The 91,760-nt window shown below is 60.3% G+C and carries 75 protein-coding genes (1 of these 75 cut by a window edge); 61 read left to right on the top strand and 14 right to left on the bottom strand.

Translation table 11 applies throughout. The features are described 5' to 3' along the window. The 21 genes from C1719_RS11140 to atpC all read left to right on the top strand — a co-directional run. Nucleotides 1-407: DUF4430 domain-containing protein (locus tag C1719_RS11140; RefSeq protein ID WP_146007929.1), on the top strand; the 407-nt coding region annotated here is incomplete at its 5' end. A gap of 3 nt (nucleotides 408-410) precedes the next feature. Then, nucleotides 411-1,346: an energy-coupling factor transporter transmembrane component T family protein gene (locus C1719_RS11135; RefSeq protein WP_102375174.1), complete on the top strand. Its 936-nt coding sequence runs from the start codon at nucleotides 411-413 to the stop codon at nucleotides 1,344-1,346. Continuing rightward, complete coding sequence (locus tag C1719_RS11130; RefSeq protein ID WP_102375173.1) at nucleotides 1,333-2,781, top strand: ABC transporter ATP-binding protein; 1,449 nt, start codon at nucleotides 1,333-1,335, stop codon at nucleotides 2,779-2,781. The genes C1719_RS11135 and C1719_RS11130 overlap by 14 nt, the downstream gene beginning before the upstream one ends. Nucleotide 2,782: 1 nt before the next feature. Further along, nucleotides 2,783-3,466: a DUF6580 family putative transport protein gene (locus C1719_RS11125; RefSeq protein ID WP_102375172.1), complete on the top strand. Its 684-nt coding sequence runs from the start codon at nucleotides 2,783-2,785 to the stop codon at nucleotides 3,464-3,466. Nucleotides 3,467-3,647: 181 nt separating this feature from the next. Then, the gene (locus tag C1719_RS11120) at nucleotides 3,648-4,259 is read left to right on the top strand and encodes an L-threonylcarbamoyladenylate synthase (RefSeq protein ID WP_102375171.1); all 612 of its coding nucleotides are present in this window, start codon (nucleotides 3,648-3,650) and stop codon (nucleotides 4,257-4,259) included. 155 nt (nucleotides 4,260-4,414) lie between these two features. Next, nucleotides 4,415-5,401 (top strand): alpha/beta fold hydrolase, encoded by a 987-nt coding sequence (locus tag C1719_RS11115; protein WP_102375170.1) that lies wholly within the window; start codon nucleotides 4,415-4,417, stop codon nucleotides 5,399-5,401. A 276-nt stretch (nucleotides 5,402-5,677) separates the two neighbouring features. Then, entirely contained in the window at nucleotides 5,678-7,174 is a 1,497-nt protein-coding gene (gene glpK, locus C1719_RS11110) for a glycerol kinase GlpK (RefSeq protein WP_102376042.1), read from the top strand. A gap of 53 nt (nucleotides 7,175-7,227) precedes the next feature. Then, nucleotides 7,228-7,662: a ribose 5-phosphate isomerase B gene (gene rpiB / locus C1719_RS11105; protein WP_102375169.1), complete on the top strand. Its 435-nt coding sequence runs from the start codon at nucleotides 7,228-7,230 to the stop codon at nucleotides 7,660-7,662. Between the two features lie 240 nt (nucleotides 7,663-7,902). After that, entirely contained in the window at nucleotides 7,903-8,493 is a 591-nt protein-coding gene (locus C1719_RS11100) for a hypothetical protein (RefSeq protein WP_102375168.1), read from the top strand. A 159-nt stretch (nucleotides 8,494-8,652) separates the two neighbouring features. Then, nucleotides 8,653-9,912 (top strand): serine hydroxymethyltransferase, encoded by a 1,260-nt coding sequence (gene glyA, locus C1719_RS11095; protein ID WP_102375167.1) that lies wholly within the window; start codon nucleotides 8,653-8,655, stop codon nucleotides 9,910-9,912. Nucleotides 9,913-10,003: 91 nt separating this feature from the next. Further along, on the top strand, nucleotides 10,004-10,648 hold the full coding sequence (gene upp / locus C1719_RS11090) for a uracil phosphoribosyltransferase (RefSeq protein WP_102375166.1): 645 nt from the start codon (nucleotides 10,004-10,006) through the stop codon (nucleotides 10,646-10,648). Nucleotides 10,649-10,657: 9 nt separating this feature from the next. Further along, complete coding sequence (locus tag C1719_RS11085; RefSeq protein ID WP_102375165.1) at nucleotides 10,658-11,113, top strand: deoxycytidylate deaminase; 456 nt, start codon at nucleotides 10,658-10,660, stop codon at nucleotides 11,111-11,113. Nucleotides 11,114-11,434: 321 nt separating this feature from the next. Then, nucleotides 11,435-11,716: a hypothetical protein gene (locus tag C1719_RS11075; protein ID WP_102375163.1), complete on the top strand. Its 282-nt coding sequence runs from the start codon at nucleotides 11,435-11,437 to the stop codon at nucleotides 11,714-11,716. Nucleotides 11,717-11,736: 20 nt separating this feature from the next. After that, on the top strand, nucleotides 11,737-12,522 hold the full coding sequence (atpB, locus tag C1719_RS11070) for a F0F1 ATP synthase subunit A (protein ID WP_102375162.1): 786 nt from the start codon (nucleotides 11,737-11,739) through the stop codon (nucleotides 12,520-12,522). Nucleotides 12,523-12,614: 92 nt separating this feature from the next. Further along, entirely contained in the window at nucleotides 12,615-12,833 is a 219-nt protein-coding gene (gene atpE / locus C1719_RS11065; protein WP_102375161.1) for an ATP synthase F0 subunit C, read from the top strand. Nucleotides 12,834-12,888: 55 nt separating this feature from the next. Further along, nucleotides 12,889-13,506 (top strand): F0F1 ATP synthase subunit B, encoded by a 618-nt coding sequence (gene atpF / locus C1719_RS11060; RefSeq protein WP_102375160.1) that lies wholly within the window; start codon nucleotides 12,889-12,891, stop codon nucleotides 13,504-13,506. Further along, complete coding sequence (gene atpH / locus C1719_RS11055) at nucleotides 13,496-14,074, top strand: ATP synthase F1 subunit delta (protein WP_102375159.1); 579 nt, start codon at nucleotides 13,496-13,498, stop codon at nucleotides 14,072-14,074. The genes atpF and atpH overlap by 11 nt, the downstream gene beginning before the upstream one ends. Next, a complete protein-coding gene (atpA, locus tag C1719_RS11050; RefSeq protein ID WP_180963570.1) occupies nucleotides 14,068-15,645 on the top strand; it encodes a F0F1 ATP synthase subunit alpha in 1,578 nt (525 codons plus the stop codon). The genes atpH and atpA overlap by 7 nt, the downstream gene beginning before the upstream one ends. A 12-nt stretch (nucleotides 15,646-15,657) precedes the next feature. Then, complete coding sequence (gene atpG / locus C1719_RS11045; RefSeq protein WP_102375157.1) at nucleotides 15,658-16,578, top strand: ATP synthase F1 subunit gamma; 921 nt, start codon at nucleotides 15,658-15,660, stop codon at nucleotides 16,576-16,578. Continuing rightward, nucleotides 16,579-18,021, top strand: coding sequence for a F0F1 ATP synthase subunit beta (gene atpD, locus C1719_RS11040; RefSeq protein ID WP_102375156.1), 1,443 nt, complete (start codon nucleotides 16,579-16,581; stop codon nucleotides 18,019-18,021). After that, nucleotides 18,021-18,428 carry an ATP synthase F1 subunit epsilon gene (gene atpC, locus C1719_RS11035; RefSeq protein ID WP_102375155.1) on the top strand — a complete coding sequence of 136 codons (408 nt, stop codon included), beginning with the start codon at nucleotides 18,021-18,023 and terminating at the stop codon, nucleotides 18,426-18,428. The genes atpD and atpC overlap by 1 nt, the downstream gene beginning before the upstream one ends. Nucleotides 18,429-18,544: 116 nt before the next feature. Here atpC and C1719_RS11030 read toward each other — a convergent pair whose 3' ends face one another. Beyond that, complete coding sequence (locus C1719_RS11030; RefSeq protein ID WP_102375154.1) at nucleotides 18,545-19,303, bottom strand: MerR family transcriptional regulator; 759 nt, start codon at nucleotides 19,301-19,303, stop codon at nucleotides 18,545-18,547. Nucleotides 19,304-19,426: 123 nt separating this feature from the next. On the opposite strand from C1719_RS11030, the gene C1719_RS11025 reads away from it, so the two are divergent. Further along, entirely contained in the window at nucleotides 19,427-20,767 is a 1,341-nt protein-coding gene (locus tag C1719_RS11025) for an MATE family efflux transporter (protein ID WP_102375153.1), read from the top strand. A 3-nt stretch (nucleotides 20,768-20,770) separates the two neighbouring features. On the opposite strand, the gene C1719_RS11020 is transcribed toward C1719_RS11025, so the two are convergent. Beyond that, nucleotides 20,771-22,306 (bottom strand): response regulator transcription factor, encoded by a 1,536-nt coding sequence (locus C1719_RS11020; protein WP_180963569.1) that lies wholly within the window; start codon nucleotides 22,304-22,306, stop codon nucleotides 20,771-20,773. A 221-nt stretch (nucleotides 22,307-22,527) separates the two neighbouring features. On the opposite strand from C1719_RS11020, the gene C1719_RS11015 reads away from it, so the two are divergent. Both C1719_RS11015 and C1719_RS11010 read left to right on the top strand, forming a co-directional pair. After that, nucleotides 22,528-24,762 (top strand): molybdopterin-dependent oxidoreductase, encoded by a 2,235-nt coding sequence (locus C1719_RS11015; RefSeq protein ID WP_102375151.1) that lies wholly within the window; start codon nucleotides 22,528-22,530, stop codon nucleotides 24,760-24,762. A gap of 2 nt (nucleotides 24,763-24,764) precedes the next feature. After that, a complete protein-coding gene (locus C1719_RS11010; RefSeq protein WP_102375150.1) occupies nucleotides 24,765-25,106 on the top strand; it encodes a 4Fe-4S dicluster domain-containing protein in 342 nt (113 codons plus the stop codon). Between the two features lie 1,026 nt (nucleotides 25,107-26,132). Here C1719_RS11010 and C1719_RS11000 read toward each other — a convergent pair. Then, nucleotides 26,133-26,954, bottom strand: a complete 822-nt coding sequence (locus C1719_RS11000; protein WP_102375148.1) for an SdpI family protein — start codon at nucleotides 26,952-26,954, stop codon at nucleotides 26,133-26,135. Nucleotides 26,955-27,654: 700 nt separating this feature from the next. Here C1719_RS11000 and rsgA point away from each other — a divergent pair. Together rsgA and pyrE are read left to right on the top strand one after the other, a co-directional pair. After that, complete coding sequence (rsgA, locus tag C1719_RS15900) at nucleotides 27,655-29,097, top strand: ribosome small subunit-dependent GTPase A (RefSeq protein WP_219717857.1); 1,443 nt, start codon at nucleotides 27,655-27,657, stop codon at nucleotides 29,095-29,097. A 111-nt stretch (nucleotides 29,098-29,208) separates the two neighbouring features. Next, nucleotides 29,209-29,886 (top strand): orotate phosphoribosyltransferase, encoded by a 678-nt coding sequence (pyrE, locus tag C1719_RS10990; RefSeq protein ID WP_102375147.1) that lies wholly within the window; start codon nucleotides 29,209-29,211, stop codon nucleotides 29,884-29,886. A gap of 77 nt (nucleotides 29,887-29,963) precedes the next feature. Here pyrE and C1719_RS10985 read toward each other — a convergent pair whose 3' ends face one another. Next, nucleotides 29,964-32,885 (bottom strand): InlB B-repeat-containing protein, encoded by a 2,922-nt coding sequence (locus C1719_RS10985; protein ID WP_180963568.1) that lies wholly within the window; start codon nucleotides 32,883-32,885, stop codon nucleotides 29,964-29,966. Nucleotides 32,886-33,301: 416 nt separating this feature from the next. Here C1719_RS10985 and dnaE point away from each other — a divergent pair, with 416 nt between their 5' ends. The 5 genes from dnaE to C1719_RS10955 all read left to right on the top strand — a co-directional run bounded on the left by dnaE (nucleotide 33,302) and on the right by C1719_RS10955 (nucleotide 42,845). Next, on the top strand, nucleotides 33,302-36,763 hold the full coding sequence (gene dnaE, locus C1719_RS10980; protein WP_102375145.1) for a DNA polymerase III subunit alpha: 3,462 nt from the start codon (nucleotides 33,302-33,304) through the stop codon (nucleotides 36,761-36,763). Between the two features lie 182 nt (nucleotides 36,764-36,945). Beyond that, entirely contained in the window at nucleotides 36,946-37,755 is an 810-nt protein-coding gene (gene truA / locus C1719_RS10975; RefSeq protein ID WP_342745912.1) for a tRNA pseudouridine(38-40) synthase TruA, read from the top strand. Then, a complete protein-coding gene (locus C1719_RS10970; RefSeq protein ID WP_146007888.1) occupies nucleotides 37,748-39,037 on the top strand; it encodes a hypothetical protein in 1,290 nt (429 codons plus the stop codon). The genes truA and C1719_RS10970 overlap by 8 nt, the downstream gene beginning before the upstream one ends. Before the next feature lie 88 nt (nucleotides 39,038-39,125). Next, complete coding sequence (gene arsS, locus C1719_RS15895; RefSeq protein ID WP_219717856.1) at nucleotides 39,126-41,138, top strand: arsenosugar biosynthesis radical SAM (seleno)protein ArsS; 2,013 nt, start codon at nucleotides 39,126-39,128, stop codon at nucleotides 41,136-41,138. Nucleotides 41,139-41,330: 192 nt separating this feature from the next. Next, on the top strand, nucleotides 41,331-42,845 hold the full coding sequence (locus tag C1719_RS10955; protein ID WP_219717853.1) for an SLC5/6 family protein: 1,515 nt from the start codon (nucleotides 41,331-41,333) through the stop codon (nucleotides 42,843-42,845). An 821-nt stretch (nucleotides 42,846-43,666) separates the two neighbouring features. Here C1719_RS10955 and asnB read toward each other — a convergent pair. Then, nucleotides 43,667-45,616 carry an asparagine synthase (glutamine-hydrolyzing) gene (asnB, locus tag C1719_RS10945; RefSeq protein WP_102375141.1) on the bottom strand — a complete coding sequence of 650 codons (1,950 nt, stop codon included), beginning with the start codon at nucleotides 45,614-45,616 and terminating at the stop codon, nucleotides 43,667-43,669. Between the two features lie 166 nt (nucleotides 45,617-45,782). Between asnB and C1719_RS10940 the strand changes: the two genes are divergently transcribed. Then, nucleotides 45,783-47,198 carry an MFS transporter gene (locus C1719_RS10940; protein WP_180963567.1) on the top strand — a complete coding sequence of 472 codons (1,416 nt, stop codon included), beginning with the start codon at nucleotides 45,783-45,785 and terminating at the stop codon, nucleotides 47,196-47,198. 386 nt (nucleotides 47,199-47,584) lie between these two features. Beyond that, on the top strand, nucleotides 47,585-48,967 hold the full coding sequence (locus C1719_RS10935; RefSeq protein WP_102375139.1) for a sodium-dependent transporter: 1,383 nt from the start codon (nucleotides 47,585-47,587) through the stop codon (nucleotides 48,965-48,967). A gap of 225 nt (nucleotides 48,968-49,192) precedes the next feature. On the opposite strand, the gene C1719_RS10930 is transcribed toward C1719_RS10935, so the two are convergent. Then, on the bottom strand, nucleotides 49,193-50,008 hold the full coding sequence (locus C1719_RS10930) for an Abi family protein (RefSeq protein ID WP_102375138.1): 816 nt from the start codon (nucleotides 50,006-50,008) through the stop codon (nucleotides 49,193-49,195). Between the two features lie 645 nt (nucleotides 50,009-50,653). On the opposite strand from C1719_RS10930, the gene C1719_RS10925 reads away from it, so the two are divergent. The 8 genes from C1719_RS10925 (at nucleotide 50,654) to C1719_RS10890 (ending at nucleotide 60,375) form a co-directional block, all read left to right on the top strand. Then, the gene (locus tag C1719_RS10925; protein ID WP_102375137.1) at nucleotides 50,654-53,281 is read left to right on the top strand and encodes a DMSO/selenate family reductase complex A subunit; all 2,628 of its coding nucleotides are present in this window, start codon (nucleotides 50,654-50,656) and stop codon (nucleotides 53,279-53,281) included. A gap of 13 nt (nucleotides 53,282-53,294) precedes the next feature. Further along, complete coding sequence (locus tag C1719_RS10920; RefSeq protein WP_102375136.1) at nucleotides 53,295-53,903, top strand: 4Fe-4S dicluster domain-containing protein; 609 nt, start codon at nucleotides 53,295-53,297, stop codon at nucleotides 53,901-53,903. 141 nt (nucleotides 53,904-54,044) lie between these two features. Continuing rightward, the gene (locus C1719_RS10915) at nucleotides 54,045-54,812 is read left to right on the top strand and encodes a TorD/DmsD family molecular chaperone (protein WP_180963566.1); all 768 of its coding nucleotides are present in this window, start codon (nucleotides 54,045-54,047) and stop codon (nucleotides 54,810-54,812) included. Nucleotides 54,813-54,902: 90 nt separating this feature from the next. Beyond that, entirely contained in the window at nucleotides 54,903-56,576 is a 1,674-nt protein-coding gene (locus C1719_RS10910; protein WP_245874501.1) for an ATP-binding protein, read from the top strand. Further along, entirely contained in the window at nucleotides 56,569-57,303 is a 735-nt protein-coding gene (locus tag C1719_RS10905) for a response regulator transcription factor (protein ID WP_102375133.1), read from the top strand. Before C1719_RS10910 ends, C1719_RS10905 begins: the two co-directional genes overlap by 8 nt. 263 nt (nucleotides 57,304-57,566) lie before the next feature. After that, nucleotides 57,567-58,631, top strand: coding sequence for a redox-regulated ATPase YchF (gene ychF, locus C1719_RS10900; RefSeq protein WP_102375132.1), 1,065 nt, complete (start codon nucleotides 57,567-57,569; stop codon nucleotides 58,629-58,631). Between the two features lie 111 nt (nucleotides 58,632-58,742). Beyond that, nucleotides 58,743-59,867 carry an aldo/keto reductase gene (locus C1719_RS10895; protein ID WP_102375131.1) on the top strand — a complete coding sequence of 375 codons (1,125 nt, stop codon included), beginning with the start codon at nucleotides 58,743-58,745 and terminating at the stop codon, nucleotides 59,865-59,867. A 154-nt stretch (nucleotides 59,868-60,021) separates the two neighbouring features. Further along, nucleotides 60,022-60,375: an AbrB/MazE/SpoVT family DNA-binding domain-containing protein gene (locus tag C1719_RS10890; RefSeq protein ID WP_102375130.1), complete on the top strand. Its 354-nt coding sequence runs from the start codon at nucleotides 60,022-60,024 to the stop codon at nucleotides 60,373-60,375. A 211-nt stretch (nucleotides 60,376-60,586) separates the two neighbouring features. Here the strand turns inward: C1719_RS10890 and C1719_RS10885 are convergent, their stop codons facing one another. The 4 genes from C1719_RS10885 to C1719_RS10870 all read right to left on the bottom strand — a co-directional run bounded on the left by C1719_RS10885 (nucleotide 60,587) and on the right by C1719_RS10870 (nucleotide 63,339). Beyond that, nucleotides 60,587-61,612 (bottom strand): DUF4097 family beta strand repeat-containing protein, encoded by a 1,026-nt coding sequence (locus tag C1719_RS10885; protein WP_102375129.1) that lies wholly within the window; start codon nucleotides 61,610-61,612, stop codon nucleotides 60,587-60,589. Beyond that, on the bottom strand, nucleotides 61,605-62,270 hold the full coding sequence (locus C1719_RS10880; protein ID WP_102375128.1) for a DUF1700 domain-containing protein: 666 nt from the start codon (nucleotides 62,268-62,270) through the stop codon (nucleotides 61,605-61,607). Before C1719_RS10880 ends, C1719_RS10885 begins: the two co-directional genes overlap by 8 nt. After that, on the bottom strand, nucleotides 62,267-62,581 hold the full coding sequence (locus C1719_RS10875; protein WP_102375127.1) for a PadR family transcriptional regulator: 315 nt from the start codon (nucleotides 62,579-62,581) through the stop codon (nucleotides 62,267-62,269). Before C1719_RS10875 ends, C1719_RS10880 begins: the two co-directional genes overlap by 4 nt. A gap of 119 nt (nucleotides 62,582-62,700) precedes the next feature. Then, a complete protein-coding gene (locus C1719_RS10870; RefSeq protein ID WP_245874500.1) occupies nucleotides 62,701-63,339 on the bottom strand; it encodes a Fic family protein in 639 nt (212 codons plus the stop codon). Nucleotides 63,340-63,904: 565 nt separating this feature from the next. On the opposite strand from C1719_RS10870, the gene gatC reads away from it, so the two are divergent. From gatC to C1719_RS10850, 4 genes are all read left to right on the top strand, one after another. Next, nucleotides 63,905-64,216, top strand: a complete 312-nt coding sequence (gene gatC, locus C1719_RS10865; RefSeq protein ID WP_102375125.1) for an Asp-tRNA(Asn)/Glu-tRNA(Gln) amidotransferase subunit GatC — start codon at nucleotides 63,905-63,907, stop codon at nucleotides 64,214-64,216. Beyond that, nucleotides 64,216-65,706 carry an Asp-tRNA(Asn)/Glu-tRNA(Gln) amidotransferase subunit GatA gene (gatA, locus tag C1719_RS10860; protein ID WP_102375124.1) on the top strand — a complete coding sequence of 497 codons (1,491 nt, stop codon included), beginning with the start codon at nucleotides 64,216-64,218 and terminating at the stop codon, nucleotides 65,704-65,706. Before gatC ends, gatA begins: the two co-directional genes overlap by 1 nt. Next, nucleotides 65,707-67,275 carry an Asp-tRNA(Asn)/Glu-tRNA(Gln) amidotransferase subunit GatB gene (gene gatB / locus C1719_RS10855; RefSeq protein ID WP_102375123.1) on the top strand — a complete coding sequence of 523 codons (1,569 nt, stop codon included), beginning with the start codon at nucleotides 65,707-65,709 and terminating at the stop codon, nucleotides 67,273-67,275. A gap of 110 nt (nucleotides 67,276-67,385) precedes the next feature. Beyond that, nucleotides 67,386-67,658, top strand: coding sequence for a holotricin-3 (locus tag C1719_RS10850; protein WP_102375122.1), 273 nt, complete (start codon nucleotides 67,386-67,388; stop codon nucleotides 67,656-67,658). A gap of 141 nt (nucleotides 67,659-67,799) precedes the next feature. Here the strand turns inward: C1719_RS10850 and C1719_RS10845 are convergent, their stop codons facing one another. After that, nucleotides 67,800-68,438, bottom strand: coding sequence for a class I SAM-dependent methyltransferase (locus C1719_RS10845; RefSeq protein WP_180963565.1), 639 nt, complete (start codon nucleotides 68,436-68,438; stop codon nucleotides 67,800-67,802). Nucleotides 68,439-69,271: 833 nt separating this feature from the next. On the opposite strand from C1719_RS10845, the gene hisZ reads away from it, so the two are divergent. From hisZ to C1719_RS10780, 13 genes are all read left to right on the top strand, one after another. Then, nucleotides 69,272-70,915, top strand: coding sequence for an ATP phosphoribosyltransferase regulatory subunit (gene hisZ / locus C1719_RS10840; RefSeq protein ID WP_102375120.1), 1,644 nt, complete (start codon nucleotides 69,272-69,274; stop codon nucleotides 70,913-70,915). A 68-nt stretch (nucleotides 70,916-70,983) separates the two neighbouring features. Then, nucleotides 70,984-72,306, top strand: a complete 1,323-nt coding sequence (gene hisD, locus C1719_RS10835) for a histidinol dehydrogenase (protein WP_102375119.1) — start codon at nucleotides 70,984-70,986, stop codon at nucleotides 72,304-72,306. Next, complete coding sequence (gene hisC, locus C1719_RS10830) at nucleotides 72,299-73,375, top strand: histidinol-phosphate transaminase (protein ID WP_102375118.1); 1,077 nt, start codon at nucleotides 72,299-72,301, stop codon at nucleotides 73,373-73,375. Before hisD ends, hisC begins: the two co-directional genes overlap by 8 nt. Further along, nucleotides 73,372-74,073, top strand: a complete 702-nt coding sequence (hisB, locus tag C1719_RS10825; RefSeq protein ID WP_102375117.1) for an imidazoleglycerol-phosphate dehydratase HisB — start codon at nucleotides 73,372-73,374, stop codon at nucleotides 74,071-74,073. Before hisC ends, hisB begins: the two co-directional genes overlap by 4 nt. Continuing rightward, the gene (hisH, locus tag C1719_RS10820; RefSeq protein WP_102375116.1) at nucleotides 74,073-74,777 is read left to right on the top strand and encodes an imidazole glycerol phosphate synthase subunit HisH; all 705 of its coding nucleotides are present in this window, start codon (nucleotides 74,073-74,075) and stop codon (nucleotides 74,775-74,777) included. Before hisB ends, hisH begins: the two co-directional genes overlap by 1 nt. A 4-nt stretch (nucleotides 74,778-74,781) precedes the next feature. Then, the gene (hisA, locus tag C1719_RS10815; RefSeq protein WP_102375115.1) at nucleotides 74,782-75,570 is read left to right on the top strand and encodes a 1-(5-phosphoribosyl)-5-[(5-phosphoribosylamino)methylideneamino]imidazole-4-carboxamide isomerase; all 789 of its coding nucleotides are present in this window, start codon (nucleotides 74,782-74,784) and stop codon (nucleotides 75,568-75,570) included. Further along, a complete protein-coding gene (gene hisF, locus C1719_RS10810; protein ID WP_102376040.1) occupies nucleotides 75,560-76,324 on the top strand; it encodes an imidazole glycerol phosphate synthase subunit HisF in 765 nt (254 codons plus the stop codon). The genes hisA and hisF overlap by 11 nt, the downstream gene beginning before the upstream one ends. A gap of 26 nt (nucleotides 76,325-76,350) precedes the next feature. Next, complete coding sequence (gene hisI, locus C1719_RS10805; protein WP_102375114.1) at nucleotides 76,351-76,665, top strand: phosphoribosyl-AMP cyclohydrolase; 315 nt, start codon at nucleotides 76,351-76,353, stop codon at nucleotides 76,663-76,665. A 298-nt stretch (nucleotides 76,666-76,963) separates the two neighbouring features. Next, on the top strand, nucleotides 76,964-77,644 hold the full coding sequence (locus C1719_RS10800; RefSeq protein WP_102375113.1) for a transaldolase family protein: 681 nt from the start codon (nucleotides 76,964-76,966) through the stop codon (nucleotides 77,642-77,644). Continuing rightward, on the top strand, nucleotides 77,641-79,515 hold the full coding sequence (rho, locus tag C1719_RS10795) for a transcription termination factor Rho (RefSeq protein WP_102375112.1): 1,875 nt from the start codon (nucleotides 77,641-77,643) through the stop codon (nucleotides 79,513-79,515). Before C1719_RS10800 ends, rho begins: the two co-directional genes overlap by 4 nt. A 129-nt stretch (nucleotides 79,516-79,644) precedes the next feature. Continuing rightward, entirely contained in the window at nucleotides 79,645-80,694 is a 1,050-nt protein-coding gene (gene sppA, locus C1719_RS10790; protein ID WP_102375111.1) for a signal peptide peptidase SppA, read from the top strand. After that, nucleotides 80,675-82,756, top strand: coding sequence for a methionine--tRNA ligase (locus tag C1719_RS10785; RefSeq protein ID WP_102375110.1), 2,082 nt, complete (start codon nucleotides 80,675-80,677; stop codon nucleotides 82,754-82,756). The genes sppA and C1719_RS10785 overlap by 20 nt, the downstream gene beginning before the upstream one ends. 401 nt (nucleotides 82,757-83,157) lie before the next feature. After that, complete coding sequence (locus C1719_RS10780; protein WP_102375109.1) at nucleotides 83,158-84,456, top strand: O-acetylhomoserine aminocarboxypropyltransferase/cysteine synthase family protein; 1,299 nt, start codon at nucleotides 83,158-83,160, stop codon at nucleotides 84,454-84,456. A gap of 162 nt (nucleotides 84,457-84,618) precedes the next feature. On the opposite strand, the gene C1719_RS10775 is transcribed toward C1719_RS10780, so the two are convergent. Then, nucleotides 84,619-85,710, bottom strand: a complete 1,092-nt coding sequence (locus tag C1719_RS10775; protein WP_102375108.1) for a molybdopterin-dependent oxidoreductase — start codon at nucleotides 85,708-85,710, stop codon at nucleotides 84,619-84,621. A gap of 11 nt (nucleotides 85,711-85,721) precedes the next feature. Then, nucleotides 85,722-87,527 carry a molybdopterin-dependent oxidoreductase gene (locus C1719_RS10770; RefSeq protein ID WP_102375107.1) on the bottom strand — a complete coding sequence of 602 codons (1,806 nt, stop codon included), beginning with the start codon at nucleotides 87,525-87,527 and terminating at the stop codon, nucleotides 85,722-85,724. Nucleotides 87,528-87,915: 388 nt separating this feature from the next. Between C1719_RS10770 and C1719_RS10765 the strand changes: the two genes are divergently transcribed. Continuing rightward, complete coding sequence (locus tag C1719_RS10765; RefSeq protein ID WP_102375106.1) at nucleotides 87,916-89,514, top strand: helix-turn-helix transcriptional regulator; 1,599 nt, start codon at nucleotides 87,916-87,918, stop codon at nucleotides 89,512-89,514. A gap of 55 nt (nucleotides 89,515-89,569) precedes the next feature. On the opposite strand, the gene yihA is transcribed toward C1719_RS10765, so the two are convergent. Further along, the gene (gene yihA, locus C1719_RS10760) at nucleotides 89,570-90,151 is read right to left on the bottom strand and encodes a ribosome biogenesis GTP-binding protein YihA/YsxC (RefSeq protein ID WP_102375105.1); all 582 of its coding nucleotides are present in this window, start codon (nucleotides 90,149-90,151) and stop codon (nucleotides 89,570-89,572) included. 391 nt (nucleotides 90,152-90,542) lie between these two features. Here yihA and rpsB point away from each other — a divergent pair, with 391 nt between their 5' ends. Both rpsB and tsf read left to right on the top strand, forming a co-directional pair. Next, complete coding sequence (rpsB, locus tag C1719_RS10755; protein ID WP_102375104.1) at nucleotides 90,543-91,424, top strand: 30S ribosomal protein S2; 882 nt, start codon at nucleotides 90,543-90,545, stop codon at nucleotides 91,422-91,424. 79 nt (nucleotides 91,425-91,503) lie between these two features. After that, nucleotides 91,504-91,760, top strand: partial view of a translation elongation factor Ts gene (tsf, locus tag C1719_RS10750; RefSeq protein ID WP_102375103.1) — the 5' end (the start) only. The gene runs 610 nt beyond the window's last position; the window shows 257 of its 867 coding nt (coding positions 1-257); its start codon is at nucleotides 91,504-91,506; its stop codon lies beyond the right edge, outside the window.

Genomic DNA, 91,760 nt, shown 5'->3' with positions numbered 1-91,760 from the left:
CGTCGGCGCCCGCCGCCGCCCCCGCACCCGAGCCGGATCCCGCTCCGGCTCCCGCACCCGAGCCTGCGCCGGCCCCCGCGCCCGCAACCATCACGGTATCGGTGTACGTCGATAGCTCGCGTGCCGCAAGCTACGGGTATTCGTCTTGTCTGGCTTCGGCCTCGGTGACGGTACCGCAGGGCGCAACCGTGTACGACGCCCTTGCGGCGACGGGCGTTTCCGTGGGCGGATCGAGCTCGTACGTGAGCTCGATCGGCGGCCTTGCCGAGTTCTCGTGCGGTGCCAATAGCGGATGGCTCTACTACGTCAACGGGTATTCCCCCGGATACGGTCCCGGTTCGTATGCCTTAAGCGGCGGCGAGAGCATTACATGGGTGTACACCCTCGATCTGGGAGCCGATGTGTAACCGATGGATCCGAGGTTCGAAAGCGGGGGAGCAGCTACGGTATTCGAGCGGTACCATCCGGTCGTCGCGTTCGCGTACTTTGCCGCCATGCTCGTCATGACCATGGCGGCGATGCAGCCGGTCTACATTGCCGTTTCGCTTGCGGCGGCGGCAGCGTGCGGCATATGGCTGAAAGGTCCGTCATCCACGTTTCGCACTATGGCGACGCAGCTGCCTTTCGTCGTTCTCATCGCGGTGGTCAATCCGCTGTTTTCGTCAATGGGCTCAACCGAGCTTTTTCGCATCGGGCATCAGGCGGTGTATGCGGAAAGCTTCGCCTACGGGCTGTGCATGGGTTTCATGCTCATGGCGGTGCTCTTGTGGTTTGCCGACGCCTCGCGCATCTTGACCACCGACAAGATCATGCTGCTGTTCGGCAACGTTGCGCCGACCATCGCGCTTGCGCTTTCGATGGCGGCGCGTCTGGTTCCCCAGTTCGTCGGGCGCGGCAAGGAGATCGAATCCGTGCAGGCTGCATGTTTGAAAACCCGCCCGAAAACGCTGCGCGAGCGCGTTTCGTGGATGGGTCGCATCGTTACGGTGCTTATGGGCTGGGCGATGGAGGATTCGCTTGAGCGGGCCGATGCGATGAAGGCCCGCGGATGGGGCGCTTCGTCCGTGCGCACGCGGTATCGGCCGTATCGGTTCAGGGCGGCAGACGGCATCGCCTGCGCCGTGCTCGGCATCCTGGTGATCGGCAATGCGCTTCTTGCGGGGATCGCCTGCGCGCAGTACAGTTTTTACCCGGCTATGAGCGAGCTTGTCGTCTGGTGGGGTTATGCCCCGTATGCCCTCCTTGCCTTCCTTCCCCTGATCGCCGAAGGAGTCGATCGCGTGCGGTGGAGGAGTATCGAAGGTGCGATGCGATCGTCGCGGGAGGTTTTTGATGGACGCGCTTAAAGTGGACGGCTTCAGCTTCTCCTATCCGGGGGAGGACCCCGTCTTGAGGGATCTGAGCCTTCGCATCGAAGAGGGGTCCTTCGCGCTCCTGGTCGGCAGGACGGGATGCGGCAAAACGACGCTCCTCCGATGCTGCAAGCCCGAGATCGCTCCTGTCGGCGAGCGGCGCGGCTCGATAGAGGTGCTCGGGTCTCCGCTCGATTTTTCCGATAGGCGCAGCATTCTTTCATCGGTCGGCTACGTTTTCCAGAGTCCCGAAAACCAGATCGTATGCGATACCGTCGTGCATGAGCTTGCATTCGGGCTCGAAAACCTTGGCGTCGATTCCGATGCGATGCGCCGCCGCGTCGCCGAAGCCGCTGCGTTTTTCGGGATCGAGCCATGGCTGCATGCGGAGACCGCCCATCTTTCCGGCGGGCAGAAGCAGTTGGTGAATCTTGCGGGGATCCTTGCGATGCAGCCGAGGCTCCTTCTGCTTGACGAACCGACGTCCCAGCTCGATCCGATCGCCGAGAAGAGCTTCCTCCACGCGCTGTTCCGAATCAACCGAGAACTCGGGATAACCGTCGTCGTCGCAACCCATGCCCCTGAGTCGATGACCGATTACGCGACCGAAGCCTTCGCGCTCGGCGATCGGGGAATCGAGAGGGTGGCGCTCGGGGAGCTCGTCGGCAATCCGATGCCGCGCGGGCAGCGCCGAGCGGCCGGGAGCTTGGGAGAATCGTGCGTTTCCAGCACCGACGTGTTCTTCCGATACGCGCGCGATCGGGCTTGGGTGCTGCGCGGCGCCGATATCGATATCCGCAAAGGCGGCATCCATGCGCTCGTGGGCGGCAACGGATCGGGGAAGTCCACGCTGCTGCGCCTTGCCGCGGGGGTGCTCAAACCGGAGCGCGGGCGCGTGGAAAACGCGCTGCGGTCGCGCCAGGCGCTGCTGCCCCAAAATCCGAAAGCGCTGTTCGTGTGCGATACCGTGGGCGAAGAGCTGCGCGAGTGGCAAAGCGCGTGCGGATACGGCGAGCCGGAGGTTTTCTCGATGGCCGAGCGCTTCGGGCTGTCGGCGTTGGCGCATCGGCATCCGTTCGATCTGAGCGGCGGGCAGCAGCAGAGCCTTGCCTTTGCGAAGCTGCTGCTCACAGAGCCCGAACTGCTGCTCCTCGACGAACCCACCAAGGGGCTCGACGCGAACGCGAAGCTCGAATTGGGAAGTGCTCTTGGCGATCTGCGCGGGAGGGGGGCGACGATCGTGTTCGCAACCCACGATCTTGCGTTCGCCTCGGTTCTCGCCGACGAGGTTTCCATGCTGTTCGACGGCGCCGTGGCAAGCACCGAGCCAGTGGATGCGTTTTTCTCGAACAACCTGTTCTACCGCTATCGGGAGGATGGGTTTTTGCGGTTGTGGGCAAGCCGGGGCCTTGCCGAGGAGGTCGGCTGAGATGGCCGCCCGGATTCTTTCTCGGCTGGAAATCCCCGCGCTGCTCGCCGTTCTCGTCGGGCTCGGGCTCAGTGCGGTGTTTCAGATCGATCAGACGGCGCTTCTCTCGATGGGCGTGGTCGTCGGCGCGATAGTCGTGTTCTTCGCCCGCTTCGAGGCTTCGCAGCCGATGCTTCGCCAGATCATGCCCACGGTTGTGCTTGCGGCCCTCGCCGCAGCGGGGCGCATTCTGTTTGCGGCGGTGCCGGACTTCAAGCCCGTTTCGGCGATTGCCATCGTCGCGGGCGCCGTGTTCGGCCGGCAAACGGGTTTCATGGTGGGCGCGCTTGCGGCGCTCGTGTCCAACCTGTTCTTCGGGCAGGGGCCGTGGACGCCATGGCAGATGTACGCATGGGGGCTTATCGGCTATTTCGCCGGTGTGCTTGCAGACCGCGGAGCGTTCGAAAAGCCCGTGCCCATATACCTGTATGGATTCGCGGCGCCTTTGCTCTACGGGTTTTTGCTGAACAGCTGGCATATCGTGGGATACGTTCACCCCATCACGTGGCAGACGGCGCTTGTCGCCTACGGCGCGGGGCTTCCCTTCGATCTCGTTCACGGTGCGGCAACCGTGCTGTTTTTGGCAATTCTCTACCAGCCCTGGGTGAAAAAGCTCAAGCGCATCAAGGGAAAATACGGGATCTGAGGCGCATGGGTGGCACCGTTTCGGCAGGCTGCCGTTTGAGCGCAGCGCCTGCCGTTTCGTGACCGGCATCTGCGGTCGTGCTACAATGCATGGCCCGGCGATCCGCCTATGGCGGGCGGTTGCCGCTGTTGAATCGATGCACGGAGCCGTTTGCGCGCATGCGGCAGAAAGCGATGCGACTATGGAAGACAGCGAATCTTACGAACGGGGCATGGCGAGCGCGGTGGCGGCGCTCTCCGCGGGTTTGCCCGTCGTGTTCCCCACCGATACGGTATACGGCCTCGGCGTTGCCGTCGGCATGGCGAAAAGCCCCGAGGTCCTCTACGACATCAAGCGGCGCGACCATGGAAAGCCCGTGGCATGGCTTGTGGGCACCCCCGACGCCTTGTCGCTGTACGGCAAGGCCGTGCCCGAATTCGCGCATATTCTGGCTCGAACGTTTTGGCCTGGCCCCCTGACGCTGATCGTGAAGGCGGGCTTGAACGTGCCCGAGCCCTTCCAGTCGCAAAGCGGAACGATCGCGCTGCGCATGCCCGACAACGCGCTGGCGCTCAGGCTCATCGAGCGGGTTGGTTTCCCCTTGGCAACCACATCGGCGAACATAAGCGGGCAGAAGCCCCCGCGGGTATTCGGGGAGCTCGATCCCGCCTTGCTTCGCGAGGTGACGGTTGCCCTGCGCGATGACACCGAGAAGAGCGGGGTCGCGTCGACGGTGCTCGACTGTACGGGCGATCATCCGGCCATGGTCCGCGAAGGCGGCATCTCCATTGCCGACATCCAGGCGCTCGGCTAGGGCCGTGCGGGGGCGGAGCCGCCTTCGGGTTTCGGCTGCAGGCCGGCGATCGCCGTCGCCACGGGCGTCGTATTCGACTCGATATCGCAGCGAGCGTCGGTGGGGCTCGGGTTCGGGTATAATGGTGTTTCAGCAACCTTGAGGGAGGTACTGCCATGAACACGAGCGCTTCGCGCACGGGTGCACGAACGTCTGTAAAGGCCAACAAGCTCGGATATCGTTCAAGCGATGGAAAGACCCAGATCAGAGCGCTTACGTGGGAGCCCGAGAAAAGCCCCGGCATTGCTCCTGCCGGAATCGTGCAGATCGTGCACGGCATGTCCGAGCACGTCGAGCGCTACGATGAATTCGCCCGTTATCTGGTGAGCCGCGGTTATATCGTCTGCGCGAACGATCACGTGGGGCATGGGAAAAGCGTCTCCGATCCCAGCGAGTGGGGTTGCCTTCCGAGTGTCGGCGGCAAGGACGTGCTCATCAACGACGTGCACGAACTGCGCAAGACGGTCGCTTCGCGCTATGCGCGGCAGACTCCCTACATCATGTTCGGCCATTCGATGGGAAGCTTCATCGTGCGCGCCTATCTCGCGCGCAACGCCGCGGGTCTCGCCGCCGCCGTCATCTGCGGCACGGGCCAGCAACCCCTGCTTCTTTCGAAGTTCGGCAACATCATCGCCCGCCGCATCGCCTCATCGAAGGGCGAGGCGTACAAGAGCGCGTTTCTCGACGGGCTCGGTGCCGGCGCCTTCGCCAAGAAAATCGAGAACGCGCGCACCCCGTTCGACTGGATTTCCACCGACGACGCGGTCGTCGATGCCTATATCGCCGACGAATCGTGCGGCGTCATGTTCTCTGCTGGCGGCTACGCGACCCTGACCGATCTGACCGGCGAAGTGGTGACGGCCGCCGCCGCCCAGGCGGTCCCCGCCGAGCTGCCGTTGCTTTTCATCGCCGGTGCGCTCGACCCTGTGGGGGACAACGGCAAGGGCGTCGAGCGCGCGGTCGAGCAGTACCGTCGCGCGGGCGTCAAGGACATAGATCTGAAGCTTTACGAGGGCATGCGACACGAGATACTCAACGAGCCCGGCCGCGCCGAGGTTTTTGCCGATGTGGCTGATTGGATCGATGCGCACAAGGCGGGTTGATCCAATCGCAGGACGCCTGCGGATGCGGGTTTCGGCCTGCGGCTGTTCGCGCGCACGCGCTTGCCCCGGGTGCGCGTGACGGGGCGACGTCGAGCGGAAGCGGCACGAAGCGGGCCGGCTCCGCGATTGCTTCGTGCGCGCGTGTTGGGGGTGCTTGCCTTTGCCTCTCGGCCGATCGACGGTTTTGCGCGTTGCGCGGCCGTCGCCATCGCCGTATCATGGTAGCGAGAGACCCCATACCGTCCTGCAACTGCATTGAACGAAAGGCACATGTTCATGCCCAAGAAATACGTCGTCGCGCTCGATCAGGGAACCACATCGTCGCGCGCCATCCTGTTCGATCGGGCCGGCAAGCTCGTCGATATGGCGCAGCACCCCTTCGAACAGCTCTATCCCCAGCCCGGTTGGGTTGAGCACAATCCCCAAGATATCCTGTCTTCCCAGCTGGCCGCTTTGACCGAGCTGCTCGTTTCCCGCGATGTCGGGCCCGGTCAGATCGATAGCATCGGCATCACGAACCAGCGCGAGACCACCGTGGTGTGGGATCGCGAGACGGGAGTGCCCGTATCCAATGCGATCGTATGGCAGTGCCGCAGGACGGCGCCCATCATCGAAGAGCTGTGCTCGGATCCTGAGGTTGCGGCGCGCATCACGGCGAAAACGGGTCTTTTGCCCGACGCGTACTTCTCGGCAAGCAAGATCAAATGGATCCTCGACAACACGCCCGGCGCCCGCGCGGCGGCCGAAGCCGGTCGGCTCGCTTTCGGTACGGTCGATAGCTGGCTTGTCTGGTCGCTCACCTACGGCAAAGTCCACGCAACCGATGTGACCAACGCGAGCAGGACCATGCTCTACGACATCCACGAGGGCCGATGGGATCCATGGCTGCTCGACCTGTTCGACGTGCCCGCGTCGATGCTTCCCGAAGTGAGGCCCTCGTCGTCGTATTTCGGCGAGACCGCCCATCCGGGCGTTGTCGGCGGCATACCGATCGCGGGCGTTGCAGGAGACCAGCAGTCGGCGTTGTTCGGCCAGTGCTGCTATGCGGCGGGCGAAGCGAAGAACACGTACGGGACGGGGTGCTTTTTGCTCATGCACACCGGAAACGAGGCGTGTGCGTCGAAGAACAACCTTGTGACCACCATCGCGGCATCGGGGCCCGATGCCGCCAGTACCGAGTACGCCCTCGAGGGCAGCGTGTTCGTCGCAGGTGCGCTCGTCCAATGGCTGCGCGACGAATTGGGGCTGATCGATTCGGCCGAAGAAACAGAGCAGCTTGCCCGATCCGTGGCCGATACGGGCGGCGTGTACGTGGTGCCCGCGTTCACCGGGCTCGGCGCGCCTTACTGGGATGCCGAAGCACGCGGCGCGATCTACGGGCTCACGCGCGGAACGTCCAAGGCCCATGTCGTGCGCGCGGCCCTCGAGTCGCTGGCCTTTCAGGTGCATGACCTCGTCAGCGCCATGGAGGCCGATGCGGGCAAGCGGATGCGCGTGCTCAACGTGGATGGGGGAGCGTCGGCGAACGATTTTCTCATGCAGTTCCAATCGGACCTCTTGCAGACGCCGCTCGCGCGCCCTCACAATACCGAGACGACGGCGCTCGGGGCCGCCTATCTTGCGGGCTTGCGCACCGGATTTTGGAAGAGCACCGGCGAGTTGTGCGACATGCGGGCGGAAGACACGACGTTTCATCCCGATATGCCGTCGAAGACGAGAGACGCGCTGCTTGCGGGCTGGCAAAAGGCGATCGGGCGGACGCGCACGGCGTAGATGCGTCCGATTGCGGGCGGCGATGAAACGGTGAAGGCGAAGGAAGGTTAGCGATGAGGATATCGATAGCAAGCGATCATGCGGGATTCGAACAGAAGCAGCAGCTGGTTGACTATCTGGTTTCACAGGGTCACGACGTCGCCGATCGCGGACCCGATACCGACGATCGCGTCGACTATCCCGATTACGCCGCCCTCGTCGCGCACGACGTCGCCGAAGATCGAGCCGATAGGGGCGTGCTCGTTTGCGGAACCGGCATCGGCATGGCCATGGCCGCCGACAAGGTTGCAGGCGTCCGCGCGGCCAACATCGTCACCCCCGAATTCGCCGCGCTGTGCCGCGAGCACAACGATGCCAACGTGATCGCGCTTTCGGGCCGTTTCGTCGAGCTTGCGGAAAACGAGGCCATCCTCGATGCGTTCATCGCAACCGAGTTCGGTGGCGGGCGCCATGCCGGCCGCGTTGAGAAGATCATGGCGCTCGACTAGTCGGCATCCGGCAGGGGGTTTGCAGGCTTCCTCGATGAGCAGCGTGTTTTTCCTGATCAAATGTGAAATCGACGCATTTCCCCGCGATGCCTTCCGGCTGCCGGTTCGGGGCTTGCCCGCTTGCCCCGTCCGTGAATGGTACGAATAAGCAAACATATAATTTCATTATTCCCGCCTATGTTCATATAACATCTTGTATACTGAGCGACGTGTAGATGTACGGTATTTCTAGGAGGGAAATTGGAAACAACGAAGAAATCGCTTACAAAGGGGGCGCTGCTTGCGCTCGCCGTCGCGCTTGCGGCTACGATGCTCACCGGGCTTGTGGCATGCGGCGGGGAGTCCGCCGAGGATGTCATCCGCAAAGGCGTGACCGAGGAGCTTGAAAGCATCAAGAACCTCGACCAGGCCGCTCTCGACGAGATCATGGCCGGTGCCGGCGCGGCGAACGCCGGGCTCGAAGAGTACGGCATCGACATGGAGGAGTTCTGCCGCACGTGGCTCGATGGGTTCGACTATTCGGTGGACAACGTGACGGTTGACGGCGAAAACGCCACCGCAACCGTGACCATCACCTGCAAGTCGCTCGCAGAGGGCATCAACATCTTCATGGATAAGGTGACGGCGCTCACCGAGGATCCTGAGGCTATGAGCAAATCCATGGATGAGCTCAACCAGATGATGGGCACCATGCTCATGGAGGGAATCGGCGAGGCTCCGGTCGAGACGAACACCGTCGATCTTCCCTATGTGCTCAACGGCAACACCTGGGAGCCCGGCCCCGGATTCGACACCGCGCTCAGCCAGGCGTTCGCAGGCGGCGCTCTGTAAGCTCGGTTGCAGCGGGAAGCAAAGGCTTCGCCGTATTTCGATGAGGGCCGTTCCGCATCCGCGGAACGGCCCTTTTTCGCGCGGTGCGCGAAAGCGAACGCTTGTTGTGCTAGCATGGAAAAAATCATTTTACCGACCTTGTTGAAAGGGGTATGCGCCATGCCGCTGCATTACGTTTCGAAGGAAGATCCACAGGTTGCCGATGCCATATCGCAAGAACTCGCAAGGCAGCGCGGCAGCGTGGAACTGATCGCGTCGGAGAACTTCACGTCGCCTGCGGTCATGGAGGCGGTCGGCAGCGTGCTCACCAACAAGTACGCCGAAGGCTATCCTGGGAAGCGTTACTACGGCGGTTGCGAAAAGGTCGACATCGTCGAAGACATCGCCCGCGCCCGCGCGTGCGAGCTGTACGGCTGCGGATTCGCAAATGTACAGCCCCATTCGGGAGCCAATGCGAATTTCGGCGCCTACACGGCTTTGCTGGAGCTCGGCGATACCGTGCTCGGCATGAGCCTCGATCAGGGCGGTCACCTGACCCACGGCTCGCCCGTGAACTTCTCGGGCAGGTTCTACAACTTCGCCGCCTACGGCCTCGATCCCGAGACCGAGACGATCGATTACGACGACGTGCTGCGCATCGCCAAGGACGTGCGTCCGAAGCTCATCGTGGGCGGCGCTTCGGCCTATCCCCGCACGATCGATTTCGAGCGCATGGCGGCCATCGCCAAGGAAGTCGGCGCCTACTTCATGGTGGATATGGCGCATATCGCAGGCCTTGTTGCCACGGGAGCCCATCCGAGCCCGGTGCCCCATGCCGATATCGTGACCTCGACGAGCCATAAAACGCTGCGCGGCCCGCGCGGCGGCTTCATCCTCACCAACGACGAGGACATTGCCAAGAAGGTCGATAAGGCCGTGTTCCCCGGTGCGCAGGGCGGCCCGCTCATGCACGTGATCGCGGGCAAGGCGGTCGCGTTCGGCGAAGCCCTGAAGCCCGATTATGCGACCTACATCGAGCACGTGGTCGAGAATGCGCGCCGTCTCGGCGAGGGCATGATCGACGGAGGCCTGCGCCTCGTGTCGGGCGGCACCGACAACCATCTGTGCCTCGTGGACCTGACTCCCGCCGACGTGACGGGCAAGGATGCCGAGAAGCTGCTCGAAAGCGTCGGGTTGACCGTGAACAAGAATTCGATTCCCAACGAGCCCCGTTCCCCGTTCGTCACGAGCGGCATTCGCGTGGGTTCGGCTGCGGCGACCACCCGCGGCTTCACGGCCGACGATTTCTACCAGGTGGGCCAACTTATCGCCGCAACGGTGTTCAATGCCGAAAACGATGCGATGCTCGCCGATGTGCGCTCGAAAGTCGATGCGATGCTCGAGGCCCATCCGCTCTATCCGGAATACACTTGCGCGTAAGCGACCTTGCGGCGGCTGCGGGCCTATGCCGCGCAGCCGCCCGGCCGTTTGCGCTATCTGCCCGATCCGAATCGATGAAAGGTACTCAAGCATGGCTACCGAATACGAACGCGTGACCCTTGTCGACCATCCGATGGTGCAGCACAAGCTCTCCATCCTGCGCGACAAGGACACCTCCTCGAAGAAGTTCCGCGAGCTTATCAAGGAGCTTGCGCTGTTCGAGGGTTACGAGGCAACCCGCAACCTGCCGCTTGCCGACGTCGAGGTGGAGACGCCGCTGTGCAAGACCGTCTGCAAGAAGGTCAGCGGCAAGAAGCTCGCCATCGTGCCGATCCTGCGTGCCGGGCTCGGCATGGTCGAAGGAGTGCAGGAGCTCATGCCTGCCGCACGGGTCGGGCATCTCGGCATGTACCGCAACGAAGAGACCCACGAACCGGTCGAGTATTACGCGAAGCTACCCGAAGATATCGCCAACCGCGATGTCATCGTGGTCGATCCCATGCTTGCGACCGGCGGTTCTGCGACGGCCGCCATCGAATACCTGCGCAAGCGCGGCGTGGGCGGAACGATCAACCTCATGGTGATCGTTGCCGCTCCGGTCGGCATCGAGTGCGTGCTCGATGCGGATCCCGATGTGCAGATATTCACCTGTGCCATCGACGAAAGCCTGAACGACGACGCCTACATCGTCCCGGGATTGGGCGATGCCGGCGATCGCATTTTCGGAACCAAGTAGGAGGACCCGATGAGCTACGACGACCGCCCCTCCTGGGACGAGTATTTCATGAAGCTCGCGACCGAGGTCGCGACTCGAACTACCTGCCTGCGCCGTGCGGTGGGGGCGGTCATCGTCAAGGACCGCCGCATCCTCGCAACCGGTTACAACGGAGTTCCGACCGGGCTTCGCCACTGCGCTGAAACGGGATGCCTGCGAGCCGAGCTCGGCGTTCCGAGCGGGCAGCGCCACGAGATATGCCGTGGTCTGCATGCCGAGCAGAACGCCATCATCCAGGCCGCCCGCTACGGCATCAACATCACGGGCGCCTCGATCTACATCACCACGCAGCCCTGCGTGGTGTGCGCGAAGATGCTCATCAACGCCGGTATCGAGGAGATCGTGTACCAAAACCCGTATCCCGACGAGCTCGCCATGTCGATGATCGAGGAATCGGGCATCAAGGTTCGCATCTTCGAAGGGTAGCGCTCGTTGCGGCGCGCGGGGTGGCGAGCGCTTCGGCTCGTCTATGCGACGCGCGCGCCTTTCGGCGGCGGCTGCGCCGTGCTTGTCGGCGAACGGTCGCCGCGAAACGCCGCTCTCGGCCGTTTTATGCAAAACCTTGAAACCGTTTCCGCACATCGCAGCGTTGTCGGATCAGCTTTATTCAGTTTTTCCGATCAAGAGGCTCCATTTACCAAGTTTTTTCTTCATTTTCGCCGCTTTCTCGCAGAAGGTTGTTGAAGTTCCGTTACCATACTGATGGTTTTGTATGACTTGTACACGTTTCTGGACAGAAAGCAGAACATGATACTTCCGATTGTGCTCGGAGCGGCGTGCGGGGTTGTTGGCTTCATGCCCTTGATAGCGGGTCTCGGGCTGGCTCGAAAGGCCACCCCGACCAGTAATCTCGGTCATGCGGGCGCTTTGCTTCTGGGGGTATTCGGGTCGTTCGTGCTTCTCGCGGGAACGCTTATCGTCTGCATCGTGGTCGCCCGCGATGCGGTGTTGCCGTTCACGCTTGCCGAGGTTGCGGCTTTGATCGTCTCGGCGGTTGTGTACGGTGCGAGCAAACTGGTTAAGAAGTAAAACAAGGAAAGGGTTGATACGTGGACGCTCTTGCAGAACTCTCAAAAGGGGCCGAGCACCTCGTGCATTCGTTTGATTCGGCGTATATCGTCGGATCGGGTGCGTTTGGACTTACTCAGTACACCTTTTGGATGATCATCTGTCTCATTCTCACGGTTGTGGTGGTTTTGGCGGCTTCGAAGCGGCTCACGCTCGTACCCAACAACAAGTTCGTCAACATGGTCGAATACGGATACCAGTTCGTCCGCAAGGATATGGGCGAAGATCCGATCGGGCATGGCTACAAGCGTCACATCCCGTTTCTGGCGACGCTGTTCTTCTTCATTCTCATCAGCAACTTCGTAGGACTGATCCCCGGCTGCAAAACGCCGACCGGCTCGATCAGCGTCACGTGGGCGCTTGCCATCATCTCGTTTGTGTACTTCAACTACTGGGGCATCAAGAGCAAGGGGGGCTTGGGCTACCTCAAGTCGTTCGCCCCGTCGGGCCTGCCCGTCGTCATGGTGCCGGTCGTGTGGTTCCTCGAGCTTTTCTCGACGATCCTGCGCGCCCTCACCCTTGCCGTCCGACTGTACGGCAACATGTTCGCCGGCCATATGGTTCTCGGCATCTTCGGGCTCGCTACGAGCGTTTTCATCACGGCGGCGGTTCAGAACGCCGATTTCGTCATGGCGCTTCCGGCTATCGGCTGGATCGCGTTTTTGCTGTGCATGTACGCCCTCGAGGTGCTCGTGGCTTTCTTGCAGGCCTACGTGTTCACCATCCTGAGCGCCGTGTACATCGGTCTGGCTACGTCGGACCACTAAATTTGGATTTCGCCGGCGCTTCCACTGCCGGTCGAAAATATGTTGCTAAGTGTTTTTGAGAGCAGACTCAAAGACGGTTAAAGGAGGAAATTGTGGAAATTACACTTGGACTTGCGGCCTTGAAACTCGTGGGCTACGGCCTCGCAACGTTCGGCCCCGGCCTGGGCATCGGCATTGCCTGCTATGGTTGCTGCATGGCTACCGCGCGCCAGCCCGAACTGCAGGGACGTCTGTTCACGAACTTCATCATCGGCGCAGCCCTTGCTGAGGCTCTCGGCCTGATCGGCTTCGTTCTCGCGTTCATCGTCTAACTTTAGGCCTTTATTCGGAAATCTAGCCGTACAAAGGCTTTAAGGAGGAAAGCAAGTGAAAGCAGGAGCGAAAAAAGCAATAGCTCGCACGGGTGTGGCAACACTCGCTGTCAGCGGCATGTCTGTTGCTTTTCCCGCGCTCGCGTTCGCAGCTGAGGAAGAGTCAGGCGGCATCTCGGCTATTCTGCCCAACATGGCGGAATTCATCCCGATGCTCGTCTGCTTCATCATTCTGTGCGTGGTGCTGGGTAAGCTCGGCTGGCCGGCTTTCGCCGCAATGCTCGATAAGCGTGAGAAGACCATCAAGGATTCTCTTGAGAAGTCCGAAGCCGCTCGCATCGAGAGCGAGCGCGTACTCGAAGAGTACAAACAGCAGCTCGCCGAGGCGAAAACGCAGGCAGCCCAGATTGTTGCCGATGCCAAGAAGACCGGTGATTCGGTGAAAGCCGACATCACGGCAAAGGCGCAAGAAGAGGCCGGCGATATGATCGCGAAGGCAAAAGCCGCCATCGAGGCGGAGAAGAAAGCCGCCATCGCAGAGCTCCAGGGCTCGGTTGCCGATACCTCGATCGCCGTTGCGTCCCGTTTGATCGGAAGCGATCTCAACGATGACGAGCACCGCGCGATCGTCGAGCGCTATGTGAACGAGGCAGGTAGTTTCAATGCCAACTAATCGTCTTGTCATCAAGGAAGAAGTAGCCACCTACGCGAGCGTCTTGCTTGACGCCGCTGCGGAGGCGGGTGGACAGGACGCCGTGCTCGAGGTGCGCGACCAGGCTGAGCAGATCGTCGGCTTTATGCGTTCGAACATGGATCTTTCCGGTGCTCTGGAAGATACGGGCTATACGGCCGAGCAGCGCAACGAGATCGCGCGGAGCGTGTTTGCCGCGTTCGATCCGGTGCTGGTCGACGTACTGGCCGTTATGGCGGAGCGCGGGGATATCGCGTTGTTCTCTCGGGTTCTCAAGAGCTACGAGGAGCAGATCGAAAGCAAGCTCAACATCGCCGTAGTGGATGTCACGACCGTGGTGCCCCTCGACGATGGCTTGCGCGAGGTCATAAAGAAAAAAGCCGAAGCCGATCTGGGCACCGAAGTCGTACTGCGCGAGCATATCGACAAGTCCATTTTGGGCGGCATTATCATGAGTGCAAACGGCAAGCGAATCGACGCAAGCGTCCTGTCGCAGCTTGAAAGCGCTCGCAGCGTGCTAAAACTATCAACAGATGGAGGTGAATGCTAGTGACTGAAATCACCGCAAAGTCTATTGACGAGGCACTGCGCAAGCAACTCGATGCCCTCAATACCAGCGTCGAATCGCGCGAGGTCGGAACCGTTATCCAAGTTGGTGACGGTATCGCACGCGTCGACGGGTTGAAGGACGCTATGGCAGGCGAGCTCCTCGAGTTCGTGGGCCAGAACGGACAGGTCGTCTACGGCTTGGCTCAGAACCTCGAAGAGGACGAAGTCGGCGCCGTGCTCCTCGGTGACGTCACCGCAATCAAAGAAAACGATCAGGTCAAAACGACCGGTCGTATCGTGGAAGTACCCTCTGGCAAGGCCATGCTCGGCCGCGTCGTGAATCCGCTCGGCATGCCGATCGACGGCAAGGGCCCGATTCAGGCCGACGGCATGCGTCCGGTCGAGTTCAAGGCTCCCGGCGTTATCGCCCGCCAGCCTGTGCACGAACCCATGCAGACCGGTATCCTCGCTATCGACTCGATGATCCCGATCGGTCGCGGCCAGCGCGAGCTCATCATCGGCGACCGCCAGACCGGCAAGACCGCCATTGCGGTCGATGCGATCATCAACCAAAAAGGCAAGGACATGATCTGCATCTACGTCGCCATCGGTCAGAAGGCGTCCACCGTTGCAGGCATCGTCGAGACCCTTGAGCGCTACGGCGCCATGGATTACACGATCATCGTGAGCGCTTCGGCTTCCGATTCCGCCCCCCTGCAGTACATCGCGCCTATGGCCGGTGCTGCAATGGGCGAGTACTTCATGTACAACGGCGACGACGGCCAGCCCGCCAGCGCCGAGAACCCGGGACGCCATGTGCTCGTTATCTACGACGATCTGTCGAAGCAGGCCGTGGCCTATCGTCAAATGTCGCTGACCCTGCGCCGTCCTCCGGGACGCGAGGCGTATCCGGGCGACATCTTCTACCTGCATTCGCGCTTGCTCGAACGTGCGGTCAAGATGTCCGAGGAGAACGGCTCTGGCTCGATGACCGCTCTGCCGATCATCGAAACTCAGGCAGGCGACGTTTCCGCTTACATTCCGACGAACGTCATCTCGATTACCGACGGCCAGATCTTCCTGGTGACCGACCTGTTCTACCAGGGTCAGCGCCCGGCAGTCGACGTAGGCATCTCGGTTTCGCGCGTCGGCGGCTCAGCGCAGATCAAGGCCATGAAGCAGGTGGCCGGCTCTCTGCGCCTCGACCTCGCCTCCTATCGCGAGCTTCAGGCGTTCACCCAGTTCGGTAGCGATCTTGACAAGGCTACGATGGATCAGCTGAACCGCGGTGCTCGCATGACCGAGCTTCTGAAGCAGGGTCGTTACAACCCGATGCCGGTTGAGGAGCAGGCCGTCGCCATCTATGCAGGCAGCCATGGTTTCTTGGACGACATCCCGGTTGGCGATGTGGTCCGCTTCCGCGGCGAGCTGCTCGAGTACCTGCGTGCCTCGAATGCGGAGATCCTTGCGAATATCGTGAAAGAGAAGAAGTTCACCGATGCGATCGAGACTGACTTGAATGCCGCCATCGAGGCGTTCAAGAACCAGTTCTCGCCCTCTGCTTCGGCGTAAGGCAGGTAGATCATGCCCAACCTTCACGACATAGAAAGACGAATCAAATCCGTCTCTTCGACGAAGCAGATCACGCGTACCATGGAAATGGTTGCGGCTGCCAAGATCCGTCGCGCCACCGAGCGCGTCGAATCGGCGACCCCGTATTCCACGTCCATGGTCGAGATCCTCGCAAACGTCGCCGAGCGTGTAGGTGGCTCTGAAAACGAACTGCTGCAAAAGCATGACGAGATCAAAAACGTGCTTGTTGTGGTTGTCGTGTCGGACCGAGGCCTTGCGGGCGGGTTCAACAGCAACGTGCTGCGCCACGTCGAGCGCCTCATGAAGGAAAAAACAGCCGCAGGCGCGCAGGTTCACATTGCCGCCTGCGGAAAGAAGGCCATCGGTTATTTCAGTTACCGCAAGATCAAACCGGTGCTGGAGTTCAAGGACCTTTCTGCCGATCCGACGGTCGAAGAGGCCACTGCATTGGCTACCTACGCCATCGCAGGGTATAAAGAGGGAAGCCTCGATGAGGTTATCGTCGTTTATAACCATGCGAAGAATGCGGCCGAGCAAACGCTCCGCGAGGAGCTGGTGCTGCCGGTCGATACCGCTTCTCTGATCGAGGAGATTGCGGATGCCGCCGCTGAGCCGGCGGAAACAAGCTCGAAGGACGAGCCGTCGCTTGCGGGCGACGTCGTGTTCGAGCCCGATGCGGCTGCCGTGCTCGATAAGCTGCTTCCGGCTTACGTTCGCACCACGCTGTATCATGCGCTGATCGATTCGGCTGCCGGCGAGCAGGGTGCCCGCCGTACGGCCATGAAGTCGGCAACCGATAATGCTAACGAAATGGTCGATTCGTTGACCAGATTGTACAACCGTGTTCGCCAGGGCGCCATCACCACCGAGATTTCGGAGATCGTTGGCGGCGCCGCGGCATTGGAGGATTAAATGGCTGAAACAATGAATGATGCATCGGCCAAACAGGGAGCGGTAGGACGCGTCGTCCGTATCGTCGGCCCTGTCGTTGACGTTGAGTTCCCGCCGGACCAGATGCCGGCGATCTACAACGCCCTGACCGTGCATGCACAGACCCCTATCGGGGAAGTGGACACAGTACTCGAGGTGCAAACGCACCTTCCCGGCGACCTCGTTCGCGCGGTTGCCATGTCGTCGACCGACGGCTTGATCCGCGGTGTCGAAGCTGTCGACACCGGCAACCCGATCATGATGCCGGTCGGCCCCAACACCTTGGGCCGCATCTGGAACGTCATCGGCCAGCCCGTTGACGGCAAGCCCATGCCCGAAATCGCGGAATGGATGCCGATTCACCATCCGGCACCCGATTACGATACGCTGACTACCACCACGGAGATCTTCGAGACCGGCATCAAGGTCATCGACCTCATCGAACCGTTCGTCAAGGGCGGCAAGACCGGCCTGTTCGGCGGTGCGGGCGTCGGCAAGACCGTTATCATCCAGGAGCTCATCAACAACCTCGCGCAGGAGCACGGCGGCACTTCGGTGTTCACCGGCGTGGGCGAGCGTACCCGCGAGGGTACCGACCTCTACCTCGAGATGAGCGAGTCGGGCGTTATCGATAAGACCTGCCTTGTGTACGGTCAGATGAACGAGCCTCCGGGAGCCCGTCTTCGCGTCGGCCTTGCGGGTCTCACCGAAGCCGAGTATTTCCGTGATCAGGGCCAGGACGTGCTCTTGTTCATCGACAACATCTTCCGTTTCACGCAGGCGGGCTCCGAGGTGTCGGCTCTTCTCGGCCGTATGCCCTCCGCTGTAGGCTATCAGCCCACCCTCGCTACCGAGATGGGCGACCTTCAGGAGCGCATCACCTCGACCGAGACCGGTTCGATCACGTCGGTGCAGGCCGTTTACGTGCCCGCCGACGACTTGACCGACCCCGCCCCGGCGACGACCTTCGCCCACCTCGATGCGAAGACGGTTCTTTCCCGCGCCATCGCCGAGCTCGGCATCTACCCGGCCGTCGATCCGCTGGAGTCCACCTCCCGCGCGCTCGATCCGGAGATCGTCGGCGAAGAGCACTACCGCGTTGCGGTCGGCGTTCAGGAGATCCTGCAGAACTACAAGGACCTTCAGGACATCATCGCCATTCTCGGTATGGACGAGCTTTCCGAGGAGCAGAAGCTCGTCGTGAACCGCGCCCGTAAGATCCAGAAGTACCTGGGCCAGCCGTTCCATGTGGCCGAGGTCTTCACGGGCAACCCGGGCATCTACGTCAAGATGGAGGATACGATCCGCTCGTTCGCCGAGATTCTCGACGGCAAGTGCGATCACATCCCCGAGCAGTGCTTCGTGTACAAAGGCGCCATCGAGGACGTGTACGCTGCCTACGATAAGATGACGAAGGAAGACTAATGGCGAAGTTGATATGCGACATCGTGACTCCTGCGGCTAAGCTTTACTCCGACGAAGCATATATGGTGGTCGTACCCGGCGTCGAAGGCGAAATGGGTTTTCTGCACGGCCACGTGCCGCTGGTCTCGGCGCTTTCGGATGGCGTGGTTCGCATCCAGGGCGACAAGGAAGCCGACAAGCAGCGCTTTGCGCTGCAGGGCGGTTACGTCGAGGTGACCGGAGACAAGGTCATCATCCTTGCCGATCGGGCGCTCCCGGTGTCTGATATCGACGCGGCTGCCGCCCGCGCGAAACTGGGGGAACTCGAAACCCAGCTTGCGGCGCTCTCCGAAGAGGAAGCCAGAAGGACTCCGCTTGCTGCGGACATTGCATGGTGCAAAGTGCAGATCGCAGCTGTTGAAGCGTAACGCTCGACGGCGAGATCCGCTAGCATTACATCGGTTGAAGGCCTCGGGAGCGATCCCGGGGCCTTTTTTCTGCGCTGTTTTCTTTTGCCCTGGTTTGCGTGCGGCTTCGGGCAATTCTACCCGATGATCCAGGCGTGGTAGAAATCCCATCGTTTGCCACCCGGCTCCTCTAAAGCGGTCAAAAGGTAGCTGCCGACGAGCGCGATGGGGTCGAGGCCTTGCGCCTTCGCGCGAGAGAACAGCTGCCGAGCGGTGCTGCCGTCTCCTTCGACATCGACGCGCAGCAGGCATTCGAGGCATTGCGATCCAGGGGCGAGATCCTCGCGTTTCCAAAGCGCCTGCCCGCTGCCGACGGGCGTGTCGACGACGGTTTCGACGATGGCCTCGGGATGCGCCGCTTCGATCAGCACGCCGTATCTCCAGGGTTCTCGTACGAGCACCTGCCAGATGTCAGCCTGGCTGTAGTCGAGGGCTGCCATGCGCTCTATGCCGGCCATGGCGTGCCTCATGGTATCGGGAAGCAGCTCTTCGGTGCATGCGTTGAGCTGTCTTTGACGCTCGATCTGCTCTCTCATGCTTTCGAGATCGGCTATTCTGAACTCTATATCTTCGGCGGTCCGGTCGAGGATGCCGTCGATTTCCTTCACGGTAAGGTCGCGATAGGCTTTGAGATCTTTGACGGAAACGCCGAGCTTGCGGTAGAACGCAACCTCTCCGGCATCGATGAGCTCGCGCACCGAGTAGCGGCGGTAGTCGTTTGCCGCGTTGCGCTCGGGGCGCAGCAGGCCCGCGCTTTCCCAGTAGCGCAGCGTCGAAGGCGCAACGTCGAGGTAGCGTGCCGCGTCTTTGATGTCGTAGCAGATCGTCGGTTCCATGGCTTCCCTTCATCGGTTTGGAGATTCGAAGAACCGCTCAAATTCTTCCTTTACCTTCAAGTAGCTTTAAGGTTTAGAGTAACACTTGAAATGAAACCGGACAACGCAGTGATGGAATGAATCATGATAACCAGAGCAATGCTGAAAGAATATTTGAAGTACATCGTGCCCACGATGCTGACGTTCACGCTTGCAAGCGTGTACAGCATCGTAGACGGCGTTTTCGTGGGGCACGCGGTGGGGGATGCCGGGCTCGCGGGCATCAACGTGGCATTCCCGCTCGTGGCTCTCGTGATGGCCGTCGGAACGGGCATCGGCATGGGAGGTGGCGTCATATCGTCCATCGCGAAGGGTTCGGGCGATACGGCTCAATCGCGTCGGGCCGTGGGCACCACGTTTCTCATGCTGCTGTTGGCGGCAGTTCCCATCATGGTTGCGCTCATTCTGTTCGCCGAACCCATTCTCACGGTGCTTGGCGGCAGGGGTGAAACGCTCAATCAAGCTATCGCCTACATTGCGGTCATCGCTTGGGGCGTTCCGTTTCAGATATTCGTGACCGGCTGCACGCCGCTTATCAGAAACCAGGGCAAGGTTGCTTTCGCCATGGTCGTGCAGGTTCTTGCCGGCCTGATGAACGTAGCCCTCGACTACGCGTTCGTCATCCTTGCGGGCTGGGGAACCGCCGGTGCGGCTGCAGCGACCGTCGCATCGCAGATTGCGGCGTTTGTCTTGGTGGCTGCATTCTTCCTTGCGAAGCGCAACCGCATCGCACGTGCCGACCTGCGCTTGGACGGCCGCATCGCCGCTCATGTGCTCAAGCTCGGCATGGCGCCGTTCGGCCTCACGCTTCTTCCCGAGGCAACCGTGGTCGCAATAAACGTGAACGCGGTCGCATACGGCGGCGAGACGGCTGTAGCCGCCTACGCGGTCATCTCGTACACCGCCTGCGTGATCCAGATGCTCATACAGGGCGTCGGCGACGGCAGCCAGCCGCTGATCAGCAAGCATTACGGAGCGGGCGATGCCGACGGCGTGAGACGCTTCCGCAATACGAACTATCTGATCACGATCAGCCTTGGGGTGCTGGGGCTTGCGGCCATGTTCGCCTTCCGCGAGCAGATCCCGCTTTTGTTCGGCGCCTCCGGAAGCACTGCCGCGCTGATCGCCTGGGCTCTTCCCATCTTCTCGGTGGCTTACGTTTTCTACGGATTCACCCATGCGTCGACGTCGTATTTCTATGCAGTTGACGATGCGCGCGCATCGAGCGTCATCGTGTACGGCGAGGCGGTTCTCGTGGTGCTCGTCGTGTTCGGCATGGCGCGTATCGCCGGGCTCGACGGCATCTGGGTTTCGGTGACCATTGTGCAGATGGTGCTCGCCTGTGTGGCCGGCGTGCTGCTTCGCCGCCGCCATAGGACGCGCGCCGCCCAAGCGAAGATGGCTCCCGTCCTCGAGCAGTCGTAGCGCCTATTCGCCGCGTTGCGCACGTTTCTCGTCTTCGATGATGTCGAGCAGTTCTTCGCGCGATCCGACGTTCATCTTGCGGTAGATGTTGTAGGTGTGGGTTTTGACCGTGTGGCTTGAGATGAACAGCTTGTTTTGGATGTGCTCGATTCCCCGGCCTTTTGCGAGGTAGTAGAATACCTCGGTTTCGCGCGGCGAGAGGCCGTAACGTTCTGCAAGCGTTGCGCAGCACGCCTTCCAATGGCCCGGCTCGTGTTCGCCTCGTGCCGGGCCCTCGCCCGACGGATCGCCCGCGCCTGCACCGTCTTCCGAAGCAGCGCTGCCGGCTTCGCCTGCGCTTCCAGGCGAAGCCTCCCCGTTTTCCGTGCCGTGCACGAAGGGCTCGGTAGGGGAGAACGTCACGAATGCCGCCAACAGTACGACCAGGCCGAGCGCTATTGCGGAGAGCACCGAAAGGTTGATGGCTCCCGCTGCCGAGGCAGCAAGCCCGAGCCCGTATCCCGCTATAAGGCCCACGCACAGCGCCGTTTGGCTTCTGCCGATGAAGAACAGATACGAGGCCCTGCGCTTGTTCGCCGTCTGCAGCTCGTAGGCGATGCTCGTCAGCAGCACGAACACGTACGCGCCGAGCAGTAAAAGGTTGCAGAGCGTGTATACGACGTTCGACATGAACGACATGGGAACCAGTGCGATGACGAGGAAGGGGAACACCATCCGAAGCATGTTGCTCTGCGCGATCCGACCTGCGAATCTTTGCATGAACGCGTAGGCGGCAAGCGCGCCGAGCGCTGCGAGTACCGCGATTCCCACGAAGAGAACCGCATCTCCCGCAATCTGCGTGACAGATCCGGCGCCGAGGCCGAACACGATGCCGTACACCACGTATATCGCCCCGAACGCCCAGGACATATGGGCGTTTTTCTTCGATTCCGCGAGCGGGATCGCCTCGGCGCTCGAACGCTCGGTTTCGCGGGGAAGCGCCTTGAGGATGCCGAGGCTGATGAGCGGGCAAACAGCCAGCATGGCGATGTTGAATGGGGAGGGGAGCATGTTTATCACCAGATAGAACCCGCAGCCGCACACGACGGAAAGCGCTAGGCATTTCACGATCGATGCCTGCGACACTGCGGAAACCGATTCGACCCACAGGAAGAACAGACAGCAGAGTCCCGCGCCCGCCAATGCCCAGACGATGAGGTCGAAACCGAGCGGATGGGCTGTCTGCGTGATGAAATACGTTGCCGAAGACACAGCCGCGATGATCGAGAACAACGCGACGAGCGCCGTCATGACGTTGCGGCGACGGTTGCCTATGACACCTTCGGGGGTTCGCGATACGACGAAGCTGCATAAGCCGAATCCGACGAAGAGGGCGATTCTCAAAACGAGGTGGTGCCAGAGGTTCTCGATGTCCACATCGAGAAAGGAGTTGCGCATCAACATGGAAAGAAAGACCGCCCAAAAGAGGGAAAACCCGCCGACCGCCACGAGAAGGAACGCAGATGACGCCGCTTGACGTGGGGAAACGTCGTCACTCATGCTTTTTTCCATAGTCTCGTCTTGCATGTTCCCCCAAGAAACCATTCGATCGGTCGATGGTGTTCATGATACGCGGTCTCTAAAGTAAAGACAAGCTAACGGGCGGCCGGCACGAGGCGGCAAGACGCTTCGCCTTCCGTCCGCATCCAGATGAATCCCGTCTTCGGACGGACGGGTCAGACGGATGGGCGAGACGATAAGCGAGTATAAGGAGGTAGCAAATGGGAACCGACTACAAGCTGGTCGACCATGAAAAGCCGTTCCACTATCGCGAGGGGGACTACGATGTGACGCGCGGTTGCGCATGGACGGGCCCCGGGTGCCATTTGGGGTGCGGCGTCATCATGTACACCGACGAGCAAGGCAAGCTCGTTAAGTGCGAGGGCGATCCCGAGGATCCGTGGACCGATGGCCGCCTGTGCATGCGGTGTCTCGATGTGCCCGAGGTTACCAATCACAAAGAGCGCCTTCGCTATCCCATGAAGCGCGATCCCAAAGATCGCGGCAAGGATATCTGGGAGCGGATCACGTGGGATGAGGCTTACGAGCTCATCACCGAGAAGTTCATGGACATGAAGGAAAAGTACGGCGCCGAATCCGTCATCTTCGCGCAGGGAACCGGTCGCGACATCGCCGCGTACATCACGCGCCTGTGCTGGTCGTTCGGCTCTCCCAACTACACGGGTCTGCTTTCAGGCCAGGCGTGCTATCTGCCGCGTATCGCCGGCATGGCCGCGACGACGGGCCATCCGTGGATCCCCGACGCCGCCCAGCAGTTCCCCGAGCGTTACGACCATCCTGACTATGAGGTGCCCGAGGTCATGTTCATCTGGGGCAACTATCCCCTGAAATCGAACATCGAGGGATTCTACGGCCACTGGGTCATCGACCTCATGAAGCGCGGCATGAAACTCGTCACGGTTGATCCGAAGGTTACGTGGCTCGCTTCGAAGTCGGAGTTGCACCTGCGCGTGCGTCCCGGCACCGACGCCGCGCTCGCGCTCGGCATGATGAAGATCATCATCGAGGAAGATCTCTACGACCACGAGTTCGTCGACGAATGGTGCTACGGCTTCGAGGAGCTTAAAGAGCGCGCCGCCGAGTTCGATGTGAAACGCGTATCCGAGATCACCTGGGTGCCCGAGGATCTGATCGTCAAGGCCGCCCGCATGCTCGGCAACGCGAAGAACTCCACGCTGCAGTGGGGCGTGGCCGTCGACATGACCCGCGAGGCTATGCCCGCCGGTCAGGCCATTCTCGCTCTCTGGGAGATCACGGGCAACATGGAGCGCCCGGGCGGCATGATCGTGGCGCCCGAGATCCTCTCGGTTGCCGGCGGCTGGGGCCGCGAGGTGCTGGGACCCGAGCAGGAAGCCAAGCGCATCGGCATCCAGGACTACCCGCTCTACAACTTCGGCTTCGCGGTATCGCAGCCCGACGAGACGGTCAAGACCATCGAGACCGGCGTGCCCTACGAAATCCACGGTGCATGGCTGCAGACCACCAACCCCATCGCCTGCATGGGAGCCGATCCGCAGCGTCTGTACCATGCGCTCAACAAACTCGATTTCATCGTGGTCGTCGACCTGTTCAAGACCCCGACCATCGCGGCGCTTGCCGACGTGGTCCTGCCCGCCCAGACGTTCCCCGAGCGAAACGGCATCGCGTTCGTATCGGGCGCGCAGCGCGGCAGCACCATCAACAAGGTGACCGATGTGGGCGAGTGCAAATCGGACATGCAGATAAACCTCGAGCTCGGTAAAATGTGGAATCCCGAAGCTTGGCCGTGGGACAACGTCGACGACATGTTCACCGATATGCTCAAACCGACCGACATGACGTTTGAAGAGCTTCAGGAAGTCGCGCCTGCGTATCAGCCTATCGAGTACTATCGCTACAAGACCGGCAAGCTGCGCGCCGACGGCAAGCCCGGCTTCAACACCCCGACCGGCCGCATAGAGCTGTGGAGCAACTTCTACAACCAGGCGGGTCTCGATCCGCTTCCGTACTTCGAAGAACCCGAGCCCGGCCCGACTTCGACGCCCGAGCTCATGGAAGAGTTCCCGTTGGTCATGACGAGCGGTGCAAGGTTCTGGGGCATGTTCCACTCCGAGCATCGCCAGATCGAGCGCATGCGTCACTATCGCCCATGGCCGCTCATGGAGATCCATCCCGAAACCGCCGAAAGATACGGTATCAAAGACGGGGACTGGGTGTGGATGGAGGGCCCGATGGGCCGTGCCAAGCGCAAGGCGAAGCTCACCCCCGTCATGGACCGCCGCATCGTCTCGTGCGACCACGGCTGGTGGTTCCCCGAGGGCGACCCCGAGAAGTTCTATGATGTGTTCGACCTCAACATCAACAACACGCTGCCTTGGATTCCCGGCAAGAGCGGCTTCGGATCCAACTACAAGAGCTCGATTTGCAAGATCTACAAAGTACAGGACGGTGAGTAATCATGGCTAAATTCGGAATCCTCGTGGACGCCCAGTGGTGCTCGGGCTGCCACTCCTGCGAGATCGCCTGCCAGATGGAGCACGGAATGCCTGTCGGCCAGACCGGCATCCAGGTTGTGAAGATCGGGCCGTGGCCCATCGGCGACGAAGCCGATAACAACTGGCAGTTCTCGTATCTTCCCATTCCGACCAAGCAGTGCGACACCTGCGCGGCGCGCCGGGGCCTTGGCAAAGTGCCCACCTGCGTGCAGCACTGCCAATCGAAGTGCATCGAGTTCGGTCCGCTCGACGAGTTGAACCAGCGCCTCGACGCGAAGCAGAAGACGCTGTTCGTCGTGGCATAGGTTCCGTTCGCTCACATTGATCGGGTGCCGGAGTCAACTCCGGCACCTTACGAAGGACAAGGAGATCGGCGATGTATAGCAAGAAGTACTATATTTTCTACGGACTGTTCTTTTCCTTGATCGTTGCGGCGATACTCTGCCTTGCGCTGACGTTCGCGCAGGGAATCGCCCATATCGACCCGATATTCTACCTTATCAGCTTTGCGATCGCGTTCGTCACCTCGTTCGTGGTGACGGCGGTCATCCCCTTGGCGCGCATTGCGGGAGCCGCCGCCGAGTACTACGATGCGAAACCCGGCACGCTTGGGTTCCGCATCGTGCAGAACATCTTCTTCAGCACGCTCATCATGTTCGTGCTCGGCATCGTCATGACGGCGTTCATGACGGGTGTGGGCATAACCGAGGCCGTCAATCCCATGACGGGTCTTGTCGATCCGGTCAACCTGTTCGACCGCTTCGCGGCGCTGTGCATCCAGTTCTGGCCGACCATCGTGATCGTGGCGTTTCTGTCGGATCCGGCGGCGGGCGGCTTGGCCAAGCTCTGCGTGAAGCCCGAAGACCGCTTCGCGAAAATCCCCGGCGCTGCTGCCGACGAGGTCGTNAGCCGGCGGGCCTTCGCGCGACGAAGAGTCCGACGGCGGGCGTTCGGTCAGCCTCGTGGACGGGTCCAATGCTACCGAGGACGAGGTGCAGGATCTGATCGATGCGGTGGCGGGCGCCACATGGAACACGCGCAACCGCATCATGGAAGAGCGGTTTTTGGCTGATCTCGACCGCGCGGGTGGCGCGAAGGTGCCCGCATTCAAGCCTCCGGGGGAAGCGATTCTGGGCGAGTGACCGGCGGTCGGAACCGCTTCCGAGCCCCCGCTCCTCGGCTGTCGAGCCGATGGCGGGAGACTGCGATCAGGGGCATGTTTTGCCCTGCGGCATGTCGTTGTTCGGGGCTTGCCGCGACTTGGGGTCGCGCTGTCCTGCGGCGCGTCCCGCTCTGCAGCGGCGCCCCGCTTCGGCAGCGTGCGCGCGCTGCTAACTTGCGTTTACCAGAACAACATAGGCGACGGCGCCGCTCGATGAGAGCATGCAGAAGGCGAATACCGCAAAGAGAATCGTTCGCATCGAGCGTGCCGCGTTTTCGATGGAGGCTGTCTTCTGCTGGTTTCTGGCAATGCGGTAGGCGAAGGTCAACAGCAGATTGCTCGCGGCCATGATTGCGGCGAAAAGAAAGATTTGGGATTTGGGCGCCCATCCGTCGGGGCCGCCGGCTGCGAAGTGGACGGCGATGGTGTCGGGAAGGGCGGCGAACCCGCAGAGCGCGATGATGAGCGGTGCAAGGCACAGCACGCCGAGCGCGATCCGCTCGACCGGGCTTAGCGGCGCTTGCTTTCGCAGGGGGGCGGTGTCGCCCTGCTTGCAGTTGGACATCGATGCGGTTTGGTCGAAATCCGTCGGCTCGGTTGCCTCCGCTTGAACAGAGGCGTTTTGGCCTTCGCGTCCTTTGCCGTCGAAACGCTTTTTCAGATCGCATTCCACTACGGGGACGATTGCGATGATCCCGATGAGCGGCAGCCCCATGTACAGGCATGCTGCCGCGGCGGATCCCGCATCGGTTGCGGTGAGCCCGGTTGCTCCGTCGAATGCGGCTAATGCGATCGCCGTTGCAAGGCACGCAAGTCCGACGACGGCCATCATCGTGCCGCCTTTCCTGTTCGCGTATGCCCACGCCTCGCGGCTCTGCATCGAGCGGGTGGTCCGATATCCGAACGTAGGGTTCGGGTCGAATGCGGTGTAGCGCATGAGCGCTCCCAATCCGATGAAGAGCAGGTCGATGACCAAAGCACCGAAGAGCATACGCGATTCCTTTCTTGAAACCCGGCATACGCGCGTTGCAGCCGCGACCGCCGATTATACACCTTGGAGTTTCAGCCCATCGCCGCCGCATCGGCATTCTCCGTTGCCATGTTTCAAGAGCAGTCTCATGACCGCGTCTGCTTCGAGTGCGGGGTTCCCGTGCTCTTTCGGCCGTTTGGCGGTGGATTTCTGCCTGGATCGCTTGCATTTGCTTTGTGCAACCTGTTACTATGTCCAAACGTTGTTTCCCGAAAGGGAATGTGAAAGGATTGATGTATGCCGGCGGTTGCGAAGGTCGCTTCCCTCTAAAACCTCATACCGCGGATGGCCGCATGGTGCAGATTTCGTTCTGCCCGCACGGCATCCGAACCGCCTCCGTGAAACCAGCCGCGCATATGCGCAACGAAGGCACGCTTGACGTGCTTTTTCTATGCCATCTGGCATGATACCCCTAATCGAACGATCCCGTTCTGACGGTTGCGAAGGCGCGTCGGGCGGGATTTTTCTTTGGCGGGAAGCCTTGCAGACAGGAAGAAATCAATGAACGGAATATTGAAGCACCAGGAGAGTACCAACAATGAACATGGAAAGATACGGGCTGAACCCTTTGCGGTTGCCCGAGAGCGCTACAGGAATACCAGCTAGAATCACCGCAGTTCACCGCGGTTTGTTCGAGATCGTATGCGAGGAGGGCGTTGGCATGGCTCGTCTTAAAAGGGGAGAGTACCGCGCATCCGAGTCGTGTCATCCTACCGTCGGCGATTTCGTGATGATCGACTGGGTGAAGGATGGCGAAAGCCGGATTCGGGAAACACTGCCGCGATCGACGTTTTTCGCGCGTCGCGATCCATCGTCTTCAGGACATGCCGAGCAGGCCGTTGCCGCGAACTTCGATTACGTTTTCGTCATGCAGGCTCTCGACGGCGATTTCAACGAGCGGCGCCTCGAGCGGTATCTGACGCTTTCATGGCAGTCGGGCGCTGTGCCTGTCGTCGTGCTCACCAAGGCTGATTGCGCCGAAGATGTATCGACCTGCATACAGATCGCCGAGAGCGTTGCGTTCGGCGTCGATGTGCGTGCCATCAGCGCAAAGACCGGGATGGGGCTCAGCGAGCTCGATCGCTACCTCGAGCCGGGCAAGACGATCGTGCTGCTCGGGTCTTCGGGCGTAGGCAAGTCGAGTTTGGTGAACGCGCTTTCGGGAGATGATCTCATGGCTGTCGGTGAGGTTCGCGAAAGCGACGGACGGGGCAGGCACACCACCTCCCATCGGCAGTTGACGCTTCTGGAAGGCGGAGCCATGCTGATCGATACGCCCGGCATGCGCGAGCTGGGCATGTGGAACGCCGACGAGGGTTTAAGCCAGGGATTTTCCGACGTCGAGGCCTATTTCGGCAAGTGCCGATTCAGCGATTGCCGCCACGAGGGCGAGCCGGGCTGTGCGATAGCGGAGGCCATACGCGAAGGCGAGCTTGCGCCCGAGCGGTGGGAAAGCTATCTGAAGCTTAAGATCGAAACGCGCCTTGCCGATGACAAGGAAGGGTTCTTGCGCGACAAGCGGCAGTGGGAGAAAAACCTTTCCAAGCTTGTTCGGCAGATGAAGCAAGTCGACCGCGAAGCCATGCAGACCGGTCGAACTCCGATGCGGCTCGGCCGTTTGGCAGAGCAAGGCGATCGGGCTTCGGCGGGAAACGAGCGGGAAGCGGTGCGGGATGGGTGCCCGCCGCATGCGCACTCTGCGGCGAAGGCCGATCGTGCGGCGCGGCGCGGTCGGCCCGATTACCGCCATGAGGCCTGCATCGAGAGCTTCACCTGCTCGGTGTGCGGAAGCGTGGTGGTGCCCGAGGATGCTGGAAGCGAGCATCGCAACCATTGCCCGCACTGCCTTTCGAGCGTGCATGTGGATAACCGCCCGGGCGATCGCGCATCTTTATGCCGGGGCGTCATGGAACCCATCGGAGTTTGGGTGCGCAAGAACGGGGAGTGGGCGATCCTCCATCGCTGCGCCTCGTGCGGCAAGATCGCCTCGAACAGGATCGCGGCCGATGACAACGCGATGCTACTCATGTCCATCGCGACCAAACCGCTGGCGAACCCTCCCTTCCCGCTTTGGGATATGGGCGCTGCGACGGCGAGCGGATAAACAGGTGCGAACCGCCGCCCGGTCTTGTATCATAGGGTCGTGCCGATCGGGTGCGATCCTATGGTTGGCGGCATTCGAATCAATAAGAGCGGAAACGAAGGGTAGGGCCGCATGGAGCAGTACAAGCAGGAGTTCATCGAGTTCATGGTGGAAAGCGAAGTGCTTAAGTTCGGCGATTTCACTCTGAAAAGCGGCCGAAAATCCCCGTTTTTCATGAATGCCGGCGCCTACGTGACGGGCTCGCAGCTCCATCGCCTCGGCCGGTACTACGCCCGTGCTATCCACGATTCGTTCGGGCTGAATTTCGATGTGGTGTTCGGCCCCGCTTACAAGGGGATTCCGCTGTCGGTTATCACCACGATGGCCTTGAACGAGCTTTACGGCGTTGAAGTGCGCTATTGCTCGAACCGCAAGGAAGCGAAGGATCACGGGGATGCGGGAATCCTGCTCGGCAGCGATTTGCGCGACGGCGATCGCGTCGTGATGGTCGAAGATGTGACCACGTCGGGCAAGTCGATCGAAGAGACGCATCCGATTCTCAAATCGCAGGCGGACGTCGACGTCAAGGGGCTCATGGTGTCGCTCAACCGCATGGAGGTCGGCAAAGGCGGCAAGATGAGCGCTCTCGACGAAGTGCGCGATCGTTACGGTTTCCCGACGGCGGCGATTGTGACCATGGAAGAGGTGACCGAGTATCTGCTCAACAGGGAGTGCCGGGGCAGGGTTGTCATCGACGACGCGGTGAAGGCGGCGCTCGATGCGTATTACGAAGAGTACGGCGTGCGCTAGGCACGATCTCGACCAAGCGAAAGGAGCCGCAGCTCATTGTGAACTGCGGCTCCTTTGCTGTTTTCCGGTGGCTTTTTCTAGTTGTTGCGGCGTTTCGCAATCGCGTAGGCTCCGCCAGCCGCGAGCAGGCCTGCTAAAGCAACGGCTGCAAAGGGCAGAATCGATACGGCATCACCCGTCCGCGCGAGCTTTGCCGCGCTTCCCGTTTTGCCCGAAGATCCATCGCCTGGCTTTTCGGGATCCTTCGGGTCGGGGTCTGCCGGATCGGGATCCTTCGGGTCGGGGTCCTCGGGATCGCCGGGATCGACCGCCTTCCAGATGGCGTGCAGATCCACGTCGTTGGCGGGCATGGAGAACCCGTCGGCGGGCGAATAGAGCGCCGTTTCGCTTGTGGGATCGGTGTGCCACCCGATGAACTCGTAGCCGTCGCGTGCAAGGGTGTTCTTGTCGAGCACTGATACGGGCTCTCCCGCAGCGTACTGCGCGCTCGGATGGGGATCGCCCGCGTCGTGGCCGTTGCCGTGGTAGGTTACAGTGTAGAGCACGGGTGCCGGAGGCTGGGCCTTCCATACGGCGTACAGGTCGACATCGCGTGCCGGCATGTTGAACGTGTCGGCTGCCTCGTATTCGGCGTCGGTTGCCAGCGGGTCGGTGCTCCAACCGAGGAAGTCGTGGTCGGTGAGCCCGAGCGTCGCCTCATCGGAGACCGTGACCTCGGCGCCTTCGACGTAGAACTGGGTTGCGGGCGGATCCCCCGCGTCGTTTCCGTTGCCGTGGTACGTCACTTTGTATGTGGTTGCCGGTGTGCCGCCCGTGAAGTTGATGTCGTAGTTGTTGAGCGGATGATGGGGCACGAGGCCCGCGATGCTGATGCTCGAGAATTCGATGGAGGGGTAGTCGGCGAATACCGTTGCGGGCGGAATGTAGGCCGCCGAGGCGGTGTTGCGGTCGAACACGGTATCAGGTCCGATGACCATCTGGCCCCAATGCGGCTCGTTGCTGTAGATGCCGCCGCCGCGCCCGTTGGGCGCGGAATTGTCTACGATGACGCTGTCGCCGCTGATGAAAAGCGTGACGGTTTTGTTCGCCTGCCCGTCGAAGAAGATGCCCCCGCCGCCTTTCTCCGATCCGAGCGCGGTGTTGCGCGCCACCGTACCGCCGTTCATGGTAAGCGAGGTGGGGTTTGCGGGCGTCGCAGCCGAGTACTCGGTGAAGATGCCCCCGCCGTTTTCGCCTGCCGTGTTGTCTACGACGGTAGCCTGGTCGTTCATCACGAGGCCGGCTCGGTTCGTGACCGCGATGCCTCCGCCGCTTGAAGTGGTTTCGTTGTCATGGACGGAGCTGGAGTCGTTCATGATCATGAGGTCGTTGCTCCAATGGGCTACGCCGCCTCCCCAGCCGCCTGCGGTGTTGTGATGGACGGAGCTCGTGTCGTGCATGGTGAATTCGGTCGAAATCGAGTCGATGCCGCCTCCGCTGCGCGTTGCGGTATTGTGATGGACCGAACTCGAATCGTACATGTCGAAGTAGGTGATCGATCCGCCGCCGAGATACATGCCCCCGCCGACTTCGGCAAAGTTCTCGGTGATGGTGGCGTTGTCGTACATTTTGAGCGTGGCGGTGGCCGTGTTGTAGCGGGAAACGCCGCCGCCTTGGTCGGCGGTGTTGTTCTTGATGAGGCTGCTGCCGGTCATCGTGAACGAGGGGTCGTTGCCCATCCAGTCCGAGTAGAGGTTCACGCCGCCGCCCGATTCCGCCGTATTGGCGTCGGAGGGATCCTCTCCGCCGATCACGCCTCCGTTCATCACGAAGGATGCGTTGCCGTATACACATACGCCTCCACCGCGGATGTCGGCTGTGTTGGCGCGGATCGTGCCGCTTTCCATGGTGAACACGGAATCGCCCTTGTACACCATGACGCCCCCGCCGCCGGCGCCGGTGTCGGTGTTCTTCTCGATGAGGGCCGAGCCGCTCATGGTAAACGAGCTGCCGCCGCCGACCGTGACTCCGGCACCGTAGTTCGAGGTGTTGCTGTTGCCCGTGATCACGCCCCCGGTCATGGTGAAGGTCGACGAGCCGTCGAGGTTGAGGCCGCCGCCGTTTCGGGCGTTGTTGTTCTCGACCGACCCCGATGACAGAGTGACGGTGCCGCCGGTTGCGTACACGCCTCCGCCTCCGCGGGTCGTATCAGACTTCGTCGTAGTGTTCGCCTTGATGGTGCCGCCTTCGATGGAAAGCGCTCCGCGGTTCACATGCACGCCGCCGCCGAAGGCGCTGCTCGTGCAGTTTTGGATCGTGGCTCCCGCTTTCAGGGTAAGCGTGCCCCGTTTGCCGTCGACGAGCACGCCGCCGCCGACGTTGCCGCCGTCGAGCGTGACGTTTTCGAGGATGAGGGACATGTCGTAGCTTGAGCTGCCGCCGTCAACGTCGAAGTGGCGCTCGTTCGCCGCCGTTTGCGTGATGGTGAAGGTGCTTCCCTCTTTCGAGGTCAACGTGATGACCCGATTGAAGGGGGCGTCGATAGCGCTCGAGACGGTAAAATCGTTCTGCAGCTCGATGGTTCCCGCCGAGCGGATGGGGATGTCCCACATCGCCTGCTGCAATTCGGTTTCGTTGGTGACCGGGATGGCGTCGGCGCGCAGCTCCGCTTCGGCACCGGCCGGCTCCCCGTCAAAAGTCAGCGCCTCGATTTCATTTGCATCCGATTTTTCATCGGATGGGGTTTCAGCGCCCGCATCGCCGTCGGCGCTGCCGCCGGGCGCTTGCTGTTCTGGTTGGCCGCCTGTTTCGGTCGGCTCGTCCTCGCCGGCGGCATCCATCTCGCCGAGCGTCGTCTCGCCGGCTGGCGGTTCGGTGCCCGCCTCCTCGGTAGACAGAGCGTCCACCGGGCCGATCCCGCCGGTTGAAGCCAGCGCGGATCCGCCGGAAACGCCCCAGAATGCAAGCATCGTCGCAAGGGCTATGAGGAGGAGCTTGGGAGGTCGTTTGATCGTCGGCATGTGTCTCCTTCGTCGTGTGCGTACCGCATGCACAGCATGCGCAAGCATAAAATATAACATCTTGCTTAAATAAAGGAAATATATTTCATATTATTATAAAAAAATACATCTGATTTGGTTTAATAATAAATATAAAGTTACATAATAAGTTATACAGATATGAGCACAGCATGCGAAAGCGAGATTGGCATCGCGTGATGCTGGACTTTTTCCGAGCGTTGGCCGTGCATGGGCCGAGATCCCTTTTTCCGCTGGCTTCGGGCGGTCGAAGTCGCCTGCGGAAGGCCTTTCGGCGGGGCGGCATCCGTCGGTTGGGGGCAAAAATCCACGCTTTATCCTCAGCGGTTGCGCCGGTAAGCTGCTATCATGGTGACGATACCAGAGAAGGCATACGAGAATTTGCAGAGGCACAAGATATGGCATTCGTTCACCTGCACAACCACACCGAATATTCCCTGCTCGACGGCGCAACGCATATCAAGGATATGGTGCGCCGTGCCGCAGAGCTCGGCATGCCCGCCGTGGCCGTTACCGACCACGGCGTCATGAGCGGCGTTCCCGAGCTGTGCGATGCATGCGACGCGGTCGAGGCTGAAACGGGTGTGCGCGTCAAGCCCATCTACGGGTGCGAAGTATACTTCACGACGGACGAGGAACTGCGCAAGGACACCAAGCCGAAGCTGTATCATCTGCTGCTGCTCGCTAAGACGAACGAGGGCTACCACAACCTCGTCCGCCTCGTATCGGAGTCGCATGTCGACAACTTCTACTACAAGCCCCGCACGACGTTTTCGATGCTCCAAAAATACGGCAAGGGCATCATAGGATCGAGCGCCTGCATTGCGGGCATCATTCCCAAAATGCTCGACGACCGCCGTTTCGACGATGCGGTCGAATGGGCCAAGAAGTTCGCGAGTTGCTTCGATCCGGGCGATTTTTACATCGAGCTGCAGAATCAGGGCATCGTGACCGACGCCGGATTCACGCAGACCGAGCTCAACCATCAGCTTACGAAGGTCGCGCAGACGGCGGGTCTGAAGACCATCGCCACCAACGACTTCCACTACCTTTTGCAGGAAGACGCTCGCGCGCAGGACATCATGCTCTGCATCGGCACGGGCTCTGCGGTCAACGACACGAACCGCATGAAGTTCGAGAACGACCAGTTCTACATGAAGACCGAAGAAGAGATGCGCGAAGCCCTCAAGGATTTCCCCGAGGCGTGCGACAATACGGTCGAGCTCGCCGCGAAGTGCGATGTCGTGCTCGAGCGCGATTCGATCTTGCCGCGCTTTCCCTTGCCGGAGGGAGAGACCGAGGAGAGCTACTTCAAGAAGCGCATCCAGGAGGGTCTTGTCAAGCGCTACGGCGAGCCCATACCTCCCGAAGCGCAAGAGCGTGCCGATTACGAAGCGGGCATCATCATCCAGCAGGGTTTCCCCGCGTACTTCCTCATCGTGCAGGAGTATATCGAGTGGGCGCGAAGCCAGGGCATCGGCGTCGGTCCGGGCCGCGGATCGGCCGCAGGCGCGATCGTCGCCTACGCCATGGGGATCACCGATCTCGACCCGCTCTCGAACGGGCTTCTGTTCGAACGCTTCCTTTCGCCCGAACGCGTGGAGATGCCCGATATCGACGTCGACTTCGAAGACGAACGTCGCGGCGAGGTGATCGAGCACATCAAGGAGGTCTACGGCGAAGACCACGTGTCGGGCGTTATCACGTTCGGCAAGCTGCAGGCCAAAAACGCCGTGCGCGACGCCGCGCGCGTGCTCGACTACCCCTACGGCGTCGGCGACCGTATCACGAAGATGATCGGCGACGAGCTCGGCATCACGATCACCGATGCGCTTGCGAAGAACCCCGACCTCAAGAAGGCCTACGCGACCGAAGAAGACGTCAAACAGGTGCTCGACGCCGCCCTCTCCATCGAAGGCCACGTTCGCGGCGAAGGCGTGCATGCGTGCGCCACGATCATCTGCCGCGATCCCATGAGCGATCACGTGCCCATGAAGCGCGATACCAAGGGCGGCGGCATCATCACGCAATATGACGGGCATTACACGCCCGACTTGGGACTTCTTAAAATGGACTTCCTGGGCTTGCGCACGCTCGGCGTTATCAGCCGCGCATGCCGCAACATCGAGAGCCGCTTCGGCGAGCACATCGTGCCCGAGGAGATCCCGATCAATGACGAGAAGGCGTTCGAGCTCATGCGCTCAGGCAATATGGACGGGCTCTTCCAGGTGGAGGGCGCACTTTACGTAAGCCTGTTCGCCCGCCTTCCCCCCAAACGCTTCTCCGACATCGTCGCCTCGATCGCGCTTAACCGTCCGGGTCCGCTCGAGTCGGGCATGGTCGACGACTACATCAAGGTGGCGAGCGGAAAGACATCGGTCCACTACTACGACGACCGTCTGCGTCCGATCCTCGAAGAAACCTACGGCACCATGGTCTATCAGGAGCAGATCATGCAGATCTCCATGGCCATGAGCGGCTTTTCTGCCGGCAAGGCGGATAAGCTGCGCAAGGCCATGGGTAAGAAGAAGCTCGATATCATGCGCCAGCTCCAGGAAGACTGGAACAGCGGCGCGGTCGAAAACGGGTTCTCGCTCGATATCGCCAAGCAGATCTGGGAAGATGCCGAGAAATTCGCCAAGTACGCGTTCAACAAGTCGCACTCGGCCGCATACGCCATTCTGGTTATGCGCACGGCTTACCTGAAAGCGTACTATCCGCATGACTTCATGGCTGCCGTGCTTTCGTCTTACATGGGCAACTCGGACAAGCTGATCAAGTACATCGCGAGCTGCAACCGTTCGGGCATTCCGGTTCTGCCGCCCGACATCAACGCGTCGAACCTGGAGTTCACGCCGACTGACGAAGGCGTGGTCTTCGGTTTGGCGGGTGTGCGCGGCGTCGGCGAGAAGGTGGCCGAAGAGGTTATCCGCGAACGCGAGCGCAACGGCAAGTTCACCTCGCTTCACGATTTCGTGAACCGAATGGATTCGAAGGCTTACAACCGCAAGACGCTCGAAGCGCTCATCAAGGCGGGCGCGTTCGATTCGACGGGTTACACCCGCAAGCAGCTCATGTACTTCATCGAGGAGACGCCGCTGCTCGAGGGTGCCTCGAAGCGGCAGAAGGATCGCGACATGGGGCAGGTGAGCATGTTCGACATGTTCGCCGACGATCCCGATTCGGATTTCAAGGAGGAGATCCCCGCGCCCGACAACGTCGAGTGGGACAAGCGCACCAAGCTCGCCTACGAGAAGGAGATCCTCAAGATCTACGTGTCCGACCATCCCTTGCGTCCGTACGAGGGGCTCATATCGCGTATGACGAAGTTCTCGCTCGGAGATTTGGCTGATCGCGAGAAGGACATCGCGAGCGCAACGTTCGTCGGCATGGTGTCGGCCGTCGTGACCAAGCTTACGAAGCGCGGCACGAAGATGGCTACGTTCACGCTTGAGGATACGACGGGACATGTGGATGCCATCTGCTTCAAGTACGATGATAACGCCGAGGCAATCCAGGAAGACGCGATCGTCAAGATAAAGGGCAAGTTCGAGCACAGCGACCGGGGCAATCAGCTCATCGCCTACGAGATCGAGGCCATCGAGCTTTCGGAAGACGACGTCAGGCCTTCGCACCTCGAGCTGAAGATCGCCTCGTCGGACTTCGACCAGAACGCTTCGATGCGCCTGAACCGCATCTTGAAATCATATCCGGGCCGCGACGGGGTGGTGCTGTTCATCAGCCAGGCCGACGGGCGCAAGTTCCGCGCAGAGCTTCCCGTTACCGTGGATGCCCGCAGCCAGATTCTGCGTTCGGAGATTCAGGATCTGTTCGGAAAGCCGGTGTGGATGGCTTCGTAGGAAACCGCTGTTTCGAGCAGCGGCGGGCGCGGGTTTGCCTGCAGCAAAGGGTTGTTTCGCACCGGCATTTCGCCCTATACGCGCTCCTTTGGCGATGGCGGCATCACAAAATGCTGACGATTCGGCTGTTCCGGTGTGCGGAGCAGCCGTTTCTTTTATACTGAACGGATATGGAAACTGTTATGGAACATACGGTGGCGCTTAAGCTCGCTTACGATGGGGCTCCGTTTTCGGGGTTCGCGCGACAGCCGGGGCAGCTCACGGTGCAGGGATCGCTCGAAGAGGCGCTGGCTTTGCTGTGCAAGCGCTCCGTCGAGACGACCTGCGCGGGGCGCACCGATGCGGGGGTGCATGCGCGCGGTCAGGTCGTAAGCTTCGACGTTACCGCTCGCGAGTTCGAGGCTCGACCCCTTTCCGCGCTCACCCGATCGCTCAACGCGCTCGTCGACGAGCGCATCGCCGTGCGTGGGGCGTGGGAGGCGGATTTCGGCTTCTCGGCTCGATTCGATGCGAAAGCCCGCGAGTACCGATACTTCATCTACGAAGGTTCCGAGCGCCCGGTGCTTGTGGCCGACCGCGTGTGGCACCTCAAGCGCCATCTCGATATCGATGCCATGAACGCTGGCGCGGCTCATCTGATCGGCGAACATGATTTCAAAAGCTTCTGCACGGCGGTCTCTGCCGAAGGAAAACCCACCTGCAGAAACGTTTCCGAGATATCGATCGGCCGCGAGGACCTTCTCGGAGAGACGGTCGTCGTCGTAAGGGTGGTCGGCAATGCGTTTCTCCACTCCATGGTGCGCACGATCGTCGGCACGCTCGTCGCTGTTGGCTCGGGCCGCCGTGACCCCCTGTGGGTGAAAGAGGTGCTCGAAGCACGCGACCGATGCGCGGCGGGCGAGAATGCGCCTGCCGGCGGTCTGGTTTTTTGGCATGTCGATTACGGCGACGCGTCGTTGGAATCCGTGCGGGAAGAGGGTAGTTGTGTTTAGGAAAAGCGCCGAACAGCAGATTATGCGGGAGGCCGACAGAATCGTATCCATGAAAGAGGATATCGACGCCATGTCGTGGAACCGTGTCATTGAGATAGCGAAGCTTTTGCAGGCCGAGCATACCGAAGAGCAGCGGGAGGAGTGGGCACGCGAGCTTCTGTCCATTGCGCGTACCAATTCATGGGTGCTTGATAAGTTCGGCGTTGCCGAAAAGGGAATGACCGGCCAGGTTATCCCTTCCGGCATAGAGGTCCAGCACAACGACCGCTATCTGAGCGAAACCTCTGCAGCCGAGATCCCTTCGGCGGGGAAGAAGCCCGAAGCATCGGAGGACGCCCTCCCGGCGATCGAGTCGGGTTCGGGCGACCAAGCCGCGCAAGACGCGGTTTCGCACGAGCATACGGCTGCCGAAGAGGAACTTCGGTCGCTCGAGGCGCTCTACGACCAGCTCGTTTCCCGCGATGCGGGGGCGCCGGCCGAGGAGCGCGCGAGTGCCGAGGAGCCGATCGCTGCGGCCGAATCGGAATCGGTGGACGAGGCGGGTCCCGATGATGCGCCGCATGCCGAGAAGCAGCGGGATCCGGTCGGACGGCTTCCCGTCGTAGACGACGGGAAGCCGGCGCAAGATCTTGATGCTCGGGCACCCTATATCGAGACCAAAGGCGTTCTCAGGAAGAAGCGCCGCGCGGAAAAGCGGGCGCGCCGCGAGAAACGCGATGCGGATGTGTTCAGCATTCCGACTGCCGCTCCCGCCCATAGCTCCGCGCTTGATTTCGAGCAGATCGAGACCCCTGATTTCGGTCAGAACGCGATGAGCCTCGAAGAGGCGAAGGCTGCTGCGCGGCTCTCAGAGCCGAAGGCGTGCGAGCCTGCATGCAATCTCGATGCCGAGCCTGCGTGCAAGCCCGAAGAGAAGCCGATGGGCAAGCATGCGGCCCGCCCGGCGCATGGAAGGGCGCTTGAGCCCGAGCGGGTGCCGTCGCTTGAATCGGAAACAGAGCGGTCTTCGGCGGTGCCGCTGCCCGAATCGGAAGCGGCTCAGTCTTCGACGGCGGTGTCGCTGCCCGAATCGGAAGCAGAACGACCTTCGACGGCGCCGTCGCCTAAGCCTGAAGCGGCGCAGTCTTCGGCTTCCGAACCGTCGCCCGCCCAGACGGCCGAGCAGCCGCGAGGAGACCTTGCCCGATTCAAGCACCTGTATGCGAACAAAAGGGGAAGCCTGTGCTTGTACGAGGATGCGGACGGTCATCTTGTAGCCGTCGATCCTTCCCGATTTGCATAGACATAGTCAAATAATTGCTATAATCTTTTATTATCCTTGTCGGCTCCAGAGCTGACAAGGTGTCGGTGCACGGACGCGAGGAGAGTTCATGGGCGGTTGTTCAACAGGTGGGGCGAAACGACGCAATTTCAAGGATGCGGGAAGGGTATGCCCGATCGACTACCGCCTCGATTCGGATCTGTTCCGAGCGGAGCCTGCTTTTTCCTGCGATACGCTCTACGTCGTCGGAGGCTTGTACGGAAACCCCTTTGCCCTCGATGCCCTCGACGATCTCATCGCTTCCGAAGACGGCGACGTGAGGGCTGTTTTGAACGGCGACGTGCATTGGTTCGATAAGACGGCCGAGAACTTCGAAGCCATCGAGCAGCATGCCGCCCGGTACATGCCGCTTGCGGGCAACGTCGAAGCCGAGCTGCGCCGCGAGACCGATATCGGCGTGGGTTGCGGCTGCTCTTATCCCGATTGCACATCCGATGCCGACGTCAGCCGTTCGAATCGCATTCACAAAATGCTTTCGACGGCGTTGTTTTCGCATCCCGAGCTTCGCGAGCTGCTGCAAGGCAGGCCGGTTGCCTTGACCGCTTCGGTCGGGTCTTGCGTTGTGGGCGTAACCCATGGCGATGAGAAGCTTATCGGGGGGTGGGATTGCTCGCGCGAATCGCTTCAGGATCCCCTTAGGCAGGAAGAGCTTTCGCACTGGATGCGCGAAACCGGGATCGATGTGTTTGCAACGACGCATACCTGTTCGCCTGCGGCGATGATGCTGGCCGACGGAGCGGTCATCAACAACGGTGCTGCGGGCCTGCCGAATTTCTCCGGCCAGGATTTCGGCATCGTCACGCGCATTTCCACAACGCCCGCCAAAGAAGCGCTGTTCGGCATCGAGAGGAAGGGCGTCCATATCGAAGCGGTGCCCCTCAGGTACGACCAGGCGGCCTATGTCGAGTGGTTCGATGCGCTGTGGACACCCGCAAGTCCGGCGGCCATTTCGTATCGTGACCGCATCGTCGGGGGGCCGAACGACTACATCGAAGATGCGCTGCTCGGGGGCTTTTCTCCCCGTGCTGCGTTTCGCGAAGAGGCCGTTCGGCCCCGCGTTCGGGCGACGGCTGGAGATGTGGAGCTCGCGCTTGCTCGCCTCATGTACTTCGAGGATATGCTGGAAGCCGAGCACCTGAGAACCGAGCCGCATCCGACGACGCTTCAGGCGAACGTCGGGAAGCTGTGCAACCTCGCCTGCGTGCATTGCCATGTCGAGGCGGGTCCGAACAGAACGGAGCTGATGAGCCGCGAGTGCATGGCTGCGATCCTCTCCGTGATGGAGACCCGCGGCATCGAAACGCTTGACATCACCGGCGGTGCCCCCGAGATGAATCCTGATTTCGAATGGTTCATCGACGAGGCTGTCCGCCGCGTGGGCCATGTCATGGTGCGCAGCAACCTGGTTGTTCTGCTCGAGCCGAAGTACGAGCACCTGATCGACCGGTATGCTGATCTCGGCATCGAGGTTGTCGCATCGCTTCCGAACGTCAACGCCGCCCAGGTCGAGAAGCAGCGCGGCGCGCATGCGTTTTCGGGGTCGCTCGAGGTTCTTCGGCGCCTCAACGCAAAAGGATACGGCAATGGCGGCGGCTTGGTGCTCGATTTGGTTTTCAATCCGCAGTGGCCCGTGCTGCCCCCGAGGCAAGACGAGCTTGAGCAGGCGTACAAGCGCAGGCTCTCCGAAGATTTCGGCATTGTATTCGATAATCTGTTTGCCGTTGCGAACAATCCGATCGGGCGCTACGGAGCCCATCTTCTGGCGACGGATCGTCTCGACGATTATCTGGAGCTGCTCATGGACGCGTTCAATCCCGATGCCTGCGGAGACATGATGTGCCGACACCAGGTTTCGGTTGGCTACGACGGCCGTATCTACGACTGCGATTTCAACCAAGCGGTCGGCCTCGTTCAGAAACGTGAGGGAAGGGACCTTACCATCTTCGACTATGCTGCCGACGACGATCTGGCGCTTGAACGTGCAATAGCGTTTGGAAACCATTGCTACGCATGCGCTGCGGGGTTCGGTTCGAGCTGCGGGGGGACGCTCGTCCAGCAATAGGCTCGATGCGAAGCCTTTCTTCCGAAAATATATAATCACCTATTGGCATATAGTTATTATTAGATATAATCCAATAGTTGATATGGACAACGGTGATTGGATTTTGCGATTGGGATCGATCGGCTGATTTCCAGAATGCAATGACCGATGTCCATCGACAGTACCTGCAATCTGAAAGGAGCGCATCCTGCCATGGATTCATCAACTGGAATTTTCTTTTGGGGTTTTCTCGTCGTGTACGGTATCGTCATGTTCCTGCTTTCGCCGAAAACCGTGAGTCTCGGCGGCTTCTTCAAGGGCGAGGACAAACATGGGCGCGCTGCCAATCCGTGGATGATCACCGCTTCCATTTTCATCGCATGGATTTTCGCGAAGTCGGTTACCAACGCGGCCAATATGGGCGCTCAGTTCGGCATCGTCGGCGGCATCGGCTACGCGATGTATTGGCTGTGCATCCCTTTGACGGGGTTCGCCCTGTACCGCCTGCGCCGCAAGTTCGGTGCGACGGGAACCGTGAGCTTTCTGACCAAGCACTACGGAATAGCTGCTGCGTTTTGCTTCTCGGCAGCCATCCTCGTTCGCCTTTTCAACGAGGTCTGGTCGAACACCTCGGTCGTCGGCGCTTACTACGGCGACTCAGGATCGGCTCCGTTCATCATCGCGGCCTTGCTGTTCACCGCCATCACGGTGGGATACTGCTGCTGGGGCGGCATGCGCGGCTCCATCATCACCGACATCGCTCAAGCAGCGCTTTTCGCCGTCCTGCTCATCGTGGTTCTGGTGTGGGTCGTTCCGCAGGATAATCCGGTTGATTACGTGACATCGGGCGTGTGGTCGCTCGAGGGAGGCGTCGATTTCATAATCGGCGCGGGTTTGCAGTGCCTCTCGTACGGCTTCCACGATGCAGTGCTGACCGATCGCGGTTTCATCTGCGAAGAGAAGAAGATGTTGAAATCGTTCGTCGTCGCCGGTCTTCTGGGGTTCGCAGCGATCGTGCTTTTCTCGCTGATCGGCGTTCACGCCTACATAAACGGCATGAGCATTGCAGGTTCGAGCGCTCCGGTGGTGGTGGCGCAGAGCCTTGGTTTGGTAGCGTTCTTCCTGATGGCCGTCATCATGATAGCCACGGCGGGATCGACGCTCGATTCGACGTTCAGCTCGCTTGCGAAGCTGACCGCACGCGATCTTCCGGGCATCCTGAGTATCACCCCGAAGATGAACCCCCGCATCATCGGCATCATCTTCATGATAATCTTCGGCATAGTGGGCGACCTGCCCATGATCATGGGTGCCGATATCATCGCGGCAACTACCATTTCGGGAACAATGATTATGGGGCTCGGGCCGATCTTTCTCATGCACGGCGTGGTCAAGCCCACGAAGATCGGGTTCCAACTGGCTTTCTGGATTGGCATGGCGCTCGGCATCGTGGATACGGTTGCTCCCGCTTCGCTCAGTTTCATGAACATAGGTGCGGGCGCGTATGCGAACTTCCTCGGTGTGAACCTATGGGGTGCGATCATCTGTTGGGCGGCTTACATCGTTCCCGGTCTGATATCGCAGGCTAACGACAAGAAGAACGGCATCGAGCCAACGTGGAGGGGGCGCTCCAAGGAGGAGATCGCCCGACTTGACGCCGAACGCGCCAAAGGCGGCTGCGACGAGGTTCTGTCCGATGCCGACGAACTCGCTCCGACAGGGGCGTAGGGCGTGCCCCAAACCTTGATTCAGTCAAAATCTAACAGGATTCAACTGGAAACCTGACAGGATTCGCCCGTGAATCTAACGGAAACCGACTAGCAACCTTACATGGTTCGAGGACGAAAATTACTGCGCGTAAATTCTCGAAATTATGCGTTGATTTGGGTTTATGATGACGGCATGCCGCTTTATCTCAGCCACAGATCCGCATTGGGATATTGGTGATCCTATCCGACGGATGCCGCCTGCCCTCGTTTTGCCCGCGTAAAAGAGATCCGGCGGCTTTCCAGGGCCTTCGACGCAAAGAAGACCCTGGATTCCCTTGCAGGCGATACCGCTTCGAAGGGGCTTAGCCGTCCGGCCCATATTCTCGTTTCCGATAAGAAATCGCGATGCCAATCCGGGCATGTCGTCTCCCATGTGTGCAGAGCCCCCGTTCCTCCCCGTTCGCTTGTTCCGATTTCGGAAGACGCCTATTCAAGCACGCCAGAGCTATGCTTCGTTCATATGGCTGATTTGCTGACCTTTTCGAGGCTGGTTTGCCTTGGCTTCGAGCTATGCGGCAGCTATTCTTTGAACGCCGCCAATCCGAAGGGGTTCGTCGGCCGCATTTCCCTTTCGAGTGCATCGAGAATCGCGACGTACCTCGATGATGCCGGTGGCATGCGGGGGATCCGCGGGCATTCCGTTGCGTACGGCTCTTGCTCTGATCTGTCTGTGGCTGATGCATCGCTGCGCTTGATTTTCGTGCACGCAATCTGCCCGCAGGTCTTCGACGCGAGTTCGTCCCTTGCGAAGCGGTCGGCTTTTCGGTGCGAACTCGTCTCTTACGACACCGCGGGCTTCTCGGGCACCGTCTTGTCGACGAAGTAGATCTTGTACCACATGAGGAACATGTAGATGATCCATATCTTGCGGGTGTTGTCGGCGAGGCCGGCGCGGTGGTCGTCGAGCAGGCGCATGAGCTTGCCGGTGTCGAAGAATCGCTCGGCCTGCTCGCTCGTGAACCACGATTTCACCTGCTCGTAGTACTTATCCTGCTTGAGCCACGACTTCACGGGCACGGGAAACCCGAGCTTCTCCTTTTGCGCCCAATCGCGCGGGATGGCGCGCATGGCGGCCTCGCGCAGCGTGATCTTGGTTTGCTCGGAATCGGCCTTGAGCGGCGTGGGGATCGTGCGCGAGACGTCGAACACCTCTTTGTCGAGAAACGGCACGCGGCTTTCAAGCGAGTGGGCCATCGACATTTTGTCGGTTTTCAGCAGAATGTCTCCTACAAGCCAGAAGTACAGATCGACGTACTGCATGCGCGTCGTCTCGTCGAGGCCTGCGACCTCGGCGTAGACGGGCGCAGTGAGTTCTTGCGGGGTGGGGCCGGCAACGGGGTGCTTGAGCAGGTCGGCGCGCTCGGCGGCGGAGAACGCTACGCCGTTCGCATTGGTGTAGTACCAATCCTCGGCCGTCTCGGAGGCTCGTTCGAGGTAGTTCGCGCCGCGCACCTTGAGCGCGCGGGCCACCTTCGAGGCGCCGCGCAAAAGCGGCTTCGGGCACCAGGAGAGCTTCTCGTTTGCAAACGGAACCTGGTAGATGCGGTATCCTCCGAAGAACTCGTCGGCGCCTTCGCCGGAAAGCACGGCTTTCACCTTCTTGGCCGCTTCCTGATCGACGAAGTAGAGCGCGACGGCGCTCGGGTCGGCCGAGGGCTCGTCCATGTGCCACTGCACGCGCTCGAGCACGTCCCAGAATTCCGCTTCGGTGATGGTTTTCGAATTATTCTCGATTTCGAGCTGGTCGGCCAGTTCGCGCGCCCACGCGATCTCGTCCTTCTCGCCTTCGTATTCGGCGAATCCTACGGTGAACGTTTTGATGGCCGGGTTCTCTTCGGCAAGGCATGCGGCCATGTAGCTCGAATCGATGCCCGAGGAGAGAAACGACCCTACTTCGACGTCGGCGACGTTGTGGTAGCGTACCGAATCGTGCATCGCCGCGTCAATGGCCTCGACCGTGTCCTCGCGGCTGCGGGTTTCGTCGAAGTCGTAGCGGGGTATCCAGTAGCGCTCGTCTTCGATCGATCCATCGGCGCGCACGGTCAGGCAGTGGGCGGGCGCGAGTTTGAAGATGCCCTTGAAAAAGGTTTCGGGGAGAGCCGAGAACTGGAAGCACAGGTACTGCTCGAGCGCTTCTTCGTTGAGTTCGCGCTCGTAGGCAGGGTGTTCGAGGATGCACTTGATTTCGGAGGCAAAGATGAACTGCGGGCCGCGGGCGCCGTCCGCAACGGTGTAGTAGAACGGTTTGATGCCGAAGAAGTCGCGTGCGCAGAAGAGTTCCTGCTTCTCGGCATCCCAGATTGCGAATGCGAACATGCCGCGTACTTTTTCGAGTAGATCCCGTCCCCAGGCGATGTATGAGACGAGCAGCACTTCGGTGTCGGAGTTCGTTTCGAACTCCCAGCCTTGTGCGCGCAGCTCGGCCTGCAGATCCTGGTAGTTGTATATCTCGCCGTTGAACACGATGGCGAATCGGCCGCGGGTGTAGGTTTCGGCCTCTTCGACGACCGGCGAGGTGGTCGCGGCGTCCTTGTCGGCGCTTGCGCGCACCATGGGCTGGTTTCCGTTTTTGAGATCGATAAGCGAGAGGCGGCGGTGTCCGAGCGCTATGCCGCGATCGAGATACTGGCCTTCGCCGTCGGGGCCGCGATGGGCCATGATGTCGCACATTGCCTTCAGGGTGAAAGCATCGCTTTCGTCAGCGCCGGTAAAGCCGCAGATGCCGCACATGTCGTTTGTTCCTCGCAATCGAACGGAATCGGAATTTCAGCAACTACTCATCTTAGTGGAACCATCTCCGTTTGCCGAGCGATCCAACCAAAAGCGCACAGCGCTCGGCTGCCGCTCGCGGCAACGCTCTTTGACGAAGCCCCCGCCATGCGCGTATGATCGAGTCATGTCAATCCAGGGAAAGCAGATTAGCCCTAAAATCGTTTTGGGGGTTATGCTCGCAGGGACGTTTTTCGCATCGGTGAGCCAGAGCATGCTGACGAGCGCCCTTCCTACCATCATGCACGAATTCGGGATCAACGCGACGTTCGGGCAGCTGCTGACCACCTCCTACATCTACGTTCTCGGCATCGTAGCCGCCTTTTCTGCATTTCTCATCACGAGATGCAACGTTCGGTGGCTGTTTCTCGGAGCGCTTGGGCTGTTCTGCGGCGGATGCGCTCTGTCGTACCTGTCGACCCACTATGCCGTGCTTTTAGCATCGAGGCTCATGCAGGCGTGCGGGACGGGCGTGCTCATGCCGCTCATGCAGGTCATCGCCCTTGAGCTGTACCCGAAAGAGCAGCATGGCCACGCGCTCGGCCTCGTCGGCCTCGTGTTCGGGTTCGCCCCCGTTGTGGGCCCGACGCTTTCGGGTGTCATCACCGACGCGCTTGGATGGCGCACTATTTTCGCCATACTCGGGATTGGAGCGCTGGTGTCGCTTGCGGCGTCGGCGTTTGCAGTGCGCGATGTCGGCAGGCACGGAAAGACGTTCCTCGATGTTCCCTCGATGCTTCTGTACACATTCGGGCTCGTCGTGTTCATGGTAGGCGTAACGGGGCTCGAACAGTTCGGATTCTTCGATGCGCGCGCCTTCGGGCCGACGCTTGCGGGCGTGGCGCTCGTGGCGGTGTTTGCGATTCGGCAGACGCGCATCGACCGACCGTATCTCAAGCTTTCGCTGTTTCGCAACCGCACGTTTGCCACGGGCGTGGTTTTTTTGGTGGTAGCCCAGATCGTCATGATGTCTTCGGCACTGCAGGTGCCGCTGTGCATGCAGGAGATCCACGGCTACACGCCGACGGAGTCGGGTTTGATCCTGTTGGCCGGCGCGCTGTGCATGCCGTTGCTCAACCCTGTGACGGGTCGTCTGTACGATCGGTTCGGGGCGCGGCTGAACGGGGCGGTAGGCTTCTCCCTTCTGTTCGTCGGTACGGGGGCTTTCGTATTCTTTTCGGCAGACGTCAGCCCATTGTGGATTGCGGGCATGTACATGCTGCGCATGGTGGGCATCGCGTTCGTGCTCATGCCCATGACCGCGTATTGCATGACCGATCTGAGAGGCGGCGACATACCGCAGGGCACCGCCATCGTCAATTCGTTTCGCCAGATTTGCGGGTCGCTCGGATCGTCGGTGATGGTTGCCGTGGTGACGCTTGCCTCGCCAGATGCGAGCGGCGTGGTCGATGTGAGCATGGCCGGATTCAGCGTGTCGTTCGGCACCCAGGCGCTTCTCGCCGCCGTCGCGTTCGTCGGCGCGATTGCCTTCCTGAGGGGAAGGAGGAAGCGCGAAGGTGTAGGGAAGCATGGGGAGCCGTAGCGCGGCGGACCTGTTAGCGTCGCGGCTCGCTTGCGCGGGTGGGTGCAAAACCGCTGGCGGAATGCCGATGCGGCACGGTCGCTGAGGCGTGCCGCATCGCTCGGCATGCGGCGGGCGGTTCGGGGTGCCCGTTGCGAGGCCGTCCGTCCGAAAAGGATGCCCCTCTCGGCTTTTCTCAGGCACCCTTTCTGCGCGGCGCAGGGCGTTTCTATACTATAATTAGCGAGTTTGTTTCGCGGATCGCATCATCGAATTCGATCGTCGGCATCGAGTGCGATGGGTGCCGCATGGTTCCGGCTTCGCGAAAAAAGCCGAACGGGAACCATGCGATGCCCAGGGATCCGCATCGGTTGCGGCGTAAGGGCGCCGCTGACACAGGAGGAGTTATGGCAACAACGGATAAGCCCGCCCGTTCCGCGTGGTCGGGCAAATGGGCGTTCATCCTTGCTGCGGCTGCATCGGCCGTCGGCTTGGGGAACATGTGGCGTTTCCCCTATCTGGCTGCGAAGTACGGCGGGGGAACGTTCCTGTTCACCTACTTGGTGCTCGTGTTCACCTTCGGCGTTTCGCTGCTACTGCTTGAAACGGCGCTCGGTCGCAAAACCGGGCAATCCGCCATCGGCGCATTCAAGGCGTTCGGCAAGAAGTACGCGTTCATCGGAATCCTCACGTCTGCCATTCCGTTCATCATCGTTCCGTATTACTGCATCATCGGCGGATGGGTGACGAAGTACACGGCGTCGTACTTGACGATCGGCCCTGGAGCGCTCGCCGATGGGGGCGGCTTCTTCAGCGGGTTCATCACAAGCAACACCGAGAGCTATCTGTGGATGCTCATCTTCATGGCCATCACCTTCATCATCGTGGCCCTCGGCGTGAAAGGCGGCATCGAGAAGGCGAACCTCGTCATGATGCCCGCGCTCATCGTCATGGCAATCGGCATCGCCATCTACACCATCACGATGCCGGGGGCGCTCGACGGCGTCGCGTACTACCTCATGCCCGATTTCAGCAAGTTTTCGCCCGAGCTCGTCATCGGTGCGCTGGGGCAGATGTTCTACAGCCTCTCGCTTGCCATGGGCATCATGATCACGTACGGATCCTATCTCAACAAGAAGGATAGCCTGACCCAAAGCGTGACGCGCATCGGAGGATTCGACCTTGGCGTGTCCTTCCTCGCCGGACTTATGATCGTGCCGGCGGCGTTCGTCGCCATGGGTTCGGGCGATGCGGTGGCTTCGCAGGCCGGCCCCTCGCTTATGTTCATCACGCTTCCGAGCGTGTTCAACGATATGGGCGGTGCGGCGTCGATCGTCGGCTTCCTGTTCTTCCTGCTCGTGCTGTTCGCAGCCTTGACGAGCGCCATATCCTTGACCGAGACGTGCGTGTCTATCATCGCCGACGGCGCGGGCTGGTCGCGCAAGCGCTCGCTCATCACGGTGATGGTCTTCATCGTGGCCGCGGGCATGCTCATCAATGCGGGATACAACGCGCTTTCGTTCATCGAGCCGCTCGGTCCCGGTTCGTCGATGCTCGATTTCTTCGACTTCATCTCCAACTCGGTCATGATGCCGATTGCCGCGCTGCTCACCTGCGTGTTCGTCGGGTGGATCATCAAGCCGAAGGTGATCGTCGACGAGGTGAAGCAGTCGAGTCCCTTCAGGTTCGAAAAAGCTTGGACTGTCATGATCAAATACGTCGCCCCGGTGCTCGTGACCGTGATTCTGGTCGCTTACGTTGCGGCGCAGTTCGGGTTGTTCAGCATGTAGCCAAGCTGCGTATTGCGTGGTTTGAGTGCGGTGCTCCGCCTGGGTTTCGCACTGTTTTTTTGCAAAGGATGGAACAAGGACCGCCGATCGGCGGTCCTTGTGCGTATCGGTCGGTCTTCGTCGTTTTTCTGCGAGCATTTGCAGGATAATTCCTTGTCCGAAAGGCGCTGTGCATGCCGGCCCCTTTTGTTTCTTTGCTAAACCGTGTTTTACGATGCGCCTGCGCTACTTGTTTATTTTCGCAAAACCCATCTTGTCGAGTAGATGGGATATCATCTCGCTTTCCCAAGAGTATTTCTCCACCAGCGCGTTTACGGAAATGATCATGGCGCTCATTTCGTCATCCGTAAGATACCTTCTCAAATACGCGAGCAAATGCACATAGTCGGTGCCTCTTCTCTTTCCAACCTTGGCGCAGTAAAGCCGCTCGTCGTGTGCGCAGATGTTCCTGAACTTCACAATGGCATCGAGCCCGATGCGCATCTCCGATGCTTCGAAGAATCCTTGCTTGCCTCCCGTGTGCCCGGTCGCATCGACAATCCTCTTGCATACGGCGATCTGCTCGCTCGGTTTCATGAGATTGAAGAAATGCTCGACATTTCCGAAGGTGAGATCGTTCGCCAATACCCATAGAGGCACGTTGTCGTGGTTTTGCCTGTAGTGCTCTACGAATTCCCTGCTGTTTCCGTTCGCCTTCCTGAACAGCTCTCCGTGAAGCTTGGCCAGGTTGTAGCGATAGCCTTTGAGGCCGAATCGTTTGTACTCATCCTCGCTCGCGTAGTTCGACTGATCGAGATATGCGTCCGGTTCACGATGCGCCTCCGAGAAAGTGTAAGAGCAGACGGTGCGGACAAGGGCTTCGACCCTCAAAAGGTAGTGGAACGTTAGCTCGCGAAGATCTCTATCGAAGAGGAATAGGGAGTACAGATCGGAAAACTTCGTTTCGGCCTTGTACCTGTCGTCACCGACTTTCTCAGTAGCGTCGATGTCTAAAAAAGGTGCTTTGTAGCCGTTGACGATCGAGTAATAGCCTTCCCTCATGAGGATGCTGGCGGTCGCATCGTCCGTGGCTACGCCACGCCTGTTAAGAAGTGATATCTGTTCCTCGATTGTCTTGAACGGCTTGTCCAGCTTCTCCTCCTGATGAGATGAGAAGACGGCTACCTGATATGGCAGCCGTCTTCAAGTGGGCGCGGGCCCCGTAAGATCACCGCGTCATAACCACTGCCTTAAATCTAAGCTCAAAAACGCTATCTGTCAATCACGTATTGTTGGAATAACCTAACATCTTTGTAGTCGGATGCACCGGAATTATACTTCCCTACAGATTTTCGGCACTTGCAAAGCCTCTAGCGATGCGCGGGAGTTTGCTTCTTCGCGATTCTCCCCATGGTCTGCTTGTTATTCGACGTGCCTTTTGCATGCAAGCTGATCGGTTTTCCATATCCTGCGAATGTTCTAAGTTGCCGTTTATCTGGACTTATTGACATGCCTGTTGATATAACCGCAGTTCGCAGGCGTGCTATTTTGCCGATCGTTATCTCTGTTAATATTTCGATAATAATTCAATAAGGAAAAATGCAGATGATCGGCATGGAGGTTCTGTGACGAGGATCTTAGACTAACAGAGGCTGTAAAACCTATAGAGGAGAGAAGTTCCCATCGGGAACTCCGAAAGGGGGAAGTATGGTTCAGGAAGCCGCTGGGTCGACGTTTCGTTTGCCCGGAATCAGCCGCCGTTCGTTTCTCGCGTGGTCGGGTCTGTTGGGAGCAGGTGTTGCCCTGACAGGATGCTCGCCTCACGTTGAAGACGAGAAAGCCAGCACGGAGGAACCGGCCAAAGCGTTCGAGTACGACACCGTCACGTGGTCAGGATGCCATGTGAACTGCGGAAGCCGTTGCCCGCTCAAGATCTACGTGAAGGATGGCACCGTCGTTCGCGTCGGCAACGACAACGATGGCACCGATGATTTCGAGCCGGGCGGCATCTACCAGATGCGCTCGTGCGTGCGCGGTCGCACCAACCGTCAGCGCATATACAACGATACGCGCGTCCAGAAGCCGCTCAAGCGAGCGGAGGGGACCAAGCGCGGCGAAGGCGTGTACGACGAGATCTCGTGGGAAGAGGCGATTCAGACGATCGCCGACACCATGAAGGAGATCAAGGACGAGTACGGCAACGATGCGTTCTACATCCAGTACGGCACGGGCCAGCTCGGCGGATCGGTTGCCAAATCCTGGCATCCCGACAACACCGCGTTTGCCCGCCTCATGAACCTGTGGGGTGGCTACCTGCGCCATTACTGCGATTATTCGACCGGCCAGATCAACTGGGAGCTGCCGCTGTTCAACGGCGATGCGTACTCCAACAACGAAGTCACCGATCTCGTGAACTCCAAGAACATCGTTCTGTTCGGCAACAACCCCGCCAACACGCGCATGAGCGGCTCGGCCATGCAGTACCTGATCACCCAGGTGCGCCTGCAGAATCCTGAGGCCAAGATCGTGGTCGTCGATCCCCATCTGTCCGATACCGCCGTCGGCGTTGCGAATCAATGGGTGCCCATCCATCCCGGTACCGATATGGCGCTTGTTGCGGGTATGATCCATTACCTGCACACCAGCGGCAAGCTCGATGAGGAATTCATCCGCAGCAAGTTCGTCGGATTCTACAGCGACACGTTCGTCGAGGATGTCAAACAGGCCGAGCCGAAGGACACCACGTTTATGGGCTTCGATAAAGACGGCGCGCTCGAGATCACCGAGGACATGTCTTACGAGGCCTACCTTATGGGAACCGGCGCCTATGCGGGCTCGGGAGAGAAGACTCCTGAGTGGGCGGCGGCCATCACAGGCGTTTCCGCCGACACCATTCGCGAGCTTGCCGAGCTGTTCGTCGACGGGCCTACCGCGACGATCCAGGGCTGGGGCCCTCAGCGCCACAGCAACGGCGGCAACAACGCGCGCGCCATCGCCATGATCGCCACGCTGACGGGCAACGTCGGCATTTCCGGCGGCGGCACCGGGGCTCGCGAAGGCACGGGCGGTGTGCCCTACAAGGTTGCTACCGCGATCCCGACCTTCCCCGAAAAGAACGGCGTCGACGTATGCGTGTCGTTCTTCGATTGGTACCAGGCTATCGAAGATTACCAGTCCATGAACGACGCCACGTGGGGAGTGCGCTACATCGACGAGACCGGCACCACCTCCTACGCCGAGACGCCGGGCGAGATCACGCTCAAGGCTCCCATCAAGTTCATTTGGAATTACGCCTCCAACGTCATGATGGGCCAGCATGCCGACATCAACGAGAGCCTGCGCATCTACAACCTTCCCGACGAGAAGGATTCGGGCGTGCGCATGATCGTGACCGTCGACTGCTACCTTACGCCGACGGCCCTCATCTCCGATATCATCCTTCCGGGCACCACCGCTTTCGAGGAAGACGACATCATCACGGGCGGGTCGGCTTGGACGGGCTTCGTGTGCTGTGAAACCGCTGCGATCGATCCGCTGTTCGAAGCAAAGCCGGTCTACGAGATCTGCACGCTCATCGCCGACAAGCTCGGCATCAAAGACGAGTTCACCGAGGGCAAGAGCCAGCTCGATTGGGTGCAGTGGTGCTACGAGCAGGGCATAGAGGCGGGCGAAGACCTTCCGGGCACCTTCGAGGAGTTCCGCGAGCAGGGTCTGTTCAAGAAGACCGACGACCACGCTCCGGCCATCGCCAACCCCGAGAAGATCGGCACGCCTTCGGGCAAGTACGAAGTGTTCTCCAAGCAGGCGTACAACCTTTCCCAGCAGTGGGATCTTACCTGCGGCGGATACGTGCCCGACGACGGCCGCGACCAGATCACCGGCCTGCCTGTCTACTACAACAACGTCGAGGGCTTCGGCGACGAGGCGACGAAGGCGGAATACCCCTTCCAGCTCATCGGCCACCACACCAAGACCCGCACGCACTCTTCGTACGGCAACGTCGAATGGCTGAAATCGGTTGCTCCCCAGCAATGCTGGATCAACGATCAGGACGCTGCGGCGCTTGGAGTTGAAAACGGCGAAGACGTCGTCGTGTCGACCGAGCGCGGCCGCACGCAGCTCTCTGCGAAGGTGACTCCGCGCATCATGCCCGGCGTCGTATCGATTCCCCAGGGAGCTTGGTACGATCCCGAGACGCGCGATCCCGAGACGATCGGCAGCAAGGACGTGCTCGACAAGGGCGGCTGCATTTCGGTGCTTACGTCCATGAGGCCGACGCCCATCTCGAAGGGCAACGGAGTCCATTCCAATCTGTGCAAGATCGAGAAGGCGTAAGGGGGCGTAAACGATGGAACAGTACGGATTTTATGTCAACACCGATATCTGCACCGGCTGCAAGGCGTGCATGACCGCTTGCTTCGATCGCAACGATCTCGAGGTACCGCAGAAATTCCGCAAGGTTTGGGAATTCGGCGGCGGCGAATGGGCCAAGGGCGACGACGGGGCTTACACCTCGACGGCGTTCACCTGCTATACCTCGCTCACCTGCAACCACTGCGACAACCCGGCGTGCGTTTCGAACTGCCCGACCGGAGCCATGCAGAAGGACACCGAGACGGGCATCGTGGATAACGACAAGGAGGTGTGCATCGGCTGCATGACGTGCGAGCAGGTATGCCCGTACAATCATCCCGTGCAGCTTGCCGACGGTCTTTCCCACAAGTGCGTGCTCTGCAGCGATGAGAATGCCGAGGGTGTGCCCGATCCGGTTTGCGCCAAGGCGTGCCCGGTGCGTGCGCTCGAGTTCGGCAAGATCGACGAGTTGCGTGAGAAGCACGGCGACAACTCCGAGATCGGCACGCTCGAGGATTCGACGGCGGCCAACGTCGTCATCGGGTTGCACCGCGATGCGTCTAAAGGCGGCGAGATCCTGAATCCGATCGAGATCAGCCACTAAACCATGAAAGCCGCCCGGATGCCAAACCGGGCGGCGGCGCGATACCGAACGGCGGATTCTGCTCTCACCCTGGAATCCGCCGTTTCGCCTATCGTACGATCTGCGTTGCCCCATCGGCTCCGTTTACAAGGAGGAACATCTATGGAAACCGAACCAATACTGGCGCATGCTACCGTGCAGGCGTATCGCGTGCTTTGCGAATTCTGCTCTGCGCTGCTGGTTGAAAGCCCCTCCGAAAAACTGATCGATCAGCTGATCGATCAGCGCAGCCTTCTTCTCGAAGAGCCGTTCGCATCGGTTGCGCCCGATGCGTCATCTGCGCTGTACGGCGTGCTCGAGCGGGCCGATGCTCGGGGCAAGGACGACTTCGTCACCGAAGTGAAGCGCGATTACACCTACCTGTTCTACATGGTCGGGGCGAGCCGTACCTCTCCGTTCGAATCGGTTTACCGTACCGACGATCGAACGATGTTCGGCCCCACGACGCTGCAGGTCCGCGAATCATATCATGCGTGGGGAGTCGAGGTTCCCCAGTTGGGAAACAAGCCCGACGACCATATCGGCTACGAGTTCGCGTTTCTTACGCATGTGCTGGGTTGCGCTGCCGACGCGCTTGCCGTAGAAGGCGATGGCGCGGCAGACGAAGCCGGCCGGGACGTTCGGGCGGTTGGGGAAACGGATGCCGGGAAAGAGGCGTTTCGCGCAAGCGACGCCGTGCGCAGCTTCCTTTCCGACCATCTGCTCGTGTTTGCCCCAACGTATTTCGCCAACATGAAAACCCGTGCGCATGAGCCGTTCTACTGCGCTGTTGCCGACATATCGCTTTCGACCCTTCTCTCGCTGGCGCAGGCGCTCGGCGCGAAGCCAACCGACGAGATCGATGAAGCCGCCTATCGCCTTGCGGAGTAAGCCGTATAATGGCACGGGGTCCGCATGAAGGAACCCTTGATCGCGCGGACGGGGCGGTGTGCATTGGCGGAACGAAAAAGCAATATCAGCATGAAGACGAAGATTATCGGCATGCTTTCGGCCGTGCTCGCTCTTCTGCTCGTCGTCGATATCGTATGGACGTACGAATCGCAGAAGGAGGCGACCGAGGCGGTTCTGCTCGAGGAGTCGCGCGTGCTCGTCCAGGAGATGGACGCGGTCTGGAATTTCATCTCCATCAATCAAGACGTCATCAACTACACCTTCGATGGCGAATACGAGTACAAGCGGCTTCACTGCGCGATCGCGGGCAAATCGGTCGCAGCGTTCTTCTCTCAGAATTCCGACTACGAGATCCGCTTCACGAACATCGAGCCGCGCAATCGCCACAACAGCCCCGATTCCTACGAGAAGCATGCGCTTGAGCTGTTCGCTGACGGTTCGGGTACCGAGTATTACTACGGATTCGAAGATTCGGACGAGGGATCGGTGTTTCGCTACGTATCGGCCATGAAGGTGACCGAACACTGCGTTGAATGCCACGGAACGCCTGCCGGCGAGATCGATCCCACCGGATACGCGAAGGAAGGCTGGGAGATCGGAGATCTGGCGGGTGCGGTGAGCGTCACCGTCCCCACCGACGTGTATTTCGAGAACATGCGCACTGCCGTAGTGAACAACGTGCTGTTCTTCGTCGCCATCATGCTGTGCATGGCGATCATCATCTACGTGGTGCTGACCCGTCTCATCACCAATCCGCTCGAGCGGTTGCAGCGATCCTTCGCGAAGATGTCCGACGGATCGCCGAGTGATCCGCCCGATGCAGCCGAGGAGATGAATCCGATCTATACCACGAGGGAGATCGACGAGCTGTTCGATCGGTTCGACACCATGGCCAAGAGCCTCTCGTCGCTTTACGGCAACCTCGAATCGGAAGTGGATGAGCGGACGGTTCAGCTTTCCGAGGCGAACGAGGAGCTCGAACGCCAGAGGCGGCATGTCGAAGAGGTCAACGACAAGCTCAAGCGCGAGAACCAGTACAAATCCGACTTCCTCGCCATCGTAAGCCACGAGCTGCGCACGCCGCTCACCTCCATCCTCGCGTTCACCGATCTCATGGCCGACAACGTGTCGGGCGAGAACGCGCTTGTGCGCAAGCAACTCGAGGAGATCGACAAAAACGGCCGCATTCTGCTTGAGATGGTCGACAACGTGCTCGAGACCGCGCGGATTCAGGCCGGCTCCGAGAAACTCAACCTCGAACTCGTCGATATCAACGACGTGGTCGGCATGGTGGAGGCTTCAAGCGAATCGCTTGCGGCCAAGAAGAGCATCGCGTTTGCGACGAACGTTGCATCCAATGTGCCGTTGATCTCGTCGGATTGGGAAAAGGTGCGGCGTATTCTCGTCAACCTGGTAAGCAATGCGATAAAATTCACTCCGGAGGGCGGCTCGGTCGAGGTTCGGGTCCGCTATGACGAGAGCGGAGGGATCGTCGTCATCGAGGTGATCGATGACGGGATCGGCATACCGGCTGACAAGCAGGATCTGATCTTCGAGAGATTCGCTCAGGAGAACATGTCGACGGTACGGCGCTACGGCGGCAGCGGTCTCGGCCTTTCCTTGGTGAAAGATCTGGCGGCTATGCTCGGCGGCACGGTATCGGTAGAAAGCGAGCTGGGGCAGGGAAGCACGTTTTGCGTGGTACTTCCGGCCGAACAGCCTGCGGAGGGAAGCGATGACTAAGATAATGCTGATCGACGACGATGAGAGCCTTCAGGTTCTCATCGGCCAGATTGCCGAGCGCGACGGCTACGAGTACTGCTGCGCCGCCAACGGCTCCGAAGGTTTGACGATGCTGCGAGCCGAGCGGCCTGATTTCTTGATCCTCGACGTGATGCTTCCCGATACGAACGGCTACGATATCTGCGAGATCATCCGAAGCGAGGGCAGGAAGATACCGATTATGTTCTTGTCGGCGAAGGGGGATATCGTCGATAAGAGCATCGGCTTTAAAATGGGTGCTGACGACTATCTTGTCAAACCGTTCCAGCCCGAGGAGCTGTCGCTGAGGGTGAAGGCCCATCTGCGGCGCAAGGGAAATGCGAACGATGTCGACCGCGCTCCCGCTCTCAAGAAGCACAAAGCCTATCAGGTGGGAGATCTCGAGCTTTTGTTCGGGCGCTACGAGGTTCGCCTGGGGGGAAGGCTCGTTTCCCTGTCTTCGCGCGAGTTCGAGCTTCTGGAGCTTCTTGCATCGGATCCGGGCAACGTGTTCACGCGCGACCAGATCATGGAGCACGTTTGGGGCGATAAGGACGCGACCGATCCGAACAGCGTGACGGTGTTCGTGCGCAAGATCAGGGAGAAGATCGAAGAAGACCCCTCGAAGCCGCGCTACCTCATCACCGTATGGCGCGTGGGCTACAAGATTGCCGACCGTGCGCTGTTCGAGAGCAGCATGGAGGCTTGATGCCGACGCGCCGTATTACGGCGACGTTACGGTCGGGTTGCGATGGCGCCGATTCGGGCGATTCTGTCGTATGATGTCAGCGAAGCTGCGGAGTCCGACCCGCGGCTTCTTTTTCGTGCGGGCGCAACCTGTGTTTTGCCGCTGCTCGCAACTCGAATTCCGCCGCTTGTTCGCCTACCGGCCCGAGGCGTTGGAATCGCGCTTTAGCTCGGGATTCAAATCCTCTATAATGGCTTCTTGCTATCGTAGAAGGAGCCCGTTCAATGTCGCTATCCATCGGAATCGTCGGCTTGCCCAACGTGGGCAAATCGACGCTGTTCACCGCGCTTACCAATAAAGGCGGCCTTGCCGCCAACTACCCGTTCGCCACGATCGAGCCCAACGTGGGTGTGGTACCGGTTCCCGACGCGCGTCTTGACGCGCTGGCCAAGATCGACAACCCGGCGCGCCTGGTGCCCGCAACGGTGGAGTTCGTGGATATCGCCGGGCTTGTGGCGGGGGCTTCGCAGGGCGAGGGGCTTGGCAACCAATTCCTTGCCAATATCCGCGAAACGGATGCCATCTGCGAGGTAGTGCGCTTTTTCAGCGATCCCGACGTCGTGCATGTGGCTGGCAGGGTCGATCCGCAAAGCGATGTCGAAACCATCAAGACCGAGCTTATCCTCGCTGACATGGCGACGGTTGAAAAAGCGCTGCCGCGGCTCGAGAAAGAGGCGAAGCGCGATAAGGCGGCCGCCTTCAAGCTGGAAACCGCCAAGAAGGTGCTTGCGGGGCTTGATGACGGGCACCGCGTAGCGCGCATGGACCTGACCGACGACGAACGTGCGAGCATCTACGATCTGCACCTGCTCACCGTAAAGCCCATGCTCTACATCGCCAATGTCGACGAGGATCAGCTTGCAGCCGATCTTCCCGAAATCGACGGATGCACGCCCGTGCCCATCTGCGCGAAGGTGGAGGCCGATCTCGCCGAACTCGATGCCGAGGAGGCAAAGGAGTACCTGGAGGCCATGGGGCTTGAGGAAAGCGGGCTGGCGAAGCTCGTGCGCGAGGCGTATCGCCTGCTCGGGCTGCAATCGTTCTTCACGAGCGGCGAGACCGAGTCGCGCGCTTGGACCATTCCCATCGGCGCAAAGGCGCCGCAGGCGGCGGGTGTGATCCATACCGATTTCGAACGCGGCTTCATCAAGGCGGAAACCGCGAGCTTCGGCGATTACGTGGAGTACGGGGGAGAAGCGGGCTGCCGGGCGGTCGGCAAGCTGCGCCAGGAAGGCAAGGAATACGTCGTCCAGGACGGCGACGTCATGCACTTCAAGTTCAACGTGTAGATGGCGGCCCCTTCGGGGGCCGTCCTCTGCTTTTGCGGGTCGGGAACGTCTACAATACGGGGTGCGCGAAGTGAGGCGCTGTTCGGTTAAGACGAAGGCAAGGATGTGGCAATGACGTATCTGGGCGAGGATATCCCGAAGCTCGGCTTCGGATTCATGAGGCTTCCCCTGGTGGAGGCGGCGGGCGAGAAGACCATCGACATCGAGCAGGTGAAGCTCATGGTGGATGCCTTCATGGCGGCGGGTTTCACGTACTTCGATACGGCCCGCGGCTATCATGGAGGCAAATCGGAAGCGGCGCTGCGTGAAGCGCTCGTCGAGCGGTATCCGCGCGAGAGCTTCCAAGTTGCCACGAAGCTGCCGGCATGGATGGCGGCCGACGCCGAAGAGGCGCGCTCGATGTTTGAAACGTCGCTTGCGGAAACGGGTGCGGGATATTTCGATTTCTATCTGTTGCACAATCTTGGAGAAACCCGATCCGCTCTGTTCGAAGACTACGGGCTATGGGAATTTGCCCGCGAACAGAAAGATGCCGGACTGATCAGGAACCTCGGTTTCTCTTTCCATGATAAGGCCGACGAATTCGAGCGCGTGCTCGATACGCACCCCGAGGTCGATTTCGTGCAGCTTCAGATCAATTATGCCGATTGGGAGAGCGACTCCATCGAGTCGCGCAAGTGCTATGAGATCGCCCGCGCCCATGGGCTTCCGGTCGTCGTCATGGAGCCCATCAAGGGCGGATCGCTTGTGAAGCTGCCCGAAAGCGTTGCATCGATTCTGTGCGAAGCCGATCCGAAAGCCTCTCTTGCTTCATGGGCTTTACGGTTCGCCGCTTCGCTTTCCGGCATCGTAACCGTGCTTTCGGGCATGTCGTCGCTTGAGCAGGTGCAGCAGAACGTCGGGATCATGAAGGATTTCGCTCCGCTGAGCGAAGCCGAACACGCCGTTGTTGCCCGCGCGCGCAAAGCGCTCGACGGACTCCCGGTCATTCCCTGCACCGATTGCCGCTATTGCATCAAGGGTTGCCCCGAGGGCGTGCGCATTCCCGTGGCGCTCGCCTCGCTCAACATGCTCATCGCGTTTAACGACGAATACCGTGCGCAGGAGAACTACGATTGGAACGCAACGGGCGGGGAGGCTTCGAAGTGCATCGAGTGCGGCGCGTGCGAAGAGGTGTGCCCGCAGCATATCGCCATCATCGACGAGCTGAAAAAGGCTGCTGCGGCGTTCGAGTGAGCAACTTTGCCCGGGTTGGCGGCGGGCTGGCACCCGAGAGCGCGACGTTTCGTTCGAAAGATGGCCGCCAGGGCGGGTATCCCATAATCGAGACACTCTTTTGTGGCAAACTGTTTACCGTTGAACCGTTTACCTTAAGCAAGGGAGAACCATCATGGTCGAGGCAATCGTCGAAAGGCCACTCGTTCGAAAGATATCGAGCAAGGGCCAAGTGAGCATTCCGAAGGCATGGTTGGAGGACGGGGGTTTCAGCGAATACGCAACGATTACGTTTACCGAGGAAGGTATCCTGGTTAAACCCATCGAGCTTTCCGACAACGACGAGTTCGATGCGCTCATCCTACGGGATCTTATCGCGCAAGGCCTTCAGGGTGAAGAGCTCGTCAGCGCATGGGCGGTTGAGAAGAAGGTTCTTTGCGACGGCATAGCCTCGTATCATGGCAACCTTGTTGCGCATGTCGATGCGGCAGATGTTAACCCCGATCTCGATGATCTTTTCGGTTGCTAGATTATGTACGATTTCGTAATCGGGCCGGCCATGCGAAAGGGATAACCGAGCGAGTTTCGCTGATCTCTTGCATGTATCTCTCTGAAAAGTCAGACGAAGGACGAAGCGCTTGAGCGGCAATCCCGTTCAAGCGCTTCGTCTGCTATTGGATTATCGGATGAGCGCGGCTGGCTTTCGCTTGCTGGCATTCATCGGCCGGCGCAAAGCACCGCTAGGAATTCGGCGCTTCGGGAGCTTTCGGCGCTTCTGGCGCCTCGGGCGCGCTCGGTGCCGTCGAACCCTGGTCTTCCGAGGTGTTCGGTGCAGCGGCTCCGGTAAGCGCGAGGTCGATGTTGCCGCTTGCCGTTCGCATCGATATGGCGTATTCGCCATCGGCGGATCCTCGCGGCGCGTGGACGCTGCCGCTTGCGGTCGAGGCCGCGATAACGAAATCGCTTTCGGAGCCGATAACGCGCGCGTCGATGTTGCCGCTTGCCGTTTCGAGAGTCATGGCGGAGCCGAAGCAATCGAACGCGTGCACGTTGCCGCTTGTCGATGTGGTTACGAACTCTTCGGCGTTGACTTTCGAGATCCTGACGTTGCCGCTTGCCGCCGTTGCGGAGAAGTCGAGGGCATCGACGGTTTCGACGGAGACGTTGCCGCTCATCGAATTTGCGGAAAAGCGGGTGCACCGGGCCTTGGCTGCATCGACGTTCCCGCTTGCCGTAACGAGTTCGATGCTTTGGGCATTCGCGTTTTTAAGAACCACGTCTCCGCTCATGGCAGACGCCTCGAGTTCATCGATGGCGGTAAGGTCAGAGATGGCGACGTTCCCGCTTGCCGTTTGAACGGTGAGCGATCCGGCGTACTCGGCGGGAATCTTGATGACGGTCGTGCGGTCCTGCAGATCCATAACCATGAATCCGAATGTGGGTTCCTGAGAGCCCTCGATCGTGAGCACGCCGTCGAGGTCGGTCGTTGCAAAGCTCTTGTTGGAATTCTCCCAGTACTCGATCTCGATCGATTTTCCCGAGGTGAGTTCGATGCGTACGTTTTCCGAACCGTCTCGGACGACGATATCGGTATGCGCTGCCTCCGATTCGGGCGCAAGCGTATCGGAGGTCAACACCCAATCGCGTGTAGTGGAAAGGTTCCCCAGATTGAAATCGGCCATGGCAAGCACGGCGAACGAAAGGCCGAGTCCGCTTACAAGGAGCACCGTGGCAACGATGAGAGTGATTTTCTGCGCTTTAGACATGGTAGGGACCTCCCTCTACGGTGCGCGCAACGGGGGCCGCCGCTTGCGAGCGCGGATACTCTGGGTTGGGGGAGCGGCGTTTCACGAACAGGCCCTTGACCCAGTTGGCAAACGAATGGGTGAGCCTGATGAGTCCCTTGCTTGCGGCGAGCACGCCGAACCAGGCGAACAGTCCGAGGCCTGCACCGGCGAGTCCGCACCCGAGAATGTAGAGCGCCGGTAGCTGATAGCCGTTGGCGAGGCACCAGATGAGACCCACGATGCCGATCGGGCCGCATAAAAGCAGCAGCGCGACCGTAAGCCACAGTGCAAAGACGGTCAGCCATATTGCAAAGTACACGCACAGCGCGGCAGCAGCCAAAGCGATGGCGATCGGTATCCAGATGGGGGAGAACACGGCGAGAAGCACGATGTTCAGGGTGCGCGAGCCGGTGTTGGCCTTTGCGATGGCCTTGGGAATGGCGGGCGTTTCGGCGGTGATCTGCGCGGCGATGGCGTCGATGGGTCCGAGTTCGCGGATGGCATCCTGCTCGCTCATGCCGTCTTCGATTCGGTCATCGATCATCTCGGCATAGAAGGTGATCGTTTGCTCGACCTCGTAGGAGGGGAGCTTGCCGAGTGCTCGGCGCAGCGCGCCGAGGAATTCTTCCTTGTTCATTTGGTGGCACCTCGTTTCACGTATTCATAGACGGTGGTGATCTCGTCCCATTCGGCCAGAAAGCCGTTCAGGTACGCGATGCCCGCCTCGGTTATTCGGTAGTACTTGCGGAGCCGTCCGTTATGCTCGACTGAGTACACCGTGAGCAATCCAGCCGATTCAAGCCGTTTGAGCAGGGGGTACAAGGTTGATTCTGTGAGGTGTAGGTTTGGGGGCACGTCCTTGACGATCTGGTAGCCGTAGGAATCTTGCTGGTTGATCGATGCAAGCACGCACACATCGAGAAACCCTCGCTTCAATTGCGCGTCCATATAATACCTCCTTTCGCAAGATACTATATTGCACATAGTATCTTGTGTCAACGGGTATTTGGAAAGCAGTCGATTCGATAATTTAAACGATGGTCGCAGGGATGCCGGTCGATGAGCGCTTAAGCTTGTCGACCGTTGATCGCTTGTGCGGAGTCGATGTTTCTCAGGAGGGACGGGTCGTCGAACAGCGGCGTGCAGACGAGGTCTGACGAACGGAGTACGTTGTCCTTGTTGCAGAGCAGATTTTCAAAAAAGGAAGCGAGGTAGTCGATCGTCGGTTTGATCCCGGCTTTCGCATTGCGGTAGTTGGCGCGCACGAGTGCATCGCGAAAGTATTTCGCATTGTCTTCAAACGGGCCGTTCGCAACATCGAACCCGAGGTGGTCGAGATACAATTCGGCGAATACGGCGACGGTGCGCGTGTTGCCCTCCTCGAAGGGGTGGACCTGCCAAACGTTTGCGATGAAAGAGCTGAAGCGAACCGTTTTGTCTCGATCGAAGGAGAACCCGTAATCGAAGCCTTCTTCCCGTTCGAAAAGAAGATCGAGAGCCCTGTCGATCAGGAAGGGATCGCCATACACGATGCTGTCGCCGTTTAATATCTCCTCTTGCTTCATCAGGGCTTCTCGTTTGTACTTGCCCGGGCGATATACGGTGGAATCGAGGTCTTGGAAGAGGTTTGCGTGTATTGCGGCAAGCATGTCCGGCATGAATTGAAACGACCGCGCAGCAAGCATCTCGACGATTCTTTGGCTCACGAGATCGGCTTCGCGTTCCCCGGAAGAAGGATGTGGCGCGCTGGCTTCGCTTCGATGGTACGTTTTAATGCGCGCGCTTGTTTCCGAAAGCGATAGCTCACCCGCAACGTTCATACTGGCCAATTCTCGCAAATAGGGCGACGGCTCGAGCCCGTCGACTTTCTGCAGCCCGATCGCCGTAGCCCAATACCGTTTGCGCACACGAGAGCTTTGGGCGTCTGCGACGGGCCTGTAAGGAAAATCTGCTGGATTGTCTGCGGTCATGGGCTCTTTGCGCTCCGATGGTTTTCCAACGTGGTTTCGTTTGGCCAATTGTACCAAGGAATCCGCGCTTTTGGTTGCGGGGTCTGGATCGGGGGTTCGCGTTCGGAGGCATTTCGTGCGTTCAGCGCGATGGCCCGGCCAAGGCAGCTCTTTCGGACTCGCCGCCGAATCGACCCGTAAATCCTCTGTGACGAATACCGTTTACGCGTCCCGCGGGCCTGCACCCTTTGCTATCATGGACGGCGAATGTTTTTTGCCGTTCGTTTCTGGTTTCCCGCAGGGGAAAAGCGAAGGAAGTCCAATGCCTCAACACGTAACCGAAAAGGATGTGCGCGATATCGCGACCTATACGCGGATCGGCCTTACCGACGACGAAGTTGCTCAGATGACCGTCGATTTGAACGGGATCATCGAAAGCCTGAAACCCATCACCGAATATGATTTGGATGGCGTCGAGCCGACGTTTCATCCGATTGGAGCCCTGAGCAATATCATGCGCGAAGACGAGGAGCAGGAGAGCTTCACGCAGGGAACCGCGCTTGAAAACGCTCCGAAGCAGCAGGACGGGTGCTTTCTCATCCCCTCGATTCTCGGCGAGGGAGGCGATCGCTGATGACGAACTTTTCAGAGATGAGCATTCGCGCCATCCGCGAAGGGTTGGCGGCGAAGGAGTTCTCGGCACGCGAAATCGCCGATTCGTCCATCGCGCGCATCGGCGCGGTGGATCCGACGATCCATGCATTTCTCGAAACAACCGAGGCGCTTGCGCTCGAGCAGGCTGCCAAGCTCGATGCCGCCGTGGCCGCAGGAGAGCTTGCTGCATGCGGACCGCTCGCGGGCGTGCCGGTGGCGTTCAAAGACAACATGAACCAGGCGGGCACGCACACCACCTGTTCGTCCCGCATGCTTGAAAACTACGTTTCGCCCTATACGGCCACCTGCGTTGAAAAAACCATCGCAGCGGGAGGCATTCCACTCGGCAAGCTCAACATGGACGAGTTCGCTTTCGGCTCTTCCACCGAGACATCCGCGTTTGGGCCGACGAGAAACCCGTGGGATGTCTCGCGCGTTCCCGGCGGCTCGTCGGGCGGTAGCGCCGCGGCGGTGGCCGCGGGTCTCGCGGCCGTTACGCTCGGGAGCGATACCGGCGGCTCGATCCGCCAGCCCGGCAGCTTCTGCGGCGTCGTTGCCGTGAAACCCACCTACGGCGTGGTTTCCCGCTATGGCGTCGTTGCGTTCGGATCTTCGCTCGACCAGGTGGGTCCATTTGCGAAGACGGTCGAAGACGCCGCCTATGCGCTGAATGCGATCTCGGGTCGCGATCCGCTCGATTGCACGAGTCAGGATATCTCGACCGACTTTACGGCGAACCTCGGACAGGGTGTGCGCGGCATGAAAATCGGCATCGTCCCCGCATTCATGGACGCCCAGGGCCTTGAGTCCGAAGTGAAGGCGAAGGTCGAACAGGCCGCTGCCAATCTCGAGAAGCTCGGCGCCGAACTCGTCGAGATCGAGCTGCCCAACGCACAGGCTGCCATGAGCGCCTACTACGTGCTCGGCCCCTGCGAGGCGTTTTCGAACCTTGCCCGATTCGACTCGGTTCGCTACGGCTACTGCGATCCGGGGCACAAAGATCTCGGCAGCCAGTACGAGGCGAGCCGCGCCGCGGGATTCGGTCCCGAATCGCGCCGTCGCATCATGCTCGGCAGCTATCTTCTGTCGGCAGGCGTGTACGAGAAATACTACTATCCCGCCCAGCAGGTGCGCACGCTGATCACGCAAGATTACGCGAAGGCTTACGAGCAGGTTGAATGCATCCTCGCGCCCGTTGCTCCACGCACGGCCTTCACGTTCGGCGAGGTATCCGACCCCACGTCGATGTATTTATCCGACATGTTCACCATCTCGATCAACATCGCGGGCAACGGCGGCATGAGCCTGCCGGTGGGACTCGGCGCCGAAACGGGCCTTCCCGTGGGCGTGCAGCTCATCGCCCCGCAGTTCAAAGACGAGAATATGTTTCGCGTGGCGGCGGCGCTCGAAGAATGCTACGACATCGAGCGCATCGCGCCTGCTTTCGCCGATGGAAAGGCGGGTGCCTAAATGAAGAAGCTCGAAGAGGTGCTGCGCGATTGGGAGGCCGTGATCGGCCTCGAGGTTCACGCCGAACTCACCACGCTTCAGACCAAGATGTTCTGCGGCTGCAAGCTCGAATACGGCGCTGACCCGAACACGCATACATGCCCCGTTTGCCTGGGGCTGCCCGGCGCTTTGCCCGTGCCTAACAAGGCGGCCATCGAATCGATCGTGCTGGCGGGCTTGGCTACCAACTGCGATATCGAGAAGCGCTCGATGTTTTACCGCAAGAACTACATGTACCCCGACATGTCGAAGAACTTCCAGACCACGCAGGGTCCGGTGGCTTTCTGCATGCGCGGTTGGCTTGACCTTGAAGTCGACGGCCCCGCCGCGAAAGAGCGCATCGATCTGGACGGCCTTGCGCCGGGCGAGAGCCGCGAGAACGTGACGCGGACCGCGGAAGGGTACCGCGCCCATGTGGGCATCACACGCATTCACATGGAGGAGGACGCGGGCAAGATGAACCATGTCGGTGGATCCGAGGGCCGCATTGCGGGAGCCACGCATTCGCTCGTCGATTACAATCGCTGCGGTACGCCGCTCATCGAGCTTGTGACCGAGCCCGAGCTGCGCACGCCCGAGGAAGCGCGCCTGTTCATGCAGAAGCTTCGCCAGATCTATCTGACGCTCGGCATATCCGACTGCTCGATGGAGGAAGGAAGCCTGCGCTGCGACGGCAACGTGAGCCTTCGCCGCCGTGGAGCTACCGAGTTCGGCACGAAGACCGAACTCAAGAACATGAACAGCTTCAAGAACCTTCACGACGGCCTTGCCTACGAGATCTGCCGCCAGGCCGAGGTACTCGAAGAGGGCGGCATCATCTACCAGGAAACCCGTCACTGGGATCCATCGGCCAAACGCACGATCGTCATGCGCGTGAAAGAGACGGCCGACGACTACCGCCTGTTCCCCGAACCCGATCTCGCTCCGTACGATCTTTCCGACGAGTTCATCGAAGGCGTGCGGAAAAAGCTTCCCGAGCTTCCCGATCAAAAGGCGAAACGCTACGAAGATGCATTCGGGCTTTCCGCCTATGACGCGCGTCATTTGGTCGAGCATCGCAGCACGTCGAGTTTCTTCGAGGCGTGCATGGCGCTTGCCGGCGATGCGCCGCTTGCCAAGCCGCTTGCCAACCTCATCATCAACGACGTGACGGGCTACCTCAACGCCAACGACGGCATCGAGCTGGCCGATACGTCGCTTACGCCCGAAAGAGCGGTCGAGCTCGTGGGCCTGCTTGCCGAAGACGCCATTTCGTCCAAGCAGGCCAAAGAAGTGTTTGCGGCCATAATCGACGAGGACAAGGATCCATCTGCCATCGTCGAGGAGCGCGGGATGAAGCAGGTTTCCGATTCGGGTGCGATCGAGGCTGTGGTCGACAAGGTGCTGGCTGAAAACCCCGAGAAGGTCGAGCAGTACAAGGCGGGCAAGACGGGCCTCATCGGATTCTTCGTCGGCCAATGCATGAAGGAGATGCGCGGGCAGGGCAACCCGAAGGTCATTAACGAGCTTTTGGCGCAGAAGCTCGGCTAGGTTTACCGGTTGCAGATTACGGCCTAGCAACGAAACCGGGGTGCCTGCGGGCGCCCCGGTCGATACGCGATACGATTGCCGAAGTCTGTTCGATCTCAGGAGGAATCGGTATGAGCGACGAGAACCACAGGCCGGGGGACTGGCAGCACAAGGCCCAGCGGGAAGATGCCAACGATCTGATGCGCGATCCGAACGAAAAGAAATGGCACAAGCAAACGTTCTGGATCGTGTTCTTCCTTTTGATATTCTGGCCGGTTGGCATCGTGTTATGCTGGAAGAGCGATTGGCATATCGCCATCAAGATCATCGCGACGATCTACGTCGCCTTCTGCGTCTACATGTCATGGAACATGTGGCAGATAACCATGCAGATGGGGTATTAGGCTGTCGGGCGCTGCTGCAACGCAGGATTCGCGCAGTGCAGAATATTCCGCGCAAGCCGATGCAGCGGCCCCGAGCTATTCGGGGCCGCTGCCGTTCGGGCTCTTCGGTCGCGGCGTAAAATCTGATGCGGGACGCAAAGCTTACGCTGCGGGCTTTGCAAGAATGATCCAGTGGCCTTCGTCGTCGGTGTTGATGATCGTCAGCTCGGCATCGGTCTCGGCGAAGAGCGCTCGATACTCGTCATCGGTCAATGCCTTGGAATTTTTCCTGTCGAAGCACCAGGGGCCCTCGTCGCCGTTCCTGTCTCGCTCTTCGGTCATTTTTCGCTTAATCTGCTCTCCGATTTCGGCGTTCCCGAGCCCGCCCCCAACGTAAGCCCAGCCGCCCGGTGCAAGCAGTCGGTATATCCCCTCAAACGCAGCCCGCTGGTCATCCCAAAACGGCATGCTGCCCCGTGAGACGATAAGGTCGAACGAGCTTTCGGGCAGGTCGAGCGCACATGCGTCTTGCCGACTCGTTTTCATGACCGGGCGAAGGCCCCGCTCTTCGGCGCGCTTTTCGGCGACCCTCAGCGCCTCGGGGTTTGCGTCGGCGAAGACGGCCGATTCGAAATCCCCCCGATCGAGAAGCTCGAAACCCAAATGGCCGCCCCCGCAGCCGAGGTCGAGGAGCCTTCCCGTGCGAACGTCCGTTGTATCGAGAATCGCCTTGGCAACGATGGGGTAGACCGGTGCGAAGAAGTTCTCTGCTATCTCGTCATAGGAAAAGTCTTCTGCCATGGATTGCTCCTTTGTATTCGTATCAGAATAATAGAACAGTATATATCGAACGGCGCCGATATAGGGCGACGGTGCCGAGCTGCGCCCCGATTCGTGGCGGTTGCTCGCTTTCGAACGCTTGCCTCCGAAGGCCGTGGATTCTGATGCGGTGTCTCCGGTTCGGCTTTCGAAGCGAGGGCGCGCGGCCCTCGAATGCGGATCGCGGTCTTCCTTGCTCAAAATCGCCCAAAAATGGCGGTCAAGGCATGCTTCCGTCACCATTTGGGCCTCATAAGGGGTGCTTTTCGCGCCATTTGAGGATCGCTGTCAGCGTTTCCCCTGATCACAATTATGGAATAGATTATATAGCGAACCCAATCCTGACGGAAGCATGCCTTGACCGCCATTTTTCGGGAGATATACGATTTCGCTCTGCTGTACGGCTGAGCTGTGGAATGGTGCATCGTATGCGAAATCGACCGCTGGGCGCTCTCTTTGCGGGCGTTTGGCCTCCTTTGCGAAAAATACTATTGCTTTATTACTCTACTGTGCTAAAGTACAGACGGCGATAATGGGAGGATCCCCCCATACGTGCGCTATCGACGCTGAGGCGGCGAGCTCGACGGGTGCAGCAGACGCAATGCGCCGAATGCAGATTCGGCGGAAACGTGCAACTATGCAAGAACATGCGTTGTCAAAGCGGGTTCGGTGGGAGATCGTGGCATCCTCGTGCCGAATGCGCGCTACCGCACCGCATACGGGCCGCTGAAGGTAAAATTGATGCGATCAGCATCGGTATAGGCGGAGACGCGGCTAATTCAGATGAAGCTATCGAGCGGATAGAGGAACGAGACATGAATTTCGTCACCCCGGCAGGGTTCAGAGACGTGCTATCGGATGAGGCGCGCATGCGCGAAGACATGACGCGCCGCGTGCAGCAGTGTTTTGACGAACGAGGCTATGTGCCAATCGAGACTCCGACGCTCGAGGTTATGGACGTGCTGCAGGCGGGGGGCAGAATGCCCGCCGCGCCGTTCAAGTTCTTCGATTCTCAAGGCGATCTGCTTGCCATGCGCCCCGATGTGACGTTGCAGGTTGCCCGCATGTGCGCGACGCGCCTCAAAGGGCAGCCCGGTCCGTTCCGTTTCCGCTATACGCAACGCGTGTTCCGCGAAGCCGAGTCGGAGATGCAGGCGGCAGCGCGCGAAATGACGCAGATGGGCATCGAGTGCATCGGGGAAGAGGGTCCTGCGGCTGATGCAGAGATGGTCGGGTTGCTTGCCGAAGCGCTTCGGACTTGCAATGTCGGGGGATTCAAGCTGGCTATCGGAACGGTCGGCGTACTCCGCGCGCTGCTCGAAAGAAGCGGTGCGCCGGAAGCGTGGAAGGAATCCGTGCTGCAGGCGTACCACTCGTCTAATTTCGTCGATCTCGAGGTCCTTTGCGCCGATGGCACGGTGGGTTCGGCCTTTGCGGATGCCGTTCTCTCCCTCCCGCGCATTCGCGGCGGCAAGGAGGCTATCGCCGAGGTGCGTTCGATCGTTTCGCCGCTCGGCTGCGTCGACGGGCTCGATGCGTTCGAGCAAACCTACGATCTGCTTGTCCGGGAAGGGCTTGCCGAAAGCATCGTCGTCGATTTCTCGGTCATGAGCTCGTTCGACTACTACACGGGCATCGTCGTCGAAGCGTATGCTCCAGGGCTCGGTGCCCCGCTGGGCAGCGGGGGTCGCTACGATAACATGCTCGCCGCGTACGGGCAGAGTCGCCCCGCGGCGGGATTCGCCTTTTCGCTCGAACAGGTGATGGCGGCCCAGACGGTCGGAGCTGAAAACGCCGGGTCGGCCGCGTCTGTTTCGGCATCGCGTATCGAGCGGCCGTTGCGCATTGCGGTTCCCAAAGGATCGCTCAATGCGGATACGATCGCGGCTCTCTCGGCGGCGGGCCTCGATACGACGGGCCTCGATAATCCAGGGCGACAGCTCATCATTTCAAACCCAGGGGTCGATTACATCATCGTCCGACCCACGGATGCCCCCGCGTTCGTCGCTCTCGGAGCGGCGGATTGCGGCATATGCGGAAAGGATTCGCTGCTCGAAGCCGATCCCGATGTTGTGGAGCTCGTCGATCTGAAGTTCGGCGCCTGCCGCTTCGTGGTTGCCGAGCCCGCCGGTGCGGGACCGTCGGTTGAAGACCACTACCGGCGCCTCGGCTCCATTCGCGTGGCCACGAAATACCCCAACATCACAAGCGCGTACTACGCGAAGGCCGGCATGCAGGTCGAGATCGTGAAGCTCCACGGCAACATCGAACTCGCGCCTTTGACGGGCATGGCCGAGCGGATCGTCGATATCACCGCTACGGGAACGACGTTGCGCGAGAACAACCTTTCGATCGTCGACGAGGTGCTCGCCTCTACCGCGCGCTTCTTCGCCAACGCCTGCGCGTTTCGCATCGATGCGCGTATTGTAGAATTGACCAAGGCCCTGCAGGGGTCGTAAGGAAACAGGCCCTGCAAGGGGCACAGGAAAAGCAGGCCCTGCAGGGGTCGCAAGCATAAGGAGGAGCCGTGCGCAGGATCGTCTTGCAGGCCGGAAACCCGTTCAAAACCGAATACTTGAACCGCACGGGCGCGTTCAACGCCGAGGCGCTCATCGCCGCGACGTCGATCGTCGAGGACGTGCGCGAGCGCGGCGATGCCGCTTTGAGGGAATACACCGAGAAGTTCGACGGCGTGCGGATCGAGGATTTCCGCGTATCGAAGCAGGCGATCGACGAGGCGATCGTCGACGTTGCGCCCGAAACCGCCGAGGCGCTCCGCCAGGCGGCCTCCCAGATCCGAGATTTCCACGAACGCCAGCGCCAGCAAAGCTGGTTCACCGTGCGCGAAGACGGTGCGCTTGTCGGCAGCAAGGTCGAGCCGCTCGAATCGGTGGGCATCTACGTACCGGGGGGTCGCGCGCTGTATCCCTCGTCGGTGCTTATGAACGCGCTTCCTGCAGCGGTTGCCGGCGTGAAGCGCATCGTGTGCGTGACGCCCCCGACGAAGAGCGGCAAGCTCGATCCCGCCATTCTCGAGGCGTGCCGCATCGCGGGCGTAACCGAGATCTACTCGGTGGGAGGCGCGCAGGCCGTAGCCGCGCTTGCGTACGGCACCGAGACCATCGAGCCGGTATGCAAGATCACGGGTCCGGGCAACGCTTTTGTAGCAGCTGCGAAGAAAGTCGTCTCGGGCGATGTGGGCATCGACATGATTGCCGGGCCCTCCGAGGTGTGCGTCGTTGCCGACGAGACGGCCGAACCCGCACTCGTCGCCATCGACCTCATGGCGCAGGCCGAACACGATCCGCTTGCAAGCTGCTATCTCGTCACGTTCTCCGAAAGCTACGCCGATGCGGTCGAGGCGGCCGTCGAAAAGCACATGGCCTCGACCACCCGTGCGGAAATCACCGCGTCATCGCTTGCCGATCAGGGACTTATAGTCGTGTGCCCCGACATTCCGAGCGCGATGGAGGCCGTCAACGTGATTGCGCCCGAGCACCTTGAGATACACATGGACCACGCGTTCGATCTGCTCGGCATGATTCGCAACGCCGGGGCGATCTTCCTCGGCGCCTGGACGCCCGAGGCTGTAGGCGATTACGTTGCAGGGCCGAACCATACGCTGCCCACCGGCGGTACCGCCCGCTACGCTTCGCCGCTGTCGGTCGACGAGTTCGTCAAGAAATCGAGCGTTATCCAGTATTCTTCGGCTGCGCTCGCCAACGACGCTTCAGCCGTCATGACCATCGCCCGGCACGAGGGACTGTGGGCCCATGCAAAGAGCGTCGAGCTCAGATGCAACCTCCTGAAAACCGGAAACCTGTACGGAATAGAAGACTCCGATGAATAACGTGAGACCGTCGTGCGAGCGCTTGGAAGCGCTTGTGCCCTACGACCCGAAATACCTTCCCGCCGAAGCCTATCTGTCTGCCAACGAGAACCCGCAGGACGTGCCCGAAGAGGTGCGTCGCGAAATCAACCGCAGGCTGAAGACGATGCAGTTCAACCGCTATCCCGATCCGCTTGCCAACGGCTTGCGCGAGAAGATCGCTGAAGCGAACGGGCTCGAGCGCGAATGCGTGCTGGTGGGAAACGGGGGAGACGAGCTTCTGTTCAACATCGCGCTCGCCTGGGGCGGTCCGGGACGGACCTTCCTCAACCTGCCGCCGACGTTTTCCGTGTACGAGCAGAACGCGCTGCTGACGGGCACCGAGGTCGAAAGCATCCCGCGCCTGGCCGACTACTCCATCGACGAGGAGGCGGTGCTTTCGCGCGTGGCGCAAGGGGGCGTCGACTACGTTATCGTGGCGAGTCCGAACAACCCGACGGGAAAGCTTGCGAGCGAGGAGTTCCTCCTCAAACTCCTCGATGCGACCGATGCGCTCGTCATGATCGACGAGGCGTACTTCGAGTTTTCGCGCATGACCATGCGGCCGTATCTCGCGCAGCACAAGAACCTCGTCATCCTGCGCACGTTCTCCAAGGCGTTCAGCCTGGCCGGCGTGCGTCTCGGCTACATTCTGGGCGACCCCGCGATCATCACCGAGTTCGTCAAAGTGCGCCAGCCTTACTCGGTCGATGCCGTTTCGCAGGCGATCGCCGAGGCCGTGTACGAGAACCGTGCAAGCTTCGAGAGGGGCATCGTATCGATTATCGAAGAGCGGTCGCGCCTGGTCGACGAGCTGCGCAAGCTTCCCGAAGTGAAGGCGTATCCGTCGGATGCGAACTACATCTTGTTCAAGGCGGAAGGCGCAGGCGAGATATGGCAGAGCCTCTACGATCGAGGCATCCTGGTGCGCGACTTCTCGGCAGCCGAGCACTTGACGGACTGTCTTCGCGTCACCATCGGGTCCCCTGAGGAAAACGAGCGGTTCATGGCCGCGTTGAAAGAAGTTCTGATCGAAAGGCGGAGGGCATGAGCGAATTGTTTGCTGCCGGTGAGGCGCGCGCGGCGTCTGTTGGGCGCGAGGCGGGCGGATGCGCTGCGGAAGCCGCGTGTTTCGCCGATGGCGAAAAAGGGTCGTTCGCCGGCCGCATCGCCAATGTGGCGCGTGCCACGAAGGAGACCGATATCGAGCTCGCGCTGAACCTCGATGGTACGGGCGTGACCGACGTCGAGACGGGCGTGCCGTTCTTCGACCACATGCTCGATGCCTTCGGGCGCCACGGGCTGTTCGATTTGACCGTGCGGGCGAAAGGCGACATCGAGGTCGATGCCCATCACACCGTGGAAGACGTCGGTATCGTGCTCGGCCAAGCTTTCGCCCAGGCGCTGGGCGACAAGCGGGGCATCGTCCGCTTCGGGTCGAGCTACGTTCCCATGGATGAGGCCCTTGTGCTCGCCGCATGCGATCTCTCGGGTCGCGGCCAACTTCACTACGCGGTCGATCTGCCGATCGAAATCATCGGTACGTTCGATACGACGCTTGCCAAGGAATTCATGATCGCGCTTGCGACGAATGCGGGTGTGACGCTGCATATTCGCAGTTTGTCGGGCGAAAACTCGCATCATATCATCGAGGCTGCCTTCAAGGCGTGCGGACGGGCGCTGTGCGATGCGACGCGGATCAACCCTCGCATCGCCGGGGTTCTTCCTTCCACGAAAGGTTCTCTGTGATGGCGGCCGTGCCAACGCCCGCTCTCGCGAAGGCGCCGCGCATCGCGGTCGTCGATTACTGCAAGGGAAACCTCATGAGCGTCGAGCGGGGGCTGCGGCGTGCGGGTGCGGATGCGTTCGTGACCGCCGACGTGCGCGAGATCGCCCGCGCCGATGCGATCGTGCTGCCCGGAGTGGGGGCTTTCGCCGATGCTGCGGCGACCATGCGCGAAACCGGTCAGATGGCTGCGGTGCGCGAGCGCATTGCGGCGGGAGTGCCGTTTCTCGGCATCTGCCTCGGGCTTCATCTCATGTTTGACGAAGGCGCCGAAGGCACCGATTTCGAAGATGGGAAAGTCGACAACGTGCATGGGCTCGCTGTGCTTCCCGGTGTTGCATTGGCGATGCCCAGGGTCGATGATCAGGGGAAATGCTACAAGGTTCCGCACGTCGGGTGGAATTCTGTCGATTATGTCTCTGAGGCCGAAACGCCGCTGCTTGCAAGCATTCCGTCGGGCGAATACTTCTACTTCACCCACAGCTTCGTTGCCCCCGATACGCCCTGCACCGTTGCGACCACGACGCACTCGATATCGTTTCCGAGCGTCGTTTCTTATCGCGACACGGCATTCGGCGTGCAGTTTCATCCCGAGAAGAGCTCGGATGCGGGGATGATCCTGCTCGAGAATTTCGTCGGCATCGTTCAAACCGCGAAAGGCGCGTGATTCCATGTACCTCCTTCCTGCCATCGATATACTCGACGGTCGTGCGGTTCGCCTGGCCAAAGGCGATTACGCAAAGGTCACCGTTTACAACGAGGACCCTGCCGACCAAGCTCGGCTCTTCGAGGAGGCGGGTGCATCGTGGCTCCATGTGGTCGATCTCGACGGCGCGAAATCGGGCATGCCCGAAAACATCGCGATCATCGAGCGCATCCTTGCCAAGACGCTCCTCAAAGTGGAGGTCGGCGGCGGCATTCGCTCGATCGAGACGATCGAGCGGCTCTATCAGGCCGGAGTGTCCCGCGTCGTGCTGGGAACGAGCCTTGTGACCGATCCCGCGTTCGCCGAGGCGGCGATCGAGCGTTACAAGGGGTTGCTGGCAGCCGGCATCGACGCCAAAGGCGGCGAGGTCGCCGTGTCGGGGTGGCGCGAGGGCGCGGGCGTGCCCGCCGAAGAGCTTGCGGCCCAGGTTGCGCAAGCCGGGTTCAAGCACCTCGTCTACACCGACATCGCGCGCGACGGCATGCAGACGGGCATTGACGAGAATGCGTACGTGCGCATGGCCGAAGTGTTCGGGAACCCCGTCACGGCCTCGGGCGGAGTAGCCGATCTTTCCGATATCGAACGGCTCGGTGCCGTTGCGGGAAGCGTCGAGGGCGTGATCGCGGGGCGCGCGGTGTACGAAGGCACGCTCGACGTGGCCGAAGCGGTAGCGGCTTGCGAAGCGGCGACCCGCGCGTTCGAGGCAGCTCGCGCAGCCGAAAACCCCTGCGGGGGTGGTCTCGGTGCTTGCTAAACGCGTTATTCCCTGCATGGACGTGCACGACGGGCGCGTGGTCAAGGGCGTCAACTTCGTGAACCTGCGCGACGCGGGGGATCCCATCGAGCTTGCGCAGCGCTACGACGAGGAACGCGCCGACGAGGTCATATTCCTCGACATCACGGCAACGAGCGACGATCGGGCGACCACGGTCGACCTGGCGAGCCGGGCGAGCGAAGAGCTTCATCTGCCCTATTGCGTGGGCGGCGGCTTTCGCAGCGTTGCCGACATCCGCACGATGATCGCCGCCGGCGCCGACAAGGTGTCGATCAATTCCGCCGCGGTAGCCGATCCTTCCATCATCACCGCAGCGGCCGCTGCATTCGGCTCCCAGGCTATCCTGTGCGCCATCGACGCCAAGCAAGTTGCGGGAAACCCCAACAAATGGGAGGTCTACGTGCATGGCGGGCGCAAGGCGACGGGGATCGATGCGATCGAATGGGCGCGCGAGGCCGCTCGGCGCGGAGCGGGGGAGATCCTGCTCACGAGCATGGACCGCGACGGAAGCCGCGACGGGTTCGACTGCGCGCTCACTCGCGCGGTGTCGCGTGCCGTGAACATTCCCGTCATCGCATCGGGCGGCGTCGGCGGCATCGAGCACTTTGCCCAGGGCATCATCGAAGGGGAGGCCGACGCGGTGCTCGCCGCAAGCGTGTTCCATTTCGGCGAGCTGACGATCCGCGAGGTTAAAGAATACATGGCAAGCCAAGGCATTTCGGTGAGGCTGTAACGGCATTTGCGAGCGAAGGGCGGCGTATGGACGAAATAGAGCTGGCATACAACGAGGCGGGGCTGATCCCCTGTATCGTGCAGGACGCGGAAACCAAAGACGTGCTGATGATGGCGTGGATGAACGCCGAGGCGCTCGCGCTTTCGCTCGAGCGGCGCGAGATGTGGTTCTGGTCCCGTTCGCGCTCCGAGCTCTGGCATAAAGGTGCAACGAGCGGAAACGTCCAGAAGCTCGTCGAGTTGCGCTACGATTGCGACGGCGATACGCTGCTTGCGCTGGTCGAGCCTGCGGGCCCCGCATGCCACACTGGCAATCGTACGTGCTTTTACCGGGCATTCTAGGCGAGCGCGCTCTTTTCCGTCACCTTCTCCATCGGTGGGCGAGTCTGCTTTCGCCCGTTGTTTTCATCGGGCGCCCGTTGTGGCAAAGCGGGAGGTCGCCCGCTTTGCCACAACGGTGTAATCTTTCGTGTTGATGTGGAAAAACTCCCTTGAAAGCACAGGAAACATACGCTACCATGAGTCGCAGTTCTTATATCTCTTGGAAGAAAGCCTATTTTTCAAAGATCAAAACCCCATTGTGAAAAGCGCGCGTTTTGCCGCGCCGTATGTCTTGAGGCCTGAATAAAGGAGGACCTGGGTGAAGTTTTTTCTGGATACCGCTGATCTGAACGAGATCGAGGAAGCGGCGAGCTGGGGCGCGCTTGCCGGTGTAACGACCAATCCCTCTCTCTATGCGCGCATCGGAGGCAAGCTTTCCGATTTCCATAATCACATCAAGCGGATCTGCGACATCGTCGACGGACCGGTTTCGGCTGAGAGCGTGGCGATGACCCGTGACGAGATCGTCCGCGACGGTCGCGAGCTTGCGGCGATCGCCCCCAATGTGGTCGTCAAGGTTCCCACCATGGTCGAAGGCCTTGCCGCAACCCACACGCTTGCGGCCGAGGGCATTCCCGTCAACATGACGCTGTGCTTCACCGTTCCGCAGGCCATTCTCGCCGCCCGCTCCGGCGCCCGCTACATCAGCCCCTTCGTTGGCCGGTTCGATGACATCTCCGAAGACGGCATCGAACAGCTCGGCAACGTCGTGGCTGCGATCAACAACTACGATTTCACCCCCAACACCGTAAACGGCGAGCAAGTCGAGATCATCGCCGCATCCATCCGCAGCGCCAACCACGTTACCCAAGCGGCGCTCATGGGCGCCGATATCGCCACCGTTCCCTTCGGCGTGCTGAAGAAGATGGTGGCTCATCCGCTTACCGATCGAGGCCTCGATGCCTTCATGAAAGACTGGGAGAAAGTTCAAAACGCATGAGTGATACCGAAACAACCGTAGCCGCAGAGGCTGCTCCGACCGAGGAGAAGGCCCCTGCGAAGCGCAAGCCGCGCGCCCGTAAGACGGCGACTGCAACCGATGCAGCGGCACCTGCGGAACAGCAGGCGCCCGAGGCGGCGAATGATCCCGAGGCCGAAAAGAAGCCCGCTCGCAAGCCGCGCGCGAAGCGCGTCGTCGTAGAGACGGGAACCGCCGCCAAGGTCCAGGGCGAATCGTCCTCGGATTCCGCAACCGACGAGCCCAAGCGTCCTGCCGCTCGCAAGCGCGCAGCGGCCAAACAGCCCGAAGAGAAGCCCGCTGCAGAGAGCAAACCCGAGGAGCAATCCGCAAAGCAGCCGGTCGAGCAGCAATCCGAGCGGCAGCCCGATGACAGGCAGGGTGCACAGCGTCAGCGGACGAATCAGAACAAGAACAAGCAACAAAACCAGAACAACCAGAACCAGAACAAGAACAAGCAGAACAACAAGCAGCAGAACAACCGACAGCAAAACGGCGGCGGCAACAACGCCAACCAGCGCAAGCAGCGCCGCCAGCATCAGGGTTCGAACCGCGAGCCCGTGGTTCCGCAGACCACGCGCGAGGACATCGAGAAGCTCAAGGTTGCCGAGCTGCGCGCCAAGGCAGAGGAGCTTTCTCTCGATGTGACCGGCCTTCTCAAGGCCGATCTTATCGAGAAGGTGTACGAGGCATGCGTGAAGGCCGAAGGATTCATCGAGGTCAAGGGTGTGCTCGACATCCTGGCCGATGGATACGGTTTCTTGCGCACCCAAGGTTATCTTCCGAGCGAAACCGATGCCTACGTGGGGCTTTCCACCATCCGCCGCAACGGATTGCGCAAGGGCGATTTCGTCGTGGGGCAGACTCGCCCCCCGCGCGAGAACGAGAAGTACGCGGCCGTACAGAAGATCCTCTCGATCAACGGCAAATCCCCCGAAGCTCTCGGAAAGCGCGTTCGCTTTGCCGATTTGACGCCGGTTTACCCTGACGAGCGGCTGTGGATGGAGCACGGCAAGACTACCATCACGGCGCGTGTCATCGATTTGGCGGCTCCTATCGGAAAAGGCCAGCGCGGGCTCATCGTGTCGCCTCCGAAGGCCGGTAAAACCACGGTGCTCAAAGACATCGCGGCATCCATTTCAGCCAACAACCCCGAGGTGCATCTCATGTGCCTGCTCGTCGACGAGCGGCCCGAAGAGGTCACCGATATGGAGCGCTCCATCAGGGGCGAGGTTATCTCTTCGACGTTCGATATGCCCTGCGAGAATCACATTGCGGTTTCCGAGCTTGTGATCGAGCGTGCGAAACGCCTTGTCGAGGAGGGGGCCGACGTGGTCATCCTGCTCGATTCGCTCACCCGCTTGGCACGCGCCTACAACCTTGCGCAGCCTGCAAGCGGGCGCATCCTTTCCGGCGGCGTCGATTCGACCGCCCTGTATCCGCCCAAGCGCTTCCTCGGCGCCGCCCGCAACATTGAAGGCGGCGGCAGCCTTACCATTCTCGCATCGGCTCTTGTCGAGACGGGTTCGAAGATGGACGAGGTTATCTTCGAAGAATTCAAGGGTACGGGCAATATGGAGCTCAGGCTCGACCGCAGTCTGGCCGATCGCCGCATCTTCCCGGCAATCGACCCGGTTTCTTCGGGCACGCGCAAGGAAGATTTGCTGCTCGAGCCGCAGGAGGCCCCGCTCATCTGGGCGGTTCGTCGTATTCTTGCGAACATGAACAGCACCGAGCGCGCAATGGATATGCTCATCAAATCTTTGAAGCAGACCAGCACCAATCAGGAATTTTTGTTGCGTACTGCCAAAAAGGCCCAGTTGAACAAGTCCGACGAGAACTTCGAGCTGTAAGCGCAATCGATACCGTAAAGGTCCTGTAACGAAGGGCCGAAGCGTCGGCTTATATAATGGAAACCGCGCATACCCTGCGCGGTTTCCTCCCTCTAGGGAAGACGACTCTACGGACGATAAGGAGAAGGTATGTCCGATCAGAACAATTGGCAGCAGCAGGTGTGGCAACAGCCGCAACCGCAGCAACCCCAAGGCTATCCTCAGCCCCGGCCCCCGTATTACGCTCCCGAGCCGCCGAAGAAGGGCAAGGGCTGGATCGTCGGCTTAGCTGCCATTCTTGCGATCTTCCTTTTGCTGGTTATCGGCATGATCTCGTGCACGAGCGCATTTTCCTCGTCGATGGGATCGTTCTCGTCGTTTTCGGGCTCCTCGGTGAGCGATGTCGATTACTTGACCGAGGATGCCGTCGGCGTTATCAGCATCGACGGGACGATCCAGTACGACGGTACGACTTCGAGCCCCGAGGGCCTGAAGGCCCAGCTCGACAAGGCCGAGAACAATCCGCACGTCAAGGCGATCGTGCTGCGTGTGAACTCGGGCGGCGGCGTGGCGACGGCGGGCGAGGAGATGACGGCCTACCTCAAAGAGTTCTCCAAGCCCGTCGTGGTCTCGAGCGCCTCTCTGAACGCGAGCGCCGCATACATGATCTCGTCGCAGGCCGATTACATCTACACGGCCAAGACGACGTCCATCGGCTCTATCGGCACCGCCATGTCCATAACCGATCTGTCGGGGCTCTACGAAAAGCTCGGCATCCGCATCGACGACATCACATCGTCCGATAGCAAGGATTCGAGCTACGGCAACCGCCCCCTCACCGATGAGGAGCGCGCTTACTACCAGGATATGGTCGATCAGATTAACGAGACGTTCATCGAAACGGTAGCGGATGGCCGCGGGATGTCGATCGAAGACGTCCGAGCGCTCGCGACGGGTCTTACCTTTACGGGCATGACCGCCGTCGACAACGGGCTTGCCGACGAGATCGGCACCCTCGATGATGCCAAGGAGAAAGCCGCAGAGTTGGCGGGAATCTCGAAGTACACGACCGTAACGCTTGCAAACAACACGTCGCTCGATATGATGGATCTGCTTGACATCCTCGGATCCTCATCTGCGACCGATGACCTTGTCGCTGCATTGAAGGAGCTGGAGCAAGATGGTGCCATCACCCGATAAGCCGAGCTGGCCGAAGCGCGCCGTTGTGACGGCGGGCATGCCCTATGGCAACAAGCCGCTCCATTTCGGACATATCGCCGGTGTGTTCGTGCCGGCCGATTGCTACGCGCGGTTTCTGCGCGACCGTATCGGCAAAGAGAACGTGCGCTTCATCTCGGGAACCGATTGTTTCGGATCTCCCATCAACGAGGGCTATCGAAAACTCGTCGAGGCGGGTGAGTTCGAAGGCACGATCGCCGATTACGTGCAGGGCAACCACGACGCGCAGAAGAAGACGCTCGATGCCTACAACATCAGCCTGTCCATCTACGAGGGCAGCGGCATGGGGCACTCGGGCGAGGTGCATCAGCAGATCAGCGAGGCGTTCATCGAAAAGCTCTACGAGAACGGCTATCTGCACAAGCGTGCGACGCTGCAGTTCTACGACCCGCAAGCCGAGACGTTTCTGAACGGCCGCCAGGTCGTAGGACGCTGCCCCGTGCAGGGGTGCAAGAGCGAGCACGCCTACGCCGACGAATGCGATCTGGGGCATCAGTACGCCCCCGAGGATCTCATCGCACCGAAGTCTTCCATAACCGGTGCGACGCCCGAGATGCGCCCGGTTGAGAACTGGTATTTCGATCTGCCTGCGTTCGCCGGGTTTCTTCGTGCGCGGACGGCTGAGATGGAAGCCGATCCCGAGGTGCGTCCCGTCGTGTACAACACGGTCAAGGAATTCTTGGCTCCGCCTGTCGTATACGTTAAAAACGAGGCGTACGACGAGTACCGTGCGTTGGCCGATGAGCTTCCGGTGCATTCCTACCGCGAGGCCGAGAAGGGCAAGCAAAGCTTCGAGATCGAGTTCGCCACCATCGACGATCGCGATGCGGCGCGCGAAGTGCTTGCGCGCGCGGGCATCCGCTTCCGCATGGGCAAGACGCTGACCCCGTTCCGCATCACGGGGAACATCGAGTGGGGCGTCAAGGCGCCGGTGATCGACGGGCTCGAGGGGCTGACGGTGTGGTGCTGGCCCGAGAGCCTGTGGGCTCCCATGTCGTTCACCATGGCCGTGAACGACAAGATGGGCATGCCGCGCGGCAGCTGGCGCGACTTCTGGTGCTCCGAAGATGCCCGGGTCTACCAGTTCATCGGGCAGGACAACCTGTACTTCTACGGCGTCGCGCAGCCGGCCCTGTTCGAGGCTATCCGCCCGGGCGACATTCTGCAACCCGGGATCGCCGAGCACCCGCTGCAGCAGACGAAGCTCATCGCGAACTACCACATCCTGTTCGGCGATAAGAAGGCATCCTCGTCGGGCGCCGTCAAGCCCCCGACTGCCGATGCCTTGCTGGATTACTACACGCCCGAGCAGCTGCGCGCCCACTTTCTCGCCCTCGGCCTCGATCAGAAATCGGTTGGCTTCAAGCCCAAGCCGTTCGAGGCCGACGAAGCGAAGCGCGACGACCCGCGCGTGGCGGACCCGGTGCTCAAGGAGGGCGCGCTTCTCACCAACGTGTTCAACCGCTTGGCTCGCAGCTGCTTCTACGAAGCTCAGAAGAACTTCGGGGGTTACATGCCGATCGGCAAGGTGTCGCCCGAAGTGGTCGAGAAGGCGCACGAGACGCTTATGGCCTACGACCATACCATGTACAAAGCCGAGCTTCATACGATCATGTCGCTTATGGACGAGTTCATCCGCTGGTCGAACAAGTACTGGACCGAGCAGATCCGCGTGGTCGAGAATGCGCTCGCATCTCTCGAAGAAGCGGACGGATCGGGCGAGCCGGACTCCTCTTTGTCCACCGTCGAGGAGATTGCCATCCGCCGCCGTCAGGTGCTGGTCGATTGCTTCTTCCTTCTGCGCATGGCAACGCTGCTCATGCATCCGGTGGTGCCGGCTGGCACCGAGAAGATCTGCGATTATCTGAGCTTCGAGTTCGATGAGTTCTTCAGCTGGAATTACGATTTCGAAGACAACGCCGAGTTGTGCGGTGCGGGGGAGATCACCGAAGGGCGGCATCGCATTCGCGAGCTCCCGCCTCGCACCGATTTCTTCGAGAGGCATCCAAGTCAGTTCAAGTAGGTAGAAGAGGGCCTTCGGGCCCTCTTTTTGCAGGTGGGCGCCGACGGGGCTTTCGCAGTGCGCTCCGGTTGGCTCCGTGGATCGCCCGAGTCTTGCGAGGCGTTCGGGCCGTATTCGTCCTTTTCGTGTTGACAAATCATAGTATTTAGCTATGATTAATGATCGTCATGGGCAACTCTGATCGACATACCATCCGCTGCGGCGATGTTTGCGAGGCTTCGCTTTCCCTTGCGGCTCGCCCCACATTCTCCCTTGGCATGCGCATGCGCTAGCCCGGGCTCCTTGACGGCGTCGAACGCCGACAAGCCCCGGGCTTCTTCTCGTCCGAAATACGGGCGTCCCTGCTTGCCGCCGAAACTGGCGCGAGCCTTCTGCCAAACCGCACACTTAAGGAGATTTCCATGCCGAAATTCGATACGCTCGCCATCCACGCGGGCACCCGCCCCGATCCCGAGACCCATGCCCGCGCGCTGCCCATCTACCAGACGACCGCCTATGCGTTCGAGGATGCGCAGGATGCCGCCGATCTGTTTGCTCTGAAGAAGTTCGGAAACATCTACGGTCGCCTGACGAATCCGACCGTCGACGCAATCGAGAAGCGCTTATGCGCGTTGCATGGGGCGTCCTACTGCGTCGGCGTTGCCTCGGGTCATGCCGCCGAAGTGCTCGCGCTGCTCAACATCGTGAGGACGAAAGACGTCATCATCGCCTCCGACTCTCTTTACGGCGGAACCTGGAACATATTCTTGCATACCTTCAAGAATCTGGGCATCGAAGTGCGATTCGTGCATGCCGATGCGCAAAGCTTTCTCGAGGCCACCGAAGCTGCCGATGAGGAGGGGAGGGTGAAGGCCTGGTATCTCGAAACGATCGGGAATCCGCGCCTCGATGTGCCCGACATTCCCGCCATAGCCGAAGCGGGTCGCAGTTTGGGTATTCCGTTGTTCGTGGACAACACGTTCGCAACACCGTATCTGTGCCGTCCGGCTGAGCTTGGCGCGGCGGTGATCGTCGAATCGCTCACGAAATGGATCGGCGGCCACGGAACCGCGCTCGGCGGAGCCGTTGTCGATGCGGGCACCTTCGATTGGGCAAGCGAACGGTTCCCGACGCTTTCGCAGCCCGATGCGAGCTATCACGGCCTTAATTTCAGCGAATCGTTCGGTGCGGTGCCCGGTCTTGGCAACGCGGCGTTCGGGTTGCGCGTACGTGCTCAGATGCTGCGGGATTTCGGGCCGACGCTCGCTCCTCTTTCCGCTCATGAAATCGGACTCGGCATCGAGACGCTTTCCCTACGGGTGCAGCGCCACAGCGACAATGCCTTTGCCGTTGCGCGCTACCTTGAGAACCATCCCCGGGTTTCCTGGGTTTCCTATCCCGGTCTCGAGAGCCATCCGTCCCACGAGACGGCGAAAAGGGTGCTGGGAAACGGGTTCGGCGGCGTGGTGGTGTTCGGCGTCGAGGGCGGCCGGGAGGCGGGCATCCGCTTCATCGAGGGGCTTCGGTTGTTTTCGAATCTCGCGAACGTCGGCGATGCGAAATCGCTTGTGATCCATCCGGCGTCAACGACCCATTCGCAGCTTTCCGAGGAAGAGCTCGATCGCGCCGGGGTGGGAAGCGATCTTATCAGGTTATCGATTGGGATCGAGGATATCGACGATATCCTCGGGGACATCGAAGCTGCGCTCGCGTGTGTGTGATGCGGATCGCGCTTCCGAAGATCGGCTATCGGAAGACACATCGAAGCTGCGCTCGCGCGCGATGCGGGCAAGCGCAGCTTCGATGCCTTCTTTGCGGCTCGGCAAAAAGGGAGCGTTTCTGCCGAGCCGCGGGAAAAGCGAACGATGGTCGAGCCGCCTGCCTTAGGCGATCTCGAACAGAAGCGTTGCTTCGAGGGGCGATACGACGCCGTCTGCGGTCTTTGCGCGGACGGTCATGCGGTAGTCGCCTTTTTCCTGGAACGAGGTGGTGAACTGCCAGTTGACCCATTTGTCGGCCGTGGCGCCTTCGGTTTCGCAGCTGGTCCAGGTTGCGCCGTTGTCGAAGGAGAACTCGATTGCGGTGATCGGGCTGCCCAAATCGTCGGCCACACCTTCGAAGGTTATTTCATCTCCTGCCTTGAATAGACATTCGTCGGCATTGTTCATGATGTTTATCTTGTTGCGATACGTGGGATCGACCTGTTGGACATCGGGCACCTGCTCTTCTTGGGTCAGCTCGATGTCCACGATGCTGCGCGTGAAGTAGCGGGCAACCGTTTCGGGCATGAACAGCTGCAGGCTCGATCCATCGCCGGTTGTGGTGAGCTCTTCGCCGTTGACCTGATAGACCAAGAGCGCGTTTTTCTCGAGCGCGTATTGCAGCGGCAGAGGCTGCCCGAACCCATCGGCGCCGTAGGCGGTAACGGTGTTCACGCCATCTTCGAGGTCGGCCATCTCGACAACGGCCGAAAGCGGCACGCCCATGACGGCGACCTGGCCGAAGGGCGATCCGGTGGCGCACGAGCAGGCCATCATCGCCTGATCGCTCACGTCTTCTGAAAGATCCTCTATGTTGACCGTGAAGTTCTTCTTGATGTTGCCGCCTACGTTGACGTAGTAGTTCGCTACGCCTCCCTGTTCCTCGGCGAGCTCTGCAGCGGGCTTCGAGCACATGCTCGTAAGCGTTGCCCCGAAGATGTTGAACAGCTCGTCGTTGGGCGTGACGCCTTCCTGGTTGAAGGTGAAAGAGCCCTGCGCGTCGGCCACCTTGACGTAGGGGCTTTCCTCTTCGTCCATCCATCGAGCGATGATCTCGCGATCGCCGACGGTATGGGTGTTTGCCTGAGGCTCGGCGTTTTGCGCGCCGTCCTGCGATTGCTGGATTGGCGAGGCGATGGCCGTAGCCGTTCCGAAGAGAAGCAGGGCGGAGCTGGCCACACCCGCTGCGATCTTTTTCGGTGTGTTGAATGACATCGTGGTCCCCCTTACTTGTCTTCCTCGTTGGTTGCCTCGACGCTGACCTTCGGCGGTATGAGCGATCCGGAAGTGAGAACCGTGGTCTCTTCAGGCGTCGGGAGCTTGTCCTTGGCGTTGATCATGACGGTTTGGGTTTCGAAGCTTTCGGCGCCGCTTTCCGTGGTGGCGCGCACTGTGAGGCAGTAAGCACCTTCGAGTTCGGGGGTGTAGGTGAAGCTCCACCAAACCATCTTGTTGCGGTCGGTATCGCCGAGTTCGTACTTGGTCCAGGTCTCGCCGCCGTCCATGGAGAATTCCATCGAAGCGATCTTCTCGTCGTAGGCATCGACGTAGCCTTCGAACGTGAAGGGCTGTCCGTTTTGGACGAGCAGGCCGTCGGGCACGCCCAGGATGGTGGCGTTCGGCTTGTTCATGGGAACGTTCGCCTCGTTCTGCCATCCGTTGGGATTGCCAGCCCACTTGTCGGTGTAGTCGATATCCTCGTTCGTTACCTCGTAGGTGTCGATCTGCTTGGAGTTGATCTGGGCATCGACGCCCTCAACCCAATTGGTGCACGGGTAGCCGCGCGTTGCATCGAGGTACTCGCCGCCGATCTTGTACACGAGCAGCGCTTCGTCGCTGTCGACCTTGTCTTTCGGGAAGGCGCGCTTGGAACTGCCGTCGGCGCGAAGGGCGCGCACGCCGGTCGTATCGTCTTTGTAGCCGCCGGCTTTCTCGATGAGCCAGCTGACTGGGATGCCGGTGATTTCGGTGTTCGTTACGCCGCCGCCGCCGATCGGATTCCAGTTGCAGACCATCTTGGAGGTTTTCTCGACCACGACGCCTGCATCCTCGGCCTCCTTGATGAGATCGGGGAGCTTGGCGGTGTACTCGCTGTTCACGTTGCCCTTGACGGTGATGGTCCACTCGTCGAACAGGCTCTGCGGCATTTCGAGGTTCAGGCCGTTGACGCCTGCGCCATGACGCATGTTGTCGTAGTATGCGTGCATCCAGTCATAGGAGAACACGCCGTCTTGATCCTGGGTCTTCTCCTGATCGACCTTGAAATCGCCCTGAACGTCGGCGATCTTGTTGATGCCCCAGAGACGATCGTATTTGGTGAGATCCCATAGCTCCAGCCCTTCGCCGTTCTCGGTGGCGTTGTGGCAGGACATGCAGTCGCCTTGGAATTCGGTGGCGAACTCGGTCTTGTTGCGGGCGCCGAAATGGATGCCGTGCATGAGCGTTCCGAACTCGTACTGCTTGGCGATGTAGCCGGGAGCGTACGAATGGCAGAACAGGCACTGCTGCAGCGTGGTCTTGTTGTCCAGCTCGTCGTTCCAGGCGACGGGGTGCTCGTAGGGCAGGTTCTTCAAAAGCGAGTTCATATCCGGATGGCAGGACTCGCAGCCGCGGTTATCCGCGTCGAGCCAGTAGGTGTTGTACGAATTGCTGCCCGCTTGGATTTGCCAGGCATCGGGATTGACCTCGTACTCAGTGGGCGTGCGCTGCACCATCTGGCCGTTCGGAAGCGTGCGAATTTCGGGAGCGTATTCCTCGGCTATCTGATCCCAGCGGTCCCAAAGGCCGTTGAGGTATTCTTTGCCGGGATAGAATTCGTCGTTGATATCCGAATTCGTGGTGCCTTCTTCGCCGTCGATGATCGCCTGCTGTTCGGGCGTGAGGCTTTCTTCGGTCGTTGGCTTCGTATCGCCTGAATCGCCCCCACCCGATGGCTGCTGCTGGGCTTCCTGGCTCGGCGAGCAGCCTGCTATCAGGCCGAAGGTGCATGCCAGGCACATCGTCGTGATGACGAGTCGCTTTTTGACTGACATAGTTCCCCTTTCTCTCTACTCCTTGGTTTCGGTTTCGGCTTGCGCAGGGCAACCGCATGCCGCAACCGCCTCATCCTTGACCTCCGACGCGTCGCCTCCTTTCTTCCGCCTGCATCTTTTTTGCATCGGATGGCGTGCTTCAGATGCTAGGCGCGTGGTTGAAAGCGCACCATCACCCAAAGGTCCGATTTGCGAAAATGCAGGTCAATTGCGCATCGGCCACTTTGGGCGATGGCTGAAAGCGGAAAAAACCGCGGCTAATCCGTCGCTTCGCCTTGGTTTTGGGATGCATCCGAAAGGATGACGTGCCATAATGGATATCGATACGTGATGCGGTCCGCGACAACGCCGCGAGGGGAATATCTGGAAGGGTAGGGATCGTAACGCTATGCGCTTGCGCAGTGTCCGGGTAAATAAGTGCGGAGTATTCGCCGCCATCGGCCTCGGTCTCAATCTCGTGTGGTGCACGCTTATGGGCCATACCATGGGGTTCATGTCTTCGGCGGCCGGCATAGAGGAATGGGTCAACCCCCGGATATTCTTCCTGGCGGGCATCCTTGTTCTCGCCGTGCTTTACATTATCTTGCCGCGCGCGCTCAAGCACTCCGATCGTGTGCTGCGCTACGTTTTGCCGCTCCTATCGGCATTCGGCACCGCCTGTTTCGGACTTTCGTACCATCAGACGTTTTTCGATCCGGGCGCGCTTGCCGTAGGGGGTTTGTTCGTCGCCGGTATCGGGTATTTCTGGCTTGTTGCCCGCTACAACCTCATGCTCGCCCGCACGCAGGGGTTCTCGTGCGCCGTGTGGTCGGTTACGGGCGGCTTGGTGGTCAAGCTTCCGATCCTGTTCGCGCTCAGCCTTCTTATGAGCCCCGAATGGCAGGTCGTCGTCGCGATCGCTTTGCCGATCATTTCGGCGCTCGTGTTCGAGATCGCCTGTTCGCTGGCCCGAAGCGAAGCCGAAAGCGATGAGCGTCCCCGCGACGATGCGTCCGCGAAGGCTCGGACGGTCTACGGAGTGCCGGCCAAGCCGAGAACCGTTACGCCGAATTCTCAAACGTTTCGCCGCAACACCATAATCATGATGGCGGTGTCGGCCATTCTCTTGGCGGTGATCCGCTCGGTGAGCTACCTCGGCTTGTGGGGCAATACGAATGCGAACATATCGCTTTCGCCGCCATGGCTCATGGGCTTCATCGTGCCGTCGCTCTTCCTCGTCGCGTTTGCGTATTTCGCCCTGATACGCATGGCGGACTTCACGTTGACCATGCGCTTCCAGCCTGCCATGCTGCTCATCATGATCGGGCTGTTCGTCGTTGCGCTGCAAGCGAACCCCGGCAGCGATTCTCTGCCGTTTCTCACCGACGTCATACAGATCGACGAGCTGTTCGCGCACCTGTTGTTCTGGACGGTCGTCATCACCGCGCTCGATGCCCTCGATATGCCCTCGTATCGGGTCATCGGCATATCGGGAACCATTTACGCGGCGGCATCCATCGCATGGGTGCTGCTTTTGGGCACGTCGGACATCATGAACAACATCTTCGTGCTGCTGGCGACTTATGTTGTCGTGATCGTTGCCATGTATGCGACGTGGCTCGGGGGCAAGCGCCGCACAGGAGTCGACGTCGCAGGGGATCGAACGGCCGATGACGATGCTGCGCGCGGTTCTCTTCGCGATGGTCGAGGCGGCGATTGTGCGGCGGCGGGCGATTCCTCGCACGCCTCCCCGCTTACGAAGACCGTGACGGATACCTGTCTTGCGATGGCGCATCGCTATGCGCTCTCCCCGCGCGAAACCGAAGTGTTCGTGCTGCTGGCTCAAGGCCGGACGCGCGCCTTCATCCAAGACGAGCTTGTGTTGTCGAGCAGCACGGTGAAAACCCATGTGAGCCATATCTACGCAAAGATGGAGGTTCACGATCGCCAGGAGATGATGGATCTCATCTGGCGGGGCGATGCCGGTTTCGGTCTGGCCGAAGCCTAACCTTTTGATCCGACCTGGCTCGAAGGCGACCAGATCCCAGCCTCTGGTTCGGCGTCTAGCGGCACGCCTCTTCGATGAACTTGCGCAATTCGTCGATGCCGATGCCTTTTTCGGCGGAACAGGGAATGATTGTCTGGCCTTTCGGGAGGCGCAGCTGCTTGCGGAGAGCCGCCACCTGCTTGCCGCGTTGCATGTTGGAGAGCTTGTCGGCTTTGGTGAGCGCGATGACAAACGGCAGACCCGCTTCGCTTAGGAATTCGACCATGCCGATATCGAGGTCGGTCGCGGGGTGGCGGATGTCGATGAGCGATACGACGAGCGCGAATCGACGCTCTTGGTTGAAATACCCTTCGATCAGTTCCGACCAGCGCGCCTTTTCCGATTTGGCAACTTTGGCGAATCCGTATCCCGGCAGATCGACGAAATCGACGTTTTCGACTGAGAAGAAGTTGATGGTCGAGGTTTTGCCGGGAACCGAGGATACCTTGGCAAGCGCTTTGCGGTTGAAGAGCTTGTTGAGCAGCGATGATTTGCCGACGTTCGAGCGACCCGCAAACGCCACTTCGGGATGTTCTGATGGCGGCAGCTGTTCTGAGGTGCCGTACGCTGCCGTGAATGCTGCTGTGTTGTAGTTCATCGTCTGCCTTCGGTCGGGTGGCACCGCTTCGTGCGCTGCGCTTTGTTTCGAGATGTTTCAGTATAGGCGATCGGAGGCGCGCTGCCAAAGGAACCGTCGATCCGAAGCGCCCGGTTCGGATTCGGCAGGACATGAAGGCGATTCTGCTTGGAGCCGCCATCCCCCCGGCGGCTCCGTTTCTTTTGCGGGCCTTCTTGCGCTTCGCTGCGATCCGGTTTCGCATCGCTCGTGTCGGTTCTCTGTTGCCCGCTTGCATTCCCGCGTCCGAATGCTATACTTTGCAAGTTTCTAATTACACATGCTCGTGCGACCCGGCACCGCCAGTGGCCAACCGAAAAAGGCTGCGGGACTGGGGAAGACCGCGGGCAGAGGATTAACGAATGGAGAGAACATGACCAAGGTCAGCATTAAATCGCTGCTTGATGCAGGCAGCCACTTCGGCCATCAGACGCGCCGTTGGAACCCCAAGATGAAGCCGTACATTTTCGGCAGCCGCGGGGATATCTACATCATCGACCTCAAGCAAACCCTCATCGGACTCGACAAGGCCTACACCTTCATTTCCGAAACTGCTCGCAAGGGCGGTACCGTGCTGTTCGTCGGCACGAAGAAGCAGGCTCAGGAGGCCGTTGCCGATGCTGCGAACCGCTGCGGCATGCCGTATGTGAACGCCCGCTGGCTCGGTGGCATGCTCACCAACTTCGTGACCATCCGCTCGCGCGTGACCCGCATGGAAGAGCTCGAGGCCATGGAGGCCGACGGCCGCATGGAGCTTCTGCCCAAGAAGGAGCAGATTCTGCTTCGCAAAGAACTTGCCAAACTGCAGACCAACCTCAACGGCATCCGCAACATGAAGAAGGTTCCCGAGGCCGTCTTCGTCATCGACACCAACCGCGAGACCATCGCCATCCATGAAGCCCGTCGTCTTGACATTCCGGTCGTGGGCACGCTCGATACCAACTGCGATCCCGACGACGTGGATTACGGCATCCCTGCAAACGACGACGCGATCCGTTCGGTGAGCTTGCTCGCCGAGTTCATCGCCGATGCCGTTATCGCTGGCGGCGTTGTGCCGGTGACCGTTGCCGATATGGCCGGCGAAGCCCAGGAAACCGCCGTCGAGGCAGAGGCGGTCGCTGCGATCGCCGAGACCGAGGCGGAAGCTGCGGTTGAGAAGGTTGCCGCTGACGCCGTTGTCGCCGAAGCCGCCGTCGAAGCTGCCGCAGAGGCGGAAGTTGCCGCCGAGGCAGCCGAGGAAAAGGCTGCCGAGTAGCGCTTCGCTGCGATTGAAACGACACGACCCGGGCGCGAATGCGATTCGCATCCCGTTTGATCGAGAAAGGAAACATCCAATGGCTGAGATTACAGCTTCTATGGTCAAAGAGCTTCGCGAGATGACCGGCGCCGGCATGATGGAGTGCAAGAAGGCGCTCGTCGAGGCCGAGGGCGACATCGAGAAGGCCGTCGACGTTCTGCGTACCCGCGGACTCGCCGCCGTTGCCAAGAAAGCCGGCCGCGCCACCAACGAGGGTACGGTTATGGCCATCGTCTCCGATGACTGCACTGCCGGTGCCGTTGTCGAGTTGAACTGCGAAACCGACTTCGTGGG

Source organism: Raoultibacter massiliensis, from assembly GCF_900199545.1.
GTDB classification, from domain to species: Bacteria; Actinomycetota; Coriobacteriia; order Coriobacteriales; family Eggerthellaceae; genus Raoultibacter; species Raoultibacter massiliensis.
This window is presented reverse-complemented; position numbering and strand designations above follow the sequence as displayed.

What these genes read in the sequence shown, in the direction of transcription:
- C1719_RS11135 (WP_102375174.1), top strand. Translation starts at nt 411, where the DNA reads ATGGATCCGAGGTTCGAAAGCGGGGGAGCAGCTACGGTATTCGAGCGG.
- C1719_RS11130 (WP_102375173.1), top strand. Translation starts at nt 1,333, where the DNA reads ATGGACGCGCTTAAAGTGGACGGCTTCAGCTTCTCCTATCCGGGGGAG.
- C1719_RS11125 (WP_102375172.1), top strand. Translation starts at nt 2,783, where the DNA reads ATGGCCGCCCGGATTCTTTCTCGGCTGGAAATCCCCGCGCTGCTCGCC.
- C1719_RS11120 (WP_102375171.1), top strand. Translation starts at nt 3,648, where the DNA reads ATGGAAGACAGCGAATCTTACGAACGGGGCATGGCGAGCGCGGTGGCG.
- C1719_RS11115 (WP_102375170.1), top strand. Translation starts at nt 4,415, where the DNA reads ATGAACACGAGCGCTTCGCGCACGGGTGCACGAACGTCTGTAAAGGCC.
- glpK (WP_102376042.1), top strand. Translation starts at nt 5,678, where the DNA reads ATGCCCAAGAAATACGTCGTCGCGCTCGATCAGGGAACCACATCGTCG.
- rpiB (WP_102375169.1), top strand. Translation starts at nt 7,228, where the DNA reads ATGAGGATATCGATAGCAAGCGATCATGCGGGATTCGAACAGAAGCAG.
- glyA (WP_102375167.1), top strand. Translation starts at nt 8,653, where the DNA reads ATGCCGCTGCATTACGTTTCGAAGGAAGATCCACAGGTTGCCGATGCC.
- upp (WP_102375166.1), top strand. Translation starts at nt 10,004, where the DNA reads ATGGCTACCGAATACGAACGCGTGACCCTTGTCGACCATCCGATGGTG.
- C1719_RS11085 (WP_102375165.1), top strand. Translation starts at nt 10,658, where the DNA reads ATGAGCTACGACGACCGCCCCTCCTGGGACGAGTATTTCATGAAGCTC.
- C1719_RS11075 (WP_102375163.1), top strand. Translation starts at nt 11,435, where the DNA reads ATGATACTTCCGATTGTGCTCGGAGCGGCGTGCGGGGTTGTTGGCTTC.
- atpH (WP_102375159.1), top strand. Translation starts at nt 13,496, where the DNA reads ATGCCAACTAATCGTCTTGTCATCAAGGAAGAAGTAGCCACCTACGCG.
- atpA (WP_180963570.1), top strand. Translation starts at nt 14,068, where the DNA reads ATGCTAGTGACTGAAATCACCGCAAAGTCTATTGACGAGGCACTGCGC.
- atpG (WP_102375157.1), top strand. Translation starts at nt 15,658, where the DNA reads ATGCCCAACCTTCACGACATAGAAAGACGAATCAAATCCGTCTCTTCG.
- atpD (WP_102375156.1), top strand. Translation starts at nt 16,579, where the DNA reads ATGGCTGAAACAATGAATGATGCATCGGCCAAACAGGGAGCGGTAGGA.
- atpC (WP_102375155.1), top strand. Translation starts at nt 18,021, where the DNA reads ATGGCGAAGTTGATATGCGACATCGTGACTCCTGCGGCTAAGCTTTAC.
- C1719_RS11030 (WP_102375154.1), bottom strand. Translation starts at nt 19,303, where the DNA reads ATGGAACCGACGATCTGCTACGACATCAAAGACGCGGCACGCTACCTC.
- C1719_RS11025 (WP_102375153.1), top strand. Translation starts at nt 19,427, where the DNA reads ATGATAACCAGAGCAATGCTGAAAGAATATTTGAAGTACATCGTGCCC.
- C1719_RS11020 (WP_180963569.1), bottom strand. Translation starts at nt 22,306, where the DNA reads ATGAGTGACGACGTTTCCCCACGTCAAGCGGCGTCATCTGCGTTCCTT.
- C1719_RS11015 (WP_102375151.1), top strand. Translation starts at nt 22,528, where the DNA reads ATGGGAACCGACTACAAGCTGGTCGACCATGAAAAGCCGTTCCACTAT.
- C1719_RS11010 (WP_102375150.1), top strand. Translation starts at nt 24,765, where the DNA reads ATGGCTAAATTCGGAATCCTCGTGGACGCCCAGTGGTGCTCGGGCTGC.
- C1719_RS11000 (WP_102375148.1), bottom strand. Translation starts at nt 26,954, where the DNA reads ATGCTCTTCGGTGCTTTGGTCATCGACCTGCTCTTCATCGGATTGGGA.
- rsgA (WP_219717857.1), top strand. Translation starts at nt 27,655, where the DNA reads ATGGCTCGTCTTAAAAGGGGAGAGTACCGCGCATCCGAGTCGTGTCAT.
- pyrE (WP_102375147.1), top strand. Translation starts at nt 29,209, where the DNA reads ATGGAGCAGTACAAGCAGGAGTTCATCGAGTTCATGGTGGAAAGCGAA.
- C1719_RS10985 (WP_180963568.1), bottom strand. Translation starts at nt 32,885, where the DNA reads ATGCCGACGATCAAACGACCTCCCAAGCTCCTCCTCATAGCCCTTGCG.
- dnaE (WP_102375145.1), top strand. Translation starts at nt 33,302, where the DNA reads ATGGCATTCGTTCACCTGCACAACCACACCGAATATTCCCTGCTCGAC.
- truA (WP_342745912.1), top strand. Translation starts at nt 36,946, where the DNA reads ATGGAACATACGGTGGCGCTTAAGCTCGCTTACGATGGGGCTCCGTTT.
- arsS (WP_219717856.1), top strand. Translation starts at nt 39,126, where the DNA reads ATGGGCGGTTGTTCAACAGGTGGGGCGAAACGACGCAATTTCAAGGAT.
- C1719_RS10955 (WP_219717853.1), top strand. Translation starts at nt 41,331, where the DNA reads ATGGATTCATCAACTGGAATTTTCTTTTGGGGTTTTCTCGTCGTGTAC.
- asnB (WP_102375141.1), bottom strand. Translation starts at nt 45,616, where the DNA reads ATGTGCGGCATCTGCGGCTTTACCGGCGCTGACGAAAGCGATGCTTTC.
- C1719_RS10940 (WP_180963567.1), top strand. Translation starts at nt 45,783, where the DNA reads ATGTCAATCCAGGGAAAGCAGATTAGCCCTAAAATCGTTTTGGGGGTT.
- C1719_RS10935 (WP_102375139.1), top strand. Translation starts at nt 47,585, where the DNA reads ATGGCAACAACGGATAAGCCCGCCCGTTCCGCGTGGTCGGGCAAATGG.
- C1719_RS10930 (WP_102375138.1), bottom strand. Translation starts at nt 50,008, where the DNA reads ATGAGGGAAGGCTATTACTCGATCGTCAACGGCTACAAAGCACCTTTT.
- C1719_RS10925 (WP_102375137.1), top strand. Translation starts at nt 50,654, where the DNA reads ATGGTTCAGGAAGCCGCTGGGTCGACGTTTCGTTTGCCCGGAATCAGC.
- C1719_RS10920 (WP_102375136.1), top strand. Translation starts at nt 53,295, where the DNA reads ATGGAACAGTACGGATTTTATGTCAACACCGATATCTGCACCGGCTGC.
- C1719_RS10915 (WP_180963566.1), top strand. Translation starts at nt 54,045, where the DNA reads ATGGAAACCGAACCAATACTGGCGCATGCTACCGTGCAGGCGTATCGC.
- C1719_RS10910 (WP_245874501.1), top strand. Translation starts at nt 54,903, where the DNA reads ATGAAGACGAAGATTATCGGCATGCTTTCGGCCGTGCTCGCTCTTCTG.
- C1719_RS10905 (WP_102375133.1), top strand. Translation starts at nt 56,569, where the DNA reads ATGACTAAGATAATGCTGATCGACGACGATGAGAGCCTTCAGGTTCTC.
- ychF (WP_102375132.1), top strand. Translation starts at nt 57,567, where the DNA reads ATGTCGCTATCCATCGGAATCGTCGGCTTGCCCAACGTGGGCAAATCG.
- C1719_RS10895 (WP_102375131.1), top strand. Translation starts at nt 58,743, where the DNA reads ATGACGTATCTGGGCGAGGATATCCCGAAGCTCGGCTTCGGATTCATG.
- C1719_RS10890 (WP_102375130.1), top strand. Translation starts at nt 60,022, where the DNA reads ATGGTCGAGGCAATCGTCGAAAGGCCACTCGTTCGAAAGATATCGAGC.
- C1719_RS10885 (WP_102375129.1), bottom strand. Translation starts at nt 61,612, where the DNA reads ATGTCTAAAGCGCAGAAAATCACTCTCATCGTTGCCACGGTGCTCCTT.
- C1719_RS10880 (WP_102375128.1), bottom strand. Translation starts at nt 62,270, where the DNA reads ATGAACAAGGAAGAATTCCTCGGCGCGCTGCGCCGAGCACTCGGCAAG.
- C1719_RS10875 (WP_102375127.1), bottom strand. Translation starts at nt 62,581, where the DNA reads ATGGACGCGCAATTGAAGCGAGGGTTTCTCGATGTGTGCGTGCTTGCA.
- gatC (WP_102375125.1), top strand. Translation starts at nt 63,905, where the DNA reads ATGCCTCAACACGTAACCGAAAAGGATGTGCGCGATATCGCGACCTAT.
- gatA (WP_102375124.1), top strand. Translation starts at nt 64,216, where the DNA reads ATGACGAACTTTTCAGAGATGAGCATTCGCGCCATCCGCGAAGGGTTG.
- gatB (WP_102375123.1), top strand. Translation starts at nt 65,707, where the DNA reads ATGAAGAAGCTCGAAGAGGTGCTGCGCGATTGGGAGGCCGTGATCGGC.
- C1719_RS10850 (WP_102375122.1), top strand. Translation starts at nt 67,386, where the DNA reads ATGAGCGACGAGAACCACAGGCCGGGGGACTGGCAGCACAAGGCCCAG.
- C1719_RS10845 (WP_180963565.1), bottom strand. Translation starts at nt 68,438, where the DNA reads ATGGCAGAAGACTTTTCCTATGACGAGATAGCAGAGAACTTCTTCGCA.
- hisZ (WP_102375120.1), top strand. Translation starts at nt 69,272, where the DNA reads ATGAATTTCGTCACCCCGGCAGGGTTCAGAGACGTGCTATCGGATGAG.
- hisC (WP_102375118.1), top strand. Translation starts at nt 72,299, where the DNA reads ATGAATAACGTGAGACCGTCGTGCGAGCGCTTGGAAGCGCTTGTGCCC.
- hisB (WP_102375117.1), top strand. Translation starts at nt 73,372, where the DNA reads ATGAGCGAATTGTTTGCTGCCGGTGAGGCGCGCGCGGCGTCTGTTGGG.
- hisH (WP_102375116.1), top strand. Translation starts at nt 74,073, where the DNA reads ATGGCGGCCGTGCCAACGCCCGCTCTCGCGAAGGCGCCGCGCATCGCG.
- hisA (WP_102375115.1), top strand. Translation starts at nt 74,782, where the DNA reads ATGTACCTCCTTCCTGCCATCGATATACTCGACGGTCGTGCGGTTCGC.
- hisI (WP_102375114.1), top strand. Translation starts at nt 76,351, where the DNA reads ATGGACGAAATAGAGCTGGCATACAACGAGGCGGGGCTGATCCCCTGT.
- rho (WP_102375112.1), top strand. Translation starts at nt 77,641, where the DNA reads ATGAGTGATACCGAAACAACCGTAGCCGCAGAGGCTGCTCCGACCGAG.
- sppA (WP_102375111.1), top strand. Translation starts at nt 79,645, where the DNA reads ATGTCCGATCAGAACAATTGGCAGCAGCAGGTGTGGCAACAGCCGCAA.
- C1719_RS10785 (WP_102375110.1), top strand. Translation starts at nt 80,675, where the DNA reads ATGGTGCCATCACCCGATAAGCCGAGCTGGCCGAAGCGCGCCGTTGTG.
- C1719_RS10780 (WP_102375109.1), top strand. Translation starts at nt 83,158, where the DNA reads ATGCCGAAATTCGATACGCTCGCCATCCACGCGGGCACCCGCCCCGAT.
- C1719_RS10775 (WP_102375108.1), bottom strand. Translation starts at nt 85,710, where the DNA reads ATGTCATTCAACACACCGAAAAAGATCGCAGCGGGTGTGGCCAGCTCC.
- C1719_RS10770 (WP_102375107.1), bottom strand. Translation starts at nt 87,527, where the DNA reads ATGTCAGTCAAAAAGCGACTCGTCATCACGACGATGTGCCTGGCATGC.
- C1719_RS10765 (WP_102375106.1), top strand. Translation starts at nt 87,916, where the DNA reads ATGCGCTTGCGCAGTGTCCGGGTAAATAAGTGCGGAGTATTCGCCGCC.
- yihA (WP_102375105.1), bottom strand. Translation starts at nt 90,151, where the DNA reads ATGAACTACAACACAGCAGCATTCACGGCAGCGTACGGCACCTCAGAA.
- rpsB (WP_102375104.1), top strand. Translation starts at nt 90,543, where the DNA reads ATGACCAAGGTCAGCATTAAATCGCTGCTTGATGCAGGCAGCCACTTC.